The 113238-nt window shown below is 57.1% G+C and carries 111 protein-coding genes and 5 tRNA genes (2 of these 116 cut by a window edge); 61 read left to right on the forward strand and 55 right to left on the reverse strand.

Annotated elements, in window-relative coordinates; translation table 11 throughout:
* A protein-coding gene (locus AC27VJ_RS05005) for a DMT family transporter (protein ID WP_488683039.1) crosses the window boundary here: on the forward strand, positions 1-25 show its 3' portion. It extends 887 nt beyond the left edge of the window; the window shows 25 of its 912 coding nt (coding positions 888-912); its start codon lies beyond the left edge, outside the window; it ends in the stop codon at positions 23-25.
* A gap of 87 nt (positions 26-112) precedes the next feature.
* On the opposite strand, the gene rplI is transcribed toward AC27VJ_RS05005, so the two are convergent.
* The 5 genes from rplI to AC27VJ_RS05030 form a co-directional block, all read right to left on the reverse strand.
* Complete coding sequence (gene rplI, locus AC27VJ_RS05010; protein ID WP_062452555.1) at positions 113-688, reverse strand: 50S ribosomal protein L9; 576 nt, start codon at positions 686-688, stop codon at positions 113-115.
* Between the two features lie 14 nt (positions 689-702).
* A complete protein-coding gene (locus AC27VJ_RS05015) occupies positions 703-1677 on the reverse strand; it encodes a YybS family protein (protein WP_488683040.1) in 975 nt (324 codons plus the stop codon).
* 193 nt (positions 1678-1870) lie between these two features.
* Positions 1871-2119, reverse strand: a complete 249-nt coding sequence (gene rpsR, locus AC27VJ_RS05020; protein ID WP_042618600.1) for a 30S ribosomal protein S18 — start codon at positions 2117-2119, stop codon at positions 1871-1873.
* Between the two features lie 12 nt (positions 2120-2131).
* On the reverse strand, positions 2132-2602 hold the full coding sequence (gene rpsF / locus AC27VJ_RS05025) for a 30S ribosomal protein S6 (RefSeq protein ID WP_062452557.1): 471 nt from the start codon (positions 2600-2602) through the stop codon (positions 2132-2134).
* Between the two features lie 285 nt (positions 2603-2887).
* Complete coding sequence (locus tag AC27VJ_RS05030) at positions 2888-3931, reverse strand: aldo/keto reductase (RefSeq protein ID WP_488683041.1); 1044 nt, start codon at positions 3929-3931, stop codon at positions 2888-2890.
* A gap of 249 nt (positions 3932-4180) precedes the next feature.
* Here AC27VJ_RS05030 and AC27VJ_RS05035 point away from each other — a divergent pair, with 249 nt between their 5' ends.
* The 10 genes from AC27VJ_RS05035 to vapC all read left to right on the forward strand — a co-directional run bounded on the left by AC27VJ_RS05035 (position 4181) and on the right by vapC (position 13024).
* A complete protein-coding gene (locus tag AC27VJ_RS05035; protein ID WP_488683042.1) occupies positions 4181-5464 on the forward strand; it encodes an Nramp family divalent metal transporter in 1284 nt (427 codons plus the stop codon).
* A 119-nt stretch (positions 5465-5583) separates the two neighbouring features.
* Positions 5584-6528 (forward strand): ACP S-malonyltransferase, encoded by a 945-nt coding sequence (gene fabD, locus AC27VJ_RS05040; RefSeq protein WP_488683043.1) that lies wholly within the window; start codon positions 5584-5586, stop codon positions 6526-6528.
* Positions 6529-6557: 29 nt separating this feature from the next.
* Positions 6558-7295 (forward strand): 3-oxoacyl-[acyl-carrier-protein] reductase, encoded by a 738-nt coding sequence (gene fabG, locus AC27VJ_RS05045; protein ID WP_113086860.1) that lies wholly within the window; start codon positions 6558-6560, stop codon positions 7293-7295.
* A 286-nt stretch (positions 7296-7581) separates the two neighbouring features.
* Entirely contained in the window at positions 7582-7818 is a 237-nt protein-coding gene (locus tag AC27VJ_RS05050; protein ID WP_006727438.1) for an acyl carrier protein, read from the forward strand.
* A 142-nt stretch (positions 7819-7960) separates the two neighbouring features.
* Positions 7961-9229 (forward strand): beta-ketoacyl-ACP synthase II, encoded by a 1269-nt coding sequence (fabF, locus tag AC27VJ_RS05055; protein WP_113086861.1) that lies wholly within the window; start codon positions 7961-7963, stop codon positions 9227-9229.
* A gap of 249 nt (positions 9230-9478) precedes the next feature.
* Positions 9479-10699, forward strand: a complete 1221-nt coding sequence (gene mltG, locus AC27VJ_RS05060; protein ID WP_488683044.1) for an endolytic transglycosylase MltG — start codon at positions 9479-9481, stop codon at positions 10697-10699.
* A gap of 56 nt (positions 10700-10755) precedes the next feature.
* Positions 10756-11643, forward strand: coding sequence for a YicC/YloC family endoribonuclease (locus AC27VJ_RS05065; RefSeq protein WP_488683045.1), 888 nt, complete (start codon positions 10756-10758; stop codon positions 11641-11643).
* Positions 11644-11647: 4 nt separating this feature from the next.
* Complete coding sequence (gmk, locus tag AC27VJ_RS05070) at positions 11648-12319, forward strand: guanylate kinase (RefSeq protein ID WP_488683046.1); 672 nt, start codon at positions 11648-11650, stop codon at positions 12317-12319.
* Between the two features lie 73 nt (positions 12320-12392).
* A complete protein-coding gene (gene vapB / locus AC27VJ_RS05075) occupies positions 12393-12626 on the forward strand; it encodes a type II toxin-antitoxin system VapB family antitoxin (RefSeq protein WP_488683047.1) in 234 nt (77 codons plus the stop codon).
* The gene (gene vapC / locus AC27VJ_RS05080) at positions 12626-13024 is read left to right on the forward strand and encodes a type II toxin-antitoxin system tRNA(fMet)-specific endonuclease VapC (protein WP_113086865.1); all 399 of its coding nucleotides are present in this window, start codon (positions 12626-12628) and stop codon (positions 13022-13024) included. The genes vapB and vapC overlap by 1 nt, the downstream gene beginning before the upstream one ends.
* A gap of 9 nt (positions 13025-13033) precedes the next feature.
* Here vapC and rsmA read toward each other — a convergent pair whose 3' ends face one another.
* The 6 genes from rsmA to lptF all read right to left on the reverse strand — a co-directional run bounded on the left by rsmA (position 13034) and on the right by lptF (position 20778).
* Positions 13034-13867: a 16S rRNA (adenine(1518)-N(6)/adenine(1519)-N(6))-dimethyltransferase RsmA gene (gene rsmA, locus AC27VJ_RS05085; protein WP_488683048.1), complete on the reverse strand. Its 834-nt coding sequence runs from the start codon at positions 13865-13867 to the stop codon at positions 13034-13036.
* Positions 13867-14886, reverse strand: coding sequence for a 4-hydroxythreonine-4-phosphate dehydrogenase PdxA (gene pdxA / locus AC27VJ_RS05090; protein WP_488683049.1), 1020 nt, complete (start codon positions 14884-14886; stop codon positions 13867-13869). Before pdxA ends, rsmA begins: the two co-directional genes overlap by 1 nt.
* A gap of 16 nt (positions 14887-14902) precedes the next feature.
* The gene (locus tag AC27VJ_RS05095; protein WP_488683050.1) at positions 14903-15847 is read right to left on the reverse strand and encodes a SurA N-terminal domain-containing protein; all 945 of its coding nucleotides are present in this window, start codon (positions 15845-15847) and stop codon (positions 14903-14905) included.
* Between the two features lie 295 nt (positions 15848-16142).
* Positions 16143-18524, reverse strand: coding sequence for an LPS-assembly protein LptD (locus AC27VJ_RS05100; protein ID WP_488683051.1), 2382 nt, complete (start codon positions 18522-18524; stop codon positions 16143-16145).
* Positions 18524-19612, reverse strand: coding sequence for an LPS export ABC transporter permease LptG (lptG, locus tag AC27VJ_RS05105; RefSeq protein WP_488683052.1), 1089 nt, complete (start codon positions 19610-19612; stop codon positions 18524-18526). Before lptG ends, AC27VJ_RS05100 begins: the two co-directional genes overlap by 1 nt.
* Positions 19609-20778, reverse strand: coding sequence for an LPS export ABC transporter permease LptF (lptF, locus tag AC27VJ_RS05110; RefSeq protein WP_488683053.1), 1170 nt, complete (start codon positions 20776-20778; stop codon positions 19609-19611). Before lptF ends, lptG begins: the two co-directional genes overlap by 4 nt.
* 274 nt (positions 20779-21052) lie before the next feature.
* Here lptF and AC27VJ_RS05115 point away from each other — a divergent pair, with 274 nt between their 5' ends.
* From AC27VJ_RS05115 to AC27VJ_RS05125, 3 genes are all read left to right on the forward strand, one after another.
* Positions 21053-22543 carry a leucyl aminopeptidase gene (locus AC27VJ_RS05115; protein ID WP_488683194.1) on the forward strand — a complete coding sequence of 497 codons (1491 nt, stop codon included), beginning with the start codon at positions 21053-21055 and terminating at the stop codon, positions 22541-22543.
* Between the two features lie 32 nt (positions 22544-22575).
* The gene (locus AC27VJ_RS05120; RefSeq protein WP_488683054.1) at positions 22576-23025 is read left to right on the forward strand and encodes a DNA polymerase III subunit chi; all 450 of its coding nucleotides are present in this window, start codon (positions 22576-22578) and stop codon (positions 23023-23025) included.
* Positions 23026-23118: 93 nt separating this feature from the next.
* Positions 23119-23823 carry a DUF899 family protein gene (locus tag AC27VJ_RS05125; RefSeq protein ID WP_488683055.1) on the forward strand — a complete coding sequence of 235 codons (705 nt, stop codon included), beginning with the start codon at positions 23119-23121 and terminating at the stop codon, positions 23821-23823.
* Positions 23824-23895: 72 nt separating this feature from the next.
* Here the strand turns inward: AC27VJ_RS05125 and AC27VJ_RS05130 are convergent, their stop codons facing one another.
* A complete protein-coding gene (locus tag AC27VJ_RS05130) occupies positions 23896-26331 on the reverse strand; it encodes a glucose/quinate/shikimate family membrane-bound PQQ-dependent dehydrogenase (protein ID WP_488683056.1) in 2436 nt (811 codons plus the stop codon).
* 639 nt (positions 26332-26970) lie between these two features.
* On the opposite strand from AC27VJ_RS05130, the gene AC27VJ_RS05135 reads away from it, so the two are divergent.
* Complete coding sequence (locus AC27VJ_RS05135; protein WP_488683057.1) at positions 26971-27999, forward strand: sensor domain-containing diguanylate cyclase; 1029 nt, start codon at positions 26971-26973, stop codon at positions 27997-27999.
* A 4-nt stretch (positions 28000-28003) separates the two neighbouring features.
* Here AC27VJ_RS05135 and AC27VJ_RS05140 read toward each other — a convergent pair whose 3' ends face one another.
* The 4 genes from AC27VJ_RS05140 to AC27VJ_RS05155 all read right to left on the reverse strand — a co-directional run bounded on the left by AC27VJ_RS05140 (position 28004) and on the right by AC27VJ_RS05155 (position 32970).
* The gene (locus tag AC27VJ_RS05140) at positions 28004-28930 is read right to left on the reverse strand and encodes a Gfo/Idh/MocA family protein (RefSeq protein ID WP_488683058.1); all 927 of its coding nucleotides are present in this window, start codon (positions 28928-28930) and stop codon (positions 28004-28006) included.
* Positions 28931-29041: 111 nt separating this feature from the next.
* The gene (locus AC27VJ_RS05145) at positions 29042-29881 is read right to left on the reverse strand and encodes a polysaccharide deacetylase family protein (RefSeq protein ID WP_488683059.1); all 840 of its coding nucleotides are present in this window, start codon (positions 29879-29881) and stop codon (positions 29042-29044) included.
* Between the two features lie 102 nt (positions 29882-29983).
* A complete protein-coding gene (locus AC27VJ_RS05150; RefSeq protein WP_488683060.1) occupies positions 29984-31867 on the reverse strand; it encodes an ABC-F family ATP-binding cassette domain-containing protein in 1884 nt (627 codons plus the stop codon).
* Between the two features lie 62 nt (positions 31868-31929).
* Positions 31930-32970: a GGDEF domain-containing protein gene (locus AC27VJ_RS05155; RefSeq protein WP_488683061.1), complete on the reverse strand. Its 1041-nt coding sequence runs from the start codon at positions 32968-32970 to the stop codon at positions 31930-31932.
* 222 nt (positions 32971-33192) lie between these two features.
* On the opposite strand from AC27VJ_RS05155, the gene AC27VJ_RS05160 reads away from it, so the two are divergent.
* Positions 33193-33885: a glutathione S-transferase family protein gene (locus tag AC27VJ_RS05160; RefSeq protein ID WP_488683062.1), complete on the forward strand. Its 693-nt coding sequence runs from the start codon at positions 33193-33195 to the stop codon at positions 33883-33885.
* 101 nt (positions 33886-33986) lie between these two features.
* On the forward strand, positions 33987-34409 hold the full coding sequence (gene ndk, locus AC27VJ_RS05165; protein WP_042618581.1) for a nucleoside-diphosphate kinase: 423 nt from the start codon (positions 33987-33989) through the stop codon (positions 34407-34409).
* A 304-nt stretch (positions 34410-34713) separates the two neighbouring features.
* Here ndk and AC27VJ_RS05170 read toward each other — a convergent pair whose 3' ends face one another.
* Both AC27VJ_RS05170 and AC27VJ_RS05175 read right to left on the reverse strand, forming a co-directional pair.
* Entirely contained in the window at positions 34714-35217 is a 504-nt protein-coding gene (locus AC27VJ_RS05170; protein ID WP_488683195.1) for a hypothetical protein, read from the reverse strand.
* On the reverse strand, positions 35214-35765 hold the full coding sequence (locus tag AC27VJ_RS05175) for a CGNR zinc finger domain-containing protein (protein ID WP_488683063.1): 552 nt from the start codon (positions 35763-35765) through the stop codon (positions 35214-35216). Before AC27VJ_RS05175 ends, AC27VJ_RS05170 begins: the two co-directional genes overlap by 4 nt.
* 63 nt (positions 35766-35828) lie before the next feature.
* Between AC27VJ_RS05175 and AC27VJ_RS05180 the strand changes: the two genes are divergently transcribed.
* The gene (locus AC27VJ_RS05180; RefSeq protein WP_488683064.1) at positions 35829-36725 is read left to right on the forward strand and encodes a branched-chain amino acid ABC transporter permease; all 897 of its coding nucleotides are present in this window, start codon (positions 35829-35831) and stop codon (positions 36723-36725) included.
* On the opposite strand, the gene AC27VJ_RS05185 is transcribed toward AC27VJ_RS05180, so the two are convergent.
* The 5 genes from AC27VJ_RS05185 to AC27VJ_RS05205 form a co-directional block, all read right to left on the reverse strand.
* Entirely contained in the window at positions 36722-37177 is a 456-nt protein-coding gene (locus tag AC27VJ_RS05185) for a molybdenum cofactor biosynthesis protein MoaE (protein WP_488683196.1), read from the reverse strand. The genes AC27VJ_RS05180 and AC27VJ_RS05185 overlap by 4 nt on opposite strands.
* A 9-nt stretch (positions 37178-37186) precedes the next feature.
* A complete protein-coding gene (gene moaD, locus AC27VJ_RS05190) occupies positions 37187-37441 on the reverse strand; it encodes a molybdopterin converting factor subunit 1 (protein WP_488683065.1) in 255 nt (84 codons plus the stop codon).
* Positions 37441-38028 carry a CDP-diacylglycerol--glycerol-3-phosphate 3-phosphatidyltransferase gene (gene pgsA, locus AC27VJ_RS05195; protein WP_113086884.1) on the reverse strand — a complete coding sequence of 196 codons (588 nt, stop codon included), beginning with the start codon at positions 38026-38028 and terminating at the stop codon, positions 37441-37443. Before pgsA ends, moaD begins: the two co-directional genes overlap by 1 nt.
* A 100-nt stretch (positions 38029-38128) precedes the next feature.
* On the reverse strand, positions 38129-40171 hold the full coding sequence (gene uvrC, locus AC27VJ_RS05200) for an excinuclease ABC subunit UvrC (protein WP_488683066.1): 2043 nt from the start codon (positions 40169-40171) through the stop codon (positions 38129-38131).
* On the reverse strand, positions 40168-40935 hold the full coding sequence (locus AC27VJ_RS05205) for an SDR family oxidoreductase (RefSeq protein ID WP_488683067.1): 768 nt from the start codon (positions 40933-40935) through the stop codon (positions 40168-40170). The genes uvrC and AC27VJ_RS05205 overlap by 4 nt, the downstream gene beginning before the upstream one ends.
* Positions 40936-41304: 369 nt before the next feature.
* On the opposite strand from AC27VJ_RS05205, the gene AC27VJ_RS05210 reads away from it, so the two are divergent.
* Positions 41305-41964, forward strand: a complete 660-nt coding sequence (locus AC27VJ_RS05210; RefSeq protein ID WP_353576393.1) for an outer membrane protein — start codon at positions 41305-41307, stop codon at positions 41962-41964.
* 64 nt (positions 41965-42028) lie between these two features.
* Here the strand turns inward: AC27VJ_RS05210 and AC27VJ_RS05215 are convergent, their stop codons facing one another.
* A complete protein-coding gene (locus AC27VJ_RS05215) occupies positions 42029-42625 on the reverse strand; it encodes a glutathione S-transferase (protein WP_488683068.1) in 597 nt (198 codons plus the stop codon).
* 20 nt (positions 42626-42645) lie between these two features.
* Entirely contained in the window at positions 42646-43374 is a 729-nt protein-coding gene (locus AC27VJ_RS05220; protein ID WP_488683197.1) for a ribonuclease T2 family protein, read from the reverse strand.
* A 206-nt stretch (positions 43375-43580) separates the two neighbouring features.
* Between AC27VJ_RS05220 and AC27VJ_RS05225 the strand changes: the two genes are divergently transcribed.
* Positions 43581-44588 (forward strand): lysylphosphatidylglycerol synthase domain-containing protein, encoded by a 1008-nt coding sequence (locus AC27VJ_RS05225; RefSeq protein WP_488683069.1) that lies wholly within the window; start codon positions 43581-43583, stop codon positions 44586-44588.
* Here the strand turns inward: AC27VJ_RS05225 and AC27VJ_RS05230 are convergent.
* A complete protein-coding gene (locus AC27VJ_RS05230; RefSeq protein WP_488683071.1) occupies positions 44533-45378 on the reverse strand; it encodes a 23S rRNA (adenine(2030)-N(6))-methyltransferase RlmJ in 846 nt (281 codons plus the stop codon). The genes AC27VJ_RS05225 and AC27VJ_RS05230 overlap by 56 nt on opposite strands.
* Before the next feature lie 17 nt (positions 45379-45395).
* On the opposite strand from AC27VJ_RS05230, the gene AC27VJ_RS05235 reads away from it, so the two are divergent.
* Genes AC27VJ_RS05235 through AC27VJ_RS05245 form a run of 3 tightly spaced genes read left to right on the forward strand, consistent with a single transcriptional unit; the run spans position 45396 to position 48826 of the window.
* Positions 45396-47594, forward strand: coding sequence for a molybdopterin-containing oxidoreductase family protein (locus AC27VJ_RS05235; RefSeq protein WP_488683072.1), 2199 nt, complete (start codon positions 45396-45398; stop codon positions 47592-47594).
* Positions 47595-47606: 12 nt separating this feature from the next.
* Complete coding sequence (locus tag AC27VJ_RS05240) at positions 47607-48203, forward strand: NUDIX domain-containing protein (RefSeq protein ID WP_113086892.1); 597 nt, start codon at positions 47607-47609, stop codon at positions 48201-48203.
* A gap of 17 nt (positions 48204-48220) precedes the next feature.
* The gene (locus AC27VJ_RS05245; protein ID WP_488683073.1) at positions 48221-48826 is read left to right on the forward strand and encodes an NUDIX domain-containing protein; all 606 of its coding nucleotides are present in this window, start codon (positions 48221-48223) and stop codon (positions 48824-48826) included.
* A gap of 11 nt (positions 48827-48837) precedes the next feature.
* On the opposite strand, the gene AC27VJ_RS05250 is transcribed toward AC27VJ_RS05245, so the two are convergent.
* From AC27VJ_RS05250 to purM, 4 genes are all read right to left on the reverse strand, one after another.
* The gene (locus AC27VJ_RS05250; RefSeq protein ID WP_488683074.1) at positions 48838-49236 is read right to left on the reverse strand and encodes a type II toxin-antitoxin system VapC family toxin; all 399 of its coding nucleotides are present in this window, start codon (positions 49234-49236) and stop codon (positions 48838-48840) included.
* Positions 49236-49475 (reverse strand): type II toxin-antitoxin system Phd/YefM family antitoxin, encoded by a 240-nt coding sequence (locus AC27VJ_RS05255; protein WP_488683075.1) that lies wholly within the window; start codon positions 49473-49475, stop codon positions 49236-49238. Before AC27VJ_RS05255 ends, AC27VJ_RS05250 begins: the two co-directional genes overlap by 1 nt.
* Positions 49476-49551: 76 nt before the next feature.
* Positions 49552-50205, reverse strand: coding sequence for a phosphoribosylglycinamide formyltransferase (gene purN, locus AC27VJ_RS05260; RefSeq protein ID WP_488683076.1), 654 nt, complete (start codon positions 50203-50205; stop codon positions 49552-49554).
* On the reverse strand, positions 50202-51275 hold the full coding sequence (gene purM, locus AC27VJ_RS05265) for a phosphoribosylformylglycinamidine cyclo-ligase (protein WP_488683077.1): 1074 nt from the start codon (positions 51273-51275) through the stop codon (positions 50202-50204). Before purM ends, purN begins: the two co-directional genes overlap by 4 nt.
* Before the next feature lie 237 nt (positions 51276-51512).
* Here purM and AC27VJ_RS05270 point away from each other — a divergent pair, with 237 nt between their 5' ends.
* The 5 genes from AC27VJ_RS05270 (at position 51513) to AC27VJ_RS05290 (ending at position 57826) form a co-directional block, all read left to right on the forward strand.
* Positions 51513-52667: an AI-2E family transporter gene (locus AC27VJ_RS05270; RefSeq protein ID WP_353576406.1), complete on the forward strand. Its 1155-nt coding sequence runs from the start codon at positions 51513-51515 to the stop codon at positions 52665-52667.
* A 3-nt stretch (positions 52668-52670) separates the two neighbouring features.
* Entirely contained in the window at positions 52671-53384 is a 714-nt protein-coding gene (hdaA, locus tag AC27VJ_RS05275; RefSeq protein WP_488683078.1) for a DnaA regulatory inactivator HdaA, read from the forward strand.
* Between the two features lie 145 nt (positions 53385-53529).
* The gene (locus AC27VJ_RS05280; RefSeq protein ID WP_113086902.1) at positions 53530-55731 is read left to right on the forward strand and encodes an RNA degradosome polyphosphate kinase; all 2202 of its coding nucleotides are present in this window, start codon (positions 53530-53532) and stop codon (positions 55729-55731) included.
* Positions 55728-57248, forward strand: a complete 1521-nt coding sequence (gene ppx, locus AC27VJ_RS05285) for an exopolyphosphatase (RefSeq protein WP_488683079.1) — start codon at positions 55728-55730, stop codon at positions 57246-57248. The genes AC27VJ_RS05280 and ppx overlap by 4 nt, the downstream gene beginning before the upstream one ends.
* 62 nt (positions 57249-57310) lie before the next feature.
* Entirely contained in the window at positions 57311-57826 is a 516-nt protein-coding gene (locus AC27VJ_RS05290) for a GrpB family protein (RefSeq protein WP_488683080.1), read from the forward strand.
* A gap of 72 nt (positions 57827-57898) precedes the next feature.
* On the opposite strand, the gene AC27VJ_RS05295 is transcribed toward AC27VJ_RS05290, so the two are convergent.
* From AC27VJ_RS05295 to AC27VJ_RS05310, 4 genes are all read right to left on the reverse strand, one after another.
* Positions 57899-59260, reverse strand: coding sequence for an esterase-like activity of phytase family protein (locus AC27VJ_RS05295; protein WP_488683081.1), 1362 nt, complete (start codon positions 59258-59260; stop codon positions 57899-57901).
* Between the two features lie 94 nt (positions 59261-59354).
* Complete coding sequence (locus tag AC27VJ_RS05300) at positions 59355-60380, reverse strand: adenylate/guanylate cyclase domain-containing protein (RefSeq protein ID WP_488683082.1); 1026 nt, start codon at positions 60378-60380, stop codon at positions 59355-59357.
* Positions 60381-60598: 218 nt separating this feature from the next.
* Positions 60599-61756, reverse strand: a complete 1158-nt coding sequence (gene rnd / locus AC27VJ_RS05305; protein WP_488683198.1) for a ribonuclease D — start codon at positions 61754-61756, stop codon at positions 60599-60601.
* Positions 61757-61876: 120 nt separating this feature from the next.
* A complete protein-coding gene (locus tag AC27VJ_RS05310; protein ID WP_488683083.1) occupies positions 61877-63121 on the reverse strand; it encodes an MFS transporter in 1245 nt (414 codons plus the stop codon).
* A 205-nt stretch (positions 63122-63326) separates the two neighbouring features.
* On the opposite strand from AC27VJ_RS05310, the gene aspS reads away from it, so the two are divergent.
* Together aspS and AC27VJ_RS05320 are read left to right on the forward strand one after the other, a co-directional pair.
* Positions 63327-65117 (forward strand): aspartate--tRNA ligase, encoded by a 1791-nt coding sequence (gene aspS, locus AC27VJ_RS05315; RefSeq protein WP_488683084.1) that lies wholly within the window; start codon positions 63327-63329, stop codon positions 65115-65117.
* A gap of 171 nt (positions 65118-65288) precedes the next feature.
* Entirely contained in the window at positions 65289-66407 is a 1119-nt protein-coding gene (locus tag AC27VJ_RS05320; RefSeq protein ID WP_488683085.1) for an ankyrin repeat domain-containing protein, read from the forward strand.
* Positions 66408-66468: 61 nt separating this feature from the next.
* On the opposite strand, the gene AC27VJ_RS05325 is transcribed toward AC27VJ_RS05320, so the two are convergent.
* Positions 66469-67659, reverse strand: coding sequence for a hypothetical protein (locus AC27VJ_RS05325; protein ID WP_488683087.1), 1191 nt, complete (start codon positions 67657-67659; stop codon positions 66469-66471).
* 225 nt (positions 67660-67884) lie between these two features.
* On the opposite strand from AC27VJ_RS05325, the gene parC reads away from it, so the two are divergent.
* Positions 67885-70164: a DNA topoisomerase IV subunit A gene (parC, locus tag AC27VJ_RS05330; RefSeq protein WP_488683088.1), complete on the forward strand. Its 2280-nt coding sequence runs from the start codon at positions 67885-67887 to the stop codon at positions 70162-70164.
* A gap of 219 nt (positions 70165-70383) precedes the next feature.
* On the opposite strand, the gene AC27VJ_RS05335 is transcribed toward parC, so the two are convergent.
* Positions 70384-70851: a PRC-barrel domain-containing protein gene (locus AC27VJ_RS05335; protein ID WP_488683089.1), complete on the reverse strand. Its 468-nt coding sequence runs from the start codon at positions 70849-70851 to the stop codon at positions 70384-70386.
* A 179-nt stretch (positions 70852-71030) separates the two neighbouring features.
* Between AC27VJ_RS05335 and AC27VJ_RS05340 the strand changes: the two genes are divergently transcribed.
* A complete protein-coding gene (locus AC27VJ_RS05340) occupies positions 71031-71858 on the forward strand; it encodes a HipA family kinase (RefSeq protein ID WP_488683090.1) in 828 nt (275 codons plus the stop codon).
* Positions 71855-72775, forward strand: a complete 921-nt coding sequence (locus AC27VJ_RS05345) for a hypothetical protein (RefSeq protein ID WP_488683091.1) — start codon at positions 71855-71857, stop codon at positions 72773-72775. Before AC27VJ_RS05340 ends, AC27VJ_RS05345 begins: the two co-directional genes overlap by 4 nt.
* A gap of 54 nt (positions 72776-72829) precedes the next feature.
* Here AC27VJ_RS05345 and AC27VJ_RS05350 read toward each other — a convergent pair whose 3' ends face one another.
* Both AC27VJ_RS05350 and uvrB read right to left on the reverse strand, forming a co-directional pair.
* Positions 72830-73813: an alpha/beta hydrolase gene (locus tag AC27VJ_RS05350; RefSeq protein ID WP_488683092.1), complete on the reverse strand. Its 984-nt coding sequence runs from the start codon at positions 73811-73813 to the stop codon at positions 72830-72832.
* 178 nt (positions 73814-73991) lie between these two features.
* On the reverse strand, positions 73992-77042 hold the full coding sequence (gene uvrB / locus AC27VJ_RS05355) for an excinuclease ABC subunit UvrB (protein ID WP_488683093.1): 3051 nt from the start codon (positions 77040-77042) through the stop codon (positions 73992-73994).
* A 248-nt stretch (positions 77043-77290) separates the two neighbouring features.
* On the opposite strand from uvrB, the gene AC27VJ_RS05360 reads away from it, so the two are divergent.
* The 4 genes from AC27VJ_RS05360 (at position 77291) to AC27VJ_RS05375 (ending at position 78734) form a co-directional block, all read left to right on the forward strand.
* Complete coding sequence (locus tag AC27VJ_RS05360; protein WP_113086914.1) at positions 77291-77644, forward strand: DMT family protein; 354 nt, start codon at positions 77291-77293, stop codon at positions 77642-77644.
* Between the two features lie 78 nt (positions 77645-77722).
* Entirely contained in the window at positions 77723-77971 is a 249-nt protein-coding gene (locus AC27VJ_RS05365; protein ID WP_488683094.1) for a type II toxin-antitoxin system Phd/YefM family antitoxin, read from the forward strand.
* Positions 77961-78242 (forward strand): type II toxin-antitoxin system RelE family toxin, encoded by a 282-nt coding sequence (locus tag AC27VJ_RS05370; protein WP_488683095.1) that lies wholly within the window; start codon positions 77961-77963, stop codon positions 78240-78242. Before AC27VJ_RS05365 ends, AC27VJ_RS05370 begins: the two co-directional genes overlap by 11 nt.
* Before the next feature lie 30 nt (positions 78243-78272).
* Positions 78273-78734 (forward strand): GNAT family N-acetyltransferase, encoded by a 462-nt coding sequence (locus AC27VJ_RS05375; protein WP_488683096.1) that lies wholly within the window; start codon positions 78273-78275, stop codon positions 78732-78734.
* Positions 78735-78793: 59 nt separating this feature from the next.
* Here the strand turns inward: AC27VJ_RS05375 and AC27VJ_RS05380 are convergent, their stop codons facing one another.
* The gene (locus tag AC27VJ_RS05380) at positions 78794-79771 is read right to left on the reverse strand and encodes a nucleoside recognition domain-containing protein (protein WP_488683097.1); all 978 of its coding nucleotides are present in this window, start codon (positions 79769-79771) and stop codon (positions 78794-78796) included.
* Between the two features lie 120 nt (positions 79772-79891).
* Here AC27VJ_RS05380 and AC27VJ_RS05385 point away from each other — a divergent pair, with 120 nt between their 5' ends.
* The gene (locus AC27VJ_RS05385; RefSeq protein ID WP_488683098.1) at positions 79892-80344 is read left to right on the forward strand and encodes an Lrp/AsnC family transcriptional regulator; all 453 of its coding nucleotides are present in this window, start codon (positions 79892-79894) and stop codon (positions 80342-80344) included.
* A 50-nt stretch (positions 80345-80394) separates the two neighbouring features.
* Here AC27VJ_RS05385 and AC27VJ_RS05390 read toward each other — a convergent pair whose 3' ends face one another.
* The gene (locus tag AC27VJ_RS05390) at positions 80395-81813 is read right to left on the reverse strand and encodes a PepSY-associated TM helix domain-containing protein (protein ID WP_488683099.1); all 1419 of its coding nucleotides are present in this window, start codon (positions 81811-81813) and stop codon (positions 80395-80397) included.
* A gap of 92 nt (positions 81814-81905) precedes the next feature.
* Positions 81906-82301, reverse strand: a complete 396-nt coding sequence (locus AC27VJ_RS05395) for a DUF2946 family protein (RefSeq protein WP_488683100.1) — start codon at positions 82299-82301, stop codon at positions 81906-81908.
* 167 nt (positions 82302-82468) lie between these two features.
* Here AC27VJ_RS05395 and AC27VJ_RS05400 point away from each other — a divergent pair, with 167 nt between their 5' ends.
* Positions 82469-84016 carry a DUF1800 domain-containing protein gene (locus AC27VJ_RS05400; RefSeq protein WP_488683101.1) on the forward strand — a complete coding sequence of 516 codons (1548 nt, stop codon included), beginning with the start codon at positions 82469-82471 and terminating at the stop codon, positions 84014-84016.
* A gap of 5 nt (positions 84017-84021) precedes the next feature.
* On the forward strand, positions 84022-85203 hold the full coding sequence (locus tag AC27VJ_RS05405) for a DUF1501 domain-containing protein (RefSeq protein ID WP_488683102.1): 1182 nt from the start codon (positions 84022-84024) through the stop codon (positions 85201-85203).
* A gap of 17 nt (positions 85204-85220) precedes the next feature.
* Here the strand turns inward: AC27VJ_RS05405 and AC27VJ_RS05410 are convergent, their stop codons facing one another.
* The 5 genes from AC27VJ_RS05410 to AC27VJ_RS05430 form a co-directional block, all read right to left on the reverse strand.
* Positions 85221-86171 (reverse strand): MYG1 family protein, encoded by a 951-nt coding sequence (locus tag AC27VJ_RS05410; RefSeq protein ID WP_488683103.1) that lies wholly within the window; start codon positions 86169-86171, stop codon positions 85221-85223.
* Between the two features lie 78 nt (positions 86172-86249).
* Positions 86250-86732: a transcription elongation factor GreA gene (gene greA, locus AC27VJ_RS05415; RefSeq protein ID WP_488683104.1), complete on the reverse strand. Its 483-nt coding sequence runs from the start codon at positions 86730-86732 to the stop codon at positions 86250-86252.
* Positions 86733-86797: 65 nt separating this feature from the next.
* A complete protein-coding gene (locus tag AC27VJ_RS05420; RefSeq protein ID WP_113086926.1) occupies positions 86798-88006 on the reverse strand; it encodes an ABC transporter permease in 1209 nt (402 codons plus the stop codon).
* Positions 87996-88715: an ABC transporter ATP-binding protein gene (locus AC27VJ_RS05425; protein ID WP_488683105.1), complete on the reverse strand. Its 720-nt coding sequence runs from the start codon at positions 88713-88715 to the stop codon at positions 87996-87998. The genes AC27VJ_RS05420 and AC27VJ_RS05425 overlap by 11 nt, the downstream gene beginning before the upstream one ends.
* A gap of 14 nt (positions 88716-88729) precedes the next feature.
* Positions 88730-90025, reverse strand: a complete 1296-nt coding sequence (locus AC27VJ_RS05430) for an efflux RND transporter periplasmic adaptor subunit (RefSeq protein ID WP_488683106.1) — start codon at positions 90023-90025, stop codon at positions 88730-88732.
* Between the two features lie 273 nt (positions 90026-90298).
* Between AC27VJ_RS05430 and AC27VJ_RS05435 the strand changes: the two genes are divergently transcribed.
* Positions 90299-90375: transfer RNA gene (locus AC27VJ_RS05435), tRNA-Pro, on the forward strand.
* Positions 90376-90478: 103 nt separating this feature from the next.
* Here AC27VJ_RS05435 and AC27VJ_RS05440 read toward each other — a convergent pair.
* Positions 90479-90625, reverse strand: coding sequence for a hypothetical protein (locus tag AC27VJ_RS05440; RefSeq protein WP_488683107.1), 147 nt, complete (start codon positions 90623-90625; stop codon positions 90479-90481).
* Between the two features lie 242 nt (positions 90626-90867).
* Here AC27VJ_RS05440 and AC27VJ_RS05445 point away from each other — a divergent pair, with 242 nt between their 5' ends.
* Both AC27VJ_RS05445 and AC27VJ_RS05450 read left to right on the forward strand, forming a co-directional pair.
* Positions 90868-91173, forward strand: coding sequence for an ETC complex I subunit (locus AC27VJ_RS05445; RefSeq protein WP_113086929.1), 306 nt, complete (start codon positions 90868-90870; stop codon positions 91171-91173).
* Positions 91174-91184: 11 nt separating this feature from the next.
* Positions 91185-91261 (forward strand) — tRNA-Arg (locus AC27VJ_RS05450).
* A gap of 71 nt (positions 91262-91332) precedes the next feature.
* Here the strand turns inward: AC27VJ_RS05450 and AC27VJ_RS05455 are convergent.
* Positions 91333-91602 (reverse strand): DUF982 domain-containing protein, encoded by a 270-nt coding sequence (locus AC27VJ_RS05455; RefSeq protein WP_113086930.1) that lies wholly within the window; start codon positions 91600-91602, stop codon positions 91333-91335.
* 135 nt (positions 91603-91737) lie between these two features.
* Between AC27VJ_RS05455 and AC27VJ_RS05460 the strand changes: the two genes are divergently transcribed.
* Positions 91738-92040: a BON domain-containing protein gene (locus tag AC27VJ_RS05460; protein ID WP_353576437.1), complete on the forward strand. Its 303-nt coding sequence runs from the start codon at positions 91738-91740 to the stop codon at positions 92038-92040.
* A 43-nt stretch (positions 92041-92083) separates the two neighbouring features.
* Here the strand turns inward: AC27VJ_RS05460 and AC27VJ_RS05465 are convergent, their stop codons facing one another.
* Both AC27VJ_RS05465 and AC27VJ_RS05470 read right to left on the reverse strand, forming a co-directional pair.
* Entirely contained in the window at positions 92084-92569 is a 486-nt protein-coding gene (locus AC27VJ_RS05465; protein ID WP_488683108.1) for a DUF192 domain-containing protein, read from the reverse strand.
* A complete protein-coding gene (locus AC27VJ_RS05470) occupies positions 92569-93147 on the reverse strand; it encodes a cold-shock protein (protein ID WP_488683109.1) in 579 nt (192 codons plus the stop codon). Before AC27VJ_RS05470 ends, AC27VJ_RS05465 begins: the two co-directional genes overlap by 1 nt.
* Before the next feature lie 188 nt (positions 93148-93335).
* Between AC27VJ_RS05470 and gloA the strand changes: the two genes are divergently transcribed.
* Positions 93336-93776, forward strand: a complete 441-nt coding sequence (gene gloA, locus AC27VJ_RS05475; protein ID WP_113086933.1) for a lactoylglutathione lyase — start codon at positions 93336-93338, stop codon at positions 93774-93776.
* Between the two features lie 148 nt (positions 93777-93924).
* Positions 93925-95148: a YcbK family protein gene (locus AC27VJ_RS05480; protein ID WP_488683110.1), complete on the forward strand. Its 1224-nt coding sequence runs from the start codon at positions 93925-93927 to the stop codon at positions 95146-95148.
* A 118-nt stretch (positions 95149-95266) separates the two neighbouring features.
* On the opposite strand, the gene AC27VJ_RS05485 is transcribed toward AC27VJ_RS05480, so the two are convergent.
* From AC27VJ_RS05485 to AC27VJ_RS05495, 3 genes are all read right to left on the reverse strand, one after another.
* A complete protein-coding gene (locus tag AC27VJ_RS05485; RefSeq protein ID WP_488683111.1) occupies positions 95267-95491 on the reverse strand; it encodes a hypothetical protein in 225 nt (74 codons plus the stop codon).
* 191 nt (positions 95492-95682) lie between these two features.
* On the reverse strand, positions 95683-96069 hold the full coding sequence (locus AC27VJ_RS05490; protein WP_113086935.1) for an acyl-CoA thioesterase: 387 nt from the start codon (positions 96067-96069) through the stop codon (positions 95683-95685).
* A 27-nt stretch (positions 96070-96096) separates the two neighbouring features.
* Positions 96097-96978 (reverse strand): TrmH family RNA methyltransferase, encoded by an 882-nt coding sequence (locus tag AC27VJ_RS05495; protein ID WP_353576441.1) that lies wholly within the window; start codon positions 96976-96978, stop codon positions 96097-96099.
* Between the two features lie 303 nt (positions 96979-97281).
* Between AC27VJ_RS05495 and AC27VJ_RS05500 the strand changes: the two genes are divergently transcribed.
* The 3 genes from AC27VJ_RS05500 to AC27VJ_RS05510 all read left to right on the forward strand — a co-directional run bounded on the left by AC27VJ_RS05500 (position 97282) and on the right by AC27VJ_RS05510 (position 98179).
* Positions 97282-97366: transfer RNA gene (locus AC27VJ_RS05500), tRNA-Tyr, on the forward strand.
* A gap of 25 nt (positions 97367-97391) precedes the next feature.
* Positions 97392-97465: transfer RNA gene (locus AC27VJ_RS05505), tRNA-Gly, on the forward strand.
* A 297-nt stretch (positions 97466-97762) separates the two neighbouring features.
* A complete protein-coding gene (locus AC27VJ_RS05510) occupies positions 97763-98179 on the forward strand; it encodes a PAS domain-containing protein (protein ID WP_488683112.1) in 417 nt (138 codons plus the stop codon).
* A gap of 363 nt (positions 98180-98542) precedes the next feature.
* Here AC27VJ_RS05510 and AC27VJ_RS05515 read toward each other — a convergent pair whose 3' ends face one another.
* Positions 98543-99172, reverse strand: coding sequence for a TerC family protein (locus tag AC27VJ_RS05515; protein ID WP_488683113.1), 630 nt, complete (start codon positions 99170-99172; stop codon positions 98543-98545).
* Positions 99173-99196: 24 nt separating this feature from the next.
* On the opposite strand from AC27VJ_RS05515, the gene AC27VJ_RS05520 reads away from it, so the two are divergent.
* The 3 genes from AC27VJ_RS05520 to AC27VJ_RS05530 all read left to right on the forward strand — a co-directional run bounded on the left by AC27VJ_RS05520 (position 99197) and on the right by AC27VJ_RS05530 (position 101626).
* Entirely contained in the window at positions 99197-99355 is a 159-nt protein-coding gene (locus AC27VJ_RS05520; protein ID WP_488683114.1) for a hypothetical protein, read from the forward strand.
* Between the two features lie 174 nt (positions 99356-99529).
* Positions 99530-100705, forward strand: coding sequence for an elongation factor Tu (tuf, locus tag AC27VJ_RS05525; RefSeq protein WP_113089520.1), 1176 nt, complete (start codon positions 99530-99532; stop codon positions 100703-100705).
* A 234-nt stretch (positions 100706-100939) separates the two neighbouring features.
* Positions 100940-101626, forward strand: coding sequence for a glycosyltransferase (locus AC27VJ_RS05530; RefSeq protein ID WP_488683115.1), 687 nt, complete (start codon positions 100940-100942; stop codon positions 101624-101626).
* A gap of 40 nt (positions 101627-101666) precedes the next feature.
* Here the strand turns inward: AC27VJ_RS05530 and AC27VJ_RS05535 are convergent, their stop codons facing one another.
* Positions 101667-102482, reverse strand: coding sequence for a hypothetical protein (locus AC27VJ_RS05535; RefSeq protein ID WP_488683116.1), 816 nt, complete (start codon positions 102480-102482; stop codon positions 101667-101669).
* 165 nt (positions 102483-102647) lie between these two features.
* Here AC27VJ_RS05535 and AC27VJ_RS05540 point away from each other — a divergent pair.
* The 9 genes from AC27VJ_RS05540 to rpoC form a co-directional block, all read left to right on the forward strand.
* Positions 102648-102723: transfer RNA gene (locus AC27VJ_RS05540), tRNA-Trp, on the forward strand.
* A 186-nt stretch (positions 102724-102909) separates the two neighbouring features.
* Positions 102910-103110, forward strand: coding sequence for a preprotein translocase subunit SecE (secE, locus tag AC27VJ_RS05545; RefSeq protein ID WP_042618546.1), 201 nt, complete (start codon positions 102910-102912; stop codon positions 103108-103110).
* A gap of 21 nt (positions 103111-103131) precedes the next feature.
* On the forward strand, positions 103132-103662 hold the full coding sequence (nusG, locus tag AC27VJ_RS05550; RefSeq protein ID WP_077123215.1) for a transcription termination/antitermination protein NusG: 531 nt from the start codon (positions 103132-103134) through the stop codon (positions 103660-103662).
* A 215-nt stretch (positions 103663-103877) separates the two neighbouring features.
* Positions 103878-104309, forward strand: coding sequence for a 50S ribosomal protein L11 (gene rplK, locus AC27VJ_RS05555; protein ID WP_113090071.1), 432 nt, complete (start codon positions 103878-103880; stop codon positions 104307-104309).
* Positions 104310-104311: 2 nt separating this feature from the next.
* Positions 104312-105007 (forward strand): 50S ribosomal protein L1, encoded by a 696-nt coding sequence (gene rplA, locus AC27VJ_RS05560; RefSeq protein ID WP_045232859.1) that lies wholly within the window; start codon positions 104312-104314, stop codon positions 105005-105007.
* A gap of 356 nt (positions 105008-105363) precedes the next feature.
* Entirely contained in the window at positions 105364-105882 is a 519-nt protein-coding gene (gene rplJ / locus AC27VJ_RS05565; RefSeq protein WP_062588823.1) for a 50S ribosomal protein L10, read from the forward strand.
* A gap of 58 nt (positions 105883-105940) precedes the next feature.
* Positions 105941-106315, forward strand: a complete 375-nt coding sequence (rplL, locus tag AC27VJ_RS05570) for a 50S ribosomal protein L7/L12 (RefSeq protein ID WP_113090070.1) — start codon at positions 105941-105943, stop codon at positions 106313-106315.
* Positions 106316-106575: 260 nt separating this feature from the next.
* Positions 106576-110715, forward strand: coding sequence for a DNA-directed RNA polymerase subunit beta (rpoB, locus tag AC27VJ_RS05575; RefSeq protein WP_353579283.1), 4140 nt, complete (start codon positions 106576-106578; stop codon positions 110713-110715).
* A gap of 172 nt (positions 110716-110887) precedes the next feature.
* Positions 110888-113238: the 5' portion of a DNA-directed RNA polymerase subunit beta' gene (rpoC, locus tag AC27VJ_RS05580; protein WP_353579282.1), read on the forward strand. The gene runs 1858 nt beyond the window's last position; only the first 2351 of its 4209 coding nucleotides appear in the window; the start codon lies at positions 110888-110890; its stop codon lies off the right edge, out of view.

Genomic DNA, 113238 nt, shown 5'->3' on the forward strand with positions numbered 1-113238 from the left:
GCGCTTCAAACGAAGAGCAGCTTAGGATACTCAACTGCCTTCGCCAAAAAGCAAAAACCCCGGATGTCGCCATCCGGGGTTTTCGTTTGTGAGCCGCTAAAGCCCGCAAATATTACTCGTCGTCGCCGTCCTGATCTGCATCTGGATCAAAGAAGTCTTCTGGGCGAAGAGCGTCTTCGTCAACGCCGTAGATGGCGTCAGCAGATGTGAGGCTTTCGCCCTTTGCCTGACGCTCGGCTTCTTCAGCAGAACGGGCAACGTTCAGTTCAACCTGAAGCTCGACTTCCGAGTGCAGGTGAAGCGTAACGTTGTGCAGACCAATGGTCTTGATAGGCGTGTTGAGTTCGACCTGGTTGCGGCCGATGTTGAAGCCTTCAGCGCCGAGGATTTCAACGACGTCGCGTGCAGCAACAGAGCCGTACAGCTGGCCGGTTTCGCCAGCGGAACGAACAACGATGAAGCTCTTGCCAGACAGTGCGTCTGCAACGGTCTGTGCTTCGGACTTGCGCTCAAGGTTACGAGCTTCGAGCGTTGCGCGCTCGGATTCGAAACGGGTCTTGTTGGCAGCGTTGGCGCGAAGAGCCTTGCCCTGCGGCAGCAGGAAGTTACGTGCGTAGCCATCGCGAACCTTTACGGTTTCGCCCATCTGGCCAAGCTTGGCGATGCGTTCGAGAAGAATGACTTCCATCTTCTTGATCCTTTCTAGTTGTCGGTTTCGTTTGTGTTGTCGGTTTTCCGCGCCGGAGTAAGGGAGATCGTGCTGCGCACGTCGCTTAGACCCAGTACGAGAATGATGAGCAGCGGAAACATGAAGATCGCTGAAATATAGCTGAGAACCAGCACCGGCCAGCGCCAGTCCTTGCCCTTGGAACGGTGGTGCAGGGAGGCATAACCCGCCATCAGGAAGCCCGCGCCGAATGTGCCGCAGATGACGGCTCCAATCATGGCCACGGTGCCGCCGACGAAGGTCAGCACGATGCCGCCGAGAAAGATGAAAATCGCATTGCGGTGCATGCGCAGTGCCGCTGCAATGTCTTCGCGCGGACGTAGACCCTTGCCGAAGGAGCGGACCATGCGGCTTGCGAAATAATAGGCCGCAAACAGCATGATCACCCAAAGTCCGCCCTGGATCATCGGCAGCATCAGCACCAGCAGGGATTTCGTCTGGGCGAGCGCCGTCGCATCCGGTGTGAACGAGGCTTCGCGTGCCTGTACCGATGCCATCATCACATCAACCAGCTGCGAAACGAGATCAGGGCCGTAGCCGATCATCGTACCGAGAATGATGACGGAGAGGGTGATGAGGCCGCACAGATGCAGCACGATGCCCGACAGCGGATACCAAGCCATCAGATCATCAGGGCCGCCGATTTCCGATGCGGGACGTGCAAGATTGGCAAGGTGAGACAGCCAACCGGCGGGGACGAGCGTGAAAATCGCAATCGTTACTGCAAAGATCGGCGAAACGGCAAGCGCGCCAAGGAAGGCAGCGGAGAGAACGGCGACAATGGCCGCAGCATTGCCCCAGCCGAGACCGGCCACAAGAATGGGCATCGCGGAAGCGGCATAAAGCAGGAATGACATGGACGACTGTGCCGTTGCGCCAAGCGTCAAAAACGCGGCACATACGCCGGCGAGAACGCCGGAAATCAGCACTGTCTGGTTCAATCGTATCAACGTCGCTGTCCTGCCCAGAATTTGGTAGCAGTTAGAGGATGGCTTAGAGCCTTGATCCCCAACATGGGTTTTGGTGTTTGGTCGATCCGCGCCCAACGCGGAAGGATATTAAAGTCTCGGCCTGCTGATTAAGAGTCAGCTGCTTCGAGAAGAAAAACGAGGCCGCGCCAAAGCGCAGCCTCGTCAGTGTCAATTAAGACAGAACGTAAGGCAGCAGGCCGAGGAAACGAGCGCGCTTGATCGCCTGAGCGAGTTCGCGCTGCTTCTTCTGCGAAACAGCTGTGATACGGGAAGGAACGATCTTGCCACGCTCGGAAATGTAGCGCTGCAGAAGACGTACGTCCTTGTAGTCGATCTTCGGTGCGTTAGCGCCGGAGAAAGGGCACGTCTTGCGACGGCGGTGGAACGGGCGGCGTGCCTGGGAAGAAGATGCGTCAGCCATTATATATGCTCCTTATGCACGGTCTTCGCGCGGACGGCGCGGACGGTCTTCACGGTCGCCGAAGCCACCTTCACGCGGCGGGCGAGGACCACGGTCGAAACCGCCTTCACGCGGGCCACGGTCAGGACGGTCGCCGTCACGGCGTGGACGGTCGTCGCGATCGCGCTTCTGCATCATTGCAGACGGACCTTCTTCGTGGGCTTCCACGGCGATGGTCATGTAACGAAGAACGTCTTCGTTGATGCGCATCTGACGCTCGATTTCGTGGATAGCCGGTGCCGGAGCATCGATGTCCATCAGAGCGTAGTGAGCCTTGCGGTTCTTCTTGATGCGGTATGTCAGGGACTTCAGACCCCAGTTTTCGACGCGTCCGACTTTACCGCCGAACGATTCGATAACACCCTTGTACTGCTCGACAAGTGCGTCGACCTGCTGGGCAGTGATATCCTGCCGGGCAAGGAAGATGTGTTCGTAAAGAGCCATTTAAGCTTTGCCTTTCTTGCGTTTCATTCATCACCCGGCAACGGCGCTAAGCCTCAACGACTGCTCCTGTTTGGCAAAAGCCAAGGGCAAGAAAAGCGTTGTTCGAGACGGTCGAGAGCGGAGACACGGGAGGCCGGAAACCTTATGGTCCTGCGGTTTCGTAAACGAAACCAGCCCTCCGTTCAGCCACCAGCCAATTGGACCGGGTGTTGTGAACAGCGCGCTTATACGGATTTCTCGTAAGAATGCAAGCGCGCTGCCTGAAAAAGCACGGTTTAGGCCGTGTCAGATCGCCATAGGATACTGACGATGTAAGTCCGCGATGCTCTTCAGCACCTCTTCGGACAGCTTGATGTCAGCAGCGGCGATATCCGTCTTAATCTGTTCCATTGTCGTTGCGCCGATGATGGAGGACGCCATGAAGGGGCGGGAAAGGGTGAAGGCGATGGCAAGTTGGGCCGGGTCGATGCCGTGTTCGTAGGCGAGTTCGAGATAGGCCTTGACCGGCGCTTCCTGCAGAGGCTGCAAGCGTCCGCCGATATCCTTGTTGATCGAACCGCGGGAGCCTTCCGGGCGGGCGCCGCTCTGGTATTTGCCAGTCAGGATGCCGCCAGCCAATGGGGAATAGGCCAGAAGCCCGACATTCTCGTGATGCGCGACTTCTGAAAGGTCGAGATCGAAGTTGCGGTAGAGCAGATTATATTCGTTCTGGATGGAGGCGACGCGCGGCAGGCCGTTGGCTTCGGCGATGTCGATATATTTCTGCGTACCCCATGCGCTTTCATTGGACAGGCCGATGGCGCGGATTTTGCCAGCCTTGACCAGTTCGCCTAGCGTTTCCAGCTTTTCGGTGATTTCGGACAGTGTCTTTTCGGTGTTCTGCGTCGAGGCATCGAAACCCCATACGCCACGGAAATGGTAGGTGCCGCGGTTGGGCCAGTGGATCTGGTAGAGATCGATATAGTCGGTCTTCAGGCGGGCAAGGCTGGTATCGACGGCTTCACGAATGGAGGCGGCATCGATATCGCGTCCACCCCTGATGTAGTCACGACCGGAGCCTGCGACCTTGGTGGCCAGCACGATATCCTTGCGCTTGCCGGTCTTCTGAAACCATGTGCCGATATATTCTTCTGTGCGGCCCTGCGTTTCTGCCGAAACCGGCGTGGTGGGGTAGAGTTCGGCGGTGTCGAAGAAATTGACGCCGTTTTCGACGGCATAATCCATCTGTTCGTGCGCTTCGGCCTCGGTATTCTGCGTGCCCCACGTCATGGTGCCGAGGCAGATTTCCGACACGGAAATGCCCGTACGTCCAAGGGTATTATGTTTCATGGAAATGTCCTGATGCTTGGCTGATGGCTTGGAAAGGTGCGCTGGAGACTAGCCGTGATTTGGCCGAGCGCAAGAAAAAACATTCCGGAAAATTCGATGCTTATGGCGGTTTTCAAGCGATTTATCGTCCAAGGGTAGTAATCGCGCTTCTGTTTATGTCAAAACGGAGATGTATTTCCCTTTTGGCGCGCAACCATCTCCTGCTGTGTGCATTTGGGTTCGATCATAAACCAGCGCGGAGGACCGTGAATGACAGACAGTGCAGCAATTGCGCAGCCGACAACAGTTGATGATAAGGCGGTGCCGCCAGCAACCGGGCGATGGAAACTCATTGGCCCCGGCATCGTGGCTGCCGCTACCGGTGTTGGCGCTGGTGACCTCGTTGCTACGTTGATTGCCGGTTCCCGATTCGGCTATGCGCTTTTGTGGGCTGCCGTTCTCGGTTGCATCGTGAAGATCGCACTGGCAGAGGGTTCCGCGCGCTACCATCTGGCTACCGGTTCCACCATGCTGGAAGGCTGGCGGTCGCTGGGCAAATGGACCAGCTGGTATTTCGGCATCTACATCATGGTCTGGGGCTTCGTGTATGGCGCAACGGCCATGAGCGCCACGGCCCTGCCGCTGGCCGTCTTCTTCCCATCCGTGCCGCTTTGGATGTGGGCTGTGCTGACCGGTCTTTCCTGTGCCGCTTTCGTGGCCTTCAATCGCTATGAAGCCTTCGAAACCGTCATGAAGATTTTCATTGGCATCATGTTCGTCATCGTGATCGGCATCGCCATCATGGTCTCGCCGAATGTGGGTGAAGCCGTAACGGGTCTTATCCCGACGATCCCCGAGGGATCGGCGATCTATACGCTCGGCCTCATCGGTGGTGTGGGCGGTACCATCACTATGGCGTCCTATGGCTATTGGGTGAATGCCAAGGGCTGGCGCACGCCGGCCTGGATGGGGGTGATGCGGCTAGATAACCGCGTTGCCTATATCGTCACCGGCATGTTCGTCGTGGCCATGCTCATCATCGGTGCTGAACTGCTCTACGCCTCTCAGATTGCGCTCTCGACCGGCGATCGCGGTCTTCTCGATCTCGACCGCGTGCTGGAAGAACGATTCGGCAGCACCATGTCCACTCTGTTCCTGATCGGCTTCTTCGCCACGGCGGTTTCTTCGGTGCTGGGCGTATGGCAGGGCGTGTCCATGCTCTTTGCGGATTTCGTGCGCGGTATCAAAGGCGAAACCGGTACCCGCGAAGGGCTGGAAAAGACACCTGCCTTCCGCTTTTACCTGTTCTGGCTAACGATCCCGCCCATGGTGCTGCTGTTTCTGGGACGTCCGTTCCTGCTCGTCATTATATATGGCGCGCTCGGAGCCTTCTTCATGCCGTTCCTGGCTCTGACGCTGATCTGGCTTCTCAACTCCTCACGCGTGCCGAAAGAGTGGCGCAGCGGCTGGCTGTCCAACGGTCTGTTAGGCATTTCCGCGCTGCTGTTCATTGTACTCTGCATCAGCGAAGTGGTTGGCCTGTTTACCCGATGAAGCGTCGATTGCGGGGTGTGAAAGGTGGACAGACACTTGGCGCACCCCGCAAAGCCTTGACTCTGTGGGCCGGAATGTGAATGGAAGTCCCCAAGAAAATAAGAGAAGGGATGGATCCCATGGCTATTGCATTCACATTTCCGGGTCAGGGCAGCCAGGCTGTCGGCATGGGCAAGGAGCTTGCTGAGAACTTCGCAGAGGCGCGCGCCGTCTTTGAAGAGGTTGATGAGGCGCTTGGCCAGAAGCTTTCCGACATCATGTGTAACGGCCCGGAAGAGACGCTGACGCTGACGGCAAATGCCCAGCCAGCGCTAATGGCCGTTTCCGTCGCTGTCATGCGGGTGCTGGAAGCACGCGGACTGAAGCTTGCCGACAAGGTTTCCTATGTTGCCGGTCACTCACTCGGCGAATACTCTGCGCTCTGCGCTGCCGGAACATTCTCCCTTTCCGATACCGCCCGTCTGCTGCGCATTCGCGGCAACGCTATGCAGGCCGCAGTGCCGGTGGGTGAGGGCGCAATGGCGGCCATCATCGGTCTCGAGCACGGCGATGTAGAAGCGATCTGCAAGGAGGCCGCTATTGGTGGCGTTTGCCAGATCGCTAATGATAATGGCGGTGGACAGCTGGTTATCTCCGGTTCTAAGGCTCCGGTTGAAAAGGCTGCGGCACTGGCATCCGAAAAGGGCGCAAAGCGCGCCATCATGCTGCCTGTGTCAGCACCCTTCCATTCAGCACTGATGGCACCTGCTGCTGATGCCATGCGTGAAGCGCTGGCTGATGTGGCCAAGAAAAGCCCGGTCGTGCCTGTCATCGCCAATGTGCGTGCAGCACCCGTATCGGATGCCGACGAGATTGCCAGACTGCTGGTCGAGCAGGTAACGGGCCAGGTTCGCTGGCGCGAAACCGTTGAGTGGTTTGCGGCAAACGATGTTACGACACTCTACGAAATCGGTTCCGGCAAGGTGCTGACGGGTCTTGCCCGCCGCATTGACAAGACGGTGAACGGCGTTGCCGTCGGCACGCCTGCCGATATCGATGCTGCTCTGGCAACACTTCTCGGCTGAGTTCTAAAGATAGACAAAGGATAAACATCATGTTTGATCTGACCGGCCGCAAGGCTCTCATTACAGGTGCAACCGGCGGCATCGGCGAAGAAATCGCCCGCACGCTGCATGCACAGGGCGCAACAGTTGGCCTTCACGGCACCCGCGTCGAAAAGCTGGAGGCGCTTGCGTCCGAGCTTGGCGAGCGCGTCAAGATTTTCCCGGCCAACCTTGCCGACCGCGCCGAAGTCAAGGCGCTGGGTGAAAAGGCCGAGGCCGAACTCGAAGGCGTCGATATTCTCGTCAACAATGCCGGCATCACCAAGGACGGCCTGTTCGTTCGCATGAGCGATGAAGACTGGGACAATGTCATCGAGGTGAACCTCACCTCCATGTTCCGTCTGACGCGTGAGCTGACGCATCCCATGATGCGCCGCCGTTTTGGCCGCATCATCAACATCACATCCATCGTTGGCGTAACCGGAAATCCCGGCCAGGCCAACTACTGCGCCTCCAAGGCTGGCATGATCGGCTTTTCGAAGTCGCTGGCGCAGGAAATCGCCACACGTAACGTCACCGTCAACTGCGTAGCACCGGGTTTCATCGAAAGCGCGATGACCGGCAAGCTGAACGACAAGCAGAAAGAAGCCATCATGGGCGCCATTCCCATGAAGCGTATGGGCACCGGCGCGGAGATCGCTTCGGCTGTTCTTTACCTTGCTTCCAACGAGGCAAGCTATATGACGGGCCAGACGCTGCACGTAAACGGCGGTATGGCGATGATCTAACAGCCTTGCCCGCGGCACGCCGTTGAGAAAATTGCCTGTAGAGCAAGATGGTTAGCACTATTTTAAGGCTTTTTTCTCCCCGGAAACCGTGTTAAGCGGGCGAAGACTGTGAACAGTCGTCCCGGAAACAAAAGCGACCGTTGCGATTTCTTGGCGCGATGTTTAGCTTGAACCGGGTTGAACGGGTTTGCCCACGGTGCCTGCCTTGAAAGGCGCTTGGGGGTTTTAACAGGGCAGGGTGTCTTAAGAAGGCATTCCTTTCAAAGTAAAGGTCGAGGAAACCGACATGAGCGATATCGCAGAACGCGTGAAGAAAATTGTAGTTGATCATCTTGGCGTTGACGCCGAAAAAGTCGTTGAAGGCGCAAGCTTCATCGACGATCTGGGCGCTGACTCGCTCGACACCGTTGAACTGGTTATGGCGTTCGAAGAAGAATTCGGCGTTGAAATTCCAGACGACGCAGCTGACTCGATCCTGACTGTGGGCGACGCTGTAAAGTTCATCGAAAAGGCTCAGGCCTGATCGTTTGAATAAAAAAGGGAAGGCATCTGCCTTCCCGATATGGCCCGGCCAGTCCGGGCCAATATTTTATCCTGCGGCGCTCGGCATCGCGCGAGTGCTGTAAATAGCATAGCGATGATTGGATAAGGGCGGAGCATTAGCGATGAGACGTGTCGTTATCACCGGTACCGGCATGGTATCTCCTCTTGGCTGCGGAACGGAAATTACCTGGGAACGGCTTCTGGCCGGCCAGAATGGTGCGCGTCTCGTAACCGAGTTCGAGGTTGACGATCTTCCTGCGAAAATTGCTTGCCGCATTCCCGTCGGTGACGGTTCCAACGGAACCTTTAATGCCGATGACTGGATGGAGCCCAAGGAACAGCGCAAAGTCGATCCCTTCATCGTCTACGGGATGGCCGCAGCTGAAATGGCCCTGATCGACGCTGGCTGGCATCCATCCACCGGAACCGACGAAGACCAGATCATGACCGGCGTCCTGATCGGCTCCGGCATCGGTGGTCTAGAAGGCATTGTCGAGGCGGGCTATACGCTGCGCGACAAGGGCCCGCGCCGCATCTCTCCATTCTTCATTCCCGGTCGTCTGATCAATCTCATTTCCGGTCAGGTTTCCATTCGCCACAAGCTGCGCGGACCGAACCACTCGGTGGTCACCGCATGCTCCACCGGTGCGCATGCCATTGGCGATGCAGCACGGCTGATCATGCTCGGCGACGCCGATGTTATGGTTGCGGGTGGCGCGGAATCTCCTGTTTGCCGTATTTCTCTTGCCGGTTTTGCCGCCTGCAAGGCGCTGTCCACGCAGCACAATGACGATCCGCAAAAGGCCTCGCGCCCCTATGACAAGGACCGTGATGGTTTCGTTATGGGCGAGGGTGCCGGTATCGTCGTTCTGGAAGAACTGGAACACGCCAAGGCGCGCGGCGCGAAGATTTATGCCGAAGTCGTCGGCTATGGCCTATCCGGCGACGCGTTCCACATCACGGCTCCGTCCGAAGATGGCGAAGGCGCTTACCGCTGCATGTCCATGGCGCTGAAGCGCGCAGGATTGACGCCAGCGGATGTCGATTACATTAATGCCCATGGCACATCGACCATGGCCGACACCATCGAGCTTGGCGCTGTCGAGCGTCTGGTGGGCGACGCGGCCTCGAAGATTTCCATGTCCTCCACCAAGTCCGCGACCGGGCATTTGCTGGGTGCTGCTGGCGCCATCGAAGCCATTTTCGCTACGCTTGCCATTCGCGACAACATCGTGCCGCCAACGCTCAATCTCGACAATCCCGATGTCGAGACAGCCATCGATCTGGTGCCGCACAAGGCGCGCAAGCGCACCGTCAACGTGGCGCTGTCCAACTCCTTCGGTTTCGGCGGCACCAACGCATCGCTCGTGCTTCGCCGTTACGAAGCGTAAACCGCGCGGCTCTTGCCGTTTGGTCAGGAATCGCAGACAAAGCATTGAGTTTTCCCGGTTAACAGCCGGAATATTCATCTTCGCTGTCCGATTTGGCAGCGTTTGAGAGCGGAAAGGTCGCTGTCTTTGGAAACGAAGATGTGTTCGATGTTTCCCCATCTACCGAGTGCAGAATAGCCTGCCGAACCTGTTTTTGCCGCATTGCCTGCTCAAATAGCCGCTGTAATGCCGAACTGAAAAGGACCGCCGGTGAGCGATACGAGAGAGAACAATCAGGCCCCTCAAGGACGTGAAGGCTCGAGTGAGAGCAAGGGCGGCCCGATCATTCCGAAATCTCCGACCGAGGCTTTGAGACCTGAAAAGGTTCCAGCCCCGCCGAAGCGCTCCCGCAAGGCCCACAGCCAGGTGGTGATTTTCCTCAATTTCCTCATGACTTTGGTGGTTGCCGTCTGCGTGGTCGGCGTTGCGGCCTTCTATTACATGATCAATTCGTTTCACGAGCCGGGCCCGCTGGAGATCAGCAAGACGGTCACCGTTCGTAACGGCGCGGGTCTTGCCGAAATCGCCAACAATCTGGAACGCGAGGGTGCGATCTCCAATGCGCGTGTCTTCCGCCTGATGGCAGACCGCTACATGACGCCAAGCCAGACGCCGAAACCCGGCGAATATGAAATCAAAGCCCACACATCCATGAAGGACATTCTGGCGCTGCTGGAATCCGGCAAGTCCATTCTCTACACCGTGTCCATGCCGGAAGGTTTGACGGTCAAGCAGATGTTCGCACGCCTTGCCTCCGACACGATCCTTGAGGGTGATCTGCCAGCCGAATTGCCAGCCGAGGGATCGCTGCGCCCGGATACCTATCCCTTCACGCGCGGCACCAAGCGGGAAGAGGTTGTCAACCAGATGCGCGCCGCCCAGACGCGGTTGATCCAGTCGATCTGGGAACGTCGAGACCCGGATCTACCGCTCAAGACCATCGAAGAATTTGTCACACTCGCTTCCATCGTGGAAAAGGAGACCGGCAAGGATGATGAGCGCGGCCATGTGGCGTCGGTCTTCTACAACCGCATGAAAAAGAACATGCGTCTGCAATCCGATCCGACCATCATCTACGGTCTTTTCGGCGGTGAGGGTAAACCATCCGATCGGCCGATCTACCAGTCCGATTTGCAAAAAGAAACGCCGTTCAACACCTACATCATTCGTGGCCTGCCACCGCACCCGATTGCCAATCCGGGCCGCGCAGCGCTCGAGGCAACGGCCAATCCCTGGCGTACGGATGATCTCTATTTCGTGGCCGATGGCACCGGTGGTCATACCTTCGCCAAGACGCTGGATGAGCACAACGCCAACGTCCGCCGCTGGCGCAAGATCGAGGCCGAAAAGGCTGCGGCTGGCGGCACGCCGGAAACGGCGGTGGACGGGCAGCCGGGCGGATCGCAAGCCGAGAAGCCAACAGGAAATTGATATTTATGCCCACTGCCGCCCTAAAGCGGCAGTGGTTGTTTCAGGGGGTATATTTCATGACATTGCAATCCATGACGGGTTTTGCCCGCAGTGAAGGTTCGTGCGGACGCTACCGCTGGGCGTGGGAGCTTCGCTCCGTCAACGGCAAGGGACTTGATCTGCGTCTGCGCCTGCCGGCTGGCATGGAAGCGCTGGAAACGGAACTGCGCGACATCGCTGCCAAAAGCCTCTCTCGTGGAAATATTCAGGCCGGTCTCAGCCTGTCTGCTTCCGAAACCAAGATGGAAGCCGTCGTCAACCGCGATGCACTGGATGCCGTTCTCGCCCTCAAACGCGATCTGGGTGATGCCGTGAGCGATGCGCCGCTCAGCTTCGACACTTTGCTCTCCGTGCGCGGTCTGGTGGAGTTTCGCGAGCCGGAAGAGGCCGCTGACGAGCAGGAAGCCCGCAACCGCGATATCGTTGAGGGCTTTGACGCAGCTATTTCAGCGCTGAAGGCAATGCGCGAGCGTGAGGGGACCTCGCTGTTTGCTATTCTCTCCGGCCACATCGACAAGATCGAGCAATTGACCCGCATCATTGAGGCTGACCCGTCGCGACAGCCGGAGCAGATTAGAGCGCGACTGGCCGCCCAGATTGCTTTGATTGGTGACGGCAATGCCGGACTGGATCGGGATCGCCTGCATGCCGAAGCGGTACTGCTTGCCACCAAGGCGGATTTGCGCGAAGAAATCGACCGTCTGATCGGCCATGTGGCCGCGGCGCGGGAGCTTTTGAGCAGCGGTGTGCCGGTTGGGCGCAAGCTGGATTTTCTTGCACAGGAATTTAACCGTGAGTCGAATACAATCTGTTCCAAATCCAACGCCAGTGCTGTAACCGCTGCTGGTATCGAATTGAAAGTGGTGATCGATCAATTCCGCGAACAGGTCCAAAATCTGGAGTAGACCCATGGCGTCAGCCAGCATTCAACCCGTCCATATCGCCCGCCGGGGCTTGATGCTGGTCATTTCTTCGCCATCCGGTGCTGGAAAATCCACCATTGCCCGCAATTTGCTGGAGAAGGACAAGAATATCAGCCTGTCCGTCAGCGTCACGACCCGCGCGCGCCGCCAGAGCGAGATCGACGGCATCCACTACCACTTCATCTCCAAGCGCGATTTCGAGCGTATGCGCGAAGGCGAAGAATTGCTGGAATGGGCCGAGGTCCATGGTAACTACTACGGCACACCCCGCGAACCTGTCGAAAAAGCCATGGCCGAAGGCAAGGACATGCTGTTCGACATCGACTGGCAGGGCGCCGAGCAGCTTCAGGACAAGATGAAGGCGGACGTCGTCTCCATCTTCATCCTGCCGCCAACGATGACAGAGCTGCAATCACGCCTCCACCGCCGCGCTGAAGACACAGAAGAGGTCATCCAGACGCGCCTTGCCAATTCACGCTCGGAAATAGAGCACTGGCGCGACTATGATTACGTCATCCTCAATGACGACCTCCAAGCCGCATTCGAAGCCATCGAAGCCATCGTCAAGGCCGAACGCGTACGCCGCGATCGCCGCCACGGCATGTTCGATTTCGTAAGAAACTTGTTGCAGGAAGAGCCGACGCTTCCGGGGCGCTAATCCCGGAACAGCACCTTGAATTTTTCGCATTGGAGAGGTACGTATATCCAAGATGGATATACGGAGCTGTTCCATGACGACTTCAACGGTTTTCCTCAGCAACAAAAGTCAGGCTGTGCGTCTTCCAAAAGCCGTTGCTTTTCCAGAAGACGTTCATCAGGTGGACATCCTCAAAATAGGTCGCACACGTGTCATCGTTCCTCACGGTCGGCGGTGGGACGACTTGTTTGTGGCCGGACCACGCGTCAGTGAGGATTTTCTGGTAGATCGCGAGCAGCCGGTGGGCGAGGAGCGCGAGTCCTTCTGATGCTCACATATATGCTCGACACCAACATCTGCATCTATGTGATGAAAACCTACCCGCCTGAGCTCCGTGATAAGTTCAACGCGATGGCAGAGCAACTCTGCATATCCAGTATCACGCTCGGAGAACTCCATTACGGTGCTGAGAAATCAGCACGGCGAAATGAAAATCTGCTCGCGATAGAGAACTTCGTCGCAAGGCTCGACGTTCTTCCCTTTGCCGACAAGGCTGCGGCGCATTATGGACAGATCAGGGCCGAGTTAACGCGTGCTGGAACACCTTGCGGTGTGCACGATATGCAAATTGGCGGCCACGCGCGCAGCGAAGGACTTATTGTGGTGACCAACAATATGCGCGAATTCGTCAGGATGCCGGGGCTGCGTGTGGAGAATTGGGTTTAACCACTCAAGTTAAGCCAGCGAGTTCGCCAGACGAACAAACTCTTCCACCGACAAAGTCTCGGCCCGGCGCGTCGGATCGATACCAGCCTTTTCCAAAAGCGCTTCACCACCGATGGATTTCACACTCTGGCGCAGCATCTTACGGCGCTGGCCGAAGGCGGCTTCGGTGACTTTTTCTAGCGTGGCCACATCGCAGGGCAATGGCTTGTCTTTCGGCAGAAGGTGCACGACCGTCGAGGTCACTTTTGGCGGTGGGCTGAAGGCCTGAGGCGGGACGTCGAAAGCCATTTCCGGCACCGTACGCCAGCCTGCCAGTACGCCGAGGCGACCGTAATGATTATCGCCTTCTTCCGCCACGATGCGCTGACCGACTTCCTTCTGGAACATCAGGGTCAGCGACAGCCAGAAGGGCGGCCACTGCTTGGGCAGCAGCCAGTTGACCAGCAATTGCGTTCCGACATTGTAGGGAAGGTTTGCGATAATGCGGACCGGCTCGCCTTGCGGCACCATGGTTTCGAAATCAGTCTTCAGCGCATCGCCTTCGATGACCTCAAGGCGCCCGGGATAGTGAGCAGCGATCTCGGCCAGAGCAGGAAGGCAGCGGCTGTCGCGTTCGACGGCAATGACTTTCTTCGCACCCAGCGAGAGGATGGCGCGTGTGAGGCCGCCGGGACCGGGGCCGACTTCGAACACGGTAACGCCTTCCAGAGGGCCAGCCGTGCGGGCAATCTTCTGCGTTAGGTTTAGGTCGAGCAGGAAGTTCTGGCCGAGCGATTTCTTTGCATCGAGCCCGTGGCGCTGGATGACATCGCGGAGCGGCGGAAGACCATCAATTGCTGCCATTATGACGCTACCTGACGGGCTGCTATATCGGCTGCCATTTTCAGAGCTGCGACGAGGCTCGACTCATTGGCGATGCCCTGACCCGCGATGCCGAATGCTGTACCGTGATCCGGTGAGGTGCGAATAAACGGTAGGCCAAGCGTCACGTTGACGGAATCGTCAAAGCCGAGAGCCTTCGCAGGTATCAGCGCCTGATCATGATACATGCACACGGCCACATCATAGCGCTTGCGTGCGGCATCATGGAACATCGTGTCGGCGGGCAGGGGGCCAAATGCGTCTATGCCGTCCTTGCGAAGCTGGATGGTCGCGGGATGAATGATATCGCGATCCTCGGTGCCGATGGCGCCGTCTTCGCCCGCATGCGGGTTCAAACCCGCAATGGCAAGGCGAGGGGCCTCGATACCGAATTTGTCTTTGAGATCGGCAGCGACGATGCGGCAGGTTTCGATGATGAGCTCTTCTGAAAGCGCGCTGGGAATGTCCTTGACCGGAATATGGATCGTCACGGGCACCACCCGCAGCTTCGGCCCGGCGATCATCATCACTGGCTTGGCTGTCTGGCCTGTCAGCTTGCTGGCAAGGTCCGCCAGAAACTCGGTATGGCCGGGAAAACCGAAGCCAGCCTCGTAGAGGACTGACTTGGCAATGGGATTGGTAACGACGGCTGCCGTTCTTTTTTCAACGGTCAGCGAAACAGCCGTTTCGATAGCCTTGATGGTGGCCAGTGCTGCGCCGACATGCGGTTGTCCGGCCTGTACCTCGAAACCGACAGGAATGGAAAGCATGGGCAGCGCATCCGGGAAAACGGATAGTGCCTGCTCCGGCTCACAGACTTTCACATCGATTGCGATCCCGAGGAGATTGGCGCGGCTTGTAATGACATCCGGGTCTCCGATCAAAATGAAAGGAGGCAGGCCGAGTTCCCGGCGCTTTGCCCAGGCGGTGATTGCGATATCGGGACCGATCCCGGCAGGATCGCCCTGGGTGAGGGCGAGAGGCAGTTGTGGCAGAGTCACGAAATCGGCTTTCACATCAGGTGCTGGTGATCTGGGCTTTCTTCCGCAGCTCTTCCAGGTATTTCTTTTCGTTCGGGTTTTCGCCCTTCTCGGCCTTCGTCAGGTCTTCTGCGCGGAACACGACTTCAGCAGCGTAATCATCTGATACCTGCTGTTTCTTGCAGATGGCAAGGTATTCGACACCCTTCTCCGTCACGCGCGTGCCCGTGGTGCCACCCTCGGAGGTCTTTTCGACAAGCGGCTTCCAATCTGGCGGCAGTTCCGGCTCCAGAATGCGGCCGAGATCCTTGATGGAAACATCGAGCATGGTTGCTGCAAAAGTCTTGGCCTGTTCGCATCCGGGATAGCGCTTGCGCGATGCCTCGGCTTCAGCCTTCCGCTTGCCGGTGATGGCGTTGCGCTTGGCTTCGGGAATGACGAAGATGACCTGTTGCAGGAAATACTCCGTGGTCACCGGCTTTTGTCCGGTCTCTTTGAGACGAGTGACAAAATCCTGCGTAGACATCTTGTTGCGGCCGCCATAGCGCGCATTGACCAGACGTGGCCAGCTCATCTGAACAGCGATGAAGGATTTGAAGTGTTCTGCACCGACGCCAGCCTGCGCCAGAACCTTGGTCAGCTGATCGGTGGACATCTTGTTCGTAGCGGCAAAACGCGCGAATGACGCATCCACATCCGCAGTGCTGACCGACATTTTGACGCGGCCGATTTCCTCCCGCTTCAGCGCTTCATCAATCAGCTGCTCACGCGCCTTGTCGTTGAGGTTGCCGGACTGGCGCTGCAATTTCAAAAAGGCGACGCGCCTTGCAATGTCGTCACTGGTAATCGGCGTCTTGTTGACCACGACCTTGACCGCGTTTGCCGCAAGGGCCTGATGGGCCGGTAGCGCGATGACCATGGGAACTGCGAAAATCGCAAAGGCGAATGCTACACTGCGCAACGCCGTCTTTCCGAAATTCATCCTGTTCTCTCCCTGTCGACAAGTCGTTTGACCAAACAGCCACGACTTTGTTTTTCGAACATCTCACCCTATCGGATGAAGCGGATAATGCCGCTCGTCAACCGATAAAGTTACGTTTTGTTACAGTTTAACCGTGAACGCGCCCGTATATATCATTGGAACAAATAAAACGGCAATCGCTCGTGCGGGCGAACACTGCAGATATGTTGCGGCAAAACGGTGGCGTAGCGCAAACTCTGCCGATCACGTCGGGTAAAATGACAACGGCGGAGTTTTCACCCCGCCGTTACTAAGATTAGAAATTGTTCGGCTTCCAGCCAATTTCCGCATCATCCCAGTCAGTGCCGGCAGAGCCGACGCTAATGTCGCCAAGGGTTCTGAAGGCGAGGCGGGCATTGATCGACCAGTCATTCGCGGATTCGCGCACCGAGTTGATGTTGCCTTCATCCGAATAGCTGACGGTGAAGATCGTGCACTCATCCTGATACAGAATGCCAATGCGGCGTTCGCTGGAGAACTTGTTGTTCAGATCGTAGTTGATTGCACCGAACAGCGACCAGTTGTCATCCAGTCGCAGCTTGCCGGATGTCTGAATGATGTCGCGCTTTCTGTCATAGCCGTAGTCCGGCTGTGCTTCGACCTGCGTATAGCTGACTTTACCGGAAACACGGTTGCCATTGTAAGCGACCGCAGTTTCAGAGCGGTTGACCTCGAAATTATCCTTGTCGAACCGGAAGCTGGACGAAAGCGACAGACCCATCGGTGCATCGATGGCTGCCATCGCAACGTAGTCCGAGCGGTCGGTTTCCAGACCCGAGTCGGCACCGACATTGACCAGATCGTTGGAGGCGAAGGAGTTTTCGCCTGCAAGATGGTAGGACTGACCCGCAACGGCGCGCACGCCATAACCATTATCGAATGTGCCGTTGTAACGCACACCGATATTGGCGCGTGTACCGCCTTCAATGCGGTCGAAGCCAGAGAATTTGTCGCGTTCGAACAGGTTGGTGGCATCAAACACGAAGGCCTGAGCATCTTCGTTGGGAATTTCACCGGCATAAGATTCGTTCGGACGAACGAAAATCTGCGCGATAGGCTCGATCACATGGTTGCTGTGCGGTGCCGTGAACAAGATCGGGTAACGGGCTTCCAGACCAAGCGTCGCCATGCCGCGCATGCTTGCGTCGTCATTGATGGAACTGTTGTAGCCGTAAAGCGACCCGCCTGACGTAAAGCTGTTTGCGGACATGTCCGTCCACAAGGCATCGCCGCGCGCAGCGAGAAGAGGCGTCAGCAGGAGACCGCTGTCAAACGTAAATGTGCGCTTCCATTCCGCTTCTGTGGAAAGGCGCGTATAAGTGCCTTCAAGACCATTGAAGCGAACAGAGTCACCCAGATTGTAGGCGTCCTGAGTGCGGCGCGTAAGGCTGGTGAAGTTTGTCGTCAGCGAGAGTTCACCGCCATAGACGGGATCGGGCAGGAAGTAACGATAATCGACGGCGGGATGAACAATCGCCTGCTTACGCTCTTCGATTTCCGAATCGTCGTTGTCCTGAACGTTGAAGTAATAGGCATTGGCATCGAAGTTGTTACGCTCGCCGAGACCATTCAGATAAAGCTTGTTTGTCTGCACGTCGCTCTTATAGCCCTTGAGGCCGTAAGTGCGTGAGAAGTTGTTATCGGTCTGGACCATGGCATCCCAGCCAAATGTCCAACGCGGATTTATCTTGAACTCAGCCTTGGAGGCGATCATGGCGCGCGTGTCGTTCAGCGCATCGCTGGTGCCCGGGTCGAAGTCCTGGGGGTTCATCTGGTTGATGCCAGCCGCACGCAAAGTATGCGATCCGGATTCGAAACGTTGGCGCAACTCACCCTCGAGCAGAAGGCCCTGCGAGGTGTAGTAGGTTGGTGTGACGGTTACGTCGGACGTGTCCGACAGCACCTGGAAATAGGGAACGCCGATGCCGAAACCGAGATTGTCGGTGATGCTCATCTGCGGAAACAGAAAGCCGGACTTACGCTTGACCGTATTGTCTGGAACCGTGATGAACGGCAGATAGGCGATGGACTTGCCGAAAAGCTCGAAGCGCGCTTTCTCCAGACGCACCGTATGGGTCTTGCCGTCCTGAATGACGCGTTCGGCCTTTACCTGCCACAAAGGCGGCTTGTCCGGGCGCTCCGAGCAGGGAAGACATGCGGTGTAAACGCCGTTGTTCAGAATCATGACATCTTGGGACAGACGTTCGGCGCTTTCGCCCGCAATGCGGGTATTGTCAGTGGTTTCAACGCGCAGCGTGTTGACGAAGCCCTGGCCGAAATCGTTGGTGACATCCATCTCATCTGCATAGATGCGGTTGCCGCCGGGCTCGATCAATTCGATATTGCCGCGCGCAAGCACACGGCCCGTAGACTGATTGTATTCGACGCGCTGGGCCACCATGCGGTAGCCGGAATAGTGCATGCGCACGCCGCCGGTCGCGATAACGCGCTCCGCGTCACGATTATAGGTCAGTTCATTTGCTGTAAGCAGGAGTTTTGATTGGTCTTGTGGGTCGCCCACGATGACACCGTCTTCAGCAAAAACGCTGGAAGCGGTTGCCACATATGCGCACACAGCAGCCCCAGTCAGAAGGGCTGTCGCCAGCCGTCCGATATTCCCGCGGTCAAATACCGCCACTAGCCGTCCTCCTGATGAAGCAGAATGGTTGCACCCAAAGCCAACGCCACGACAACTGGAACCCAGACCGCAACGAAGGGAGGGACAACGCCGCTACTCCCGAATGCCCTTACGAGCACGGTTACTACATAAAGCACGAAGCCGGAAACGATTCCACCCAGAATCACTGAACGAGACTGTGCAAAACGGCTGAACTTTAATGAAACAGTCGCGGCAATCAAGGTCATCGCCACGAGAAGAAAAGGCATGGACAACAGGAAGTGATACTGCGTCTCAAGCGCTTTCGAAGAGATGCCGAAGGACTGCGCGACTTCGATCTTGTGAGAAAGCTCAAAGAAAGCAACGGTTTCCGGCTGTGTTAGGCGCTCCTGAACAAATTCCTGTCTCAGATTGGTACTGATTCGCGCCGTCGCTTCCCGCGTTGGCACATGGCCCGGCGTGATCTCTGCAACGTCGTTAAGAAGCCAGTAACCATCTTCCAACTTAGCCGACTTCGCATCCTGCCGTTTGAGGATATTGCCAGCCTTGTCGAGGTGTATCAGCACCACATCCTTGAGCAGGGTGCCGTTGTCTTCGAAGCTCTTGGCGCCGATGATCGTATCCTGACCACCGCTGCTCTGGCGCAACCATGGCAGAACCTGCTGCTGACGCGATGCACCGCCTTCGTTGCGCCATCCGGCTTCCACGGCAAGCGACTTGCTTTCGCCCCAGGCCGCGATCGGATTGAGGACGGTAATGGAAAGGATGCCGAGCAGAACCGCGCCGCCGATGAAAGGCAGAATGAACTGCCATGCGGAAATGCCCGCAGCGCGCGTGACCACCAGTTCATAACGGCGGTTCAGCGAGATGAGGGTCGTCATGCCAACGAAAAGCGCGATGAAAGGCACCGTCTGCTGAAGGATCAACGGAAGGCGCAGCGCGGTGAGGCCGAGTGCCGCCGGAACGGAATAGCCGGGCAGACCGGACATGCGCCGTGCCGTCTCACTGAAGTCGGCCAGAAAGATGATTGCGGAGACGCCAAGCAGGAACCAGAAAGTCGTCATGGCGTAGCGCTTGAGGAAATAGCGGGCGAGGGTGCCGAACATCATACGCCTTGCCCTCCAGAGCCGGATGCCTTTGGCGGAGAAAGGCGCTTCTGAATATTTTGCAGCATGTTGCCGAAGGCGCGTGGCATGTGCAGCTTCTTGCCCGTGAGCAGCACGAAGCAGGCAATGCCGCCGCTAACGACAGGCACTGCATAAACCAGTGGAATAAAGGCGGCGTTCTGCTTGACCTGATTGGTGAAATAGAAGCCGAGCCAGCGCAGCATGAAGGCCGTGAGCAGAGCGGCGACCATTGGGTGCATGCGTGCTTCACGGTGTGAACGGGCATCCGCCGCCACGACCAGCGAAATCAGCGCAAAAACGAAGGGGAACATCCAGTCCACGAGACGGCGATGCAGTTCCGAACGGAAGCCACCGGGAGATTTTTTGTAGCTATCCACATTTTCATCCGGCGAGAGCAGGAATGCCAGGCTCGCATCACTGGATGAAATAGACGGTTCATTGTCCGACTTTTCCGACATGGTGGACAGGTCGAAGGCATAGGACAGGAACTTAACGACGGAGACCTTGCCATCAGGCGTCTTCTGCTGGACTTCGCCATCGCGCATGGTCAGCGAAGTGCCACCCTCATCGATCATGCCTTCCTTGGCGTAATAGATGAGATCGTAATTCGGGTCGCGCCGGTCTGCCACGAAGAGGCCGCGCAGAATACGGCCCTGACGTTCGCCGATCTGGACATATAGACCATCCTGAATGGTGCGGAAGGTCTTTTCCTCGATGACGGAAGACAGCAGGTCCGCATAGGCCGCAGCAACCATCTGGCGTGCGGCGGTACGGGCAGGCGGTTCGGCAAAATTGGTGATGCCGAAGGAAACGAGGCTCAGCACGGCACCGAGAATGAGAATCGGCTTGAAGATGATCGAGCGCGGTGCGCCCGACGCATCGATGATCGCCAGCTCCGAATCCGTATTCATCGCCGTCAACGTCTGGGTGATGGCAATGACGAGGGCGAAAGGCAGAACGACCGGAATAAGCGTCGGCAACAACATGGTTGCCAGCGTGACGAACGAGCCCATGGACTGGCCGGTATCGGTGACGAGATTGATTCGCTGAAGAACCTGAATCGTCCAGATAATGGCCAGAACGGGCAGCAGCGCGACCAGAAACATCTGCGTCGTGCGTCGCAATATGTATCGTTCAAGAAGCGTCATTCAGTCCCTGATACGGTATTTTCGTGCCTGTTCCCCCCGCGGGAACTGCACCTATCTAGCTGCAACAATCGATGATGGCGACTCCGCAGCGCACACAAATCTGTTTTCTGCGGCAATTTTTCTGATGCCTGTGTCTTTTTGTTAAAGCGGATTTTTCTCACCCCCGCATAAGTGATTCACAAAATTGACACGCCGGGATTGGATTGCAGGGTTGCGCTGGGGCCGGAAAAAGCCATGATCCGGCGCATCCTGAATTAGATTGATGAGCGAGAACATGTCCGCCAAATTCGATATATCCTTTGCCAATTCCGCTTCCCTTGAAAACGCCAGCGCTGTTCTGCTGCAGGTATCAGGCGAAAATGCGCCCGCCGGTCAGGCGCAGGTCGATCCCGCCGGTGTGCTGACCAAGGCGGCCAAGGTCGCAGGCTTTGCCGCCAAGTCCATGAGCGTGCTGGATGTGCTGGCGCCGCAGGGTTCCGATGCTGACAGAATCGTCGTCATCGGTCTGGGAAAACCATCCAAGCTGACGGCGCATGACTGGCTGCGTGCCGGTGGAACGGCTGCTGCGCAGTTCAAGAAGGCTGAAAAGGTTGTCGTCTATCTGGATGCACTTGGCATCGAAGTGGATGCAAAATCCGCAGCGGATTTCGCCCTCGGCCTGCTGCTGCGCGCCTACAGCTTCGATACCTACAAGACGAAGAAGAAGTCCGACGAAGACAAGACACCAAAGAGCGTCGATGTCATCATCGTGACGGCGGTTCATGACGAGGCGAAAAAGGCATTCGAAACAGCCGAAGCCGAAGCGCAGGGCGTGATTCTCGCACGCGATCTGGTCAACCTGCCGCCGAATGTTCTGGGCCCTGTCGAATTCGCCGAAAAGGCAGAGGAGCTGAAAAAGCTCGGCGTCGAGGTGGAAATTCTTGGCGAAAAGGAAATGAAGAAGCTTGGCATGGGCGCGCTTCTGGGCGTGGCTCAGGGCTCCGTTCGCCCGCCGCGCCTGGCCATCATGCAGTGGAAGGGCGGCTCCAAGAAAGATGAGCCGATCGCCTTCGTGGGCAAGGGCGTGGTCTTCGATACCGGCGGTATTTCGCTTAAACCCGGCGCTGGCATGGAAGACATGAAGGGCGATATGGGCGGCGCTGCAGCCGTGACCGGCCTCATGCACACGCTGGCGGCGCGCAAGGCAAAAGCAAACGTCATCGGTGTCATCGGCCTTGTGGAAAACATGCCTGATGGCAATGCGCAACGCCCGGGCGACATCGTTACCTCCATGTCCGGCCAGACCATCGAAATCATCAATACGGATGCCGAAGGCCGCCTCGTGCTGGCGGATGCGCTATGGTACACCAATGATCGCTTCAAGCCAAAGTTCATGATCAATCTGGCGACGCTGACCGGTGCGATCACCGTGGCACTCGGCAATCTTCAGGCGGGCCTGTTCTGCAACAATGACGAACTGGCCGAACGCTTGACGAGCGCGGGCGACACGACACAGGAAAGACTGTGGCGCATGCCGCTCGGCAAGGATTACGACAAGATCATCGATTCCAAATTTGCCGATATGAAGAACAGCGCAGGCCGCCTGGCCGGTTCCGTCACCGCCGCGCAGTTCCTCAAGCGCTTCGTGGGCGAAACACCTTGGGCGCATCTGGATATTGCCGGAACGGCCATGGGTTCACCGTTGACGGAAATCAACCAGTCCTGGGGCTCCGGTTACGGCGTGCGTCTGCTCAACGAACTCGTTCGCGCGCATTATGAGGATTGAAGAGTGACGCAGAAGCCGGTACGGGCGTTTCGATGACAGAGATACTGTTTTACCATTTGACGGAATCGAAACTGGAAGACGCCCTGCCGCCGCTTTTGGAGAAATCTCTGGAGCGCGGCTGGAAGGTCGCGGTCCAGACCACAGCTGAAGAGCGCCGCGATGCGCTCGACGTTCACCTGTGGACTTTCCGCGATGACAGCTTCATGCCCCACGGCACGGATGCGTCCGAAAACGCTGCCCAGCAACCAGTCCTGCTGACGGCCAGCGGCGAAAACGCCAACGCCGCCAACGTCCGCTTCATCGTTGACGGCGCCACGCCGCCGACGATCGACACCTACGAGCGCATCGTCTTTATGTTCGACGGCTACGATGCCGAGCAGCTTGAAGCCGCGCGTGCGCAGTGGAAAAAGCTGAAGGGCGAGGGGCATACGCTGACCTATTGGCAGCAATCGCCGGAGGGGCGCTGGCAGAAGAAGGCTTGAGCCTCTTCGGACTCCAGCGCTGTTTTCAGTCAAAGCCCATCTGGAACTGTGGAGCGATTGGGTGCGTTTTCTCCGAGGTAGGAGGAAAACGAAATGCAAACTGAAACGCATGTTCCAGCTTCCCAGCTCGCCGCCAAAGCCCAAAATCCTTTTCCAGGCGAGTCGGAAGACTATCGCAAGGCAAGACAGGCCTTGCTAGCAGAAGAGATCGAGTTTCGCCGTCACATGACGAGACTTGTCGAGCAGCGGCGCGCTTTGCCGGACGGCCCGGTCATCACCAAAAATTATCGATTCATGGATGACGTTGGTAACGACCTCGGCCTTGCCGACTTGTTTGGCGATAAATCGACGCTGGTCACCTATTTCTGGATGTTCGGCCCACAGCGGGAGCGACCCTGTCCCATGTGTACGAATTGGCTGGGTTCGGTGAACGGCAATGCTGACGATATCAAACAGCGTGTCGCCCTCAAGATTCTCGGCAGAAGCCCGGTTGAACGACAGGCCGCATTCGCATCCGAGAGAGGATGGCGTGACCTCGATTTCGTTCAGACCGTCGGCGATGATTATGCAAAGGACCTCGGCCTGATCAACGAGGACGGAAGCGAAAATCCGGCCCTTGCTGTGTTCAAGCGCGATGGGGAGAAGGTACGTCTGTTCTGGTCCAGCGAGATGCGCAGCGAAATGGCCGATCCGGCGCAGGATCCGCGTGATGCACCCGATATCGCGTCCCTGTGGTCAATTCTCGATCTCACACCCGATGGACGCGGGACAGACTGGTATCCAAAGCTGAGTTACTGAGCAGCGCTGAAACCTTCATACGAAAATGGCCGGGTCACCCCGGCCATTTCCATTTCTAAATTTCGCTAAGCCTTACTTCTGGCCCGGCAACGCATAGGCAATCACATAATCGCCGCGGTCCGGAGACTGGCGGGCGCCGCCTGCGGAGATGACGACATATTGTTTGCCGGTTTTGGGTGATTTGTAGCTCATCGGGCCGCCCTGGCTGCCGACTGGCAGGCGGGCTTTCCAGGCTTCCTTGCCGGTGGCCGTGTCAAAGGCGCGCAGGTAATAGTCCTGTGTGCCGGCGATGAAGACGAGGCCGCCCTGGGTGGTCATGGTGCCGCCCAGTGTCGGCATGCCGATGGGGATCGGGAGGCCCATCTTGATGCCCAGCGGGCCGGTGTCTTCAACCGTGCCGACAGGAACCTGCCAGTTGATCTTCTGTGTCTTCATGTTGATGGCGGTCAATGTTCCGAACGGAGGCTTCTGGCAGGGAATGCCAAGCGCCGAAAGGAAACGGTTCTTGTTGACCGCATAGGGCGTGCCCTTCATTGGCACGACACCCATCACCGTGTTGGTGGCTTCCGAACCGCTGTTGACGGCCGTTGTCGGTGCCGCCTCCTGCATCTGGATCCACAAGCCAAGGCGCATGTCGTTGACGAAGATCGTGTCGCTGTTGGGGTCGATGGAGATACCACCCCAGTTCATGCCACCCAGCGAGCCGGGGAAGTTGAGCGCCAGATCGGTGCCGGGAACGGTGTAGACACCGTCATAACGCATGCCCTTGAAGGCCACGCGGCACAGAAGCTGGTCGAACGGTGTTGCGCCCCACATGTCGCTTTCTGTCAGCGTCTGCGCGCCGATCTGCGGCATGCCGACAGAGAGGGGCTGTGTCGGTGCGTAGTTTTCGTTCGGGATGTTGCCCGGCTTGACGGGAACGTCCTTCACTTCCGTCAAAGGCTTGCCCGTTGCGCGATCAAGCACATAGAGCTGGCCAGCCTTGGTGCCGAACACCAGTGCCGGAACGGTGGAGCCGTCTGCCTTGGGGAAATCGATGAAGCTTGGCTGCATCGGTACGTCGAAGTCCCAGAGGTCGTTGTGAACCGTCTGGTAGACCCATTTTTCGCGGCCCGTGGTGGCGTCAAGCGCCAGCATGGATGCGCCGTATTTGTGGTCGAGTGCGGTGCGGGTTGCGCCGTAAAGATCGACCGATGGGCTGCCGACCGGCATGAACACGGTGTTGGACGCCGCGTCATAGGACATGGAGGCCCAGACGTTTGGTGTCGAGCGTGTATAGGTCTGGCCCGGGGGCGGCAGCAGGGTGATATCAGGATTGCCTGGATCGAACGCCCAGCGCAGCTGGCCAGTGATGACGTCGAAGCCGCGCATGACGCCGCCTGGCATATCCACCTGCACGTTGTCGGCAATACGTCCGCCGATGACGATGGTGGTGCCAGCGAGCGTCGGTGCGGATGTCAGCACGTAGCTTGGGTCGGGCGCGTTGCCGAGACCTTCCTTGAGGTTGACGCGGCCATTGGTGCCGAAATCAGGGCAGAATGCGCCGGTGTCGGCATCAAGAGCGATGAGTTCCGCCGTGATGGTGTTCATCAGAATGCGGCGCTGGCACAGCGCGCCTTCGGCAACGGTAGCAGCGGTGACCGGTGTGGAGCCGGGAATGCTTGGCTGATCAACCGGACGTGTGGCATCGAAATAAGCAAGGCCACGGCAACGCATCCAGACGGATGACTTGGCGTTGATCTCGTTCTTCCAGATTTCCTTGCCGGTATCAGCATCCAGCGCGATGACATTGTTATGCGGTGTGCACAGGAAAACGCGGTCGCCGACCTGCAAGGGTGTCTGCTGGTCTTCGGCACCGCCGCCGCCGGGGCTCATGGGCGTATCGCCGGTGTGGTAGGTCCAGGCAACCTCGAGGTTCTTGATGTTGTCGCGGTTGATCTGGTCCAGCGCCACGAAACGGCTGCCGCCGGGCGTATTGCCGTAATGTTCCCAGTTCTTTTGTTCCGTCTCAGCCGTGACCGGTGTCAGGGCAGGGGCGTCACCGCTTGCCGTAACCGTTGGGTGCGGCACGAACATGCCAGCCATGCCGGCAGCCGATGCGGCACCCAGAATGAGCGCCAGAATGAACGAGCCAGCATAGGCTGGTGCCTTTCCGGCAGCGCGACGCAGCAGGGGAAGGGAAAGGGCAACGACTGTCGCGCCGACCGTCAACGCCAACAGGCGGGAGATCAGTGGCCAGTAATCAAGACCGACTTCCCACAGCGACCAGGCCAGCGTGCCGATGAAGACGAGGCCGAAAAGCGTGGCCCCGAGCGGCTTGCGCAAAGCAATGAGCAGACCGCCGAGGATAAGGGCGATACCGGAGATGATGAAATAGAGGCTGCCGCCGAGCATGGCGAGCTTGCCTCCGAAATAAGCGAAAAATAGACCCGCAGCGACCAGGACGAGGCCCAGAAATGCGAGCCATATCTTGGAAAGTGCAGATAGGGGTTTGGGTTGGTAAACCATCAAGATTTCCTGACTGTTTTAAGTTTGGCAGCCAGACAGAACGCCATCGCGCTCTAAGCGAGCAGAAGGCATTCCGTGCTGACAGATGACGCAGGACCTTGAGCCGCCGAGAGGCTGCTGTGACAGGAAATGGGCCAGGCTTATAAGCATGCTGTCCATGATAACTTTCCGCAAAGGGATATACCGGCGGGCCCGGCAAGCTTTTTATGGCTGGCCTCAAAGGCGGCGATACGTCCCGTCAAGATCCGAGTTTCCCTCGCAACCCCACTCCTCCACGGATTGGTACGGGCGGTTTGGCTTTCACCAAGTCCTGCGTAAATACGCCGCACCGCTGATGTTAACAAGCGGGCAGATGCCAGATTTCCGCTCAAATTCCTGCTGTAACCGACTCTTTCTGCTCGCTTTATTTGAATATCACGGTTTTGTGAACGAGGCGGTAGCGTGCGGAAGTTACGGCTCAACAAAAGCAGCACAGAAGAAAACCTACGAATCAGTAGGTTTTAGAAGTTGGAAACGAAAATATGATTTGGAAACTTCGTCTTGCCTTGCCTACGTAGGTTCTAATGTAGTGCATTAACAAAAATGCTGTATGCATTGCGCAACAAACGGAGCCTTGCGTGACAGTTGGAGGAGTATGATATGGGTCAATCCGCCCCGTGGCCGGTCAACGAAACAGAGCGTCTCGTTGCCGTCCGGTCCATCCTGTCTCTGGGGTCCGGCCCTACGCCGGAGCTGGCAGCGCTTTCCGAACTCGCCAAAGGCGTCTTCGATATAGGGCGCGCGGCGGTTCACATCGTAGACGAAGACTGGCTGCGGATTGCGCATCAGGCGGGCATTCAGGTCAGCGAATGCTCTCGAGACATCTCCATATGCACGCGGGTCGTTCTCTCCAATGATGTGCTGATCGTTCCGGACTTGAGCGCACACCCCGAAATGCGCAACTTTCCCTATGTGGAGGGTGGCCCAAAATTCCGGTTTTATGCCGGGGCGCCAATCGAGCTCGAGCCCGGGGTGACGGTGGGGGCATTCTGCATTCTCGATACGGCTCCGCGCCAGCTGCGACCGGACGAAGTGGAAACCCTGAAGCGGTTTGCGGTTCTGGCTGCGGGTTTGCTGCGTCTGCAAAAAGCGAACTTCACCATGAGCCTTGCCGAACGCGCCTTGCGCGACGCGGCCATGACCGATCCGCTGACGGGCTTCTATAATCGTAAGGCGCTGAGCGCGCTGGTGGATTCGCAGATGTATTCTGCCTTACAGTCCAACGAGACATTCGGCGCGCTTTATCTGGATATGGACGGGTTCAAGACGATCAACGATACGCTGGGCCACGCCGTCGGCGACCGCGTTCTGCACGAAGCGGCCTCCCGCATCCGCGATGTCATCCGCTCGGAGGACATTGCCGTGCGCATGGGAGGCGACGAATTTGCGGTGTTCATTCCGCGCCCGGCTGGTTCGCACGTCATTTCAAAGCTGGCAGAGCGCTTGCTGGAAGCCTTCCGCCAGCACTTCAATATCGATGGCCGGCTGATCCACGCGCCGCTCAGCATCGGCGGCGCCATTGCGCCGCAGGCGGGACAGGATTGCCTATCGCTTTTGCAAAGTGTGGATGAGGCGCTGTATCAGGCCAAGAAGGATGGGCGCGACCGTTTCGTCAGCCGCGCCATCTGAACAATCAATCGAAGAACGAGTCGACGAACTTGTGGCGACCGAGCAGGAATGCGTCGGCCACATGCATCAGCGGGGCCAGATCGACGTCGGAGGTCTTCGCCTTGATGATCTCCGCGAAACGCTCGTAAAGGGCAGGGTATTCGCGCTCCGGCTCGGACAGTTTCTGCTCGCCGCCGATGGACAGCTTCGCGCCGCCTTCGGACAGAACCATCTGACCGGCTTCTGTTTCGGCCACGATATCCCAGCTCTGCTTGCCCGTCTGACGCCAATCGAATTCGGCGTGCACAGGCATCTGCGTCACGTCGGAGAACTGAATGTCTGCAGCAATCGGCGCGTCGCGATTCTCGGGGAATTCCAGCGTTGCCTTGGTGATGAACAGCGCGCGCGGCAGGATGTGGGTGATGATCGACAGCGCATTGATGCCTGGATCGAACACGCCGAGCCCGCCTGCCTGCCAGATCCATTCCTGGTTCGGGTGCCAATGGCGCACATCTTCCTTCCAGATGACGTGAACGCTGTTGATCTTGGTGGAAGCGAGGAAGCTCTTGGCGGCCTCTACGGCTGGCGCATAGCGCGAATGCCAGCTGGCAAACAGAGAAAGCCCCTTGGAATCGGCCAGACGCACCAGATCCTGCACTTCTGACAGCGTCGCGCCCGGCGGCTTTTCAAGGAAGACATGTTTGCCAGCGTTCAGCGCGGCGTAAGCTGCCGTGTAACGGTACTGCGGCGGCATGCAGAGCGAAACGGCCTGCACATCTGGCACGGCGTCCAGCAACGCTTCGATGGTGCCGTAGGATGGCACGCCATCCACGGTGCCATGGCGGCTGGCGGTGGCGACCAGATCGAAATCCGGATTGGCTGCAATGGCTGGAAGGTGCTGATCGCGAACGATTTTGCCGACGCCGACGATGGCGAGCTTGGTAGCTGACATGAAAGAAGAACCCGTCTGAATGTTTCACTCGAATAATAGTACTTTATCGAGTTCTAGCAGAAACCCAGACGTCGGCAAGGCCAACTCAGCGGCCTTCCGTCTTTCCAGCCATCAGTTCAGCGAAGCGACCAGCAGGGATTTGCTGGAGGGCTTTTTATGAACGAGATGCACGACCTTATAGCCCTCCGCCTTCAACTGCGTCAGCAAAGCTGGCAGCATGGCGGCGGTACGTCTGTGGATATCATGCATGAGAATGATGCCGCTGCCGCGATGGCGCAAAGCCGCCATGGTGCGGGACGCAACGACGGCAGGCGAATCCTTGAAGTAATCCTTCGAATCGATCTGCACATCCATGATGACCATGCCACGATCCGTGATCAGGCTCCGCAGGCGGCCATTATCTGCAAGGTAAGGGAAGCGGAAGAAGGACGCGTCGGTGTCCGTCGCTTTGGCAACGGCACTGGCGCCCTTGGACACTTCCGCCAGAGCGCGGTCGAATGAGACGTTGCGCAGGTTGGCGTGGCTGAATGTGTGGCTACCGACGCTGTGGCCTTGAGCCACGACCTTTTTGGCGATGGCAGGGTGCGCCTGCGCCATCTCGCCGACCATCAAAAACGTCGCTTTGACGCCAAACTCATCCAGCGTCGCCAGAATGCTTTCCGTCCGGCCCGGCACCGGGCCATCATCGAAGCTCAGAACGACCTCCTTGTTGGCAAGCGCAATGTCCTTCAGCGACGAAACTTCGATGTCCCGCCCAGCAAGACCAGTCGGATTGCGAGGACGCATCCACGCCGCTGGAGACAGTGCCACCGGATCATTCGCCTTGAGGGACGGGCCAGCGGGCATGGTGGCGGCAAAGGATGTTTTCAGCGAGCCATCTGGCTGTGGTTTGCCAGCGCAGCCAGCGAGACATGCGGCAATAGCTGCGGGAAACAGAAGGGAAAAACGCATGGCGAGGCTCGCAGCAAATCAGTGTGGGATTGCAACGAGCTTTCGTTGATTATGGTTAATGGGTGGTTACTGGCTAATCGTAAAATTAGGAGGCGCAGCGACTTAACTCGCCATCGCCTCTTCATACTCGCTGGAAAGCAGCAGCCACTGTTCTTCTGCGTCGGCCAGCTTGCTGGCCGCTTCGCCGCGTTCCTTCACCTTCAGCGCTGCCTTGGCCGGGGCCTTTTCGTAAAGGGTGGGGTCGCCGAGTTCTTTATCGAGTGCCTGAATCAGCTTCTCAAGCTTTGCCGTCAAGGATTCGATATCGTTGATCTTTTTCTTGAGCGGGGCGAGCGAGGCGCGCTTTTCGGCATTCGCCTTGCGTTGATCTGCTTTTGACGCACCGTCTACGACGATTTCAATTTTTTCGTCTTTTTTTTTACCAGAGGACACGATGAGATCGCGATACTCGTCCATATCGCCTTCAAACGTCGTGACCGTGCCGTTGTTGACCAGCCAGAGACGGTCGACGGTTGCTTCGATCAGGTGGCGATCATGCGAGATGAGGATGACGGCGCCGTCGTAGTCGTTCAGCGCTTCGATAAGCGCACGGCGGCTGTCGATGTCCAGATGGTTGGTCGGTTCGTCGAGGATCAGCAGGTTCGGCGCATGAAACGCGGCAAGGCCCATCAGCAGGCGAGCCTTTTCACCGCCCGACAAATCCTTGGCAGGTGTTGCCATCTTTTCCGTTGCCAGACCCATCTGGGCCACGCGGGCGCGGACCTTGGCTTCCGGCGCCTGCGGCATCAGCTTGCGCACATGCTCGACCGGGTTATCCTCCGGCACGAGATCATCCAGCTGATGCTGGGCGAAGAAGCCGATTTTCAGCGATGGTGCCAGCCGCAGATCGCCCGCTTCCGGCGCGAGGCGACCTGAGATGAATTTGGCGAAGGTGGATTTACCGTTGCCGTTCGAACCCAAGAGCGCGATGCGGTCATCATTGTCGATACGCAGGTTCAGACCCTTGAGGATCGGCTTGCCCGGCTCGTAACCCACGGAGCCACCATTGATGGCGACGATGGGCGAGGCGGGCTGCTTTTCCGGTTCCGGGAAGGTGATCGGCTGGACGTGGTCCTCGATGACGGAGGAAACCGTGCCCATGCGTTCCAGTGCTTTCACGCGGCTCTGGGCCTGCTTGGCCTTGGAAGCCTTGGCCTTGAAGCGGTCGATGAAGCTTTGCAGATGCTTGCGCGCTGCATCGTTCTTGGCTTTCGCCTTGGTCTGCAACTCGTCGGCTTCGGCCTTCTGTCGCTCGAACTGGTCGTAGCCGCCGCGATAAAAGGTCAGCTTCTTCTGGTCCAGATGCACGATGGCGTTGACGGCGTTGTTGAGCAGATCGCGGTCATGGCTGATGATGATGACGGTGTAGGGATAGCGGCGGATATAATCTTCCAGCCACAAAGTGCCTTCAAGGTCGAGATAGTTGGTCGGTTCGTCGAGCAGCAACAGGTCTGGCTCCGCGAAGAGCACGGATGCCAGCGCCACGCGCATGCGCCAGCCGCCCGAGAAGGACGAGGCAGGGCGAAGCTGGGCGTCCTGATCGAAACCCAGACCGGCCAGAATGCTGGAGGCACGGGCTTCCGCCGAATGGGCGTCGATATCGACAAGGCGCATCTGGATTTCCGCGATGCGATGCGGATCCGTCGCCGTTTCCGATTCCAGCATCAGCGCTGCGCGTTCCTTGTCGGCAGCCAGCACGATGTCGATCAGGCTTTCCTCCGTTGCCGGAGCTTCCTGCGCCACTTGGCCCATGCGGGCATTCTTCGGAATGAAGACTTCGCCGGTTTCGGCCCCAAGGTCACCGGTGATGACGCGAAAGAGCGTGGACTTGCCCGCGCCATTGCGACCGACGAGCCCAGCCTTCGTGCCCGCTGGAAGCGTCACGCTGGCATGATCGAGGAGGAGGCGCCCGGCAATACGGGCGGAAACGTCTGAAATCGTAATCATGGCGCCGTTTTGGCCGAACTCACTGCTGAACGCAAGAGCGCGAAAGCCACAGTTTCAACGGTTTATCCGCCGATTTGCATGAGGTAGCTGTTGCGTGAGCGTTGGGCCACTTCCCGGCAATAGGGAATGACGCAATTGCGTGCGCCGCTGCGGGCTGCCAGAAGCGCCAGCTCGGCATGGCCGTAGAACTCCGCAGCACTGGCTGTACCTTCGGAGGCTGCCACGCCCATGGACACGGTCAGATGCTCACCGTCACCTTCTTTCGTGGCGAAACGCAGATTTTCGACGGTGTGCCGCAGCCGTTCTGCAATGCTCTGAGCCGTGCTTTGCGAGACGCCGGAAAACAGGAATGCGAAGTCATTGCCGCCGATGCGTGCGACGAAATCATCCTTCTTGATCGACTTGCGGAACAGCGCAGCCAGCCGTCGCAACGCCTTGTTGCCAGCGGCAGTGCCGTATTTCTCATTGATGTCGCGAAAGCGGTCGACATTCACCAGCACAAGGCAGTTGGAGACTTCAGCTTCACCCTGAAAGATTTCGGCAAGTTTCGCCAGAAAAGCGGCGCGGTTGGGCAGGGTGGTCAAGGCGTCCTTCAGGGATGCCGTTTGCAGCCTGCGTGCGCTGTTTTCCTGCTCACGGATTTTCTCCAGCCCGTGGCGCACGAAATTATGCAGGCTTGCCTGTTCGTGATGAATATCCAAAAGAAGTTCCGCAAGATATTCCTGTGTGGTGGCAGAGGCTGGGCGGTCGGAAATGGCAGCGAGCAAGGATTCGGAGCGTTCCAGAGATGCGGCAAGCCGTGCCGAAATCTGCTCGATCGTGCTGGCCGCTTCCGTTGCCGCGTGGGCCGCGGCCATACGCGAGAAGCCGGGGAGGTTATGCTTCTGGCCGATCATGTCGACATCATGCTGCTGCGGCGAATTACCCAACGCCAGAATATCGCGGCCCATGGCGGCGTTGTGCCCGGACAGGACTTCGAAGAACAGCTCGTAATTGCGTGGCAGCGGCGCAAGATTCATCTTGGCAATGAACTGCGTGATCTTGGTGACGATCAGGCCGCTTCTGGACGTATCCCGGCTTTTATTGCTGGCTGGTAGTGTCATGCCCCCGCATCTCCATACGTGCCATTCGCCGCAAGCGCCCGGCGATCTCAAGCTCATCAGCATCTATTGTTCGAGACACTTTAAAATACCCTAAATGAGGCATACCAATTGTAGGTGGTGCGGGCATCTGCAACGGTGATGCGTCCCATCAGTATTCGTCATTTGATTGTGCGCCGACCCGCTGATTTGATGGCGCTGAATTTCACAATGGAAGGACCGGTCATGACATCCAGAACCCTCTATTCTCTCTGCGGCAGCGACGAAACCCGCCCGTTTTCTCCCCATTGCTGGAAAACGGTTCTGTCACTGGCGCATAAGGGATTGGATTTCGAAGAACGTCCATTGGCGTTCACAGCCATTCCGGGCGTGGAAAACGGTTTCTCCAAACTGGTGCCGATCCTTCGCGATGGTGACCAGTTGATCAAGGACAGCTTCGATATCGCGCTTTATCTGGATGATGCTTATCCAGATGCGCCGTCGCTGTTTAACGGGGAGGGTGGAAAATCACTGGCGCGTTTTGTCGAAAGCTGGTCGCAGACCCAGCTTCACCCGGCCATCGTCAAAATCGCGGTTCTTGATATCCACGACATGCTGGATGAAACGGACAAGACCTATTTCCGGGAGAGCCGAAAAGCTTTCTTCGGTAAATCGATAGAGGAGATCGCCGCGAACCGGGAGGAAGAGATCGCTGCTTTCCCGGCAAAGCTTGAGCCGATCCGTCGTATGTTGAGCTTCCAGCCGTTCATCGGTGGCGACAGTCCATTGTTTGCCGATTATATCGTCTTTGGGGCTCTGCAATGGGCGCGGGTGACCTCGGGCTTTGATCTGTTCGGGCAGAAAGACCCGGTGCGCGACTGGTTCGAACGCTGCCTGGATTTGCATGGCGCGAAGGGACGAAGTGTGACAGCGGCGTGAAATGTGACACGCTGTTGGGCAAATCCAGCCATCCCCCTTGTTTTCGGGCCTTCGGGCGGGTAAACACCGCCCACTTTCTTCAAGAATAAGGAAACGGACACATGGCGATTGAACGCACATTTTCGATGATCAAGCCGGACGCAACCAAGCGTAACCTCACGGGTGCCATCACCAAGGTATTCGAAGACAACGGCCTGCGTATCATCGCATCCAAGCGCGTCTGGATGAGCAAGCGCGAAGCAGAAGGCTTCTACGCCGTTCACAAGGAACGTCCTTTCTTCGGCGAACTGGTTGAAGGCATGACATCCGGCCCAACCATCGTTCAGGTTCTGGAAGGCGAAAACGCAATCCTCAAGAACCGCGAAATCATGGGCGCAACAAACCCTGCCAACGCAGACGAAGGCACCATCCGCAAGCAGTTCGCGCTGTCCATCGGCGAAAACTCCGTTCACGGTTCGGATGCTCCTGAAACCGCTGCTCAGGAAATCGCCTACTGGTTCGCAGAAACCGAAATCGTCGGCTGATTCAGTTTTTGAAGCGGCGGAATCGGATTGTGAGAGCCGCGTTTTAAGTTGATGAAATAAATTGGAAAACGGGGCCGAGAGGCTCCGTTTTTTTGTTGTGAATGTGTTGGTGGGCGTTTTGCCGTGTGGCTGCCCCCCTCTGTCCTGCCGGACATCTCCCCCACAGGTGGGGAGATCGACTCGTGGTGGCCACTCGGCCATCTCTGATGTCGAGATTGAGGTGGGTGTTCGCGCCCAGCTGATCTCCCTCCTTATGGCCGGCAGGCCAGAGGGGGGTGAGCCACACGGCAAAACCTTGAATACTTCACCCAGCCGGACACCCCTCAACCCCTCCCATATCCACACTCCCATCCGCCTTGAACACATCAGGGTTGGGCGTATAAAGCGGGCCCACCGCCAGCGGCTTTGCGGGCAGCAGCGACTGGTCCGTATCTGACGTGATGCTCGTCTCTATCGTCTGCATCACATGCCCGTCCGGTGCTTTCAGCTTTATCGTCACCTTATAGGGACGGCCTTCTTTCACGCATTCCACTGGCGGGCTTTGCAGCACGATTTTCGGGCTTTTGGGGAACAGCTTCTCCGTGACGGCAAAAGCCTCTCCGCCACGCGGGTTTTCGAAGCTGGCTTCGATGGTGCTTCCGTCTTTGATGGGGGATGTCGGCTGGAGCGTTACCAGATAGGTCGCCGTAGCCACACGATAGTTGAAGACGAACATTCGGCCGGACAGGCTGACGATCTCTCGCTGCTCTTCACGCTGGCAGGCCGACAGCAAGAGAGTAGCGGTGATGAGAGTTGCGATCTTTCTTATGATGCCGTCTCCTTCTTGCGCCGATAATGCTTGGCCGCCTTCTGGCGATTGCCGCAGACTGCCATGTCGCACCAGATTCGGCTGCGGTTCTTGCTGCGGTCTATGAACAACCAGCCGCAATGGCCGCAAATCCGCAATCGCGCGCGGTCCGGCCCAGCCAAGAGGTTCAGCACGGAACGGGCTGTTGCGGCTTGAAGGCTGTGCGTGTCCGGCGCGCTTTTGAGGGCCGTGGCTGAGGCGGTGAGGAGATCGGCCAGCAGGGCATTGTCGTCCTGTCCGGTTTCGATCAGTTGACGGAAATATCTGTCGGTCGCCTCGCGCAGTTCGATCAGATGCCTTCTGCTCGTAGCAGATGGCGGCGCGAGGGTAGGGAAGATGTTCCGTTCCGCCGAAAGCCGCGTTGCCGCTTCACAAAAACTATCCAACTGCTCAGGCACGGCGAAGCGGTCCACGGATTTCTCACGGTCGAAGCGCAGGATGACGCTGTTGGCGACATCGAGCGCCAAGGCTCCTCCGACAAAACGATGTGGTGTCCAGCTAAACGTCATGTCGCAATTATAACTGTCAAAATCGTTTTTACCAGTTATAATAAATGCGGGAGAGGGTTGGGCATGGCTTACTTTCTGCAACAGCTTTTGAATGCGGTTCCGGTGGCTGCGCTCTATGCGGCTCTGGCCTTCGGCTATGCCATTGCCTTTTCCATCACCAAGCGGGCGGATGTGACTTACGGCGCCATCTTCGCCTTCGCCGGTCTGACATGCCTGTTGTTTGCGGATTTCGGCTGGAACCAGCTGTGGCTCATCCTGCCAGCGACTTTGACGCTTGGCGCTGCGGCTGGTGTTCTCGGTGGGTTGTGGGCTGGCGTTTTCATCGGGCGTGCAGTCATGCGTCCGCTGGCCAGTGCATCACCCAATGCGGTCACGGTCGCATCGATCGGGGCGCTGATTGCGCTGATGGAAAGCGCGCGGCTGGCGGCAGGCACACGATCGCTCTGGTTGCCGCCCCTCCTCAATGACCCGATTTACGTTTGGCGCAGCGCGGATTTCGCCGTGACCACAACGCCGATGCAGCTCATCAATTCGGCGGCGTTCCTGGCGTTGGTCGCCGTTGGGTATTTTGTCCTGCAAAAGTCCAGCGCAGGACGGCACTGGAAGGCCGTATCGGAAGACCCATTCGCCGCCTCGCTTCTCGGCGTCAATGCGGGGCGCGTCTTCCTGGTGTCCTACTGCGCAGCCGCATTCGTCGCCTCCATCTGCGGTGTGCTGGCGACGTTCTATTATGGCAATATGGATTTCGGCGCTGGACTGGTATTCGGCCTGAAGGTGGTGCTGATTTCCGCGGCGGGCGGCTATACCAGCCCGCTGAAATGCGCGGTTGGAGCCGCGGCCATCGGCTTTGCCGAAACGTTCTGGGCTGCTTACGGCCCGGTTGCTTGGCGAGATGCGGCGGTGCTGTTGATGCTGGTTCTGTGGCTCATCGCCATGAGAAGCGAGCGGGAAGCGCCTTAACGCCACTTATCCTTGGCGGTTTCATCGACATCCTTGGCAGATATCCATTCGCCAGATTTTCCGTCCTTGCCGTGCTCCTTCTTCCAGAAGGGCGCGGAGGTCTTGAGATAGTCCATCACGAAATTCGCACCATCGAAAGCGGCCTGCCGGTGGCGGGATGCGGCGATGACGAGGACGATGTTTTCGCCCGTCGCGATCTTGCCGTAGCGGTGGATGGCCGTGAGGCCGAGAAGCTGGAAGCGCTCGATGGCGAGCTTAGCGATGCGCAGCATCTCCGCTTCGGCCATGCCGGGGTAATGCTCCAGTTCCAGCGCCGAAAGCACCCCGCCATCATCACGGCACAGGCCAGTGAAGGTCACGACCGCGCCGATGGTCTTATCCGTCTGCGTCAGCATCTTCGCCTCGGCAGCGGCATCGAAATCCTCGGCCTGAACGCGGATGGTCGGCTCGATGGTCACAGCTCAGCCACCCGTCATCGGCGGGAAAATGCCGATTTCGCGAGCGCCCGCAATGCTTTCATCGTGATCGATGTGTTCCTGATTGACCGCAACGCGGATGACATCGGGAAACTCGAAGGCCGCTTCGTATTCATCACCCAGCGTTGAGAGGTGCTGGATCAACTGCCGCGCGGTCGTGACCTCTGCTGGCAGATCGATATTCTCTTCGGATTTGCCGACCCGCTCCCGCACCCATGCGAAATAGACGATATGCACCATTAGTCCGCGTCCACGATGTGCTTGAGGCCAGCCTTGAAATAATCATAGCCGGTATAGATGGTCAGCGCCGCTGCAATCCACAGCAGGGTGATGCCGATTTCGGTGGTGTAGGGCAGTACCTGATCTCCCGCCGGGCCAGCCAGCAGGAAGGCGATGGCGACCATCTGGATAGTGGTTTTCCACTTGGCGATCTGCGTCACCGGCACGGAAACCTTCAGCGCGGCCAGATACTCGCGCAGGCCGGAGACCAGAATTTCTCGGCAGAGAATGGTGATGGCGGCCCAGAGCGACCAGCCGGCAATGGTGCCATCTGCGGCCAGCAGCAGAAGAATGGAGGCAATCAGCAGCTTGTCTGCGATAGGGTCCAGCATGCGGCCAATATTGGACGTCTGGTTCCAGATGCGGGCGAGATAGCCGTCCAGAAAATCCGTCAGCGACGCAATGATGAACAGCCACAGGGCCGTCCAGCGCGCGAAATCCGAACTCTCCAGCTTTCCTTCGATGAAGAAACACAAAACGATGACCGGAACCGCCAGAATGCGGCCATAGGTCAGAAGGTTCGGGATATTGTACGCGCGCGAAGCCATAGGAAACCTGTCATTCGATATAAAGCGTTGATGCAGCCCTAAGCGGCAAGCGTCAACACCCTATTGTGTTTTTTTGCGGGTGCCGGTCGAAAGCGTGGGCTCAGTCCTTCCCGCTCTCGTGGAAGTGATTGTAAACCTGCTTGGCCACCGCCTCGGAAATGCCGCCGACGGCCATGAGATCGCTCAACGCTGCGCGAGACACTGCCTTTGCCGTTCCGAAATGTTGCAGTAGCGCCCGCTTGCGACCGGGACCAATGCCGCTGATTTCATCCAGCGGGTTCTTGATCATTTCCTTCTTGCGGCGGGCGCGGTGGGAGCCGATGGCGAAACGGTGCGCTTCATCGCGCATGCGCTGGATGAAATAGAGCACCGGGTCGCGTGGCGGCAGCGAAAAATCACTGCGCGTATCGGTAAAGAACCGCTCACGTCCGGCGTCGCGATCTACGCCTTTCGCCACGCCGATGGCGGTGACGCAATCGCGGATGCCGAGTTCGTCCAGAATCGTCCGTACTGCCGTCATCTGGCCCTGGCCACCATCGATGAGGATGACATCCGGCCATGCGGGGAAGGGCATGTCGGCGGCATCTTCCGGCGAAACGGTCTGGTTGCGATCCGGCCTGCCTTCTTCCTTCAGCAGACGGGAGAAGCGACGTGTCATCACTTCGCGCATCATGCCGAAGTCGTCGCCGGGAGTGATGTCGGTCGATTTGATGTTGAACTTGCGGTAGTGGGCTTTGGTAAAGCCATCCGGCCCCGCCACCACCATGCCGCCCACGGCATTGGTGCCCATGATATGGGAGTTATCGTAAATCTCGATGCGGCGCGGCACATAGGGCAGGGCGAAAGTCTCGGCGAGGCCTTTCAGCAGACGGGCCTGAGACGATGTTTCCGCCAGCTTGCGGCCATGCGCCTCACGCGCATTGCCGAGAACATGGCCGACGACATCCTTCTTCTCGCCGCGTTGCGGCACCGAGATCGTGACCTTGTGGTTGGCCTTTTCGCTGAAGGCAGCGGCCAGAAGCTCCTGCTCCTCGACCACTTCCGATAACAGAATCTGCTTCGGCACGGGCTTGTCATCGTAAAACTGCGCCAGAAAGGCGCTCAGAATTTCAGAGCCGGGCAGCGATGGATCGGCCTTGGGAAAATAGGCGCGGTTGCCCCAGTTCTGCCCGGTGCGGAAGAAGAACACCTGAATGCAGGAGACGCCGCCTTCGTGGTGGATGGCAAAGACATCAGCCTCGTCGATACCCGCCGGATTGATACCCTGATGGCTCTGAACATGCGAAAGTGCGGCCAGCCTGTCGCGGTAGACGGCGGCGCGCTCGAAATCGAGGTCTTCCGACGCCTCGTTCATCTGGGAAGCAATCGTCGCCTTCACGCTTTGGCTTCTGCCGGATAGAAAGTCCTTCGCCTCTTTCACAAGCTCGGCATAGCCCTCATCGCTGACCTCGTGGGTGCAGGGGCCGGAACAGCGCTTTATTTGATACAGAAGACAGGGGCGGGTGCGGCTTTCGAACACGCTGTCCGTACAGGTGCGGATAAGAAAGGCGCGTTGTAGCGAATTGATGGTGCGCCCCACGGCGCCTGCCGAGGCGAATGGCCCGAAATAGTCCCCCTTGCGCGCCCGCGCGCCGCGATGCTTGAAGATGGCCGGGGCGCGATTATCCGCGGTAATCAGAATGTAGGGAAACGACTTGTCGTCGCGAAGCAGCACGTTAAAGCGCGGCCGTAAGCGCTTGATGAGATTCGCTTCCAACAACAGCGCTTCGATTTCCGTGCGCGTCGTCACAAATTCCATATGGGTCGTCAGCCGCACCATCTGGCCGATGCGGTTGGAGTGGAACCGGCCCTGCGCATAATTGCTGACGCGTTTCTTCAGCGAGCGCGCCTTGCCGACATACATCACGTCGCCGGCATCATTGAACATGCGGTAGACGCCGGGGCTGTTGGGCAGATGTTTGACGAATTCGGCAATGAGATCCATGCCCTTTAGGCCGGATTCGTTTTTCCAGCCCGCGTTCCAGTCCATGGACGCGGCGGCGTATTCGCTCACGACATCACTGGCGGGGGCGGTTACATCGTCATCATCTTCTTCATTATCATCGAAGAGAATACCGCCATCCGGCAGCTTCTTTCCGTTCATTCAGGTATCTCCGCCACATCAGGGGTTTCCCAGCTGAGATGCTGGCCCCCGTCGAGTGCGATCATTTGGCCGGTGATCGACGGGGTGTCATATAGAAAGCGAATGGTCCGCCCGAACTCGTCCGGCTGCGGCCCGCGCTTTAATATAAGGGCGTCAATCTGCGCCTGAAAGTGCTCAGGCTCCTGTCTTTCACTTTTAAAGGACGGGCCGGGGCCGATGGCATTCACCCGCACGCGCGGTGCAAAGCTCTGCGCCATGGTTTTCGTGGCCGTCCACATGGCGGATTTCGATAGCGTGTAGGAATAGAAGCGTGGCGTCAGCGCCAGCACCCGTTGGTCGATGATGTTGACGATCAGGCCCGATGCCGTTTCCGGCAGTTGCCGCACAAGTGCTGCACCGAGAATGGATGGCGCGCGGACGTGAACGGCAAAATGGGCGTCGAAAGCCGCGCTATCGAACTCTTCGGCGGTGTCATGGCGGAACACAGATGCGTTATTGACGAGGATTCCGATGGGTCCGAGCGCAGAATTTGCGCTTTCCATCAATTTCTCCGTCGATTCCGTATTTTCCAGGTCCGCCTGAACAACGGCGGCTTTTCCACCTTTTTGCCTTATTGTGTTAGCGAAATCCTCCGCTTCAGACAGCGAAGAACGCGCATGCAGGGCAATCGCAAAGCCTTCCGCAGCAAGATACTGCGCGATTGCCCGGCCCATGCGGCGGGCGGCGCCGGTAATCAATACGGTCTTTGGTATATTCTCGTTCAAAGCTGACCTGCGCCCTGCCTATGTCGTGTTAGGCATTCGATATAAATCGAAACGGCAAGTTTTGCACAGGGCGTGCGCCATTTATACAGAGTTATGCCTGCGCGATGCCTTTGAAGTAATTAGATTTAAATACATGTAAAATTGCAGTCTTCTTCAGTTAACGGCTCATTATCCTTAATAGATTTTTGTGTCATTTTAGCAACGTCCCATTTCTGTCACGTCGCTGCCCCAATCAATTCACATTTTGGCTGTGTGATCTCCTCATTCACCCATCATTTTGATCATCAGTCGGGCAAGGGAACAAACTGTTTTACACCGCGTTTGGGAACAAGTGTTTGAGCACCCCGCGGGTATGAAAAGGAGAATAGCATGCGTACTATCGTTGCAACACTTATGGCGACCACTATGGCAGCTGCAGCATTTTCGGCAGCCAAGGCAGCTGACGCCGTGAACGAAGTGCCGCAGGCACCTGTCGCTTACGAACAGCCAGCGCCAATCAGCAACTGGTCTGGCGCTTACCTCGGTGCGACTGCCAACTACGACTGGGGTCGTTTCACTGGCAACGGCGGCGACCGTGATGCTGACGGCTTCGGCGGCGGTCTCTACGGTGGTTACAACTGGCAGAGTGGCCAGCTGGTCTACGGTGCAGAAGCTGACGTTAACCTCGGCGACAACAAGGGTTCTGCTGGAACCGGCAACCTTGGTGAATCTCTCGATGGCAAGCAGGGCGTAAACGGCTCTATCCGTGCCCGCGTTGGTTACGACATGAACCCGTTCCTGATTTACGGTACAGGCGGTCTCGCGATTGCTGACCAGAAAGTCAGCAACTCTACATCCAGCGACAGTGCAACAGCACTCGGTTACACAGTCGGTGCCGGTGTAGAAGCCATGGTAACCAACAACATCACGGCTCGCGTCGAATATCGCTATAGCGATTATCAGGACAAGGACTTCTCGTTGAGCTCCGGAACCGTATCTCGCGGCTTCGACGATCACAGCGTTAAGGCTGGTATCGGCGTAAAGTTCTAATCCCTAATCGGATTAACTGTTGAAAGCCGGGGCTCGCCCCGGCTTTTGTCGTTTGTCTTGATGATTATACAGGCGCCTTCATCTCTGCATAATCCTTGAAGCGCTTTCCGAATTTCTCTGGCCATTCTGCCAGGGTCTTGCGGCCATCTGCCCATTCGCCCGCAAAACGCAGGTCGAGATAGCCGATCATCGCGGCCAGCGCGAAGTGACCGCCATGCAGCTTCTTGCCGGTTTTCGGCAGGTTGGCGTTCAGATAGTCGAGACCCCTGACGACTTTGCCCCACTGCTTATCGAGCCATGGTTGGTGGATTTTGTCTTCCGGGCGGAAGCGACGCTCATAGACGATGGCCAGCAGACAATCCATGATGCCATCGCACAGTGCTTCCAGCACTTCGGCTTCCGTGCGCTTCGCATGCTTCTTCGGATAGAGCTTGTTGCCGGATTGGCGATCCAGATAATGCATGATGGCCACGCTGTCATAGATCGAACCGCCATCATCCAGCAGCAGAACCGGGATTTTGCCCAGCGGATTGTTGTCCATCAGCGTGGCGGGTTCGGCGCTGGTATCGACGCGAACATCGGTAATGCCGATGTCGAGATAACGTGCTGCCATGCGAACTTTTGCCGAGTAGGGGGAGGCGGGAGAATACAGCAATTCCATAGATGTTTTACCTTTGAGTTTTAACGGATGGGTATGATGTCGGTGGTGTTTGCGCGGCAGCCCTGACGGTCTACCTCGGGGCAGGTGCGAAAGCTCAGATCCTTGTTCATGCAGATACGAACTTCCTCCAGTTTGCGGCCTTCGCAGCTGATGGCAATGCCCTGTTTCGTCATCGCTGGATTGGCGGCGATGAAGGCGCTTTCGATGGCGTCCGATGACAGTGTTCTGCCGCTGGCACCGGAGGCAATGTCGCTCGGAAAGTTCACGCGCTCATAGGCGGCGCGGGTGGTGGCCAGATAATCCTTCTGCGAAAGCCCGCTGCATGTGCCGTGCTTGCGCCATTGATGGCCGATCAGGCCCATGGAGGGCATGATGTCGAACATGGTGCGGCCCAGGCTTTCCGGCACGCGCTCCTCGCGGTCCTTGCCGCAGAATTCGGGATAGCCGCTTTCATTTTGCGGCCACAACCCGTGAACCACGAAGCCGTATCTGCGATCCGAACCACATTGCTGGCGGCTGTTTCGGCCCGCATCGCTCTCACAGAATGCCGGCGACCAGGAGAGCGAAAGCACATAAAAATCAAAACCGGAACCTTGCGGTGCCTGCTTTGTTTGCTGCTGAGCGGGCGCATTGGCGGAGCCGCTGGCAGTGCGCGAAGGCGGTTCCTGCTTCTCGGGCGCCAATATCATCCAACCTGCCGCGGCAAGCGAAAGCACGGCCAAGGCGATAAAACCGGCATATTGTTTCATCTGGGCCAATGTCTTTCTGCGCGGCGATGACGAAGTCTTGATCGACATCGGGTTTTATACCATCTGGCCCCTGTGGCAAACAGGCGACCGAAAAATGAATATCGGCAACAGTCTTTGTTGTAACGGAGCTTGTATAACGAATAAGCTCTGCGAATCCGGCAAAGAGCGATGGTGCCGGAAGGAGGAGTTAGTCCGGGCATGTTCGCATGAAATTGAAGAAATACATCTGGCCTGTCGTTGGTGTGGCAACCATCGGATTTTCCGTCTGGCTGCTCTACAAGGAATTGCAACACCTCTCTCTCGATGATGTGTGGGACAGTCTCGCTGCCATCGGCACGCATGACTGGATCATGTCGGGCCTGTGCACGCTGGTCGCCTATGCCGCGCTGGCGGGCTATGACCGCATTGCCCTGCAACATCTCAAACGCAAGGTCGGCTGGGTCTTCATTACGCTGACATCCTTCACCACCTACGCGCTGTCGCACAATGTCGGTGCTTCGGTGTTTTCAGGTGCTGTCGTGCGCTACCGGGCCTATACGTCGAAAGGGCTGAGCGCTTCGGAAATCGGCGTGCTGGTGGCGCTGTGTTCTTTCACCTTTGCCATCGGCACCATCATGCTGATCGGCTTCGTGCTGGTCTATGAGCCTGACATTACCGAACGCTTCGTGGATATTCTGCCCGTCGAAGCCTCCAGAACCACCGGCTTCCTGCTGCTTGGCGTTGCCGGGCTTTATCTCCTCGGCAGCCTGTTGAAGCTTCGTCCGCTCAAGATCGGCTCTTTCACGCTGTTTTACCCGGCTCCGCGCCTTGTGTTGCAGCAGCTGATCATCGGCCCCATCGAGCTGCTGGGAGCGGCAGGCATCATCTATTATGCGCTGCCGGATGCCGGAAATCCGGGCTTCATGATCATTCTCGGCATATTCCTGATTTCGTTCTCGGCGGCGCTGATCTCGCATGCGCCGGGCGGGCTTGGCGTGCTGGAACTGGTCTTCGTCACCGGCCTGCCGGATATGAACCCGGCAGATGTCATCGCGGCGCTTCTGGTGTTCCGCCTGTTCTACCTCATCATCCCCTTCGTGATCGGCCTGTTCATCATTCTCTTTTTCGAGAGGTCACAACTGGCCGCCGCCGAAAGGGAAGAGCGGCAATTGGAGCAGACTATTCGCCACGCAACCAGAATGCACGCTGCGAAGCATAACGATCCTGCGCCATGATGGTCTTCAGCACCGGCAACAAGGCGTGCAACTCGTCCTTCAGCGTATAGGGCGGGTTGACGATGATGAGGCCGGAGCCGCTGAGGCCTTCCAGCCGGTCGCTGCGAACCGATAGCTCTGCACAGAGCATCTTGGGGATTTCATAAGATTGCAGCAACTCGTGGAAATCCTTGATCGGCGCACCCTTTTTTAGCGGATACCACAGGCAATAGGTGCCGGTTGAAAAGCGGCGATAGGCCTTGTGAAAGCCTTCGGCCATGCGCTCATATTCATTCTCTTTTTCAAACGGTGGATCGACCAGCACGAGGCCGCGCTTTTCCTTCGGCGGCAGATGCGCGCCGAGTGACAGCCAGCCGTCGAGTTCGGTCACGCGGGCCTGATAATCACCTTCGAACAGGCGCGAGAGCGCGCGAAAATCATCCGGGTGCAGTTCCATGGCCGAAAGCCGGTCCTGCGGGCGAAACAGCATCCGCGCCAGCTTCGGAGAGCCGGGATAATACTGGATGCCACCATAAGGATTGAGGTCTTTGACTGCTGTCAGGTAAGGCTCCAGCAAATCCGCGACGCCTGGCGACAGATCAGCTTCCAGCAGCTTGCCGATGCCGGTCTGCCATTCGCCGGTTTTCTGCGCTTCTTCTGATGACAGGTCGTAAAGACCGATGCCCGCATGCGTATCCAGTACGCGGAACGCCTTGTCCTTGTTTTGCAGATAGCGAACCAACCGCGCCATGACGGCGTGTTTGAGAACATCGGCAAAGTTGCCTGCGTGGTAAATGTGCCGATAGTTCATGCGCGCCGATGCCTTTTATGAATATTCTTGATGGTCGTCACTTCGGCCTTTTGGCCTTCACCGCTTTGCAATATACAAAAGCGATGAACGATGCGACCCCGATTTCCGCCAAAGCCGTGACTGGTGCTGTCAGCATCGGCCACACCGTCTGTCCCCATGACTGTCCAAGCGCCTGCGCGCTGGAGGTGGATATCAACGCGGATGGCCGCATCGGCCGTGTGCGCGGGGCCAATGCGAACACCTATACCGCTGGCGTCATCTGCGCCAAGGTGGCGCGCTACTCCGAGCGCATCTATCATCCAGGCCGCCTGTTGACGCCAAAGCGCCGCAAGGGTGCCAAGGGCGCTGGCGACTGGCAGGAGATCAATTGGGAAAACGCTCTCGATGAGATTGCAGACGCTTTCGTAAAAGCGGAAGCCAGGCATGGCGCGGAAGCCATCTGGCCTTACTTCTATGCGGGTACCATGGGGCAGGTGCAGCGCGACAGCATCGAGCGCCTTCGCCACGCCAAGAAATATTCCGGCTTCTTCGGCTCGATCTGCACCAACATGGCCTGGACCGGTTACGTCATGGGTACTGGCGCTTTGCGCGGACCAGACCCGCGCGAAATGGCAAAAGCCGATGTCGTCGTGATCTGGGGCACCAATGCGGTGGCCACGCAGGTCAATGTCATGACCCATGCGATCCGTGCCCGCAAGGAACGCGGTGCGAAGATTGTTGTAGTCGATATCTACGATAATCCGACCATGAAGCAGGCGGATATGAAGCTGATCGTGCGCCCCGGCACGGATGCGGCATTGGCCTGCGCTGTGATGCACATTGCTTTCCGCGATGGTTATGCCGACCGCCCCTATATGGCGAAATTCGCGGATGATCCTGCCGGTCTGGAAGCGCATCTCGCATCCAAAACGCCGCAATGGGCCGCCGAGATCACCGGCCTTTCGGTGGAGGAAATCGAGGCTTTTGCAAAGCTCGTTGGCACCACGCAGAAGAGCTTCTTCCGCCTGGGCTACGGTTTCGCCCGCCAGCGCAATGGCGCAGTTGCCATGCATGCGGCGCTTTCCATCGCCACAGTGCTGGGCTCCTGGCAATATGAGGGTGGCGGCGCGTTTCACAACAATGGCGACATCTTCCGGCTCAACAAGGCGGAATTGATGGGCACGGCCTATGCCGACCCAAATGTGCGCCAACTCGACCAATCGCAGATCGGTCGCGTTTTGACCGGCGATGCCGAGGTTTTGCGCTATGGCGGGCCGGTGACGGCGCTGCTGATCCAAAACACCAACCCGGTCAATGTCTGCCCGGAGCAGCGGCTGGTCAAACAGGGCTTCCTGCGCGACGATCTGTTCGTTGCCGTGCATGAGCAGTTTATGACGGAAACGGCTGACGTTGCCGATATCGTGCTGCCCGCAACTATGTTCCTCGAACATGACGACATTTACCGTGCCGGTGGCCAGAACCATATTCTGCTGGGCCCGAAGCTCGTGGAGCCGCCTGATACCGTTCGAACGAATCTCTTCGTTATTGAGGAACTGGCCAAGCGCCTCGGCGTATCGGATATGCCGGGTTTCGGCATGACGGAGCGCGAGCATATTGATCTCATTCTCGGCCCCGGCGGTTGGGGTGATTTCGACAGCCTTGCCGAAGAGAAATGGATCGACGCGCAGCCTCCCTTCGAAGTCGCGCATTATCTCGAAGGCTTCGGCTACGCGGATGGCAAATTCCGCTTCAGCCCGGATTGGCAAAGCGGCCCATCACCCAACAAGCCGCCGAAGAACGTGCCGGTCATGGGGCCGGTGGCGGAACTTCCGAAATTCCCAGATCAGGTGGATCTTATCGAAGTGGCGGATGCCGAGCACCCGTTCCGCTTGGCGACATCGCCTGCGCGTAACTTCCTGAACTCGACCTTCGCTGAGACGAAGACCTCCGTTCAGAAAGAAGGCCGTCCTGAACTGATGATCTGTCCGGCAGATGCGCAGCGTCTCGGTATCGTCGATGGCGATATTGTTCGGATTGGCAATGTGCGGGGCGCGTTACGCATTCATGCAAAGATCGTTGAGGGTGCGAGGGCAGGTGTCCTCATCGCCGAGGGATTGTGGCCCAACAAGGCGCATCTGGATGGCGAGGGCATCAATGTGCTGACAGGCGCAGACGCGGCTGCGCCGTATGGTGGCGCGGCTTTTCATGACAATAAAGTTTGGATTCAGACTCAATAGCAGGAATTTGGAATGCAGAAATTTGATGACGTAAAAATTGAAATTCTTAAAGACGAAACACTTTCAAAAAACTGGTATCACCTTCGCAATATCACCTACAATTACACCAATTCCAAAGGTGAGACGAAGACGCTGAAGCGCGAAGCCTATGATCGCGGCAACGGCGCGACCATTCTGCTTTACGACCCGAAGATCGACAGCGTCATTCTGGTCCGCCAGTTCCGCGTGCCGACCTATGTGAATGGCTATCACGGCTGGCTGCTGGAAACACCCGCAGGCCTGCTGGATGGAGATAACCCGGCAGATGCCATTGCCCGCGAGGTGATGGAAGAAACCGGCTACAAGCTCCGCGACACACGTTTCCTGTTCAAGTCCTTCATGTCCCCGGGCTCGGTGACGGAAGTGCTGCATTTCTTCGCCGCAATCGTCGATGCGTCAGACCGTGTGGAAGAGGGTGGTGGTGCGGCCCATGAGGATGAAGACATCGAAGTCGTCGTGCTGCCCTTGGCTGATGCCATCAAAATGATCGAGGACGGCGATATCTGCGATGGCAAGACCATCATGCTGTTGCAATGGGCCGCTCTCAACCGGGCATCCCTGACGCAGTGAAACTGACGGAGTTTGATGTGGACGAAAGAGCGACAGCAACGGGCGACGAGGACAGGGTAAAGCTTGTCTCGAAAGAAACGGTCTGGAAGCGTTTCGTCCACCTCCAGACGCTGGTCTTCGATCAAAAAATGCCCGATGGCCGTGTCATCCGCATCGACCGCGAGGTGCACGACCACGGCAGCGCCGCCGCTATTCTGCTCTTCGACCCTCAAAAAGACGCCGTCGTTCTCGTCCGCCAATTCCGCCCCGCCGCCTTCGTGAACGGCGATCCAAGCTTCATGCTGGAAGTGCCCGCAGGCCTCATCGATGACGACCAGCCCGACGAAGCCATCCGCCGCGAGGCGATGGAAGAAACCGGCTATGCGGTAAAAGACGTGCAATATCTCTTTGAAACCTACGCCAGCCCCGGCACACTGACGGAGAAGGTCGCCCTCTTTTACGCACGTATCGATCTGGACGAAAAAGCCGGTCTCGGCGGCGGTCTTGATACGGAAGGCGAAGACATCGAGGTTCTCTCCATCCCGCTCGACGAGGCATTCGGGATGATCACGACAGGCGAGATATCAGACGCGAAGACGATTATCTTGCTGCAGTGGGCGATGCTGAACCGGGCGCGGTTATAAATTTTACCAACTCACCCAAACGCCAGGTTCTCAGCCATTGCAGCGGCAGCGAGCTTTTTGTCATTCGTTGTCAACGGAATTGCATGTGAGACCGCGAGCGCCAGATAGGCCGCGTCATAGGCGGAGAGCGAATGCTTTTTTGCCAGCCGCATGATGGTGATGTGGTCACCGCCGCTGACGAGGGTTAGCGGCAGGCTGTTGAAGCGGAGCAATATCGAGAAGATCGCGTCTTGGTCTATGCGTTTACGCTTTTCTGCGGAAAGCAGGATGTTCCGCAATTCATGTGATAGGAGATCTGGCGCGATTGCGTCGTCCGTTTCCAATCTGTCCAACGCTTTATCGGCGATGTCGCTCGTCTCGTCCGGTAGGAACCATGCGGCGACAATGGATGCATCGACCACGAATGGCATCAACGCCTGCCTTCGTTTTTCCATATCTGGATGTCGTCTGCGCTGACGTTAGAGCGTTGTGCTCTTTCTGTGCGCAGGGCATCCAGCATTCGGCGGCGCTCTTGGGTATCGTTGGCCTTGATCAGGCGGGCGACGGGTTCGTTGCCGCGCGCAATGACGACGTCTTCACCGGCTTCGACTTTTGCGAGAAGCTCGGAAAGATGTGTTTTTGCTTCACCGACTTTGACCGTGAGCGTCATGATGCCGAACTCCGTTGCAGGCTCAAAATATCAAGCTTGCCGGTCGTTGGTCAAGTGGTTGGCCAAGTGTGAGGGTTTATGCAGAAATAAGCTGTTGCCCCGCCTCACACGCATCATTACTGCGAACAGCCTTGCTGCCCTCCATCCGGACCTTGCCCTCTGCCAGAAGCTTGAGAGTTAGGGGGTAGAGTTGGTGTTCCACAGTCAGAACGCGAGCGGCGAGTGCATCTGCATCATCACCTGCCAGAACCGGCACCGCCGCCTGGCCGATGACCGGGCCTTCATCCATGCCTTCGGTGACGAAATGGACGGTGCAGCCGGTGATCTTCATGCCGCTTTCGATGGCGCGTTCATGGGTGTGAAGGCCGGGGAAGAGGGGCAGGAGCGATGGGTGGATGTTGATGATGCGGCCTGCATAAGGGGCGATGAAATCGCCCGAGATGAGGCGCATGTAGCCTGCAAGGCAGATGATGTCGGGGGCGATTTCGCCAAGCGCCGCCAGAATGGAGGCTTCGTGTTCTGCCTTGCTGGAATAGGTCTTGCGTTCAAAAATGAGCGTCGGAATGCCGAGGCTCTGTGCTTTCGCCAGTCCGCCAGCCGTTGCCTTGTCAGAAATCACGCAGGCGATTTCCGCCGGAAAATCCGGTGCCTGACAGGCCTGCGCCAGCGCCATCATGTTGGAGCCGCTGCCGGAGATGAAAACGACGACGCGCTTGCGTGCGGTGCTCATAGGGCGAGCGTGCCCTTGTAGATCGTGCCATGCCCGTCTTCCGCACGCGCAACCATGCGGCCCAATGCAAAGACGGTCTCGCCTTCGGCGGTCAGGGCGTCGGTAACCTTCTCAGCATTCTCAGCGGAGACCACGACAATCATGCCGACGCCGCAGTTGAAGGTGCGCAGCATTTCGTTGGGCGCAACGCCCCCAGTCTTGGCCAACCATGAGAAGACGGCGGGAACCTTGATGGCGTCGAGGTCGATTTCAGCGGCCAGATGCTTCGGCAGAACGCGCGGAATGTTTTCCGGAAAGCCGCCGCCGGTAATATGCGCAAGCGCCTTCAAAGCGCTGGTCTCGCGAATGGCCTTCAGAAGCGGCTTTACATAGATACGTGTCGGCGTCAGCAGGGCCTCGCCCAGCTTCTTGCCATCGGCAAAGGGGGCTGGGGCGTCCCAGTCGAGACCGGACAACGAGACGATCTTGCGAACGAGCGAAAAACCGTTGGAGTGAACACCGGAGGATGAGAGGCCTAGAATGACATCGCCTTCGGCAATGTCGCCCGCAGGCAAAAGCTGGCCGCGTTCTGCGGCACCCACGGCAAAGCCTGCCAGGTCGTAATCACCATCCGAATACATGCCCGGCATTTCGGCGGTTTCACCACCGATCAGCGCACAACCGGATTCGCGGCAGCCTGCGGCAATGCCGGTGACGATAGCGGCACCCTGATCCGGGTCGAGCTTGCCGGTCGCAAAGTAGTCGAGGAAGAAGAGCGGTTCTGCACCCTGCACCACGAGATCGTTGACGCACATGGCAACGAGGTCGATGCCGACGGTGTCGTGATAATTCGCGTCAATGGCGATCTTCAGCTTGGTGCCGACGCCGTCATTGGCGGCCACCAGAACCGGGTCGGTGAAGCCAGCGGCTTTCAGATCGAACAGGCCGCCGAAGCCACCGATTTCACCATCCGCACCGGGGCGGCGGGTGGAGCGCACGGCTGGCTTGATCTTCTCGACCATCAGGTTTCCGGCGTCGATATCCACGCCTGCATCGCTGTAGGTAAGACCGTTCTTGCCCGACTGGCTCATGGCTCTCGTCTCCACTGGTTCCGTTTGGCGTCGCCATTCGCATGAGACGGGTGACGATGCAAGTATGGGCGCGGTAAAACTCATGTTTTTCACGCCTTTTGGCTGTTTTAGCCGTATTGTTATGGGAAAGGTCAGCCGTGACGAATTTGGCAACGGTGCCACACTTGACCAGTCCGGTCCACGCATCCTATCTCCTAACCACGGCGTTATGAGTTCAGGCGCTCAAAGGAGCAGACGATGCAACCACATATCAGAGGCATGAATCTGAGACGCCAGATCTTTTTCTGGCTGGGTGCGCTCGTCATCTTCATCCTGTTTTTGATGGTGTTCAGCTCCATTTTGCTGCCCTTCGTTGCTGGCATGGCGCTCGCCTATTTCCTCGATCCTATCGCGGATTGGCTGGAGCGGCGTGGTCTGAGCCGGATGATGGCGAGCGTGATGATCCTCGTCTCCTTCGTGCTGCTGTTTGCGCTGTCGCTCATCATTATTATCCCCCTGATCGTCGCTCAGGCTTCGGAATTCATCAGCCGTATTCCGCAATATATCTCGTCTCTTCAGCAACTCATTGCAGGTGCGGACACCAATATTCTGCCGGGCTGGGTCAGTTCGCAGATCGACACCGTGAAGGAAAACTTCTCCAAGCTGCTGACAGAGGGCGCTGGCTTTATCGGCACCTTGCTGACGCAAATCTGGAATTCCGGCAAGTCGCTGGTGGACGTCATTTCGCTTCTGGTGGTGACACCGGTTGTGGCCTTCTATCTGTTGCTGGACTGGGACCGGATGATCGAAAAGGTTGACAGCTGGATACCGCGGGACCATGTGGCAACAGTTCGCCAGATCGCTCGCGATATGGACAGTACCATTGCCGGCTTTATTCGCGGGCAGGGTTCGCTTTGCATCATCCTAGGCGTTTATTACGCCGTCGGGCTGTCGCTTGTGGGTCTGAATTTTGGCCTTCTGATCGGCTTTTTTGCGGGTGCAATCAGTTTTATTCCCTATATTGGCTCCATGGTTGGCCTGGTGCTTGCCGTTGGCGTGGCACTGGTGCAGTTCTGGCCGAACTACGTGGATGTCATTCTCGTGCTGGCGGTCTTTTTCTCTGGTCAGTTTTTGGAAGGCAACATATTGCAGCCGAAACTGGTCGGCAGCAGCGTCGGGCTTCACCCCGTTTGGTTGATGTTTGCGTTGTTTGCATTTGGCGTGTTGTTTGGCTTCGTCGGCCTTATGGTCGCGGTGCCTGCGGCAGCCGCAGTGGGCGTGCTTGTCCGGTTTGCGCTGTCGCGCTATCTTGATAGCGATCTTTACCATGGTCGTGCCGCCAATCTTCCTTGGGACCCTGAAGAGTCCCAGCTAGAGGCTTTGCCGCCGAAAAAGATCGATTCTCAGAGCTGACAGATGACGGATAACAACAAACCCGGTGGCGCACGGTCCAAGGCCGAGCAGTTGCCGCTTGCCTTTTCCCACCAGACGGCGACGGGCCGTGAGGATTTGCTGGTGGCGGCACCTTTGGATGCTGCCGTGAGCATCGTGGATGAGTGGCCGCGCTGGCCGTCGCCGGTCGTTATTCTGGTTGGGCCGCAGGGCTCGGGCAAATCCCATCTCGCCAGCATCTGGAAAAACACCAGCGGTGCCGCAGAGATTAAGCCTTCGCGGGGCAGCCAGGCTGCGCGGTCGGCGGAAAACGGCTCCGTTTTGTTCGAAGATGCCGACAGAAACGGCTTTGATGACACCGAGCTTTTCCACGTCATCAACAGCGTGCGTGAAAACGGCACCTCGCTTCTCATTACCACGCGGCAATGGCCCGCGGCATGGCCGGTGACGTTGCCGGATCTGCGCTCGCGCCTCAAGGCGGCAACGGTGGTGGAAATTGGCGAGCCGGACGAGGATTTGCTGGGGCAGGTGCTGATGAAGCTCTTTGCCGACCGCCAGCTTTACATGGATGACAAACTTGTCAGCTATATCGTTGCAAGGATGGAGCGCTCCTTGAATACGGCGCAGACGATTGTCGAAAGACTGGATCGGCTGGGACTGTCGAGAGGAACGCGCATCAGCCGGGCAATGGCAGCGGAAGTGCTGACGGAGCTTGGTGGCGACCCGGACGAGGATTGACTGTCACAGTTCCGTCGTCAAACTGTTATACGGGCATGAGGGCATCGAAACGGTTTGGTCTATCCGATGCTTCAACAAAAACAGGGCGGTGCGGGCTTTCATGGTTCTGCATGCCGGTCTGAATATTTAAAGGGTGGATTGTTTGATGGACTCGGTGATGCAGGAACATATCGAAGAGGGCAGCAAGACGGCACCGGAGGTGCAAGACCTCTGGGATAGCCCGACGCGCTTCGTAAACCGCGAATTCTCCTGGTTGCAGTTCAACCGTCGTGTTCTGGAAGAAACGCTGAACACCGACCACCCCTTGCTGGAGCGCCTGCGCTTCCTGTCGATTTCCGCCGCCAACCTCGATGAGTTCTTCATGGTCCGCGTCGCCGGTCTGGAAGGACAGGTCCGCCAGTCCATCACCGTGAAGACGCCTGATGGCAAGACGCCAGCCGAGCAGCTCGAGGAAATCCTCAAAGAGATCGACAATCTCCAGATGGAGCAGCAGGCATCGCTGGCCGTTCTGCAGCAATATCTCGCCAAGGAAGATATTTACATCGTTCGCCCGGCATCGCTGTCGGATGAGGATCGCGTCTGGCTGGAAAACGAATTCGAAGCGCTGATCTTCCCGGTGCTGACGCCGCTTTCCATCGATCCCGCGCATCCATTCCCCTTCATTCCCAACCTCGGCTTCTCCATGGGTCTGCAGCTGGATAGCGTCAACGGCCGCGAGCCAATGACTGCGCTGCTGCGCCTGCCGCCCGCGCTGGACCGTTTCGTGCGCCTGCCGGATGACAAGACTGCGATCCGTTACATCACGCTTGAAGATGTCGTCGGCCTGTTCATTCACCGGCTTTACCCCGGTTATACCGTGCGTGGCTTCGGTACGTTCCGTATCATCCGTGACAGCGATATCGAGCTTGAAGAAGAAGCCGAAGATCTGGTCCGTTATTTCGAGAGCGCGCTGAAGCGCCGCCGTCGCGGTTCGGTCATCCGTATTGAAACCGATAGCGAAATGCCGCCATCGCTGCGCCAGTTCGTGGTGCATGAGTTGGGCGTGCCGGATAACCGGGTTGCCGTTCTGCCCGGCCTGCTGGCGCTGAATACGATTTCTGAAATCGTCAAGGCACCGCGCGATGACCTGAAGTTCGAGCCCTACAATGCCCGTTTCCCGGAGCGCGTGCGTGAACATGCGGGCGATTGCCTTGCTGCCATTCGCGAAAAGGACATGGTGGTTCACCACCCCTATGAAAGTTTCGACGTGGTTGCGCAGTTCCTGCATCAGGCCGCGCGTGACCCTAACGTGCTTGCCATCAAGCAGACGCTCTATCGCACCTCCAATGACAGCCCGATCGTGCGTGCGCTGATCGATGCTGCCGATGCCGGTAAGTCGGTGACGGCGCTGGTGGAGCTGAAGGCGCGTTTCGACGAAGAGGCGAATATTCGCTGGGCGCGCGATCTGGAACGCGCTGGCGTGCAGGTCGTGTTCGGCTTCATCGAGTTGAAGACGCACTCCAAGATGTCGATGGTCGTGCGCCGTGAAGACGGCAAGCTGCGGACCTACTGCCACCTCGGCACCGGTAACTACCATCCGGTGACGGCGAAGATTTACACCGACCTGTCCTTCTTCACCTGCAATCCAAAGATTGCGCATGATATGGCCAATATCTTCAACTTCATCACCGGTTACGGTGAGCCGGAAGAGGGGATGAAGCTGGCGGTTTCGCCTTACACGCTGCGCGCACGCATTCTCAAGCACATCCATGATGAGATCGAGCATGCCAAGGCGGGTGCCCCGGCTGCCATCTGGATGAAGATGAATTCGCTGGTCGACCCTGAGATCATCGATGCGCTTTATCGTGCGAGCGAAGCAGGCGTCGAGATCGATCTGGTGATCCGCGGCATTTGCTGTCTGCGTCCGCAGGTGCCAGGCCTGTCCGACAATATCCGCGTCAAATCCATCGTCGGTCGCTTCCTGGAACACAGCCGAATCTTCTGCTTCGGCAACGGTTATGGCCTGCCATCCGACAAGGCGCTGGTCTATATCGGCTCTGCCGACATGATGCCGCGAAACCTGGATCGTCGCGTGGAAACCATGGTTCCTTTGGTCAACCCAACCGTGCATGAACAGGTTCTTTCACAGATCATGCTAGGCAATCTCATTGACAACCAGCAGAGCTACGAGATACTTCCGGACGGTACGTCCAGGCGCATCGAGGTGCGCAAGGGTGAGGAACCGTTCAACGCGCAGCACTATTTCATGACCAACCCGAGCCTTTCCGGACGTGGTGAAGCCTTGAAATCCAGTGCGCCTAAACTGATTGCTGGGTTGATATCATCCCGCAAGAAACAGGCTGAATGACAAGATCAGAAGCACAGGGGCGGCTGTCAGGCATTGCCCCCGTTTCCGTCATAGATATCGGCTCGAACTCTGTTCGCCTCGTTGTATATGAAGGTCTCTCGCGCGCCCCTGCGGTGCTGTTCAATGAAAAAGTATTGTGTGGGCTGGGCAAGGGTCTGGCTCTGACCGGCCGTATGGATGAAGAAGGCGTGCGCCGTGCGCTGACCGCACTGCGCCGCTTTCACGCGCTGTCTGAGCAGGCGCAGGCACATAAGCTTTATGTGCTGGCCACCGCTGCCGCGCGTGAGGCTGAAAACGGACCCGATTTCATTCGCGAAGCAGAAGCCATTCTCGGCTGCGAGATCGAGGTTCTCTCCGGTGAAAAGGAAGCGCTTTATTCCGCCTATGGCGTGATCAGCGGTTTTCATGATCCTGATGGCATCGCGGGCGATCTGGGTGGTGGCTCGCTGGAACTCATCGACGTCAAGGGCGGAGACTGCGGCACCGGCATAACCTTGCCGCTCGGAGGCCTTCGACTTTTCGAGCAATCCGGCGGCTCGCTGGACAAGGCCACGAGCTACGCGAAGAAACAGGTCAAAGGCGCCAAGCTTCTATCGAAGGGCGAGGGCCGCACTTTTTATGCCGTGGGCGGCACATGGCGCAACATCGCCAAGCTGCACATGGAAATCACCAATTACCCCTTGCATATGATGCAGGGTTACGAAGTACCGCTCGCGGAAATGCTGAGCTTCCTCGAAGAGGTCATCGCCTCGAAGGACAGCAAGGACCCGGCCTGGCAGGCCGTTTCCAAAAACCGCCGCTCACTGCTTCCCTTCGGCGCTATCGCTTTGCGCGAAGTGCTGGAAGTCATGAAGCCCGCCCGGATCGCCTTTTCGGCGCAGGGTGTTCGTGAAGGCTATCTCTACTCCCTTTTGTCGGAAACCGAACGCGAGAGCGATCCGTTGCTGGTCGCTGCCGACGAGTTGGCGATTTTGCGCGCTCGCTCGCCGGAGCATGCACGCGAGCTTGCCGACTGGAGCGGTCGCGTTTTCCCGGTCTTCGGTATAGAAGAAACGCCGGAAGAGAGCCGTTACCGGCAGGCAGCCTGCCTCGTGGCGGATATCAGCTGGCGCGCTCATCCCGATTATCGCGGCTTGCAGGCGCTCAACATCATCGCCCACTCGTCCTTCGTGGCCATTACCCACCCGGGCCGCGCCTATATTGCGCTGGCCAATTATTATCGCTTCGAAGGTCTGAACGATAACGGCATGACGGACGGTCTGGCCAAGATCGCCACGCCGCGCATGATGGAGCTTGCGAAACTGCTGGGCGGCCTGTTGCGCGTGGCCTATCTCTTCTCGGCATCCATGCCGGGCGTTGTGGACCACCTGCGCTTCCGCAAGTCCGAAAATCCCGATTACGATCTGGAATTCGTGGTGCCGCACGACTATTGCGATTTCGCCGGTGAACGCCTGGAAGGGCGGCTTCAGCAATTGTCGAAGCTGACGGGCAAGAAGCTGGCTTTCGTGTTCGAGTAGTACGAAGTTCACGTGCTAATGGGCTTTTTGCTACTGATCTCGAAGTAGGGGGAAGGCCTTTGGTGCTCACCAGTAAGATTGTCGCCTATGATAGCAATTGGATTGGTCTTTTCGCTGTCGAAAAAGAGCGCGTCACGCATAGCTTTGGCGATGAACTGGTCGAGATTTATCATGTAGGCAGCACGGCTGTTCCGGGCTTGGCCGCAAAACCTGAGATCGATTTGTTGGTGGAAGTTTCAGAGCACCGAAATCAATCCGCCTGTGATGCAGCCATGCAAAACCTGGGTTATGTGCGTGGAAAAAACCTCTCAGACGATCACCATTTTTACCGACGTGACGTGCATGGGGTTCGCACACATAAGGTGCATGTTTGTGTCAGCGGTCACTGGCAGATTGCTCGAATGCTACGCTTCCGCGATCTTTTGAGGAATGATCCTGATGTTCGTCAGCAATATCAGGAGTTGAAGCTTCAGCTCGAAGCCAGCAACCGGGAAGGTATTGGCGAATACCTTGCGCAGAAAGCGCCCTTTATCGACGCCTTGATCGGGCCAAAACCCTTCGCTCGGCAGCAATTGTAACCGGCATCATGATGCAGAAGAACGCCCGGCCAAAAACCGGGCGTTCCTTTCGAATACGAAAGGCAGCTTGCCTTACTTCGCGTCCAGCAGGTCCTTCACCTCAAGCAGAACGAATTCATTGTCGTCTGCCTTGTCCAGTGCGCGGCCTGCGGAGAAGGGCAGGTTGTTGTCGTTGCCGACGATGATATGCGTGGCATCGACGCGATCGACATTTTCGATGGTGACGAAAGGCATCGTGTAGACGCCATTATCGTTGCCCTGCTTTGCCTTCTTGTCGGGGTCCGCAATCTTCATCAGGTCGATGTAGCCGATCTTGCGGGCGGCTTTGCCGACATTGGCGTCGTTGAATTCGATCTTGTAGATGCGCTTCAACTTGGCGGGAACCGCAAAGCAGTTGGCTTCCGGCTTCTTCGGGTCGGCGCAGGCCTTGTCGGCGGTTCCGGCGCCATTGTCGCGCTCGATGACCAGAGCGGTGCTGTCATCCAGCATGTTGAAGTCACCAATGGCTTCGCCGGTTTCCGCCAGCGGGTAGAGCCATGTGCGGTCCGTCCAACTCTTGGAGGCGACATCGAGTTCGATGATGCGCAGGCCGGTTGCGCCGTCTTCGGTCTTTTCGACCTGACCTTCGGCATTATAGAGCGGGCCTTCCAGAAGACCGTAAAGCTTGGAGCCATCCTTGGACATTGCCAGGCCTTCATAGCCGCCGGAACGCTTCAGGTTGAAGGCAGGCAGTTTCTGCGTCGGGTTGCCGGGCAGTGTCAGAGCCGGATGGTCAGGCGACTTGACGTCGATCTCGCCAGCCTTTGTTGCGACCACATCGGTCAACTTGCCGTCACGGGTGAATTTCAGGATATAAGGGCCGAATTCTTCGCCAACCCAGAAACCGTCAGCAACCGGCTGGATGGATTCGACGTCGAAATCTGCGCCGGTCAGATAGCGCTTGTCGGAACCTTCCATGACGATGGGGAAGGGTGCCTTCTTGTCCGGGTCGGACAGGAATACGGTTTCAAGCGCGTTGACCTTGCCTGCATCCCACTCGAACTTCAGGTGGTGCAGCATCAGCATCGAGTCGCTGGAATTGGTCTTCGAGCCGAAACCATTGTCGGAAAGGCTCCAGAACGTGCCGTCTTCCATGGTCTTGATGCCGGAAAAGCCCTGCATGGCCTGACCTGCGAAAGGCATGGAAAGACCCGTCATGCGGACGCCATCCTTGCCGGGAACGGTGCCGAGGCCTTCGGCCCGCTTGCGATCCGCAGTCGTGAACTTGGCGGACGTCTTGAGGTGTTCCGGTGCGTCTGATGGTGCTGGAATGATGGTGTTTGCGGGAAGCACAGCCTGAGAAACGAGCTTTGCGGGAAACTCCTTTTCCGCGGCAAAAGCTGAAATGGTGCCGAGGGCAAGAATTGCGGCGGAGGCGAGGAGGGTCTTTTTCATGAAACACCTGTCGGTTTGCATCTGTAACGCAGGACCGTTAGGCAGACTTCATGACAGGGGCGTAATGTAGCGTTGACGGTTTGATGAAATCTTTTCAGACCGCAGCTGGCTGGCGGCTGAGTGCGCAGACGCCGAGCGTCTGCCCGCGACCCTTCACGGCATGTTCGCCCAGATATTCGCTTTTCACACCCTTCGGCAACAGCAGCTGATGGGCCAGATCTGACGAAATGAGAACGGGATGGCCGAGCATTTTGCTCAGCGATTCCAGCCGGGCGGTGGTGTTTACCGTATCGCCGAAATAGGTGATCTTGTGGTGATCGACCCCGATTTCCGCCGTGATGACCGGCCCGCCGTGGATGGCAAAGCGCAGCTTCGGCACGGTGCCGAAGCGGGACAGCCATTCGGCACGGTTGTTTTCTATTGTCGTCAGAATATCGAAGACACAGTTGATGCAGGCAGCACGGCGAATGGCCTGATGGTAGGGCCATGTGATGATAGCCGCGTCACCGATATAGTCATCGATCACCCCGCCATGGCGCCGCACGGGCCCGGCATAGGTCGAAAACAACTCGCCCAGATATTCCTGCGCTCTGAGATCGCCATGGGTTTCGGCAAAGGATGTCGATCCGACCAGATCGATGAAGAGGAAGACGCGCTCCTCACTGACCGGGCGGCGGTAACGACCGAGAATGAGGTCGATGAAAATATCGCGGCCCAGAAGTTCGCGCACGCGCATGATGAAGACGATGATGGCGCAGACACCGAGTGTGAAGAGAAGCGTCTGCATTTCCGCATGCACGGCGCGTCGCCAGCTGACGGGAAAAATGCCGGTCGCCCACAAAATCGTGCCACCGAGACCGAAACCGCAAAAGACCAGAATGGCATAGACGATGAGACCGATGGAAATATAGGCCGGTGTCGGCAGCATGCTGATGCGGCGCGCAAGCCCCGGCATGATGTAACCGCGCTCGAAGGCCAGAATGGGTGCGCAGGCAAACAGGGCATAGGTGGCACCAATCAGCGCCCCGCCACCATATTCCAGAAATGCATAGGCCACGCCGCTGCCGGCAACTGCCAGAAACAGCACGACATAGTCCAGCATTGCGAGAATTTTTCTCATGTCTGCTCTTTGCTTGCAATGCGGTTGATAAGGACACCGCGATCCACCGTGATTCCCGCCGGTTGCGACTTTATTGTGGAAGGCGCGGGTCAAAAAGTGATGTTTCGGTAATGTAAGACCAATGGCCGCAGCTGTGGCCGACTTGCATCGGTCACGGTCTACGGCATCAACTGGTTGATCATAAGGCCGATCTACGGTGCCCGCTCTTTAAGGCAGAGCTAGGCTTGTTGCGGCAGTTCCAGTGCTTCGACCTTCTTGCCAGCAAAACGAAGCGCCACTTCACCGCGGATCAGCTTCAAGGCCGGTTCACCGAAAAGGTCGCGACGCCAGCCGGAAAGGGCAGGGACTTCGGCATTCTCGCCTTCGGAGGCAATCTTGTCGAGATCGTCGCTGTTGGCGATGACCTTGGCGGCGACGCCGTGCTTGTCAGCGGTCAGCTTCAGCAAAACCTTGAGAAGTTCGACCGCAGCACCGTTGCCTTCCGGGGAATGGCTCTGGCGTGGCGGGTGCGGCATATCGGCTTTGGGCAAGGCAAGCGCGGCATTGACGGTTTCGATGATGGCATTGCCGGAGGTCGAGCGCTCCCAGCCTTTGGGAATGGTGCGCAGGCGCGACAGTGCGTCGGCATCTTTCGGCTGCTGCTGGGCAATCTCGAAAATCGCATCGTCCTTCAACACGCGCGAGCGCGGCACATTGCGCGAACGTGCTTCACGCTCCCGCCATGCGGCGACGAATTTGAGGATGGCGAGTTCCGTCGGCTTGCGCAGGCGCGATTTCAGTCTCAGCCAGGCATCATCAGGATGCATGTCGTAGGTTTCAACGGACTCGAGAATGTCCATCTCTTCCTTCAGCCAGGAAGAACGGCCTTCGCGTTCCAGCTGGGCTTTCAGCGCCAGATAGACATCGCGCAGATGGGTCACGTCGGCCAGCGCGTAATCCAGCTGCTTTTCAGTCAGCGGACGGCGGCTCCAGTCGGTGAAGCGCGAGGATTTGTCGATCTGGACATTCTTGATCTTCTGCACGAGCTGATCGTAGGAGATCGAGTCACCGAAGCCGCAGACCATCGCTGCAACCTGCGTATCGAAGATGGGGTGTGGGATGAGACCGCCCAGATGGTGGACGATTTCGATGTCCTGACGCGCGGCATGAAAGACCTTGATGACACTGGTATCGGCCATCAGCTCGAACAGCGGTGTCAGATCGATATCTTTGGCAAGGGGATCGACCAGTACTTCCAGCGTCGGGCTTGCCATTTGAACCAGACACAGCTGAGGCCAGAAAGTCGTTTCGCGCAGAAATTCCGTATCGATGGTGATGAAATCGGATTTCGCCAGTTCCTTGCAGGCTTCGGCGAGTGCTGTAGTCGTCTCTATCATTGTTTTTTTGCCGCTCATGGAAAGTATCAAACTTACTTTCCCTTTGAAGCGCCCATGTCAATACAATGGCGGCTGTTCTTGGGTCTCTGTCCCATCTTTCCAGGGTATATGAGAGTGTTATCAGTCTTTTTTATTCTGATCGGACGGTGGAGGGGCCGCCAGCTTGCTGAAATAGGCGGACGTGCGCAAAAGCGCGCGGAAGCGCCAGTTTCGCTCTTCCGGCGGCACCGCAGCCCGCACGGTCAGCCGGTAAATCGTGTAGATCATGAAGACGATCTGTATCGCAGCCGTATAGGCAAACAGCGCTCTTGGGCCGAAAATTTGCATGAAGACCGAAGCCAGCAGCGGTCCCACCGTGGCACCCAGCGACCAGAAGAACAGAAGCCCCGCCGACATCATGGCATGCTCCCCATCCTTGGCGTGGTCGTTGCCGTGGGCGGAGCTGAGCGAATAAAGCGGCAGTGCGAAGGCACCGAAAATGAACACGCCGATGACGTTTCTGAGTTCATCGCTTCCGGCAAAGAAGGACAGGAACAGTCCGGTGATGACGGAACCGGCCGTGGTGGCGAGGATAATGATGCGGCGGTCGTAACGGTCGGAATAGACGCCGAGCGGATATTGCAACACGACGCCTCCGATGATGCCCGCGCTCATGAAGGTCGCAATCGAAGTGACGGAGAGGCCGATCTGTTCGGCATAGATGGGGCCGATGTTGCGGAAGGCCGACATGCTGAGACCCACCGCGATACAGCCAATGACCGCCAGCGGCGATATGCGCCACACGGCGAAGAGATCGAACGGCACCTGCTTCGGCGGCGCGGGGTTGGATTTATCCGCAAGCGAGATCGGTACCAGCGAGAGCGTCAGCGCCATGGCAATCAGCGAGAAGATTGCAGGCCCCTCGATGCCGACAGCCGGAATGACATATTGCGCCAGCGTCACCGATCCCAGATCGACAAAGCGATAGATGGATAGCGTCCGCGCCCGGTTGGAATTCGTCACCTGCGCGTTGATCCAGCTTTCGATGGTGGCGAAGAGACACGCGACGGCTACGCCGATGATGAAGCGCATCGCAAACCAGAAGAACGGATTGGTAATCAAAACCATGGTGATGGAAGCAGCGGATGCGATAGCGGCCATGGCGGCGAAGACACGGATATGGCCGATCTGCCGAAGAAGGCGCGTGACGTTGACGCATCCAAGCGCAAAGCCCAGACTGTAACCGGCGCTGATGAGGCCGATGGTGCTGGCCGAAAATCCCTCCGACAATCCGCGCAGCGCAATGAAGGTGCCTTGCAGGCCATTTCCGCCGATCAGAATACCTGCGGTCAGCAGCAGCGGAAAAAGAGGTCGTAACTGGCTCATGCGTCACACATCGCGTGTCTGGAGGGCGTTTGAGAAGGCTGCACCATGGATAACCGATTCTTTGCCGTCAAATACGCCTAAAGGCGGCGCAATACGGGACAATATTGCGCTTTGCCTTGACAAATCAGGCAGGCCATGCGCTTTTCCGCCCGATTTAGAATATGCGATCCATGTGCTGATCGCCGCTATGTTTCAGGATAACAAAATGCATCGTTACCGCAGCCACACCTGTGCCGCTCTCCGCAAGTCGCATGTCGGCGAGACCGTCCGTCTCTCCGGCTGGGTTCACCGCGTACGAGATCATGGCGGCGTTCTCTTCATCGACCTTCGCGACCATTATGGCATCACCCAGGTGGTAGCAGACCCGGATAGCCCGGCTTTCAAGACGGCTGAAGTGGTTCGTGGTGAGTGGGTCATCCGCATCGACGGTCTGGTCAAGGCCCGTTCGGAAGACACGGTCAACAAGACCATGGCGACGGGCGAAATCGAGCTTTACGCGCAGGAAATCGAAGTGTTGGCCGCTTCCAAGGAATTGCCGCTGCCGGTCTTCGGCGAGCCTGATTATCCCGAAGACGTGCGCCTGAAGTACCGCTTCCTCGACCTGCGCCGCGATACGCTACACAAGAACATCGTCAAGCGCACGCAGATCATCTCCGATATGCGTCGCCGCATGGGCGATATCGGCTTTGCCGAATATTCCACGCCGATTCTCACGGCCTCTTCGCCAGAAGGTGCACGCGACTTCCTCGTGCCGAGCCGTATCCACGAAGGCAAGTTCTTCGCGCTGCCGCAGGCACCGCAGCAGTACAAGCAGCTTCTGATGGTTGCCGGTTTCGACCGTTACTTCCAGATCGCACCGTGCTTCCGTGATGAAGACCCGCGCGCAGACCGTCTGCCCGGCGAATTCTACCAGCTCGACCTCGAAATGAGCTTCGTGACGCAGGAAGACGTCTGGGAAACCATGGAGCCCGTCATTCGCGGCGTGTTCGAGCAGTTTGCCGAAGGCAAGCCTGTCACCCAGAACTTCCGCCGCATTGCCTATGACGATTCGATCCGCACCTACGGTTCCGACAAGCCGGACCTGCGTAACCCGATTGAAATGCAGGCCGTGACAGACCATTTCGCCGGTTCCGGCTTCAAGGTCTTCGCAAACATGATCGCGTCCAACCCGAAGGTCGAAGTCTGGGCTGTTCCGGCCAAGACCGGTGGCTCCAGAGCATTCTGCGACCGCATGAATGCGTGGGCTCAAGGCCAGGGCCAGCCTGGCCTCGGCTACATCTTCTGGAAGGAAGAGGACGGCAAGGTCGTCGGCTCCGGTCCGCTTGCCAAGAACATTGGCGAAGAACGCACCGAAGCGCTTCGCGTCCAGCTTGGTCTGGAAGCAGGCGATGCGTCCTTCTTCGTGGCCGGTGATCCTGCCAAGTTCTACAAGTTTGCAGGCGAAGCCCGCACCCGCGCAGGCGAGGAACTGAACCTCGTTGACCGCGACCGTTTCGAGCTGTGCTGGATCGTCGACTTCCCGTTCTTCGAATACAACGAAGAAGAAAAGAAGATCGACTTCGCCCACAACCCGTTCTCCATGCCGCAGGGCGGAATGGACGCGCTTGAGAATCAGGACCCGCTGACGATCAAGGCCTACCAGTACGACATGGTCTGCAACGGCTACGAAATCGCCTCCGGCTCCATCCGTAACCAGTCGCCTGAACTGATGGTCAAGGCGTTCGAGAAGGTTGGTCTGAGCCAGCAGGACGTGGAGGATCGCTTCGGTGGCCTCTACCGCGCCTTCCAGTACGGCGCACCTCCGCATGGCGGCATGGCCGCTGGTGTGGACCGCGTGGTGATGTTGCTGACAGGCACGAAGAACCTGCGCGAAATCACGCTGTTCCCGATGAACCAGCAGGCACAGGATCTGCTGATGAACGCACCGGCACCCGCCACGCCAACGCAGCTTCGCGAACTGGCACTGCGCGTCGTGCCGACGCCGAAGAAGGATTAATCGCGTTGCTCTGAGCAACTCGGTAGTGTGTTTATCGAAGGCGGTGGCTCAGGCTACCGCCTTTGTTTTTTATCAGACGTAATCCAGGCCCATCTGAAACTGGATTTTTGCAACTAAAATTCCTCTGGATGCTTTATGGTTGTGCCTCCATCGTTATTGGAGAACGTCAACATGGCCAAAGCCAAGAAAAAGCGGCTGCCTGAAAATTATCAAGATTTACTAAAAAATGCAAATCACGAAGACATAAAAGCGGTTTTCCTGACCTGCGATGTCAATGCACGCGGCGGTGCCTTCAAGCGTACTGCGTTGGCCTTCAATGAATTGCCAGACGACGTTGCAAGATGGTTGGTCGAGCAGGGAGCAGATATTTCCGCAGTCGATAACCACGGCGCGACACCGCTACATTCCCGCGCCGGGCACTGGCAGGGTAGGATAGAGGGCTTGCTTGCGTTGGGCGCCGATGTTCAAAGTGTGGACAGCAAGGGCAATACGCCTTTGCATCACGCAGCGCGAGTTGGAAACGTTCGAGCGGCTGGCACCTTGATCCAGCATGGAGCCAGTGTCGACAGCGTCAATTACCAAAAGCTGACACCGCTAGCATGGGCGCTTTCTCATTGCAGCAACGCTACCATTCAAAAAACGGTCGATATCTCAGAGCTCTTGCTGAATACGCAATCGCCCCAACAGAAAGGGATTGCGACATTTTTCTCGCGTCTGGTACCAAAACGGAAAAGCCCTGATCAACAAGGGTGGTCAGATTTACAGACGCAAGTTCGGCGTATTGGCCAAAACTTTGAGTTTCACCGCGAGAATTATAACCCTGATAGCGTGGAGTCGGCCAGCGCGGCGCTTGATAAGCTCTACGCTCTTTTCAACGTCCAACCCGTCCCACGGCGTGCTATGCACGACGGTGTCAGTCCCATTATTGCGCATTCTACCACTTGGCCAGATCAACATCAGGAGTTGTGGGAGTTACTGGTACCGTCTAGTGGGTCAGCCAAGAGCGTTCAAGGCGAGGTCATAAGGATCTCAGGCCGTATTAGCCGCGAGCTTGATGGTAATGGCGGCATAAATTGGGATCACGACTTCAAAATGATGGCAGACGCGCTTTTGGGTCATCTTGCTTCGGCGACTTCTCTACCCGACGAAGAGTTGCAGGAAGCCAAGAAAATCATAAGCGAAGTTAAGCGCAAATATGGAGATACGCAGCGCTTGTCAGAGCTGGCTGTAGAGTGGGTCACGTTAAACCCAAAACCTATTTCGCTTCCAACACCGGCCTATCAAAGGTAAACATCCGCCTGCAACGAGCTCTGCAGGCGGATTTCGCTTTAAAGTAATCTACGGCTCAAAACTACTCGTTTGCCGTAACCGTTACACCCAGAACCTGGGGAATGGTGTTCGGCGCGCCCATGGCCGCACCCATGATCATGGGGAAGGGGACGGGCTTTGCCGGTTCGGCAGAGATGGTGAAGTTCTTGGGATCATCAATATAGGCGTTCACGGCTGCGGAGACTGCGTTTTGCAGTTCCGGTACGTTCAGCTGCGCCATCATCAACGGCACCATGCCCTTGATGGTCTGCGACAGCTGCTCGCCCGTCATGTTCTGTTCGCCAGCCGCATAGTCGATGGCGCGCTTGGTGATGCTGGCATCTTCGAAGCTGATTTCCGCGCTGATGAAGCTCAGCTGCTGGACAAGACCGAGCATGGCGAGACCCGCTGCCTGATCCGCCTGTTCCTTGTTGGGGTTGGCGGCCTGTGCCTTGACGGCTTCCTGCATGGACTTGATGAAGTTCAGCGTATAGCCGGAGAAGCTGAAGGCCATGTTGAGGCGGCCGACATCCTTGAGGTCGATGGCATATTCATCGACCGTCAACGTGCCTGGCGCGAGTTCCCAGGAACCATTCATGGTCAGGTCGCCGGTCAGCGTCTGCACCTGCAGCTTGTCGATGGCGTCCTTGGTCTTGGGGTCGGTCACGCCGCTGAGATCGGCCTTGAATCCATTGGCGTTGAGATCGAAGCTGACGGTGCCTTCATCTTCGCTCTTGCTGATCGTCGTGGTGGTTTCCGCAACCGAGAAGCTTTCCTTCTCACCCATCTTGACGGTGACAGGGCCGCTATGGGCCTCTTCGTAGAACAGCATCGAATCCAGTTTGCCGGTGGTGGTATCGGCAGGGACGGTCACTCCGGTCATGTAGATATCGCTGGCATCGACGGCGATGCCTTCCTGCGCGAACTTGATGTTGTCGAAGCTCATCTTTTCAATGGTGTAGCCACCGTTGTTTTCTTCGACGCCATCCAGCGTAACATTACCGACCGGAATTTTCTGCGAAGGATCGGCTGCTGTGCCAAACGTCACACCGCTCAGCGTGACCGTGCTGCCATCGACCGCAATCGATTTTGCTTCGACAGCCGCGCCCTGTACGCTGTAGGCCGCGTTGATCTTCTTCAGCACATCTGCGCCGTCGAGTGCGAAGGCCGGTGATGCAAATGCAAACGCCGCAGCGTTGGCAAACAGAAACTGCCGGGTGGATTGAAGTCTCATTCTGTCTCTTCCCTCGTAGGTATGAAAAACTGGCGATCGACAACTGGATTTGTGCATTTATATCCGGGGCATAGCACCCGTATATTCCATTCGTAGTTTGTAACGAATGGCTGAATTGCGGCATAAAAACAAGATTAACGAAAAATATACGTTTGGCCACCGTCATCCACAGCGGAAAAGTCCTGATTCCTTGCTGGAAATCGGCATTTCCGCTAGTCAAGCAGCATGGGAAAAAATCTTCTTCCTCCGTCCGGCGGAGACGACGACAACGTATTGCCGATTGACCTCAAGGCCGCGCTTGAAGAGCGCTATCTGGCCTATGCGCTATCGACCATCATGCACCGTGCGCTGCCGGATGTGCGCGACGGCCTCAAGCCCGTGCATCGCCGCATCATTCACGCCATGAGCGAGATGGGCATTCGCCCCAACTCGGCCTTCAAGAAATGCGCGCGTATTGTCGGTGACGTCATCGGTAAGTTCCACCCGCATGGCGACCAGTCGGTTTATGATGCGCTGGTGCGTCTGGCGCAGGATTTCTCGCAGCGTTACCCCATCGTGGACGGCCAGGGCAACTTCGGCAACATCGATGGCGATGGCGCCGCGGCCTATCGTTACACCGAAGCGCGCATGACCGAAGTGGCGGCCCTGCTGCTGGAAGGCATAGAGCAGGACGCCGTCGATTTTCGTCCGACCTATAACGAGGAAGACGAAGAGCCGGTCGTCATGCCCGGCGCGTTTCCCAATCTTCTGGCAAACGGCACCTCCGGCATCGCTGTTGGCATGGCCACCAGCATTCCGCCGCACAACGCCCATGAGCTGTGCGATGCGGCGCTGCGGCTGATCAAGAACCCCGATGCGACCGTCGAGGATCTGATGTTCGACCCGGCGCATCCCGAGCGGGGCGGCATCGAGGGGCCGGACCTTCCCACAGGCGGCATCATCACCGAAAGCCGCGAAAGCATGCTGGAGGCGTATCGCACCGGCCGCGGCGGCTTCCGCGTGCGGGCAAAGTGGATCGTTGAAGACCTCGGCCGTGGCGGTTACCAGATCGTCATCACCGAAATTCCCTATCAGGTGCAGAAATCGCGCCTGATCGAAAAGATTGCCGAGCTGCTTCTGGCGCGCAAACTGCCGCTGCTGGAAGATGTGCGCGATGAATCCGCCGAAGACGTTCGCGTGGTTCTGGTGCCGAAAAACCGCACCGTCGATGCCACACTGCTGATGGAATCGCTTTTCCGCCTGTCGGACCTCGAAAGCCGCATTCCGCTCAACATGAACGTTCTGTCCATGGGCCGTATTCCCAAGGTCATGGCGCTGAACGAAGTGTTGAAGGAATGGCTGGACCACCGCCGCGACGTGCTGGTGCGCCGCTCTCGCTTCCGCCTTGCCGCCATCGACAGACGCCTGGAAATTCTGGGCGGCTTGCTGGTTGCCTATCTCAACATTGATGAGGTCATTCGCATCATCCGCGAAGAGGATGAGCCGAAGCCTGTGATGATGGAGAAGTGGGGGCTGACCGATATTCAGGTCGAAGCCATTCTCAACATGCGTCTGCGCGCCTTGCGCAAGCTTGAAGAAATCGAAATCCGCACGGAATTCGATGGCCTGAGCAGCGAGAAGGCGGAGATCGAATCGCTTCTCGCGTCCACCGAAAAGCAGTGGCAGACCATCGCCTGGGAAATCGGCGAGACGAAGAAGAAATACGCCAAGGCCACCAAGCTGGGCGAGCGCCGCACGCAGTTTGCCGATGCGCCGACCGCCGATATGGACGCCATTCAGCAGGCGATGATCGAGAAAGAACCGGTTACCATCGTCATCTCGCAAAAGGGATGGATCAGGGCGCTGAAGGGTCACATGACCGATACTTCGGCGCTGACCTTCAAGGAAGGGGATGGCCCCAAGCTTGCCTTCCCGGCCCAGACCACGGACAAGCTGCTGCTAGTGACGACAGGCGGTAAGGCCTACACGCTGGGCGCAGACAAGCTGCCGGGCGGACGCGGCCATGGCGAGCCGGTGCGCATCATGGTGGATATGGAGAACGATCAGGACATCCTGACCGCCTTCGTGCATGACGCATCGCGCAAGCTGCTGCTCGTCTCGACAGCTGGCAACGGCTTCGTTGTGGCGGAAACGGAAATGGTCGCTAATACCCGCAAGGGCAAGCAGATCATGAACGTCTCCATGCCGGATGAGATGAAGCTGGTCGTGCCTGTCAGCGGTGACCACATTGCCGTGGTTGGCGAAAACCGCAAGATGCTGACCTTCCCGATGGCACAGGTGCCGGAAATGTCACGCGGCAAGGGCGTGCGCCTGCAACGCTACAAGGACGGCGGTATTTCGGACGTCAAATGCTTTGCACTGGCAACGGGCCTCACATGGGAAGACAGCGCCGGTCGCTCCTTCTCCAAGGTGGGTGACGAGCTGCTGGAATGGATGGCCGACCGCGCAACAGCCGGACGCACTGTGCCGAAGGGTTTCCCCCGCAGCGGTAAGTTCGGCGGGTAAGCGTTCATAGAGGGCGGAGGGCTTCGAACCTCTCTCCTTCGTCGTCCTCGCCATATGCCGAGGATTTGGCCACATCATTCCCAAGGCACAACGTGGCAACTATCCTCCATAGGCTCTGCGCTGCCATAAAAGCTCAAACAAAAAGCCCACCGACAATTGGACTGGCCAACTGTCGGTGGGCTTGAAGACTGACGGACATTAGCCGCCTGTCTGGATGGATCAATCGTCCAGCTTGTCGTAGTCCAGCTTCGGAGCGTTCGTAAGCGCGTCCTTCGTTGTGTCTACATAGGCCTTCCATGTGCCGTTATCGTTGTTGATGGCAACGGAAGCGGGGTCGAGAACGACATAGCTCTTGTCGATACCCAGGAAGCCGCCAACGCTGGCAACCAGACCGATCACCGACTTGCCATCGCCAATCACGACATCTTCGATTTCACCGATATTTTCGTTCTGCGCATTGTAGATATCCAGACCTTCAAGCTGCGACGCCGTGAGGTCTGTTTTCTGCACGTTGACGAACTTCAAAGGGCCATTTGCCTTGGTGCCCATGGTGATGCCCGGACCCGACAATGTTGCATCCGCGCCAGAAGCCGCAGTGGCGGCTGGAGCCGGTGTCGACGTCTGCGCATAAACAGCGGAGGCGGACAGAACTGCGGCGGCAGCGAGTGCGAAAACCTTGTTTTTCATAATGTTTCTTCCCTTTCAGTATCGGACACGGTGTCCGGGGGAAGAACGGGCTGGGGTGGGTTTGGTTCCGTGTATTACATACTTCAATTACTGCAATCTTATATCAACTTATGGGTTTTTCTTTAGAAAATTCTCGTTATGTTTGAACTAGGGTAACATTTGGGATGTGGGGAAGCTCGTTGAACGACAACGATAATCAAATCGATGTGGCGGTAATCGGATACGCTCGTGTGTTGGGAGGGGTCATCTCTTTTAAAGACGCAGGTATCGCCAATATTAATGACACTTACCGTGGACAGATTTATACCGAGGACCATGGTACGGAATTTGCTATAATCAAAGACCTACACGCACGCGAACTGGCGAATGAAGTTATCGCAGCATTGTTGGCCAGGATGTTAGGATTACCTGTACCTCGCGCGTACATAGCACTGGCGCCTTTTAGCGACCTTGAGATAAAATGTGCACCTTCAACAGAGCACGGTCATTTGTTGTTTGCCAGTGTAGATGTAGGAGCGCCATCAGTCGCCACCATAGTTAAAAAGGATGGATTTTCTGGTTCATCGATTCGTAGAATCATCGATCTTTTATTAAAGGGTGATTTGTGTGGTGTGTATGAATTCGATACTTGGAGCGCAAATACGGATCGCCACCCGGGTAATCTACTTATCTCTGGTGCTGGCACTTACTGGATGATTGATCACGGGTTTTGTTTTTCGGGGCCAAGTTGGACCGCTGCGGATTTAGAGTACTCTGTGACGTTCAAAAATCGACTTAAGGAGTGGGTAACGCCCTTCCTAACAAAAGACGAAATCAATGTTTTATTGGCAGCTGTCGGAAAAATCAGTGACAGTGCACGAAGAATAAATATTCACGAAGTGGGTATAAAAAGTCATATTCCAGCCTTGATAGGCGACGACGATTTTGAAACCATGAAAAAATTTCTTAATGATCGTATTCCTGATGTGCCTCGATTGACTGCTGACGCGCTGGGACAACTGATATGAAAAACTTCTCCAACATACTATTTCCGGAACCAAACGCTGGTTTTATACGGGCGAAGCGTACCTCCGTGTTGTTTAACCCAATTATTGGCTCCTCTGAACAATTTATAGTCGGTGTGATCGCCTGTGATGAAAATTCATCGTATCTTGCTCGAGCAAACAAATTAGATAAGCTAACCTGTTTTTATGGAGAGCAAGCTGCTGGCGCAATCTTTGGAATAGAGCTATCGCTTGATGAACTCGCCCTCGCTCTCGAGGCCGACGGGTCGCTCAATTTATTTGATTACGAGCCAGCGGTTTCAGGGCTGAAAATCGGTAGCCAGCAAGAGGTTGAAGGCGTGTCTTTGCGTGACATTGCTAACTCTTGGATGGCGAGTATGTCATCTCTGTTCGTCCATGAAGATGGGCGAGTGGTCACGTCACCAAATTCGGACTTTGAAGACTCGCAGGCCAATGATCGAGCATCTGACAGATTAGGCCAGTTATTGCTGGAATACATCGTTGCACGCCGGCCTAAACTCAAAAATGCGTTTAGCAACGAAATACGTTCCAATTCTCGCAGAAGACGAGGAAGTGCTCACGGTGTTTTTATCGATTTTGCAGGAGCTAAAATTGTTGCGAATTTCGGTATCTTGTCGACTAGCAATTACAGTGGATCAATAGACAGAATTAAAAGAAGAATGTGGGACCTGAAAGTCTTCAGAGATGACGAAAATTCAAGTCTGTTAGCAAGGCAGCATGAGATGATCGTGCAACATCCGTCCGCAAACGATCCCAGTGTGAGTCAAAGACAGTTAGATAAAATCATGGAAAGTATTCATGATCTTGAAAAACAAGCTGACCAAGAAGAAATACGGTTTAGGCCAATGGAAACAGTCGAGCAAATTGGTGAGCATCTGATGACAAGGGAAGCTGCCTAATGGATTGTTCACTATCAGATGGCTGCCTGAGCATTGGACGCTGTAGATTTTTATTCAATCAACATGCGGTTTAATGTTTTTAGAGTTATCATCCCATTCCCCATCCACAAACTTCAGCGCATCAATAATCGACACCTTCCACACGGCCCAAACATGGTCCCCATCCGTAATCCGCAGTTCGGATTTGCGGTTGTCGGCTTGCAGGGTTTCGTGGAGGGCGACAGCGCCGCGCCATAGGGAGAAGCCGTCATCGTCGCCGACGGTGAGATAGGTGGCTGGCAGGTCCTGCGCTTCGGCGACGTGTTGGGCGACTGTCGTGAAGACGTTCTTTTCGTTGAACAGTCTTGCATCGAAGGGTGTGCCGAAGGCGCCGGAGAAGTGGTCGCCGGTGGAGGGCAGGACGATGCCGCTGGTGACGGTGGTGCGGTCGAGGCGGTGGAAGAAGGCGCTGTCCTGAATGAGTTTCAGCTCGGCGGGCGTCTTGTCCAGATCGGAGGCGGGCACGTTCTGCCAGATTGCGCCGGAAAGGCTGGCGACGGCAGCGTAGAGGTCCTCATGGGAATAGGCCAGATGCAGCGCGCCGAAGCCACCCATGGAAAGCCCGATGATGGCGCGGCCAGCGCGATCCTTACGGACTGGCATTGTGTTTTCCACCTGCCTGCGCAAATCCACCGTTAGCGCCGTCTCGTAATCACCGGGGCCGCCCACCGCGCTCGAATCCACATACCAGCTGTTCTTCACGCCCGGCATCACCACCACCAGCGGGCGGATGGTGCCTGCCGCAATCATCGCGTCCAGTGTCTTTTCGATGTTGCCCAGATCACGCCAACTGTTCTGATCGCCATCATGCCCGTGCAGCAGATACAAAACCGGCCAGCCATTCTGGGGCGGATCGCCATCCGGGCGGTAGATGTTGACCGACAGATCGGCATTCAGGGCATTGCTATGAAAGGTCGCATCCTTGAGAGAACCAGCGACACCGCCGCCAGCCGTCAAGATAAACAACAAGAGCGATGTTGTGATGATCTTTGCGCGCATTGTTTCCTGGCTCCCTCTGCCGGTTGCAATGTTTCGACAACGCGCGTTTTCGCGTGAGGTTCCGCAGGGATGGGGTCGGATTCGCCGGGAGGCGTTACGCGTTGGTCAAAGGCCGATGCTCGCTTTGCGCAGGGAGATGGACCCTGCGGCAAACAAGTGATGAATCAGAGCGCTGGTGTTACCGCCCCGGTCTTCCGGTCTTGCCCTTCGTCCGGCTCTTACGCTTCTGCTCGCCGGGGTCTTCGTAGGAGCCTACGCCGACCTTACCGCGCGCGATGGGGCGGGGGTCATCCTTGCCGCCTGTAGCGCGCTCCGGCTGGCCTTCCAGCAACGGTGAAAAACGTTTGCCGGGCTCCGTCACCGGTTTCGGCGGGACGCTGCCTTTGACGGGCTTTTCGGTGCGGCCAACGGTCATTTCGTCGAGGGAGTTTTTGCGGAATAGTGGCTTGGCGGTGCCGCCCTCGTGGTTCGAGACGGCCCCTTGGGCCTCCTCACCATGAGGGCTCATTGTTGCACCGTCTTCACCATGAAGACTACCTGCACCACGGTCCTCATCCTGAGGCGCGGAGCCCGAAGGGAGGAGCCTCGAAGGATCCTTCTTTGCACCCTTCTTGCCACTGCCCTCCAGCGACTTCGCCTCTCCCTTCGCAATCGGGTCGTCCATGGCGGCGAGTTCGGCAGCTTTGAGGCGTTTGATTTCGTCGCGCAGGCGGGCGGCTTTTTCGAAGTCGAGGTCGGCGGCGGCGTCGCGCATGGATTTTTCCAGCGCATTGAGGTGCGCCTGAAGATTATTGCCGACCATATGGCCGCCATCGGCGAAGCCCTTGCCGGATGCGCCCGAGATATCGGCGAAGCCCTTGCCGGATGCGCCCGAGATATCGGCGCGGACGTGGTCGCGCTCGTAGACGCTGTCGAGAATATCCGAGATGCGGGCCTTGACGGATTCAGGCGTGATGCCGTGTTCGGTGTTGTAGGCCACCTGCTTTTCGCGGCGGCGGCTGGTTTCTTCCATCGCCCGCTTCATGGAGCCAGTGATGTTATCCGCGTAGAGAATGACCTTGCCATCGACGTTACGCGCCGCACGACCGATGGTCTGAATAAGCGACGTCTCCGAGCGCAAAAAACCTTCCTTGTCGGCATCGAGAATGGCGACAAAGCCGCATTCGGGAATGTCGAGACCTTCGCGCAGCAGGTTGATGCCGACGAGAACGTCGAACGCGCCGAGACGCAGATCGCGGATGATTTCGATGCGTTCCAGCGTGTCGATATCCGAGTGCATGTAACGCACGCGCACGCCCTGTTCATGCAGATATTCGGTGAGGTCTTCGGCCATGCGCTTGGTCAGCACCGTGACGAGGGTGCGGTATCCGGCCTGCGCCGTTTCGCGGATTTCGCCCAGCACGTCATCCACCTGGCTGCGGGCGGAGCGGGTTTCGACCGGCGGATCGATGAGGCCCGTGGGGCGGATGACTTGCTCGGCAAAGACGCCGCCGGACTGTTCCATTTCCCAATTGCCGGGCGTGGCCGAAACCGCGACCGTTGGGGGGCGCATGGCATCCCACTCCTCGAAGCGCAGCGGGCGGTTGTCCATGCAGGACGGCAGGCGGAAGCCATATTCGGCCAGCGTCGCCTTGCGCCTGAAGTCGCCCCGGTACATGCCGCCGATTTGGCTGACGGAAACGTGGCTTTCGTCGATGAACAGCAGGGCATTGTCAGGGATATATTCGAACAGGGTCGGTGGCGGTTCGCCGGGATTGCGGCCGGTGAGATATCGCGAATAGTTCTCGATGCCCGCGCAGGAGCCGGTGGCTTCCAGCATTTCGATATCGTAGCGGGTGCGCTGTTCCAGCCGCTGGGCTTCCAGCAGGCGTCCGGCCTTTTCCAGCTCGGCCAGACGGCCTTTCAGCTCTTCCTTGATGGAGCGGATGGCGCCATTCAGCGTGGGGCGCGGGGTGACATAGTGCGAATTGGCGTAAATCTTGACCGATTGCAGATCGCCGGTCTTTTGGCCGGTGAGGGGATCGAATTCGGTGATCGAGTCGATCTCGTCTCCGAACATGGAGATGCGCCAGGCGGCATCTTCCAAGTGGGCGGGGAAGATTTCGATGGTGTCGCCGCGCACGCGGAAAGAGCCGCGCTGGAAATCCATATCGCGGCGTTTATATTGCTGAGCCACGAGATCGGCCAGAAGCTGGCGCTGATCCAGCCTGTCGCCGATGGCCATCTGGAAGGTCATGGCGGTGTAGGTTTCCACCGAGCCGATACCGTAAATGCAGGAGACGGAGGCGACGATGATGCAGTCGTCCCGCTCCAGCAGCGAGCGGGTGGCGGAGTGGCGCATGCGGTCGATCTGTTCGTTGATCGAGGATTCCTTCTCGATGAAGGTATCCGAGCGCGGCACATAGGCTTCCGGCTGGTAATAATCGTAATAGGAGACGAAATATTCCACCGCATTATCAGGGAAGAAGTTCTTGAATTCCGAATAAAGCTGCGCCGCCAGCGTCTTGTTGGGTGCCAGAATGACGGCAGGGCGCTGGGTTGCCTCGATGACCTTAGCCATGGTGAAGGTCTTTCCTGAGCCGGTAACGCCGAGCAGCACCTGGCTGCGCTCGCCGGAATTGATGCCCTCGACCAGATCGGCAATCGCTGTCGGCTGATCGCCAGCCGGTTCGAAATCCGACTGCATGCGAATGGTGATGCCGCCTTCGGATTTGGGCGGACGGGCAGGGCGGTGCGGCGTCCACATCTTGCCGTCCTTGAACAGCGGATTGCCGCTTTCAATCAGCGCCGACAGGGCCTCGACCGTGGCCGTCACCGCGCCGGTGGCGAGGTTTTCGGCATCCTCAAGGCTGACATCCATGCCCGCAACGGGGTTGAGACCGGCGGCGGCGCGGGTTTTCGGATCGTTGGAGGCACCGATGGACACGCCGCGCGAGGTCTTCTGGGCGGTGGCCTTCTTGTTGACGCTGCCGCCGCTCTTGGCTTTCTCAGCCTCTTCAATGGCCTGCTTGCGCGCTTCGATCTCGATCTTCTTGCGGTGCTTGCCCGCCTTTGACGCGACTTCACGCTGGGTCTCTACCGAAGACGCTTCGGCCTCGGCCTCCAACTGCTTCACCCAATCGGATACGCTGCCGGACAGCGGGGCGCCTTCAAATGGGGCCTGCGGCATTTCTGCGAAGCCATCGGAGCGGGAGGTTTTGTCGGACGGTTTTTTCGGTGATCTGGCCATGGTCGGAATATGGAGAGAGTCCAGTTGAAAGTGAAGGGGCGTGGTGTAAAAACAGAGTACAAACAGGAAACATTTCGCGTTCTGGAACCGGATGCAGAGTGCCGCGTTTTCACGCGCTCTCACACGCAAGTGAAGGGCACGTGAAAAGCCTGTTCCTGTTTGCTGCGTCCTGCGTTAAGCAATACGCCGCAAGCTGAAACTGGTTCCCCTTGCAGTCATTTTTCCCTCTCCCAATTCAAAGGTCCGTCATGCCTTTTTCCATAACCCCTGCGCACATCTGGCCGGTTGTCATGCTGATTGCCTCGAATGTCTTCATGACATTCGCCTGGTACGGCCACCTCAAGCACAAGGGCAGCGCGCTTTTCCTCGCCATTCTTGTCAGCTGGGGCATCGCCCTGTTCGAATATTGCTTGGCCGTGCCAGCCAACCGCATGGGTTCCGAGGTCTATTCGACGGCGCAGTTGAAGACGATGCAGGAAGTGATCACGCTCACGGTGTTCGCGCTGTTTTCGGTGTTCTGGCTGAAGGAAAGCCTGACGATTAACCACGTGATCGGGTTTGCGTTGATTGCATTCGGGGCTTCGTTTTTGTTCAAGTCTTGATGGTGGATATGCGCCATCTTGAAAGACCTGTTTAGAGTGCTATTGTAAGCACTCTCAATAGCGTTCCGAGGTTTAAAGATGACGCATGTTGTTCTGGCTGAAATGACGGCGAGTGTTTCCGAACTCAAGAGAAATCCCATGGGGACTGTCGCCGCCGGCGAGGGCGCGGCGGTTGCGATTCTCAATCGCAACGAGCCTGCTTTCTATTGTGTGCCCGCCAAGGCTTACGAGGCGATGATGGAGCGGCTCGACGATATCGAGCTGAACGCAATAGCCGACGCCCGTTCCAACGATGCCGTTATTCGCGTCAAGCTCGATGAGTTATGAGTTAGGTTTTCTCGACGCAGCGCTGAAGGAATGGCGAAAGCTGGACAACAACACGCGCGAGCAATTCAAGAAAAAGCTGGCGGAACGTCTGGAAAATCCACGCGTGCCATCGGCCAAGCTTTCCGGACACAACGATCGATACAAGATCAAGCTGCGCGGTGCGGGCTATAGACTGGTCTATGAGGTGCGCGATACGCAGATACTTGTCGTCGTGATTGCCGTGGGCAGGCGTGACCGAAGCGAGGTTTATCGGCTTGCGGAGCGGCGATAGGACATTTCCAAATATCATGGGAATTGAACGATGATGATCCGACCTGCTAGCCCATCCGATGCCGAAGGCATGAAAGCCGTTCACGACGAGATATTTGCCGCTGGCCTCCGTAAGGCTGCGGGTGATCTCGCGCAGGTGCGGGCCAATTATATCGAGGCGGAGAACCGCATCGGTTGTTTTGTGGCTGTGGATGACGAAGGGCGCATTCTGGGCTTTCAGTCTCTACGCCACTCGTGGGCCGACAATCCCTACGGTGTCGCAGAAGGCTGGGGCATCATCGGCACCCATGTCAGCCCGCGGGCCGCTCGTCAGGGTGTCGGGTCGGGGCTGTTTCGCGCGACCTTGGAAGCAGCCAAGGCTGCGGGACTTGAGACTATCGATGCGAGCATCGGCGCGGACAATGCGCTGGGCCAGGCCTATTACGAGGCGATGGGGTTTCGGACCTATCGGACGCCCGAACAGTTGGTCTGTAAGGCTTACCGGATAGATTGATTCGGTAGACGCGTCGTGCGTTGGAGCAGGCCGGGATTTTACCTGGCCTCGATTCTCACCTATTGGTTTCCCGCCTCTCGGCCTTGCAGTCTGAATATCTGCGTGAAGAATGTTTCATCGGAAACTCGGTAGAGCAGCGCCGCAATCGCAGCTGTTGCCGCGACGGCGAAAACGACGCGACCGATAAGGATGCTGTAGATATCGGCACCGAGTGAGGCCAGGAGGAGAGTGTCCTCGATCACGCTGTGCGCGAAGCCCATGAAGACGCAGGAGAGAAAGATCTGACGCGGCGATATTGCACCGGATCGCGCTTCGCGGATGAGAAGGCCCGCGCCATAGGAAATGCCCAGAAACAGCCCAATGGCGGTGAGGTGGCTTGCTTCGCCTTTTATGCCTGCAAGACGCAAAACGGGTGCGAGTGCCGTCATCATCAATTTCATCAGCCCTGTGGCTTTGAGGATTTCGAGGCTCCATGACAAGAGGAATAGAATTGCGAGCATGGAGATCATCGTCTCGGCAAGACCGCGGAAATATTCCACCCAGTCGGGCGTCGGGGTCATCGGTATCCAGGTGGGCTGGACGGGATCGGACAGCCAGCCTGTTGCCTGCAAGATATGGTGCAGCAGGAACGCGTAGAGCAAACCACCGCCGACGCGCAGCATTGTGGTGGTGATGAAGCCCGGACCCGCTTTCTGAATGATCTTCTGCTCGATCGGCAGGCCATGCGCGAAGAGGATGAGCGCAGAGAATATCGTAATATCCGCCGTGCTGAGCGAGGCTGCCGGAACGAGCGTGAAGATAAGCGGGACGGCGCCCCATATGCCCACGAGCATTGCCGTCAGCCACGCAAGACCCAGTTCAGGCGGCAGGCCAATCAGGTTCATGACCGGCGCAAAAGCTGGTGAAACCGCTTCGATTGCGCCCATTCGTGACAACACTTCGGTGAGGATTGCGATGGGAATGGTGATCCGAACCAGCACCCAGTAAATTTCGAGCGTTTCATATGTCTTATTCAAAAAAGGCTTCACGAATTTCATCTGGCTTTCCCCTGAAATTGATCACCATCTGCTAGCGCGGGTCGTTTCGAATTTGTGGTCAAAGATTGCATCGCGGTGCAATTTTATTGCAAAGATTTTGCGAGTGCATATTCTGGCTGGATGGACGGGATCGATCGAAAACTTTTGAATCTCATGCAGCGCGATGCATCGCGCACCAACATCGACATGGCCGATGACGTAGGCCTGTCGCCTTCCAGTTGCCTGCGGCGAATGCAGCGGCTGCGGAAATCAGGGGTGATCGACCGCATCGTTGCGATCCTTAATCCGGCCAAAGCGGGGCGTGGCATCAAGGCGCTGGTGACGGTGGAGCTGAAGCTGCATGGCGAACAGCACATGCGGCGGTTTCTGGATATTGCCTCTGCGGAAGAGGCTGTTGCGCAAGCTTATGCTGTGACCGGCGAATCGGACGTCGTTCTGATGTTGCGCCTGCGCGATATGGAGGAATTCGATGCCCTCTGCGATAGGCTGTTTCGCGATCAGACCAATGTGGCGCGCTTCTTCACCATGATCGTCATTAGAACTGCGAAAGAAGAAACGGCAATCCGGCTCTGACCGGACGCCGTTGAAGGAGAAAGGTGCCGGGATTGCTCCCGGCCTCTATTTTATGCGGCTTTGTGCCGGCTGAATTTTTGCACCACTAAATCCAGAACCAGCATCACCAGCAAACTCACACCCACCAGCGGGAAAATCACGCCGCCGATGGCGAGCAATACGATGAGGCCGTGCAGGACGCGTTTTTCCTGTGGCAGGGGTGGGACACCGAGCGAGCCTTTGGGGCGGCGTTTCCACCACATGACGCCGCCTGATACTGCCAGAAGGATGATTCCGAGGCAGGCGAGGGCCAGCACGATCTGGTTGGCTAGGCCGTATTGCTGGCCCATGTGGACGTTGATGCCCCATTCCAGACCTTTGCCCAGCGGGCCGTAATCGGCATAGCTCATGTCTATCAAAGGTTCGCCGCTATATTGGTCGAGATGGACGACGCGCTGTTTGGAGAGATCATCCGGATAAACAGAGCCGCTGTAGACGCCTGATGGTGTTGTGGGCAGGGCAACTGTGTAGCCGGGCATGAGGCCTAGCTGGTTGAAGCGGGCGATGGCGTTGTCTATGCCGATGGGCGGCATGGTCGGGTCGATATCCATCGGGGCCATGGCATCGCCATGGTCCATATGCTGGCCGTGATCATGGGTGCTGGATTGCGGGATTTGCGCCTGTTCCAGCGACCATGAAGTCTTGGCAACATCATTCAGATGCTGCCCGGACATGGGGACATCCACGCGCACGCCAGCCGGGTAACCGAAATTATTGCCGTTGGCCCATTCATTGACCTTGGCGCCCCAGACGCCCGACCAAGGCATGCCTGTTATGGCGAGAAAGACGATGAAAACGCCGACGAAGATGCCCGTGACGGCATGGGTATCGCGCCAGAAGACGCGCTTTTTCGGCGTGCCGCGCACGGTGATGACGCCGCCCGTCTGTTTGCGTGGCCACCAGAGATAGATGCCCGTGGCGACGAGAAGAATGGACCAGCCAGCCGCGATTTCGATGAAGTAGCGCGCGAAGGTGCCGAAATATTTGAGGCTGTGGATATAGCGCACAGTCCACATCACGGTGCCGCGATCCGGCAGGGAGCCGAGGGTTTCGCCGGTATAGGTATTCACATAGACGGCACGCTTGCCATCCGCCGTGTTGACGGTGATCTCGGTCGAAGCGCCGGGATCGGCAGCTGTCGTGTATTTTACGGCGGTGCCGGGAACGGCTGATAGTGCGGATGCGACGATGGCGGATGGGCTGGCTTGCGGGGCGTTCTGCACCACTTCGATGCGTTTCAAATCGGCATGGATGATGCCGTCGATCTCATCCTTGAAGAGATACAGCGCGCCGGTGATGGCCAGCGAAATCATAAAGGGCAGAACGAAGAGACCCGCGTAAAAATGCCAACGCCAGACGGCGCGGTAGAGGTTGATGGAAGAAGATTGCGCGGCCTGGCGCTCCCCTTCGAAGGAGGTGGTGACGGACATAGAGATGTCTCCGCTAGACAATGAGGTTTGACGGCCAAACTGTGCAACAGCGGTTGCGTGCGTGTTTCAGGCCGAGGCGTTTCTCAGAGTTGTTAAGCGAAGGGAGGGGCGCGGGGCTGGGAGTCGCGGTTTGGCGGCTGGGGCGAAAATTTTGCTTCGGCGTGCTGGAAGCGGACTTCTATTGCTAGGGCAAAGCCGCTCACTGGCTCAGTCGGCAAATCCGGAAGGGTAATGGCAGCGGCAGTTGCGAGGCGACAGAGCGTGCCGCAGCAATTGTTGGCGAGCTTGCCTGCCGGGTCCTGCTTGCCGGAGGCGCCTTCCGGCATGTGGCTGGAGCAGATGATATCGCCAGCCGCCAGTGCCACCGAGGCCATATTGCCATTGGCAACACCGTTGACGAGGCCTTGTAGCAAAAACAGCAGAAGCGCCAGCGTGGCGATAGCGCCAGCCGAACTCCTGTCCTGCATGATTTTGCGAATGAACCTCATGATTTTTGACGTGCCACAGTTTTTCCCCATTGTCACTGCGACAAGCTGTGCATTGCGGCTGAATTACAAATTGTCCATGTCGGAAAAACGCCACGATTTTGCAACTTTTTCGCCGGAATTGGCTGGGATTCTGCTGCGCATATTACTGTTGGCAGGAGTGGCGAAGAATGGCTCCTTTTTCTCCAACGATGGCGGCGATCCGCTATGGCTATGGGCTCTCGCCCGGCCAGGTCCTGAATCGAAACGCAGACGATCTTTTGGTCCAGCTGGCTGATGCGCCGCTGAAAGACGCTTTCTTTCCCATGGGCGGTGCATTCGAGGCGCGGCAGCGCGCGGATGATCTAGCCGAGGGGCTGATCGCCATTCGACCCGTCAATAATGACGGCGAGCGGGACCGGGATGCCCGTAAAATCTTGCAACAAAAGGCCGAGCAGAGCTTTCAGCGCGATAGCATGGCGCGGGTGATGCAGGCGGTGTTTTCTCCCTATGGTTTCCATGAGCGGTTGGCGTCCTTCTGGACCGACCATTTTTCCGTCAATGCGCGCAAAGCCTTGCCCATGCGCGCCATCACGCCGCTCTATGAGGTAGAAGCGATCCGCCCGCATCTGGCCGGGCCATTTCGCGATCTTTTGCAGGCGGCGGTGCTGCACCCCGCCATGCTGATCTATCTGGATCAGAACCGTTCCGCCGGGCCTGAGTCTGCTGCTGCGGGAAACCGAAAAGCCGGATTGAATGAAAACCTCGGGCGCGAATTGCTGGAGCTGCACACGATGGGTGCGGGCAGTGGTTACACGCAGGACGACGTTCGCTCCGCCGCGCTGGTCTTGACCGGCATGACGGTGGATGATCGCTACGAAATGCTGTTTCGCCCACGCATGGCAGAGCCTGGCCAAATCAAGGTGCTAGGTGTCTCCTATGGTGGGCGCAAGCGCACGGCGGATGATTGTCTTTCCATGCTGGATGATCTGGCAACACGGCCTGAAACCGCCATGCATGTCTGTCGCAAACTGGCGACGCATTTCGTGGCCGATGAAGCGCCGCCTGAACTGGTCACGGCCATGGTGAATGAGTGGAAGGCGAGCGGCGGGCATCTGGTGAAAGTCTATGCCGCCATGCTGGACCACCCGCGCGCGTGGGCCGAGCCGGGCCGCAAGATGAAGCTGCCTTTCGACTACGTCGTGTCTGGTCTGCGGGCCTTCGGCATCAACCAGAAGAACTGGCAGGATCGCTTGTCTCCGGCTGGTGACGACGAGGCTGCCCTACCAACTGCTGCTCCGCAATCCGCCATGAAAGATGGAGATGAGCCTGCCGCCATGAAGCCTGGTGGCGGTGAGATGATGATGGAGAAGCCAGAACAGGCCATGACGCCAGATGCTGCGCAGATGCAAAAGCCGAAGAACAAGCAGAGTCTTGCGCGGACGCTGACGCTCGCCTCGCTGCGCCGCATGGGCCAGCCGGTCTGGCAGCCGCCAAGTCCGGCGGGTTTCGAGGAAGGCGTGGCCTCCTGGCTGTCCCCCAGCCAGATGAGTGAACGCATTTTGTGGGCGCGCAAGGCGTCTGATTCACTGGGTGGTGACATGGAGCCGAAACGGCTTCTGGAAGTCGCCATGGCCGATATGGCGCGGGACGATACGATCCGCGTCGTCAGCCAGGCTCCCAACCGTGTGAGCGGCATGACGCTTGCGCTGTCTTCGCCAGAATTCAACAGGAGATAGGATCGATGGCCTTCTCTCAGGATATGCTCATCAGCCGCCGGAGTTTTCTGGCCACTGCGTGCTGTGCGGCGGCGGTGCCTGCCTTCTCGCCGGTCAGCTTCGCCGCAATGCCGGGCGAAAACCGCTTCGTGACCATCGTGCTGCGTGGCGCGATGGATGGGCTGGATCTCGTGCAGCCCTATGGCGACGCCGCCTTTGCGAGCTTCCGCCCTACGCTGGCGCTGACGCCGGATACGGGACTGATCGATCTCGACGGTCATTTCGGCCTTAACCCTGCCGCCCAGCCGCTGATGCCGCTTTGGCAGGCAAAGGAGCTTGCCTTCGTGCATGCGGTCTCCACGCCCTATCGTGATCAGCGCAGCCATTTCGACGGGCAAGATATGCTGGAAAGCGGCGCGGAACATGTCCACGCCGAACGCACCGGTTGGTTGAACCGCGCGCTCTCATCCATTCCGCGCTCGGATGATCGCAAGGCTATCGACATCAACACATCGATGGAGCTGATTCTGTCCGGGCCGAACGAAGCCGATGTCTGGGCATCCACCTCCAATATGACCATGGCGGCGGATGATGTCGGTTTCTTTAAACGCCTTTACGCCAATGATCCGGATTTCAACCGCGTGCTGGCAGAAGCCTTGCGCACGGATATGTCTGCGGAACAGCTGTTTCAGGATGAAAAGCGCGGGCAGGGCATTCGCGATGTCGCCAAGCTCGCGGGTGGTTTGCTGCGGGAAGATTACCGCATCGCCAGCTTCTCCGTCGATGGCTGGGATACGCATGCGGGCCAGAAGGCGCAGTTTGCCCGCACGGTCAAAGACCTGACCATTGCGCTGACGACGCTGAAGGACGCGCTAGGGCCGGATGTCTGGAAAAAGACGGTCGTGCTGGCCATGACGGAATTCGGGCGCACGGCGAGGGAAAACGGCACCGGCGGCACGGACCATGGCACCGGCGGCGTGGCCATTCTTGCCGGTGGCGGCATTGCTGGCGGTCGTGTGTTGGGCAATTGGCCGGGGCTGGGTGACGGCAAGCTTCTGGATGACAGAGACTTGATGCCGACCGGCGACGTGCGCGAAATCGCCGCCGCCATGCTTTACCGCCAGTTTGACGTGGGCAGTGAAGCACTGACCAATGGTGTGTTCCCCGGCCTCAGCTTCGACAGATCATCAAGCTATCTGAAAGTGTGATCCGGGTTTGCGACCTATCAACCGGCAGCGCTGACCTTATGGGCTTCGGTGCGTAGCGCCTCTTCAACGGCAATCTCTGCCATGGCAAGCGCTGCTTCACGCGTCTTGGCGGCGGCAATGAAGCGACCGTTGTGACAGAAGGTTGCGCCTTCGACGCCGGATGCCGCTTCCAGATCTCCATTCGTCAGACCGGCCCATGCGGCGGGCAGATCGGCGCGCAGCTCGAAACCGTCTTCGGCGCGTCGAATACCAGTCAGGCACCAATCCTTATCGCGCGGATGGACGACGAAGAGCAGATGATCGGCACCAGCTTTAACGATGGCCGGGCGGAAAGGCATGCCAATCGGTAGTTCCAGAACGCGACCTTCGCCCGTCGCTTCAATGGCCTTCAGCACCAGCGTTTCAGCGCGCAGCTTGGCGGCTTTCTTGCCAATGCTGGCTTCGACGAAGCTGCGTGCAATGGCGAGTGCGGCTTGGAATGCGCGATCATCGGCTTCCGGGTCTTTATTATCGAAGGCAGGCTTTAATGTTTCCAGCAGGGCTGGCAAAGTCAGGCCTGCAAGCTGTCCCGCCGTGGAAGGGCTCAGCGCGCCATTGTCCGTGAGGTCGATGGGCAGAACGAAGCTGGTGTCGAAGGACGCATGGATCGCGTCGATATCGGATTGCGGAACGCCATAATCGGCAAGATAGGCGTGCCCGTAATGCTTCCACACCAGACCGAAAGAGCTGTATGGCTGGCCGTCTTCACGCAGCGGCGCACCGCGCTGGTGGTGGTCGAAAATGCGCGCTTCCGCATCATAGGCACCTCCGACATCATAGATGATGCGGTCGGAGCCTGATGTGATCCACTCGGGCGCACGGCTGCGAACGATTTTCGCCTGCGGGAAAAGGCGGGTGAGGATGACGCTGGACAGCAGTTCATCGGCATGAAAGCCACCGGAATGGGTGACGAGGAAATCCGCTGTCATGGAAGGACGGCCTTATTGTTCGTGGAGAGCGCTATTGACGACCAGATATCGTTTGTCAGCCATCCCCGCAAGCGGCCATCAGGCTATTGCGCTGATTTCCAGCTCTTCATCGCCCAGATTTACAAGGTCTCCGACCGCTTTTCCGAGAAGGGCGCGGGCTACGGGTGACACATAAGAAATCGTGCCCGCTTTCGGATCGGCCTCGTCTTCGCCAACGATGCGGTAGGTCTGCACGCGACCGTCCTCTCGGCTGAATGTAACCGTGCTGCCGAAAGCCGCGAGGTCGTGGCTCTCAGGTGCAGGCACCAGCTGTGCCGTATGCAGGCGTTCGGAGAAATAGCGCAGGTCGCGCATATGCGGCGCAGCCTGCCGCCGGCGCTCGTTGATGTCCTCGATGGCATTCGCCTCATCGAAAGCAGCGCGGGCTTCGCTGACCTGACGTTCAAGCGCTTTCAACCCGGCCTCGGTGACGAGATTGGGGTGGGGCGAGACAGGGCGATCCGGCAGCTGGGTTTCTGCTGCGGTTTCGGCACTCTCTTCTTTTACGAAAGCTACACTCACTGTCGAATTCCTTTATCCTATCCTCCTCATATGGAGAGTGCGAACAGGAAAGGCAACGGGGAGGCTTATTCGTGCCGCAGCGCCTCGATAGGGCTGAGGCTTGCGGCGCGTCTTGCCGGGAAGTAGCCGAAGATCACGCCGATGGCTGCGGAGAAGGCAAAGGCGAGCGCGATGATCGATGGGCTGGTGACGAAGGGGACGCCGAGGAAACTGACGACGCTATAGGCAAGCCCAAGCCCGGTCAGGATACCGGCAATGCCTCCGAAAGCGGATAACATCACCGCTTCCACCAGAAACTGGGTCAGCACCTGTTTTTCCAGCGCGCCGATGGCAAGGCGAATGCCGATTTCGCGTGTGCGCTCCGTGACAGACACCAGCATGATGTTCATGATGCCGATGCCGCCGACCAGCAGGCTGACCGCTGCCACTGCGCCGAGAAGACCGGTGAGCAATGTCGTCGTGCCGGTCATGGCGGAGGCAATCTGTGCCATGTCATTGACGGTAAAATCATCGTCACGGCCAATGGCGATGCGACGGCGCTCGCGTAGCAGGTTCTCGATATCGGATTGGACTTTGGAGGTTGAAACGCCATCCTGTGCGGAGACCATGATACTGGAAATGGTCGTGGTGCCGCCAATGCGCCGCTGATGGATTTTCAGCGGCATGATGATCGTGTCATCCTGATCATCCCCCAGACCCGACTGACCTTTGCGCGCCAGGACGCCGATGACCGGACAGGATATGTTGCTGACACGGATGGTTTGACCGACAGGATTTGCGGCGCCAAACAGCTCTTGGCGCACGGTTTCGCCGATGATGCAGCCGATCTGGCCCCCACGATCTTCCGCGGGCAGAAATTCCCGGCCAAGCGCCAGCGTCCAGTCCTGCACGGTCAGGTAATCATTGGTGCTGCCGACGACGCTGGTGGAGTGATTCTTACCGCCATAGATGACGGTTGCCGCCGAACTTCTGTTGAGCGGAGCGACTGCGCGAATGCCGCTGAGCTGATCGCGCATGGCCTGAATGTCGTGATCGTTGAAGCGTTTGGCCTCGGTGCTGGCACGGCCGGGCCCGAACTGGCCGGGCCGCACGAACAGCATGTTGGTGCCAAGGCGCGATAGCTCGGATTTCACCTGCGCTGTCGTGCCATTGCCAATCGTCACCATGGCAATAACGGCGGCAACGCCGATAACGACGCCAAGGACCGTCAAGAAAGAACGCAAGATGTTGCGGCTGATGGCGCGCAGAGCAAGGCGTGCGGTTTCAAGAAACATCGGCAGCCTCCAGCTTTTCCTCGGCGCTATCGGATGCCAGATGGCCATCGACGAAGCGCAGCAGGCGGTTTGCATAAGCCGCGATGTCTTCTTCATGCGTCACCATGACAACGGTGATGCCCTTGTCGCGGTTGAGCGAGGTGATCAGCTCCATGATTTCGGTGCTGGTTTTCGTGTCGAGATTGCCCGTCGGCTCATCCGCCAGAAGCAAAGCAGGGCGGGTGACGATAGCGCGGGCAATGGCCACGCGCTGCTGCTGACCGCCGGAAAGCTCTTGCGTGGTGTGATGTTCACGCCCGGCAAGACCCACCTGAGCCAGCGCTTCCATGGCCTGCGGACGGCGCTCTGCCGCCTTCATGCCGCGATAGATCAGTGGCAATTCCACATTTTCCACGGCGGAAGTGCGAGGCAGAAGGTTGAAGCCCTGAAACACGAAGCCCAGCATATGGCGGCGCAGAAGCGTCAATTGTTCATTGTCGAAGCCGCTGGTGGGCACGCCCTGAAACAGATATTCGCCGGCGCTCGGCGTATCCAGGCAGCCGATAATGTTCATCGAGGTCGACTTGCCGGAACCGGATGGCCCCATGATGGCAACGAATTCATGCTCGTTGATGGAGAGGCTCACACCATCCAGCGCACGAATGGTCGCTTCGCCAACGCCATATTGTTTGACGACCTTGCGAAACTCGATGAGGGGTTGGGCTGCCATTCGCTTCTCCCGCGTCACGTACTGCGCTGCGCGGCGTCGGTAATGACCTGATCGTCAGGGGCGATCTCTCCTGACTTGATGGCGGTAAACTGACCATCGGTCGATCCTGTCTCGACCTGCACGGAAACGGGATTGTTGTTGCGCAACACCCAGACGCTGCGCTTGGCGGATGCCGCCTGTTCACCGCCGCCGCGCTGGCGGTTCATGCGGGGAGGGCGGAACAGGCCCATCAACCCGCCGCCACGGGATGCCGATTCGCGCGGAGGCGTGTAGCGAAGCGCAGCATTGGGAATGAGAATCGCGTCTTTCACCTGCTCGACAACAATATTGGCCGTTGCCGTCATGCCGGGGCGCAGCAGCAGTTCGGCATTATCCACCGTCAATATGCCCTTATAGGTCACGACGTTGGAAACGGTTTCCGAAGCAAAGCGCACCGTCTCAATGGCCGCCGGAAAGCTCCGTTCGGGATAGGCATCCACATTGAATGTCGCCGTCTGACCGTTCTCGACCTTGCCGACATCAGCCTCATCGATGGCCACCTGAAGCTCCATATGGCGCAGGTCACCCGCAATGGTGAACAGGACCGGCGCATTGAGGGAGGAAGCAACCGTCGCACCCGGATCGACATCGCGTGTCAGCACCACGCCATCGATGGGCGAAACGATCTTGGCCTTGCCGAGATTGAGTTCCGCCAACCGCAAATCCGCTTCCGATGACAGCACGGATGCGCCATTGACCTCCAGCGTCGCTGCCACCGCATCGTAATTAAACTGTGCGGCGTCGAGATCCTGCTGACTGGAGACGCGATTCTGCACCAGGGATTTCAGGCGGTCTAAAGATGTCTTGGCAGAGCCGAGGTCGGCTCTTGCCTTTACGACGCTGGCTTTTGCCGACGCGAGCTTGGCACGGGCGCTCTGCACATCCGCTTCCAGCTTGTTGGTATCCAACTCCGCCAGAACGTCTCCGGCCTTGACCGGGCTGTTATAGGTGACGTTGACCTTGCGCACGGTGCCGGAAAGCTCGCTCGAAATATCCACCTGATCCGTTGGCTGAACGGAGCCGGTTGAGGTGACGATGACCGAGAGATCGCCTTTCTTCACCGCCTGAGTCGTATAGGTGTAGGCAACCTGCGACCCGCCATAGACATAATAATAGCCACCCAGGCCCGCCAGCACCAAAAAGCCGACCATCAGATAGGTGGACCGTTTCGATTTCTTTTTGCCGCTCTTGGCCGAAACCAGAATGTCCCGCAGGTCGGGCGGTGGTGATGGCTGAGATGGTGTCTGGTTGCTATCGTCGGCGGACTTCATTGTTTCTACCCATCAAGACAATGCTGCGGCCAGTTTTGCAAAAGCACAATGCGTGCAAGCCATTAGCCCAGTTTGTCGTTAACCTCGTCTGTTCCGTCCGGCTTCGCATAGCTTTAAGGCAGGGTGAAGTGAAAACTTGGTAATATTGTCTTGAGGTTGCGTTTCCGGGACATTTCGACCCGCAAACGGCTCCTCCACAAAAAAACAAAAGAAAGATGATTTTACCTGTTGCGGGGCAGGGGCGAACCGTGTATCTCCCCACCATCGAAAAGGCGGAGTGTAGCGCAGTCTGGTAGCGCATCTGGTTTGGGACCAGAGGGTCGGGAGTTCGAATCTCTCCACTCCGACCATTCGATGAGAAGTCAGTTTTTACAACGACTTCCACAAATTCCCTAAAGTGTCAGTTAAATATAGATCGCCAGCTTCTGGCTGCGATGCCAGAGGCATCGTGTTTCAGCCCAGATACTGGAAGTAAGCCCAGGCAGCGATGAAGAACGCGATGACGCCGGCGATGATGGCGAGTTTGCGCAGTTGCGGGTTGGGTTTGCGCGGCTGCTTCGGTGGCTCGGGCTTGCGGAATTTGATGACATTTTCATTCATATCGTGCGTCCTTTGAATTGCGGGCAGATAAAATATGCTTCGTCCTTCACGCGCAAGATGGGCCTTGGCCTTTTCGACATCTAAGCCATTTATGGTTTCCGCAATATGCGCGCTTTCAGCGACTTGACTTCACGGGTGAGTCGGTTCAATTGAGTTTTGCTATCGCGTTGTAATAAATCTATGATGCGTGATGGGTAGAAAAAGCGGAAGGCCGCTTGATCGCAAGACCGGAGCAGTTTGAGATGTCTGCAAAAATTTATCGTCCAGCCAAGACTGCCATGCAATCCGGCAAGGCTAAGACCAATCTTTGGGTGCTGGAATTCGATGCCGAAGTGCCGCGCAAGATCGATCCGATCATGGGCTACACGTCTTCGTCGGATATGAAGCAGCAGGTCAAGCTGACTTTTGAAACGCAGGAGCAGGCCGAAGCCTACGCCCAGCGCAAAGGCATCGAATACCGCGTGATCCCGCCGCAGGAAGCGACGCGCAAGGTTGTGTCCTACACGGACAACTTCAAATACACCCGCACGCAGCCCTGGACTCACTAATTTCAGATTAAGGCCCCTTAGCTCAACTGGATAGAGCAACTGCCTTCTAAGCAGTAGGTCGCAGGTTCGAGTCCTGCAGGGGTCGCCACCAAATCAAACGCCCGCGGAACATTTCTGCGGGCGTTTTTTGTTGTTTTGCTAAATGTCTCTTCTAGAGCCTCAATGTACGTTCAGCACATGTGCGTGGTTGCTGGCGATCAGGAATGATTCGCGAGCTGTTTCCAGGTCGCATTTGCCAGCGATGGCCTCCAGACATTTTTGACGGGCTTCTTCGTATTCCGGTCCGTGGTCGTTGGGCCAGCGATACATCAGCATATCGAGAGCTATCAGCGGACTGTATATTTCTAGCGCTGCGCACAGCGGCAAATGGATCGCGACTGGCTTGATCCATTGGGCGTGGTGGCAGGGTTCTGTACGGTGAATAAGCATTGGGATCCTCCTTCCCATCCTCCAGCGCGCAAACCAAAAATTCACGCATTGGTTCCTGATCACGAAAAAAGTGAACACATTAGGGGTTTCTTTTTTTCAAGATGAATGGAAGATGAACAAATAAATGAACCGAAGATGAACGAAAACACCACTCAGGCGTTATACGCTCATGATGAAGGAGGCCCGATCATGTTCAACCTATCTGGAATTCAGGAAAGCTTTTTCGGCGAACGCATGGCTGGCGTATGCCAGGCCATCACGTCTGCCCTTGCATTCGAATCAGGCCTTGAAAAGTCGAGCATCTCGGCAATGGTCGACAACGATGTGATCTACCTTGAAGGCACAGCTGATTCGGTCGAAGCGATCGACATCGCCATCAATCTGGCATCATCCATTTCTAACTGCCGGATTCTTAGCCATATCGAGCCTTGCTACTAATATGGCATTTGCGCCGGGCGCTGGCCGCCCGGCTTCGCAACATTTATTTGGTGTTGCCGATCTGTTTGCTGCGAACCGTATCGCCGCTTTTGATTCCAAGATTTTTTGCCACACCGCCATTCAGCTCTAATACGTAGCGAACCGGGCCGCGTGAGCTGATGATGTCTTCCGAATGCGGGACTGCGTTTGGATGAACGTGGGTAACTTTCCCCTCTTTCGAGATGAAGACCATGTCTAGCGGGATGAACGTGTTCTTCATCCACATCATCACATCGCGATCTGTGCCAAAATCGAACAGCATGCCGTTCGTTGGCGCCATCGACTTGCGAAACATCAAGCCCTGCTGGCGCTGACCGTCCGTGGTCGCAAGCTCGGCCTTGAATTCGTGGTTTTTCCCATCCGATGTCTGGATCGTCAGCGGCTCCGAAGAGAAGTTCTCCTGTGCGGCAACTGGCCCAGTCGCGACAACAAAAAAGGTGAGCGCTGCGAAAGCACTCACCATGGATTTCGAAATAAATGAGCCGATCATCAATGAGCCATGCCGATAGGCGCTGGATTATCCGGATGGATTTCCGCAGCCATGAGTCCCTTATCACCATCACCGAAGCGAACGAGAACAACCTGACCAGGGCGCAGCTCCGCAAGGCCGAAGCGGCGAAGCGTTTCCATATGGACGAAAATATCTTCCGTGCCTTCGCCGCGCGTCAGAAACCCGAAGCCCTTGGTACGGTTGAACCATTTCACGATGGCGCGTTCCAGCCCGCTGGAGGGCGTGACCTGAACATGGGTGCGAACCGGCGGCATCTGTGACGGGTGAATGGCCGTGGACTGGTCCATGGAGAGAATGCGGAAGGTCTGGTAGCCACGGTCACGACGCTGGATGAGCGCAACGATGCGCGTGCCTTCCAGAATTGTTTGATATCCATCGCGGCGCAGGCAGGAAACGTGTAAAAGAACATCCTGCATACCGTTATCCGGTACGATAAAGCCGAAACCCTTGGCCACGTCGAACCACTTCACGACACCGGTGATCTCGATCAGGTCCACCGCTTCGCTCGAAAGGTCTTCGAAATCGACTATATTCTTCGACGACATTCTATCAGCCATTTCCGCCCAGCCCCTTTACGCACGCACCACTACCGGTCAACTGATTCCCTGAAGGTAGATTAACATCTTGGTAACGGTTTCGCGCAAGCCCTAGTTTTCGATTTATCCACCTGCTTTTATGTCTCTGGGCTTGCTCAGGGCTGACTTACCTGCCGTAACGGCAAGATTAAAACACGAAGGAGAAGTACATGCGATATCTGCACACGATGGTTCGTGTAAAAGACCTCGAGAAATCCCTGGAATTTTATGGCAAGGTATTCGGGCTACAAGAAGTCCGCCGCATCGAAAACGATAAAGGACGCTTCACTCTCGTTTTTCTTGCCGCGACGGATGACGTGACTGCCGCCCGCGACAACAAGGCGCCATGCCTGGAACTGACCTACAACTGGGATGCAGAGGATTACACCGGCGGACGCAATTTCGGCCACCTGGCCTATGAGGTCGACGACATCTACGAAACCTGCGCCAAACTGCAGGCCAGCGGCGTCACCATCAACCGCCCGCCGCGTGATGGGCATATGGCTTTTGTGCGCTCTCCAGACGGTATTTCCATTGAAATATTGCAAAAAGGCGCAAGCCTTGCACCAGCCGAGCCGTGGATATCCATGGAGAATACCGGCTCTTGGTAAGATGATTCCTTTTTAGGAGGTTTCATCACACCCTTGCGTAAGCGTCGCCGGATGGGTAGGTCTGTGATCGGACGAACATGCTCATCAAGTTTCGGCGATGCTGCGCAACGCGCTGGTCAGGTTGAAACGCATCTGCGGAGGCTTAGCCTTGAAAATCGTCAAAAGCACTTCGGCATTCCCGGCTCAAAGCTGCCTTGCTGCCGTATTCCTGCTGGCGCTTTCCGGCTGCGTTTCTGCCGTCTCCGAAGACAAGACCGCTTCTGCAACACTGACACCCGCCACTGCTACGGCACCAGCCGCCGCTCCATCTCCTGAACAGGCGCATGCTACAGCGCAGGGGCAGGGCAGGGCCTATGTCGATCCGGCCATGGTAGCCGCGTCGTCGGCGCGCGTTGCACCCCAAGCTGCCACCGCACCACCGCAGCAGGGTACGCAGCAAGTTTACGGTCAAGCGCCGCAAATATCCGGCCTAACCACACAGCCAACCGGTATTTCGGCAAGCTCGCTCAGCATTTATGCGAATTCCCAGCTACCAGCCGTGGCCAGCAACGCAGGCACGGCGCAGGCGGAAAACATGGCAACGGGCAGTGTCCCAGCCTACGCACCATCACCGAAGATTACGCCGGCGCTGAACAGCGTTTACTCAGCACCTGCCACCGTGCAACAGCCAGACCCGGCGCAGGCCGCGCAACAGCATTCCGCACATAGTGTGCCATCCGCTGCGACACAGGCGACAGCGCAGGCCTTGCCTGCAAAGCAGACACTTCCTGCCGAACAGGCAGCCGTGCCGATTGCGGCATTTTTTGCGGGCGCTGCCAAAAAGCGCGGCGCAGGCGCGACTGCTGGTCTGACGCAGGTCGCTGCTTTGCCGATGAATGCGGGCGCGCGCCAGACCGCCGGTATCGCGCTTAACGGACGTACGTCGATGACCGATGAGTTCGACGATACGCATGTGGATGCGGATGATGATAAGCCTGCGGGCTTGATGAAGCTCGCTTCTCTCTCTGGTCTCAGCCGAGTCGCGCCGAACGGGCTGCTCTTGCAGACGGAGCAGGTCAATGTCGGCTGTTTCAAGCCGGAAATGATTCGACGGATCAAGGAAGTCGAAGCCCACTACAGAAAACCGGCAATGGTGACGTCAGGCTACAGACCGCCAAAGGCTACCACGCAAGGCTCCAAACATTATACCTGTGATGCCGCCGATATTCAGGTGAGTGGCGTTTCGAAATGGGAGCTTGCCAACTATCTGCGCTCCTTGCCGGACCGTGGCGGTGTCGGCACCTATTGTCACACGGAATCGGTCCACATGGATCTGGGCGAGCCCCGCGACTGGAACTGGCGCTGCCGCCGCACATCTGCCAGCAGCCTTTGATATCCCAATAATGAATCAGCGATATCCCAATAATGAATCAGCGCCTCGCCACGATGTGACGAAGCGCTGATGTGCATTGCGCTGGATGTCCTCATGACATCCGCTGCCGAACCTCAACTTATGGCGTGGTCTGGTTTTGCGCAGGTGCATTCGGCGTTGCCGGAGCCGGTGTGGCCGGGGCAGGGGTTGCTGGCGCCGGCGTCGCAGGCTGAGTGGTCGTCGCTGGCGGCGGGCTCGGTGGCGACGCGGTCGTGCTTGTTGTTCTTGAGCCCGACATAAAATAGGCAATCGCCAGAATAACGACGATGGCCGCAATCACGATAGTCACAGTACGGTTATTCATGAGTGCTTCCTCCCAAATCACTCCCATGCCGATAATCGACAAGGCCGATGACCACATAACAATGTGGTATCAGCGTGATTGGTTGCAACTGGAAGCATAATCAGCCAAGAGCGCGCCTTACGCACACAGCTTCAGGCGGCAAGAAATGGTCCTGCCGCCATGGGATAACAGGCAAAGTGCTTTGGGTGACTTTACGCTTGCGCGATCGGAGTCGGTTTGCCGTGCTCATCCATCGCGACCATGATGAATGTTCCAGCCGTGACTTTTTCCAGCGCGTCATAGCGGGAGCGTTGCGCCCATGCTTCGACGGTCAGCGTGATGGATGTGCGGCCTACGCGGGCGATATTCGTGTAGATGGACAGTGTATCGCCAATCTTGACCGGCAGTTCGAAGGCCATTTCCTTGACGGCTGCGGTGACCACGCGACAGCGTGCCCGTTCTGCCGCGCGAATGCCGCTCGCCAAGTCCATCTGTGACATGACCCAACCGCCAAAAATATCTCCAGCCGGATTGGCATCCGCAGGCATGGCAAGTGTGCGAAGGGTGAGTTCGCCGGTTGGTTTGATCGACTCTGGCATTGTGGCCCCCAAAATGACTGACGTTGATTATCGCTTGGCTAAAAACTGACGGGTCGCATAAAGCGCAATGGCTGCGGCATTCGAGACGTTCAGCGACTTGATCTCGCCGGGCATATCGAGACGGGCGAGTGCAGAAACGGTTTCACGCGTCTTCTGGCGCAAGCCTTTGCCTTCGGCACCCAGCACGAGCGCAATCTTCTCACCGCTGAATGTTTCCTCGATAGGGGCAGGGCCTTCCGAATCGAGACCGATGGAGGTGAAGCCCAGCTTGTGCAATTCGCCAAGCGCATCGGCCAGATTGGTGATCTGGATATAGGGAATCATTTCCAGTGCGCCCGAGGCGGATTTTGCCAGCACACCGGATTCGGTCGGGCTGTGGCGCATGGTGGTGATCAGCGCGCCAGCATTGAAGGCAACGGCGGAACGCATGACGGCGCCAACATTGTGCGGGTCCGTGACCTGATCCAGCACCAGAATAAGCGGGCTGTCCTTCAGCGCGGAAAGCTTGCGCACGGGCAGGGGCTTCGTTTCCAGCATCACGCCCTGATGGATGGCATCCGGGCCGAGTATTTTGTCGATATCCTGCGGCGAAACCATTTCCACGGGGAAAGGCTGTTCTTCCGCAGTGCCGATTTCCAGCCGCGCCAGCGCATTCAGCGTCACCGACAGTTTGACGATCTGGCGTTCCTTGTTCGCGAGCGCTGCGCGCACGGTGTGAAGGCCATAAAGATGAACCTGATCGGGCGCCAGCTGTGGCGGCTTCCAATCCTCTCCACCTTTCGGCTTGCGCTTCTGAAACGCAGGCGTTGGAATTTCGCCACGCTCACGCTTGGCATCGCGCACCTGACGGCGCAGCGTTGCATAGTGGGTGTCGCGGGTGGATTTTTCGTTGGGATCGTCTTTGCTCATGGCGCCTTATATCTTTAGCGCCGCTCGAGCACCAGACCCCTCCAGCGCTTCGCTTTCTTTCCCGCAAGGTTGCTTTTGCACTTTCGCTGGCTAACAAGCGCAAAAGCCGGTGCGTGGCTTTGCGCCATATCATCGGTAATCCACAGGCCTATGACTCTGTTCGAATTTTTCGTGAAATTTCGTCACACATCGTGTTGACAGACGCGGCGAGGGCAGTCATATACGCGGCCACAGACGACGAAACGGCAACGCGCCGGGCCGGAAATCTGATGAAGCTTGGTCGCTTGATCCTCGCAGAATACTGGAGGAATGCCCGAGTGGTTAAAGGGGACGGACTGTAAATCCGTTGGCTCAGCCTACGTTGGTTCAAATCCAACTTCCTCCACCATTCTGCACGGATCAAAACCACCGCCGCGGGTATAGCTCAATGGTAGAGCAGCAGCCTTCCAAGCTGAATACGCGGGTTCGATTCCCGCTACCCGCTCCATTTCAAAACAATTTCAAATAATTTTTGTGCGCTTGTTGACGCGCTGGTTTGCTTTACGCATCTTTGTCCAAAGCAAAAATGCAGTGTTACTTTCTTGAGGGCATCCTTAAGCGTTCAAAAATATAAAATGTCCGTATTTGCCTTACGCAATAAAGTTTTTTCTCCTGAGAGGTTTTTTCCGGGGAACTATTTCTAATATTCCGAATTGTCCGAAATAATCACGATTTTGTCGCTTTGTGCGGTTTCCTGATACCGCATGATCGGGCATATTGATTGATAATGAATGCAGGATCAAACATGCCTGAAAATACGCGCCTCCAACGTTACGTTGCTATGAATCTCGGCGGTTTTTATGTGTGGGATGTTCATCAGAACCTGTTCTGGGCCGACCAGAGGTTTGCCGATATCATGGGGTTTTCTCTGGAAGAACTGAATGTCGGCTTGCCTGCCGCGCGTATGATGGCACTCATTCATGAGGATGATCGCCCGCACGTCGCAGAGGGCATTGAGAATTCCGTGCTGTCAGGCGAGTCGTTTGAGATGGTGTATCGCGTTCGCCGGGGCGAAGGCTTTGCAAAGATCACCGAGATGGGAAAGTGCTATCGTTATGTGGATGGTGTGGCGACGCTGTTCTCAGGCGTTGTCTTCGAAAGCTGCCCTTACGCCAACGACTCGGATGCGTCCAATATCAACGTGCCGGTGCTTGCGAAGTAGGCTATCAGCCCGCAGCGTTGAACGAAATTCCGAAGAATGATTGCACGAAAAATGCCGCCAGTAGAATTGCGCCGACGGCCAATCCTAATTTGAGTCGGCGAAAACGGCGAGTGCGCCCGCCGGACCAGTCATAAGCCATTGTTCAGACAGCCTTTATAGTTATTAATTATGTCTAAAGTAATGGCTGTCTAGGCTTGTGTGAAGCTGACGGCAACCACCAAAAGGTACTGGCAAGTTTTACGACTTGCGGTCTATGTCGCAAATTATTTTGCGCTGCGGAATCAATGAGCTGGATAGCAGACACAAAAAATCCCGGGGATCGGCGACCTCCGGGATTTTGATGCGTGACGCTGGTTAGGTGTTTCAGCTAAAATATGGCTGGATATAGGGCCAGACCTCGACAAAGCCGTGATAGAGCATGTTCAGCGCAACGTAGACGATGACCAGCAGGCCGACATAGGAAATCCAGCGGTAGCGGTGCAGCAGCTTAGCAACATAGTTCGCGGCAAGGCCCATCAGCGCGATGGAAACGACCAGACCAATGATAAGGACGGTAACGTGGTCCTGTGCAGCGCCGGCGACGGCCAGAACATTATCCAGCGACATGGAGACGTCGGCGATGACGATCTGGGTGGCGGCCTGGAAGAATGTCTTCTGACCCTTGGTCAGATCGGCCTCTTCGTCCTTGACCTCATCCGTGGCGTTATGCTGCTCGCGCAATTCGCTCCACATTTTCCAGCAGACCCAGGCAAGAAGCAGACCGCCGAAAAGCTGCAAGCCGACGATGGCGAGAAGCTGTACGGTCAAGGCCGCGAAGGCGATACGCAGCACGGTTGCGGCGATGATGCCGACGAGAATTGCCTTGCGGCGAAGATGGGCGGGAAGGCCAGCAGCCGCGAGCCCGATAACGATAGCGTTATCGCCTGCGAGCACGAGATCTATTGCTATGACCTGAAGAAATGCCGTAAAACCGGCAGCAGTAAAAATTTCCATGGCAGATCCTGAAGCGGATTTAGAATGGGTGCCGTGGGAGAGAACGGCTTTAAAGGCGAGTATTCACGTATCGGCATAGGTGTGCCGACCGCCTTTCTCCTCCTGGCGATGTGCCGCCAATATGCCATGAATCATACCCTCGTAAAGGGCATCGGCGGTTTATCCTTGGCAAATAAGGGCTAAGACCACGTTGAAAGCGTGAAATATTCACCCCATATGATGGCGATCCTGTCGCTTTTGGCTGCGCAACGGGCGCGGCGACAATTAAGTCTTGCGCATTCGCTTGCAAAGCCTTAAACGGCGACACCAAACCGGTTCGCCGGGGAAACTACTTCACGTTCACAGGAAGCAATTCACATGGCAAAGAGCAAGTTTGAGCGCAATAAGCCGCACGTCAACATTGGCACGATCGGTCACGTTGACCACGGCAAGACGTCGTTGACTGCTGCGATCACGAAGTACTTCGGCGAGTTCAAGGCGTATGACCAAATCGACGCTGCACCGGAAGAAAAGGCACGCGGTATCACGATTTCGACGGCTCACGTTGAATATGAGACGCCGAACCGTCACTACGCGCACGTTGACTGCCCCGGCCACGCCGACTACGTGAAGAACATGATCACCGGTGCTGCCCAGATGGACGGCGCGATCCTGGTTTGCTCTGCAGCTGACGGCCCAATGCCACAGACCCGCGAGCACATCCTGCTTGCTCGTCAGGTTGGCGTTCCGGCTCTGGTCGTGTTCCTCAACAAGGTTGACCAGGTTGACGACGCAGAACTCTTGGAACTGGTAGAACTGGAAGTTCGCGAACTTCTGTCGTCCTACGACTTCCCAGGCGACGATGTTCCTGTCGTCAAGGGTTCGGCACTTGCTGCTCTTGAAGATTCTGACAAGACGATCGGTGAAGACGCGATCCGCGAGCTGATGGCTCAGGTTGACGCCTACATCCCAACGCCAGAGCGTCCAATCGACCAGCCGTTCCTGATGCCAATCGAAGACGTATTCTCGATCTCTGGCCGTGGTACGGTTGTGACGGGTCGCGTTGAGCGCGGTATCGTCAAGGTTGGTGAAGAAGTCGAAATCGTCGGCATCAAGCCAACATCCAAGACGACTGTTACCGGCGTTGAAATGTTCCGCAAGCTGCTCGATCAGGGCCAGGCTGGCGACAACATCGGCGCACTGGTTCGCGGCGTTACCCGTGACGGCGTTGAGCGTGGTCAGATTCTGTGCAAGCCAGGTTCTGTCAAGCCGCACAAGAAGTTCATGGCTGAAGCCTACATCCTGACGAAGGAAGAAGGCGGCCGTCATACACCGTTCTTCACGAACTACCGTCCACAGTTCTACTTCCGTACAACGGACGTGACCGGTATCGTTTCGCTTCCAGAAGGCACGGAAATGGTTATGCCAGGCGACAACGTTACCGTTGCTGTTGAGCTGATCGTTCCAATCGCGATGGAAGAAAAGCTGCGCTTCGCTATCCGCGAAGGCGGCCGTACCGTCGGCGCCGGCATCGTCGCTTCGATCGTTGAATAATCTTTTCCCGTAAGGGAGAAATGAGAGCCCCGCTGGCAACAGCGGGGCTTTTTATTTTTGCGCTTACATCATTCTGCTCTTTCATAAAAACAGAAGAATGGCATATTTTGCCTTTAATGATCTTTTTTGGGCTACGTTGCCTCAACATTGCCTAATATTCTTATGTAGCTTCCGCTAACCGAAGGCGTTGCCTGTCGGACCACAGCCAGCAAATGGCAATCAGCGGGAGCGAACATGACTGAGACGGCACGCGTATTTATTGGCTTCGACAGCAAGGAAGTCGTCGCCTACCATGTCTTTTGCCAAAGCATTCAAGAAAAGAGCTCCATTCCAGTAGAGTTCATGCCGATCGCGCTCAGCAATCTCGACGGTATTTTTACGCGGGAGCGCAATCAGCTCCAGTCAACGGAATTTTCCTTCTCGCGTTTTCTGGTTCCCTATCTGTGCAACTTCGAGGGTTGGGCGATCTTTGCCGACTGCGATATGTTGATGCGTTCAGATATCGCCAAGCTCTGGAATATGCGCGATGACCGTTATGCCGCGATGTGCGTGAAGCATGACTATGTTCCAAAGGTCGAAACCAAATTCCTCGGACAGACACAGACGAAATACGAAAAGAAGAACTGGTCGAGCTTCATCCTCTTCAACAATGCAAAGTGCAAAGCGCTGACCAAGGACTACGTCAACACGGCCACCGGATTGCAGCTCCACCAGTTCAAGTGGCTCGAGTCGGAAGATTTGATCGGAGAAATTCCGGCAAGCTGGAATTGGCTCGTCAACGAGTACGACCATGATCCGGCTGCGGACAATGTTCATTTCACCGATGGCGGTCCATATTTCGAGGAATACAAAAACGACGACTACGCCGAAGAGTGGTTCTCTACACGGGAGAGAATGTTGACGGTTGTTCAGCGCGCCTAGTGAGATTAGCGCGCAGGTGAGGCCACGCGCATACTCTGGCCTATTTACGACGCAATCGCCGGATGAACTCTTTGATCTTCCGGCGCCATTTCGTTTGATCCCAGATTTTGGCGACCCTTCTTTCCATCCCGGTAAAGCGGTTGCCGAGCACCTGGGATGCAGCCATCGCTATTTCGCCTTGATCGAATTCGGGGAAGCGTTTGGAAACATTCGAGAGCCAGTTTTGCGAAGCGGCCGCATCGCTTTCTTCCAATCGTTTGATGCGGCCTTTTTTTACGAATAGGTGCAGAACGGTCTGCTCGAACGTCCAATCATGTTCCGCATACATATTAAACTGTGTGCCAGCCACACCGGTGAAGCCGCACAGATAAACCTCGGCTTCAGGAATCGATTCAATCAGCCACAGCGCCAGCGCAAAGCCGGTAGTCGGCATTCTTCCTGCGGGGTAGAAGTTGTCGAATATGCAATCGAAATCGATCGTGAGTGGGACAAGATCACTCGTGCGCGGGCAGGAAGGTTTTCCTTCGTTCATCCTCACCCTGTCGGCCAGCATGCCAACTTCAGCCTTTAGCCCGTTGGGGAAAAAACTATGGGCGCTATCGAAGTGCTTTTGGGACTTGAGGAATCGTTTGCCGTTTGCCACCAGTCGGTGACATAAGATTGCATCATGGGGAAAGGGCGCTTTTAGAACCTTCGCACATCCGGTGAAAAACACGAAAAGCGTGTCTCGCGGCAAGGCATCTACGATTTTATAGATGTCAACGCTTTCGCTGTTGGCGATCAGCGCGATTGTGCTGTAATTTTTCAGTAGGTTCGTGAATGCATGTGGTTCCAATGCATTCGAAATTCCCTGCATGATCGTTTCCCTGTTTATGACGTGAAACGAAAATAGCATTTGTTTTGTATGGTTCCATCATCTTTGTGAATCTTGAAAAAAACACTTGCCAATAAAGATTCGTGGCCTTAAACGGGCGTCACGGACAACGGTGGACAAAAGAAGTTTGCCGGATTGTTCCGATTTAGGGGTATAGCTCAGTTGGTAGAGCGGCGGTCTCCAAAACCGCAGGTCGTAAGTTCGAGCCTTACTGCCCCTGCCATTCCTCATCCGCAAGCGCGGGCATCGCTGCATGGCAGGTGAGGTGCCGGTATACCCGGTGAAATTCGCCGAATGTCGATTTCCTCTTGTTTAATTGGGAATCGGCGTTTATGTAGGTCAAAACAGACACGCGGTGCGTGGGGCTGATCAGTATCGGCTTTACGTGCCGTAATTGCGTGGGCAGTCAATGGCATCCAAAACCAATCCGTTTACGTTTCTGCAGCAGGTTCGCGCCGAAGCGTCGAAGATCACTTGGCCGTCGCGCCGCGAAACGATGATTTCCACGGCTATGGTGCTGGTAATGGTCATCTTCGCGGCACTGTTCTTCTTTGCGGCTGACCAGCTCATTGGCTGGTTGCTCAGTCTCGTTCTGAGCGTCGGCCGGTAACGAATTGAGCGGAGAGTAAAGATGGCAGCGCGTTGGTATATTGTTCAGGCGTATTCGAACTTCGAGAAGAAGGTCGCTGAGTCGATTGAGGAAAAGGTCCGTCAGAAGGGTCTTGATCACCTCTTTGAAAGAATCCTCGTGCCGACCGAAAAGGTTGTCGAGGTGCGTCGCGGTCGCAAGGTCGATAGCGAGCGCAAGTTCTTTCCAGGTTACGTGCTGGTGCGCGCCAACCTGACGGATGAGGCCTATCACCTCATCAAGAATACGCCCAAGGTCACGGGTTTCCTGGGTTCGGATAACAAGCCTGTTCCGATCCCTGATTCTGAAGCAGACCGTATTCTCGGTCAGGTTCAGGAAGGCGTCGAACGTCCGAAGTCTTCGGTTTCGTTCGAGATCGGCGAGCAGGTTCGCGTTTCCGATGGTCCTTTCGCATCGTTCAACGGTGTGGTTCAGGATGTCGATGAAGAGCGTTCGCGCCTGAAGGTGGAAGTATCGATCTTCGGTCGTGCGACACCTGTGGAGCTGGAATACGCTCAGGTCGAGAAGGTCTGACAAGATTTCGAAAGGCGCTTGCGCCTTTCATTCAATTCATCGGTGAGTGTCTGCAAGTTGTTGCTTTCTCACTGATGTGATGCGGCAAGTCCGCATAACGCGTGGAAGATTTCCTGGCTCTTAAGCCGGGGCAGGGATCGCACCACGCAACCGCAGCCGCCGGAATTTCCGGCATAGGAGCCGGGAAACCGGTTCGATTTGAAAGGCAGAGAGATATGGCTAAGAAGGTTGCAGGCCAGCTCAAGCTTCAGGTCAAGGCAGGATCGGCAAACCCGTCCCCGCCAATCGGCCCGGCGCTTGGTCAGCGTGGCATTAACATCATGGAATTCTGCAAGGCGTTCAACGCTGCTACGCAGGAAATGGAAAAGGGCATGCCGATTCCGGTCGTCATCACCTATTACCAGGACAAGTCCTTCACGTTTGCTATGAAGCAGCCGCCAATGACCTATTGGCTGAAGAAGGAAGCAAAGATCACCTCCGGTTCCAAGACGCCTGGTAAGGGTGCCAAGGTCGGCTCGATCACCAAGGCTCAGGTCAGAACTATTGCCGAAGGCAAGATGAAGGATCTGAACGCAGCCGACATCGAAGGCGCAATGGCGATGGTTGAGGGCTCTGCCCGCGCCATGGGCCTGGAAGTGGTAGGTTGATCATGGCTAAGCTTGCAAAGCGCGTACAGAAGATCCGCGAAGGCGTGGATTCCAAGACACTTTACGTCCTGACCGACGCCATCTCGATGGTTAAGGAACGGGCTGTCGCCAAGTTCGACGAAACCGTTGAAGTTTCCATGAACCTCGGTGTTGACCCACGTCACGCAGACCAGATGGTTCGCGGCGTTGTCAACCTGCCGAACGGCACAGGCCGCGACGTTCGCGTTGCTGTTTTTGCTCGTGGCGCCAAGGCTGATGAAGCCAAGGCTGCTGGTGCAGACATCGTCGGTGCTGAAGACCTGCTCGAAATCGTTCAGGGCGGCAAGATCGACTTCGACCGCGTTATCGCGACCCCTGACATGATGCCGCTCGTCGGTCGTCTCGGCAAGGTTCTCGGCCCACGCGGCATGATGCCGAACCCTAAGGTCGGTACGGTTACGATGGACGTTGCTGGAGCTGTTAAGGCTTCCAAGGGCGGCGCCGTTGAATTCCGCGTCGAAAAGGCTGGTATCGTTCATGCTGGCATCGGCAAGGCTTCCTTCGATGCCAAGGCGCTCGAAGAAAACATCAAGGCTTTTGCTGACGCCGTCATCAAGGCCAAGCCAGCTGGCGCCAAGGGTAACTACGTCAAGCGCGTAGCGATCTCCTCGACCATGGGTCCAGGCGTTCGCATCGAGCCTTCGTCGGTTACAGCTTAATGAATTCGCCGCGTCTCCCAGGAGGCGCGGCAAAAAAGATTTCCGGTTCGCAAGAGCCGGGAATTTCCAGGGCAACCTGGAACTCCTGTCCGAGATTGCTGGCGGTCCATTTCCTTCGGGATTTAGGCCTTAATCATTAGCCTGCATGAGACGGGTAAGGCCCGGATTTTCGCATCCAAGGATGCTTAATAATCCGGTTCGAACCTGATGTGCCTGTGCCTGAAGCCGTTTGCGGCGACAGAGCGGGGGACAGGATCCTCAAGCGTCGCTTGAGATTTTGGCAACAAAGTCTCTTGAGGCAAAGGCAAACCCGATGGGTGCACATTCAGTGTGTTCTCATCTACTGGAGACAGACAGTGGAAAGAGCGGAAAAACGCGAATTCGTCACGGAGCTGAACGAAGTCTTCAAGGCTTCCGGTTCAGTTGTCGTGGCCCACTATGCTGGTGTCACAGTTGCGCAGATGAACGATTTTCGTTCGAAAATGCGTGCTGCTGGCGGCACCGTCAAGGTCGCGAAGAACCGCCTGGCCAAGATCGCTCTTCAGGGTACGGAGTCGGAAGGGATCATCGATCTCTTCAAGGGACAGACGCTGATTGCATACAGCACTGACCCTATGATTGCTCCGAAAGTCGTCATGGATTTCGCAAAGACCAACGACAAAGTCGTTGTTCTGGGCGGCGCCATGGGAGCAACCACGCTTAACGCAGATGCAGTCAAGTCGCTTGCGACCCTGCCTTCGTTGGACGAGCTGCGCGGAAAGCTGCTGGGCCTACTCAACGCCCCTGCTACGCGCATCGCTACGGTTGTTTCGGCACCGGCAAGTCAGCTTGCTCGCGTGTTCTCGGCATACTCCAAGAAGGACGAAGCCGCTTAAGGCGGTTTTTCGCTGTAAATATTCAAACCGGTTCGAACCGAATTAAAGGAACTATAACATGGCTGATCTCGCAAAGATCGTTGACGACCTCTCCGCTCTGACAGTTCTGGAAGCTGCTGAGCTTTCCAAGCTTCTCGAAGAAAAGTGGGGCGTTTCCGCTGCTGCTCCTGTAGCAGTTGCTGCTGCTGGCGGCGCTGCTGCAGCTCCTGCTGAAGAAGAAAAGACTGAATTCGACGTCATCCTGACGGACGCTGGCGCTAACAAGATCAACGTCATTAAGGAAGTCCGCGCTATCACAGGTCTCGGCCTGAAGGAAGCTAAGGACCTCGTCGAAGGCGCACCTAAGGCTGTTAAGGAAGCTGTTTCCAAGGCTGAAGCTGCTGACCTCAAGAAGAAGCTTGAAGACGCAGGCGCCAAGGTTGACGTTAAGTAATCTTGGAATGTTTTGGGAGGTGGTGCTTGCACCGCCTCCTGATTTCATTTCTACCGAACTTTTTACCCAAAAGCCGCGTGAAAATGGCTTTTGGGTAATGGGTTCTTCAAGAGAATGGTTTCGAACCGCGCTGTACAGGCAATCCGGCCTTACAATTCGGGACGTGAAACGAGATTGAAGACACTCATTGGATTGACGGGATCGACTGGCCAGCGGTTCCCGTCCGTTGCAGGCCCGGATGCAATTTTAAAGGAGCGACGATGGCTCAGACCCTTTCGTTTAACGGTCGCAGGCGCGTACGCAAGTTTTTCGGCAAGATTCCAGAAGTAGCGGAAATGCCGAACCTCATTGAGGTTCAGAAGGCTTCGTACGACCAGTTTCTCATGGTTGACGAGCCCAAGGGCGGTCGTCCCGACGAGGGATTGAATGCCGTATTCAAATCCGTATTCCCGATCACCGACTTCTCCGGTGCGTCCATGCTGGAATTCGTTTCTTACGAATTCGAAGCACCGAAGTTCGACGTCGAGGAATGCCGTCAGCGCGATCTGACCTACGCAGCGCCGCTCAAGGTGACGTTGCGCCTCATCGTGTTCGATATTGATGAAGATACGGGCGCGAAGTCCATCAAGGACATCAAGGAACAGTCCGTCTACATGGGCGACATGCCGCTCATGACCAACAACGGTACGTTCATCGTCAACGGCACCGAGCGCGTTATCGTGTCTCAGATGCACCGTTCGCCGGGCGTATTCTTCGACCACGACAAGGGCAAGAGCCACTCTTCCGGCAAGCTTCTGTTTGCTGCCCGCGTCATCCCGTATCGCGGTTCCTGGCTCGATATCGAATTCGACGCCAAGGATGTCGTCTACGCACGTATCGACCGTCGCCGCAAACTGCCTGCAACATCGCTTCTGATGGCGCTTGGCATGGACGGCGAAGAAATCCTGTCGACCTTCTACACCAAGGCAAATTACGAGCGCGACGGCGAAGGCTGGCGCTTCCCGTATCAGGCCGACGTTCTGAAGGGTGCCAAGGCTATCACCGAACTGGTTGATGCCGACACGGGCGAAGTCGTTGTCGAAGCCGGTAAGAAGCTGACCCCGCGTCTGCTGCGTCAGCTGTCCGACAAGGGCCTCAAGTTCCTGAAGGCGACGGATGAAGACCTCTACGGCAACTATCTGGCCGAAGACATCGTCAACTACGAGACGGGCGAAATCTATCTCGAAGCCGGCGACGAAATCGACGAGAAGACGCTGAAGCTCATCCTCGACTCCGGTTTCGATGAGATTCCGATCCTCAACATCGACCACGTCAATGTTGGCGCCTACATCCGCAACACGCTGGCTGCAGACAAGAACGAGAACCGTCAGGAAGCTCTGTTCGACATCTACCGCGTTATGCGTCCGGGTGAGCCACCGACCATGGATTCGGCTGAAGCCATGTTCAACTCGCTGTTCTTCGATAGCGAGCGCTATGACCTGTCGGCTGTTGGCCGCGTCAAGATGAACATGCGTCTCGACCTCGATGCAGAAGACACCGTGCGCACGCTGCGCAAGGAAGACATTCTGGCTGTCGTCAAGATGCTGGTCGAACTGCGCGACGGCAAGGGCGAAATCGACGATATCGACAACCTCGGCAACCGTCGTGTTCGCTCGGTCGGTGAGTTGATGGAGAACCAGTATCGTCTGGGTCTGCTGCGCATGGAACGTGCGATCAAGGAACGTATGTCCTCGATCGAAATCGACACCGTGATGCCGCAGGATCTGATCAACGCCAAGCCAGCAGCAGCTGCGGTTCGCGAATTCTTCGGCTCCTCGCAGCTGTCGCAGTTCATGGACCAGGTGAACCCGCTTTCGGAAATCACCCACAAGCGCCGTCTTTCGGCTCTTGGACCAGGTGGTCTGACCCGCGAGCGCGCAGGCTTCGAAGTCCGCGACGTTCACCCGACCCACTACGGCCGTATTTGCCCGATCGAAACGCCGGAAGGCCCGAACATCGGTCTGATCAACTCGCTTGCAACCTTCGCCCGCGTCAACAAGTACGGCTTCATCGAAAGCCCGTACCGCAAGATCATCGACGGCAAGGTTACGACGGATGTGATTTACCTCTCCGCTATGGAAGAGGCGAAGTACTACGTCGCACAGGCGAATGCCGAGCTGGACGCTGAAGGCGCGTTTACGGAAGAGTTCGTTGTTTGCCGTCACTCCGGTGAAGTTATGCTTGCTCCGCGTGACAACATCAACCTGATGGACGTTTCGCCGAAGCAGCTGGTTTCGGTCGCTGCGGCTCTCATTCCGTTCCTGGAAAACGACGACGCCAACCGCGCTCTCATGGGCTCGAACATGCAGCGTCAGGCCGTTCCGCTTCTGCGTGCCGAGGCTCCGTTCGTCGGAACCGGCATGGAGCCGATCGTTGCCCGTGACTCCGGCGCTGCCATTGCAGCCCGTCGTTCCGGTGTTGTCGATCAGGTGGATGCGACCCGTATCGTTATCCGCGCAACGGAAGATCTCGATGCAGGCAAGTCCGGCGTTGACATCTATCGTCTGCAGAAGTTCCAGCGCTCCAACCAGAACACCTGCGTCAACCAGCGTCCGCTGGTCGCCGTCGGCGACATTCTGAACAAGGGCGACATCATCGCTGACGGTCCTTCGACCGACCTCGGTGACCTGGCACTTGGCCGCAACGCTCTCGTCGCGTTCATGCCTTGGAACGGTTACAACTACGAAGACTCAATCCTGATGTCCGAGCGCATCGTCTCCGACGACGTGTTCACGTCCATCCACATCGAAGAATTCGAAGTGATGGCCCGCGACACCAAGCTTGGTCCTGAAGAAATCACGCGTGATATTCCGAACGTTTCGGAAGAAGCGCTGAAGAACCTCGACGAAGCCGGTATCGTTTACATCGGTGCGGAAGTTCAGCCTGGCGATATCCTCGTCGGCAAGATCACGCCGAAGGGTGAAAGCCCGATGACGCCGGAAGAAAAGCTTCTGCGCGCCATCTTCGGTGAAAAGGCTTCCGACGTTCGCGACACATCCATGCGCATGCCTCCGGGCACGTTTGGTACGGTCGTTGAAGTTCGCGTGTTCAACCGTCACGGCGTCGAAAAAGACGAACGTGCGATGGCTATCGAGCGCGAAGAGATCGAACGTCTTGCCAAGGACCGTGACGACGAGCAGGCCATTCTGGACCGCAACGTCTATGGTCGTCTGATCGAGATGCTTCGCGGACAGGTTTCCATTGCCGGTCCAAAGGGCTTCAAGAAGGGCGTCGAGCTTTCGAACGCTGTCGTATCCGAATATCCCCGCTCGCAGTGGTGGATGTTCGCCGTTGAAGACGAAAAGGCTCAGTCCGAGCTGGAAGCGCTTCGCGGTCAGTACGACGAATCCAAGTCGCGCCTTGAGCAGCGCTTCATGGATAAGGTCGAGAAGGTTCAGCGCGGCGACGAAATGCCTCCGGGCGTCATGAAGATGGTCAAGGTCTTCGTTGCTGTGAAGCGCAAGATCCAGCCGGGCGACAAGATGGCTGGCCGTCACGGTAACAAGGGCGTTGTCTCGCGTATCGTGCCTGTCGAAGATATGCCGTTCCTGGAAGATGGTACGCATGTCGATATCTGCTTGAACCCGCTGGGCGTGCCTTCGCGCATGAACGTCGGTCAGATTCTCGAAACGCATCTCGCATGGGCTTGCGCCGGTATGGGCAAGAAAATCGGGAATATGCTTGAAGAGTATCACAAGTCGCTCGACATCACCGACCTGAAGCGCGAGCTGACGGAAGTGTATGCCAGCCAGGCCAAGGACGAAGTCTCGCAGTTCGACGACGAGTCCCTGATCCGTCTTGCCGAACAGTCCAAGAAGGGCGTTTCGATTGCAACGCCGGTCTTCGACGGTGCGCATGAGCCTGACGTCGCCGAAATGCTGAAGAGAGCCGGTCTCAATGAGTCGGGTCAGTCTGTTCTGTACGATGGTCGTACCGGTGAAACCTTCGACCGTAAGGTAACCGTTGGCTACATGTACATGATCAAGCTGAACCACTTGGTCGACGACAAGATCCACGCTCGTTCGATCGGTCCTTACTCGCTCGTTACTCAGCAGCCGCTGGGTGGTAAGGCGCAGTTCGGCGGTCAGCGCTTCGGGGAAATGGAAGTCTGGGCTCTGGAAGCTTACGGCGCAGCTTACACGCTGCAGGAAATGCTCACCGTCAAGTCGGACGACGTGGCGGGCCGTACCAAGGTTTACGAAGCGATCGTCCGTGGCGACGATACCTTCGAAGCCGGTATTCCAGAGAGCTTCAACGTTCTCGTCAAGGAAATGCGCTCGCTGGGCCTCAGCGTCGAACTGGAAAACTCCAAGCTCGACGACGCCAACGCAGCGGATCAGCTGCCTGACGCGGCGGAATAAGAAACAGAAGGGCAGGCACTCAACGTGCCTGCCTGTTTCGCCCGAGGGTCGTGACCTGAGGGTAGAAACTTCCGCCGCATTTTGCGGTTAATCATGTTTTAGGCATTGGTCGGTGATCGGCACAGCACCGCGCCAGATGCAAGCAAGGGGCCAAACCCCTAAGGAGACAGGCATGAACCAAGAGGTCATGAACCTTTTCAACCCGTCGGTACCGGCGCAGCATTTTGATTCCATCCGGATTTCGATTGCGAGCCCGGAAAAAATCCTTTCCTGGTCTTATGGCGAGATCAAGAAGCCGGAAACCATCAACTACCGTACGTTCAAGCCAGAGCGTGACGGTCTTTTCTGCGCGCGTATTTTCGGACCGATCAAGGACTATGAGTGCTTGTGCGGCAAGTACAAGCGCATGAAGTACAAGGGCATCATCTGCGAAAAGTGCGGCGTCGAAGTTACGCTGTCGCGCGTTCGCCGTGAGCGCATGGGCCATATCGAACTGGCCGCGCCCGTTGCCCATATCTGGTTCCTGAAGTCGCTTCCTTCGCGTATCTCGACATTGCTCGACATGACGCTGAAAGATGTGGAGCGTGTTCTCTACTTCGAAAACTATATCGTCACGGAACCAGGCCTGACGTCTCTGAAGCAGAACCAGCTTCTGAACGAAGAAGAATACATGATCGCCGTCGATGAATTCGGCGAAGATCAGTTCACCGCCATGATCGGCGCTGAAGCCATCTATGAAATGCTGGCTTCGATGGACCTCGAAAAGATCGCGGGCGACCTTCGCACCGAGCTTGCCGAGACCACATCGGATCTGAAGCAGAAGAAGTTCATGAAGCGTCTCAAGATCGTTGAGAACTTCATGGAGTCTGGCAATCGTCCCGAGTGGATGATCATGAAGGTTGTTCCAGTCATTCCGCCGGACCTGCGTCCGCTGGTTCCGCTGGATGGTGGCCGTTTCGCGACCTCCGACCTGAACGATCTCTATCGCCGCGTCATCAACCGTAACAACCGTCTGAAGCGTCTGATCGAGCTTCGCGCGCCTGGCATCATCATCCGCAACGAAAAGCGTATGTTGCAGGAATCCGTCGATGCGCTGTTCGACAACGGCCGTCGCGGTCGCGTCATCACTGGTGCCAACAAGCGTCCGCTGAAGTCGCTGTCCGACATGCTCAAGGGCAAGCAGGGCCGCTTCCGTCAGAACCTTCTCGGCAAGCGCGTCGACTATTCCGGTCGTTCGGTTATCGTGACGGGTCCAGAACTGAAGCTGCACCAGTGCGGTCTGCCGAAGAAAATGGCGCTCGAACTGTTCAAGCCGTTCATCTATGCCCGCCTCGACGCGAAGGGTTATTCCTCGACCGTCAAGCAGGCCAAGAAGCTGGTTGAAAAAGAAAAGCCGGAAGTTTGGGATATCCTCGACGAGGTCATCCGCGAACATCCTGTGCTGTTGAACCGCGCACCGACGCTGCACCGTCTGGGTATCCAGGCTTTCGAACCCATGCTGGTCGAAGGCAAGGCAATCCAGCTGCATCCGCTCGTCTGCACGGCCTTCAATGCCGACTTCGACGGTGACCAGATGGCTGTTCACGTCCCGCTGTCGCTCGAAGCGCAGCTGGAAGCACGCGTGCTGATGATGTCCACCAACAACATCCTGCACCCTGCAAACGGTCAGCCGATCATCGTTCCTTCGCAGGACATGGTTCTCGGTCTCTACTATCTGTCGATCATGAACCAGAACGAGCCGGGCGAAGGCATGGCCTTCTCCGACATGGGCGAACTGCACCATGCGCTGGAAAACAAGGTCGTCACGCTGCATGCGAAGATTCGTGGCCGCTTCAAGACCGTGGATGCCGATGGCAAGCCGGTTTCGAAGATCTATGAAACGACGCCTGGCCGTATGATCATTGGCGAGCTTCTGCCGAAGAACGTCAACGTTCCTTTCGAAACCTGCAACCAGGAAATGACCAAGAAGAACATCTCCAAGATGATCGACACGGTCTACCGTCATTGCGGCCAGAAAGACACGGTCATCTTCTGCGACCGCATCATGCAGCTCGGCTTTACCCATGCCTGCCGCGCCGGTATTTCCTTCGGCAAGGACGACATGATCATTCCAGAAACCAAGGTAAAGATCGTCGGTGACACCGAAACCCTGGTTAAGGAATACGAGCAGCAGTACAATGACGGCCTGATCACTCAGGGCGAAAAGTACAACAAGGTCGTTGACGCCTGGGGCAAGGCTACCGAAAAGGTCGCTGAAGACATGATGGCCCGCATTAAGGCTGTCGAGTTCGACCCGGAAACCGGTCGTCAGAAGCCGATGAACGCCATCTACATGATGTCCCACTCCGGTGCGCGTGGTTCTCCGAACCAGATGCGTCAGCTGGGTGGTATGCGCGGCCTCATGGCCAAGCCATCGGGCGAAATCATCGAAACGCCGATCATCTCCAACTTTAAGGAAGGTCTGACCGTTAACGAGTACTTCAACTCGACCCACGGCGCCCGTAAGGGTCTTGCAGACACCGC

Source organism: Agrobacterium sp. 20P9.1.2, from assembly GCF_057799395.1.

Coding starts and splice junctions, on each gene's coding strand:
- secE (WP_042618546.1), top strand. CDS start 102,910: ATGGCATCCAAAACCAATCCGTTTACGTTTCTGCAGCAGGTTCGCGCC.
- vapB (WP_488683047.1), top strand. CDS start 12,393: ATGACGACTTCAACGGTTTTCCTCAGCAACAAAAGTCAGGCTGTGCGT.
- lptF (WP_488683053.1), bottom strand. CDS start 20,778: ATGACGCTTCTTGAACGATACATATTGCGACGCACGACGCAGATGTTT.
- AC27VJ_RS05360 (WP_113086914.1), top strand. CDS start 77,291: ATGCCTTTTTCCATAACCCCTGCGCACATCTGGCCGGTTGTCATGCTG.
- AC27VJ_RS05215 (WP_488683068.1), bottom strand. CDS start 42,625: ATGGAATTGCTGTATTCTCCCGCCTCCCCCTACTCGGCAAAAGTTCGC.
- fabG (WP_113086860.1), top strand. CDS start 6,558: ATGTTTGATCTGACCGGCCGCAAGGCTCTCATTACAGGTGCAACCGGC.
- AC27VJ_RS05510 (WP_488683112.1), top strand. CDS start 97,763: ATGCCTGAAAATACGCGCCTCCAACGTTACGTTGCTATGAATCTCGGC.
- AC27VJ_RS05405 (WP_488683102.1), top strand. CDS start 84,022: ATGGCCTTCTCTCAGGATATGCTCATCAGCCGCCGGAGTTTTCTGGCC.
- moaD (WP_488683065.1), bottom strand. CDS start 37,441: ATGGTGCATATCGTCTATTTCGCATGGGTGCGGGAGCGGGTCGGCAAA.
- AC27VJ_RS05135 (WP_488683057.1), top strand. CDS start 26,971: ATGGGTCAATCCGCCCCGTGGCCGGTCAACGAAACAGAGCGTCTCGTT.
- AC27VJ_RS05180 (WP_488683064.1), top strand. CDS start 35,829: ATGGCTTACTTTCTGCAACAGCTTTTGAATGCGGTTCCGGTGGCTGCG.
- AC27VJ_RS05375 (WP_488683096.1), top strand. CDS start 78,273: ATGATGATCCGACCTGCTAGCCCATCCGATGCCGAAGGCATGAAAGCC.
- ppx (WP_488683079.1), top strand. CDS start 55,728: ATGACAAGATCAGAAGCACAGGGGCGGCTGTCAGGCATTGCCCCCGTT.
- rplI (WP_062452555.1), bottom strand. CDS start 688: ATGGAAGTCATTCTTCTCGAACGCATCGCCAAGCTTGGCCAGATGGGC.
- AC27VJ_RS05460 (WP_353576437.1), top strand. CDS start 91,738: ATGAACGAAAACACCACTCAGGCGTTATACGCTCATGATGAAGGAGGC.
- AC27VJ_RS05280 (WP_113086902.1), top strand. CDS start 53,530: ATGGACTCGGTGATGCAGGAACATATCGAAGAGGGCAGCAAGACGGCA.
- gloA (WP_113086933.1), top strand. CDS start 93,336: ATGCGATATCTGCACACGATGGTTCGTGTAAAAGACCTCGAGAAATCC.
- AC27VJ_RS05220 (WP_488683197.1), bottom strand. CDS start 43,374: ATGAAACAATATGCCGGTTTTATCGCCTTGGCCGTGCTTTCGCTTGCC.
- AC27VJ_RS05390 (WP_488683099.1), bottom strand. CDS start 81,813: ATGTCCGTCACCACCTCCTTCGAAGGGGAGCGCCAGGCCGCGCAATCT.
- fabF (WP_113086861.1), top strand. CDS start 7,961: ATGAGACGTGTCGTTATCACCGGTACCGGCATGGTATCTCCTCTTGGC.
- fabD (WP_488683043.1), top strand. CDS start 5,584: ATGGCTATTGCATTCACATTTCCGGGTCAGGGCAGCCAGGCTGTCGGC.
- AC27VJ_RS05410 (WP_488683103.1), bottom strand. CDS start 86,171: ATGACAGCGGATTTCCTCGTCACCCATTCCGGTGGCTTTCATGCCGAT.
- rplL (WP_113090070.1), top strand. CDS start 105,941: ATGGCTGATCTCGCAAAGATCGTTGACGACCTCTCCGCTCTGACAGTT.
- AC27VJ_RS05035 (WP_488683042.1), top strand. CDS start 4,181: ATGACAGACAGTGCAGCAATTGCGCAGCCGACAACAGTTGATGATAAG.
- rsmA (WP_488683048.1), bottom strand. CDS start 13,867: ATGGCAGCAATTGATGGTCTTCCGCCGCTCCGCGATGTCATCCAGCGC.
- AC27VJ_RS05520 (WP_488683114.1), top strand. CDS start 99,197: ATGGGTGCCGTGGGAGAGAACGGCTTTAAAGGCGAGTATTCACGTATC.
- AC27VJ_RS05160 (WP_488683062.1), top strand. CDS start 33,193: ATGACATCCAGAACCCTCTATTCTCTCTGCGGCAGCGACGAAACCCGC.
- AC27VJ_RS05495 (WP_353576441.1), bottom strand. CDS start 96,978: ATGAGCAAAGACGATCCCAACGAAAAATCCACCCGCGACACCCACTAT.
- rplA (WP_045232859.1), top strand. CDS start 104,312: ATGGCTAAGCTTGCAAAGCGCGTACAGAAGATCCGCGAAGGCGTGGAT.
- AC27VJ_RS05490 (WP_113086935.1), bottom strand. CDS start 96,069: ATGCCAGAGTCGATCAAACCAACCGGCGAACTCACCCTTCGCACACTT.
- AC27VJ_RS05425 (WP_488683105.1), bottom strand. CDS start 88,715: ATGGCAGCCCAACCCCTCATCGAGTTTCGCAAGGTCGTCAAACAATAT.
- parC (WP_488683088.1), top strand. CDS start 67,885: ATGGGAAAAAATCTTCTTCCTCCGTCCGGCGGAGACGACGACAACGTA.
- AC27VJ_RS05345 (WP_488683091.1), top strand. CDS start 71,855: ATGAAAAACTTCTCCAACATACTATTTCCGGAACCAAACGCTGGTTTT.
- gmk (WP_488683046.1), top strand. CDS start 11,648: ATGGCGTCAGCCAGCATTCAACCCGTCCATATCGCCCGCCGGGGCTTG.
- AC27VJ_RS05145 (WP_488683059.1), bottom strand. CDS start 29,881: ATGCGTTTTTCCCTTCTGTTTCCCGCAGCTATTGCCGCATGTCTCGCT.
- AC27VJ_RS05030 (WP_488683041.1), bottom strand. CDS start 3,931: ATGAAACATAATACCCTTGGACGTACGGGCATTTCCGTGTCGGAAATC.
- AC27VJ_RS05175 (WP_488683063.1), bottom strand. CDS start 35,765: ATGACGTTTAGCTGGACACCACATCGTTTTGTCGGAGGAGCCTTGGCG.
- AC27VJ_RS05380 (WP_488683097.1), bottom strand. CDS start 79,771: ATGAAATTCGTGAAGCCTTTTTTGAATAAGACATATGAAACGCTCGAA.
- AC27VJ_RS05065 (WP_488683045.1), top strand. CDS start 10,756: ATGACATTGCAATCCATGACGGGTTTTGCCCGCAGTGAAGGTTCGTGC.
- AC27VJ_RS05150 (WP_488683060.1), bottom strand. CDS start 31,867: ATGATTACGATTTCAGACGTTTCCGCCCGTATTGCCGGGCGCCTCCTC.
- AC27VJ_RS05420 (WP_113086926.1), bottom strand. CDS start 88,006: ATGTTTCTTGAAACCGCACGCCTTGCTCTGCGCGCCATCAGCCGCAAC.
- AC27VJ_RS05335 (WP_488683089.1), bottom strand. CDS start 70,851: ATGAAAAACAAGGTTTTCGCACTCGCTGCCGCCGCAGTTCTGTCCGCC.
- AC27VJ_RS05440 (WP_488683107.1), bottom strand. CDS start 90,625: ATGAATGAAAATGTCATCAAATTCCGCAAGCCCGAGCCACCGAAGCAG.
- AC27VJ_RS05130 (WP_488683056.1), bottom strand. CDS start 26,331: ATGGTTTACCAACCCAAACCCCTATCTGCACTTTCCAAGATATGGCTC.
- tuf (WP_113089520.1), top strand. CDS start 99,530: ATGGCAAAGAGCAAGTTTGAGCGCAATAAGCCGCACGTCAACATTGGC.
- AC27VJ_RS05400 (WP_488683101.1), top strand. CDS start 82,469: ATGGCTCCTTTTTCTCCAACGATGGCGGCGATCCGCTATGGCTATGGG.
- rpoB (WP_353579283.1), top strand. CDS start 106,576: ATGGCTCAGACCCTTTCGTTTAACGGTCGCAGGCGCGTACGCAAGTTT.
- AC27VJ_RS05325 (WP_488683087.1), bottom strand. CDS start 67,659: ATGAGACTTCAATCCACCCGGCAGTTTCTGTTTGCCAACGCTGCGGCG.
- AC27VJ_RS05240 (WP_113086892.1), top strand. CDS start 47,607: ATGCAGAAATTTGATGACGTAAAAATTGAAATTCTTAAAGACGAAACA.
- AC27VJ_RS05155 (WP_488683061.1), bottom strand. CDS start 32,970: ATGACACTACCAGCCAGCAATAAAAGCCGGGATACGTCCAGAAGCGGC.
- AC27VJ_RS05515 (WP_488683113.1), bottom strand. CDS start 99,172: ATGGAAATTTTTACTGCTGCCGGTTTTACGGCATTTCTTCAGGTCATA.
- AC27VJ_RS05125 (WP_488683055.1), top strand. CDS start 23,119: ATGCAAACTGAAACGCATGTTCCAGCTTCCCAGCTCGCCGCCAAAGCC.
- AC27VJ_RS05430 (WP_488683106.1), bottom strand. CDS start 90,025: ATGAAGTCCGCCGACGATAGCAACCAGACACCATCTCAGCCATCACCA.
- AC27VJ_RS05225 (WP_488683069.1), top strand. CDS start 43,581: ATGAAATTGAAGAAATACATCTGGCCTGTCGTTGGTGTGGCAACCATC.
- rpsF (WP_062452557.1), bottom strand. CDS start 2,602: ATGGCTCTTTACGAACACATCTTCCTTGCCCGGCAGGATATCACTGCC.
- rnd (WP_488683198.1), bottom strand. CDS start 61,756: ATGATAGAGACGACTACAGCACTCGCCGAAGCCTGCAAGGAACTGGCG.
- AC27VJ_RS05255 (WP_488683075.1), bottom strand. CDS start 49,475: ATGACGCTCACGGTCAAAGTCGGTGAAGCAAAAACACATCTTTCCGAG.
- AC27VJ_RS05455 (WP_113086930.1), bottom strand. CDS start 91,602: ATGCTTATTCACCGTACAGAACCCTGCCACCACGCCCAATGGATCAAG.
- AC27VJ_RS05295 (WP_488683081.1), bottom strand. CDS start 59,260: ATGAAAAAGACCCTCCTCGCCTCCGCCGCAATTCTTGCCCTCGGCACC.
- rpsR (WP_042618600.1), bottom strand. CDS start 2,119: ATGGCTGACGCATCTTCTTCCCAGGCACGCCGCCCGTTCCACCGCCGT.
- uvrC (WP_488683066.1), bottom strand. CDS start 40,171: ATGAACGGAAAGAAGCTGCCGGATGGCGGTATTCTCTTCGATGATAAT.
- ndk (WP_042618581.1), top strand. CDS start 33,987: ATGGCGATTGAACGCACATTTTCGATGATCAAGCCGGACGCAACCAAG.
- AC27VJ_RS05120 (WP_488683054.1), top strand. CDS start 22,576: ATGACAGAGATACTGTTTTACCATTTGACGGAATCGAAACTGGAAGAC.
- AC27VJ_RS05465 (WP_488683108.1), bottom strand. CDS start 92,569: ATGATCGGCTCATTTATTTCGAAATCCATGGTGAGTGCTTTCGCAGCG.
- lptG (WP_488683052.1), bottom strand. CDS start 19,612: ATGATGTTCGGCACCCTCGCCCGCTATTTCCTCAAGCGCTACGCCATG.
- purN (WP_488683076.1), bottom strand. CDS start 50,205: ATGAGCACCGCACGCAAGCGCGTCGTCGTTTTCATCTCCGGCAGCGGC.
- AC27VJ_RS05320 (WP_488683085.1), top strand. CDS start 65,289: ATGGCCAAAGCCAAGAAAAAGCGGCTGCCTGAAAATTATCAAGATTTA.
- AC27VJ_RS05385 (WP_488683098.1), top strand. CDS start 79,892: ATGGACGGGATCGATCGAAAACTTTTGAATCTCATGCAGCGCGATGCA.
- purM (WP_488683077.1), bottom strand. CDS start 51,275: ATGAGCCAGTCGGGCAAGAACGGTCTTACCTACAGCGATGCAGGCGTG.
- AC27VJ_RS05350 (WP_488683092.1), bottom strand. CDS start 73,813: ATGCGCGCAAAGATCATCACAACATCGCTCTTGTTGTTTATCTTGACG.
- AC27VJ_RS05445 (WP_113086929.1), top strand. CDS start 90,868: ATGTCTGCAAAAATTTATCGTCCAGCCAAGACTGCCATGCAATCCGGC.
- uvrB (WP_488683093.1), bottom strand. CDS start 77,042: ATGGCCAGATCACCGAAAAAACCGTCCGACAAAACCTCCCGCTCCGAT.
- AC27VJ_RS05095 (WP_488683050.1), bottom strand. CDS start 15,847: ATGAATTTCGGAAAGACGGCGTTGCGCAGTGTAGCATTCGCCTTTGCG.
- AC27VJ_RS05470 (WP_488683109.1), bottom strand. CDS start 93,147: ATGGCTGATAGAATGTCGTCGAAGAATATAGTCGATTTCGAAGACCTT.
- AC27VJ_RS05395 (WP_488683100.1), bottom strand. CDS start 82,301: ATGAGGTTCATTCGCAAAATCATGCAGGACAGGAGTTCGGCTGGCGCT.
- AC27VJ_RS05370 (WP_488683095.1), top strand. CDS start 77,961: ATGAGTTATGAGTTAGGTTTTCTCGACGCAGCGCTGAAGGAATGGCGA.
- AC27VJ_RS05300 (WP_488683082.1), bottom strand. CDS start 60,380: ATGAGAAAAATTCTCGCAATGCTGGACTATGTCGTGCTGTTTCTGGCA.
- pgsA (WP_113086884.1), bottom strand. CDS start 38,028: ATGGCTTCGCGCGCGTACAATATCCCGAACCTTCTGACCTATGGCCGC.
- hdaA (WP_488683078.1), top strand. CDS start 52,671: ATGACGGATAACAACAAACCCGGTGGCGCACGGTCCAAGGCCGAGCAG.
- rplK (WP_113090071.1), top strand. CDS start 103,878: ATGGCTAAGAAGGTTGCAGGCCAGCTCAAGCTTCAGGTCAAGGCAGGA.
- AC27VJ_RS05535 (WP_488683116.1), bottom strand. CDS start 102,482: ATGCAGGGAATTTCGAATGCATTGGAACCACATGCATTCACGAACCTA.
- nusG (WP_077123215.1), top strand. CDS start 103,132: ATGGCAGCGCGTTGGTATATTGTTCAGGCGTATTCGAACTTCGAGAAG.
- AC27VJ_RS05365 (WP_488683094.1), top strand. CDS start 77,723: ATGACGCATGTTGTTCTGGCTGAAATGACGGCGAGTGTTTCCGAACTC.
- vapC (WP_113086865.1), top strand. CDS start 12,626: ATGCTCACATATATGCTCGACACCAACATCTGCATCTATGTGATGAAA.
- AC27VJ_RS05270 (WP_353576406.1), top strand. CDS start 51,513: ATGCAACCACATATCAGAGGCATGAATCTGAGACGCCAGATCTTTTTC.
- AC27VJ_RS05140 (WP_488683058.1), bottom strand. CDS start 28,930: ATGTCAGCTACCAAGCTCGCCATCGTCGGCGTCGGCAAAATCGTTCGC.
- AC27VJ_RS05115 (WP_488683194.1), top strand. CDS start 21,053: ATGTCCGCCAAATTCGATATATCCTTTGCCAATTCCGCTTCCCTTGAA.
- AC27VJ_RS05250 (WP_488683074.1), bottom strand. CDS start 49,236: ATGCCATTCGTGGTCGATGCATCCATTGTCGCCGCATGGTTCCTACCG.
- AC27VJ_RS05485 (WP_488683111.1), bottom strand. CDS start 95,491: ATGAATAACCGTACTGTGACTATCGTGATTGCGGCCATCGTCGTTATT.
- AC27VJ_RS05230 (WP_488683071.1), bottom strand. CDS start 45,378: ATGAACTATCGGCACATTTACCACGCAGGCAACTTTGCCGATGTTCTC.
- AC27VJ_RS05310 (WP_488683083.1), bottom strand. CDS start 63,121: ATGAGCCAGTTACGACCTCTTTTTCCGCTGCTGCTGACCGCAGGTATT.
- AC27VJ_RS05210 (WP_353576393.1), top strand. CDS start 41,305: ATGCGTACTATCGTTGCAACACTTATGGCGACCACTATGGCAGCTGCA.
- AC27VJ_RS05050 (WP_006727438.1), top strand. CDS start 7,582: ATGAGCGATATCGCAGAACGCGTGAAGAAAATTGTAGTTGATCATCTT.
- aspS (WP_488683084.1), top strand. CDS start 63,327: ATGCATCGTTACCGCAGCCACACCTGTGCCGCTCTCCGCAAGTCGCAT.
- AC27VJ_RS05235 (WP_488683072.1), top strand. CDS start 45,396: ATGAATATTCTTGATGGTCGTCACTTCGGCCTTTTGGCCTTCACCGCT.
- AC27VJ_RS05530 (WP_488683115.1), top strand. CDS start 100,940: ATGACTGAGACGGCACGCGTATTTATTGGCTTCGACAGCAAGGAAGTC.